124 protein-coding genes, 4 tRNA genes and 4 pseudogenes (1 of these 132 only partly in view) are annotated in these 108,423 nt (G+C 64.4%); 77 read left to right on the top strand and 55 right to left on the bottom strand.

All coding sequences use genetic code 11. The annotated features are described in order from the left end of the window. Both QZ500_RS04240 and cadR read right to left on the bottom strand, forming a co-directional pair. Positions 1-38: the start of a hypothetical protein gene (locus QZ500_RS04240; RefSeq protein ID WP_295851236.1), read on the bottom strand. Its footprint begins 841 nt before the window's first position; the window shows 38 of its 879 coding nt (coding positions 1-38); it begins with the start codon at positions 36-38; the stop codon falls past the left edge of the window. Between the two features lie 182 nt (positions 39-220). Then, the gene (gene cadR, locus QZ500_RS04235) at positions 221-664 is read right to left on the bottom strand and encodes a Cd(II)/Pb(II)-responsive transcriptional regulator (RefSeq protein ID WP_295851233.1); all 444 of its coding nucleotides are present in this window, start codon (positions 662-664) and stop codon (positions 221-223) included. Positions 665-896: 232 nt separating this feature from the next. On the opposite strand from cadR, the gene QZ500_RS04230 reads away from it, so the two are divergent. From QZ500_RS04230 to QZ500_RS04190, 9 genes are all read left to right on the top strand, one after another. Beyond that, positions 897-3,035 carry a heavy metal translocating P-type ATPase gene (locus QZ500_RS04230; RefSeq protein ID WP_295851231.1) on the top strand — a complete coding sequence of 713 codons (2,139 nt, stop codon included), beginning with the start codon at positions 897-899 and terminating at the stop codon, positions 3,033-3,035. Positions 3,036-3,117: 82 nt separating this feature from the next. After that, entirely contained in the window at positions 3,118-5,049 is a 1,932-nt protein-coding gene (locus QZ500_RS04225; RefSeq protein WP_295851230.1) for a cytochrome c/FTR1 family iron permease, read from the top strand. Positions 5,050-5,427: 378 nt separating this feature from the next. Beyond that, positions 5,428-5,754, top strand: a complete 327-nt coding sequence (locus QZ500_RS04220; protein WP_295851228.1) for a metalloregulator ArsR/SmtB family transcription factor — start codon at positions 5,428-5,430, stop codon at positions 5,752-5,754. A gap of 53 nt (positions 5,755-5,807) precedes the next feature. Next, positions 5,808-6,305: an arsenate reductase ArsC gene (locus tag QZ500_RS04215; protein WP_295851226.1), complete on the top strand. Its 498-nt coding sequence runs from the start codon at positions 5,808-5,810 to the stop codon at positions 6,303-6,305. Next, entirely contained in the window at positions 6,302-6,787 is a 486-nt protein-coding gene (locus QZ500_RS04210) for an arsenate reductase ArsC (protein WP_295851225.1), read from the top strand. The genes QZ500_RS04215 and QZ500_RS04210 overlap by 4 nt, the downstream gene beginning before the upstream one ends. 52 nt (positions 6,788-6,839) lie before the next feature. Beyond that, a complete protein-coding gene (locus QZ500_RS04205) occupies positions 6,840-8,120 on the top strand; it encodes an arsenic transporter (protein WP_295851223.1) in 1,281 nt (426 codons plus the stop codon). A gap of 24 nt (positions 8,121-8,144) precedes the next feature. Next, positions 8,145-8,576 (top strand): arsenate reductase (glutaredoxin), encoded by a 432-nt coding sequence (arsC, locus tag QZ500_RS04200; RefSeq protein WP_295851221.1) that lies wholly within the window; start codon positions 8,145-8,147, stop codon positions 8,574-8,576. Beyond that, positions 8,560-9,279: an arsenical resistance protein ArsH gene (arsH, locus tag QZ500_RS04195; RefSeq protein ID WP_295851219.1), complete on the top strand. Its 720-nt coding sequence runs from the start codon at positions 8,560-8,562 to the stop codon at positions 9,277-9,279. Before arsC ends, arsH begins: the two co-directional genes overlap by 17 nt. After that, on the top strand, positions 9,279-10,445 hold the full coding sequence (locus QZ500_RS04190) for an MFS transporter (RefSeq protein WP_295851218.1): 1,167 nt from the start codon (positions 9,279-9,281) through the stop codon (positions 10,443-10,445). Before arsH ends, QZ500_RS04190 begins: the two co-directional genes overlap by 1 nt. 56 nt (positions 10,446-10,501) lie before the next feature. Here the strand turns inward: QZ500_RS04190 and QZ500_RS04185 are convergent, their stop codons facing one another. The 6 genes from QZ500_RS04185 to QZ500_RS04160 all read right to left on the bottom strand — a co-directional run bounded on the left by QZ500_RS04185 (position 10,502) and on the right by QZ500_RS04160 (position 15,051). Then, a complete protein-coding gene (locus QZ500_RS04185; protein WP_295851215.1) occupies positions 10,502-11,482 on the bottom strand; it encodes an arsenic resistance protein in 981 nt (326 codons plus the stop codon). Positions 11,483-12,193: 711 nt separating this feature from the next. Next, positions 12,194-12,469: a hypothetical protein gene (locus QZ500_RS04180; protein WP_295851213.1), complete on the bottom strand. Its 276-nt coding sequence runs from the start codon at positions 12,467-12,469 to the stop codon at positions 12,194-12,196. 588 nt (positions 12,470-13,057) lie between these two features. After that, positions 13,058-13,327 carry a hypothetical protein gene (locus QZ500_RS04175; RefSeq protein WP_295851210.1) on the bottom strand — a complete coding sequence of 90 codons (270 nt, stop codon included), beginning with the start codon at positions 13,325-13,327 and terminating at the stop codon, positions 13,058-13,060. 244 nt (positions 13,328-13,571) lie between these two features. Beyond that, on the bottom strand, positions 13,572-14,237 hold the full coding sequence (locus QZ500_RS04170; protein ID WP_295851207.1) for a hypothetical protein: 666 nt from the start codon (positions 14,235-14,237) through the stop codon (positions 13,572-13,574). A gap of 18 nt (positions 14,238-14,255) precedes the next feature. After that, positions 14,256-14,606: a hypothetical protein gene (locus QZ500_RS04165; RefSeq protein WP_295851203.1), complete on the bottom strand. Its 351-nt coding sequence runs from the start codon at positions 14,604-14,606 to the stop codon at positions 14,256-14,258. A 100-nt stretch (positions 14,607-14,706) separates the two neighbouring features. Next, on the bottom strand, positions 14,707-15,051 hold the full coding sequence (locus tag QZ500_RS04160) for a hypothetical protein (protein WP_295851199.1): 345 nt from the start codon (positions 15,049-15,051) through the stop codon (positions 14,707-14,709). Positions 15,052-15,493: 442 nt separating this feature from the next. Between QZ500_RS04160 and QZ500_RS04155 the strand changes: the two genes are divergently transcribed. The 3 genes and pseudogenes from QZ500_RS04155 (at position 15,494) to QZ500_RS04145 (ending at position 17,006) form a co-directional block, all read left to right on the top strand. Continuing rightward, entirely contained in the window at positions 15,494-15,886 is a 393-nt protein-coding gene (locus QZ500_RS04155; RefSeq protein WP_295851196.1) for a hypothetical protein, read from the top strand. Between the two features lie 492 nt (positions 15,887-16,378). Next, positions 16,379-16,570 (top strand): annotated as a pseudogene (locus QZ500_RS04150) (IS3 family transposase); the annotation flags it as partial. Between the two features lie 286 nt (positions 16,571-16,856). Further along, positions 16,857-17,006: a hypothetical protein gene (locus tag QZ500_RS04145; protein ID WP_295851194.1), complete on the top strand. Its 150-nt coding sequence runs from the start codon at positions 16,857-16,859 to the stop codon at positions 17,004-17,006. A gap of 71 nt (positions 17,007-17,077) precedes the next feature. Here the strand turns inward: QZ500_RS04145 and QZ500_RS04140 are convergent, their stop codons facing one another. The 5 genes from QZ500_RS04140 to QZ500_RS04120 all read right to left on the bottom strand — a co-directional run bounded on the left by QZ500_RS04140 (position 17,078) and on the right by QZ500_RS04120 (position 20,032). Beyond that, on the bottom strand, positions 17,078-17,323 hold the full coding sequence (locus QZ500_RS04140) for a hypothetical protein (protein ID WP_295851192.1): 246 nt from the start codon (positions 17,321-17,323) through the stop codon (positions 17,078-17,080). Positions 17,324-18,170: 847 nt separating this feature from the next. Then, positions 18,171-18,383, bottom strand: a complete 213-nt coding sequence (locus QZ500_RS04135) for a hypothetical protein (RefSeq protein WP_295851189.1) — start codon at positions 18,381-18,383, stop codon at positions 18,171-18,173. Next, positions 18,380-18,589 carry a hypothetical protein gene (locus tag QZ500_RS04130; RefSeq protein WP_295851186.1) on the bottom strand — a complete coding sequence of 70 codons (210 nt, stop codon included), beginning with the start codon at positions 18,587-18,589 and terminating at the stop codon, positions 18,380-18,382. Before QZ500_RS04130 ends, QZ500_RS04135 begins: the two co-directional genes overlap by 4 nt. A 71-nt stretch (positions 18,590-18,660) precedes the next feature. Further along, positions 18,661-19,134 (bottom strand): hypothetical protein, encoded by a 474-nt coding sequence (locus QZ500_RS04125; protein WP_295851183.1) that lies wholly within the window; start codon positions 19,132-19,134, stop codon positions 18,661-18,663. A 1-nt stretch (position 19,135) separates the two neighbouring features. Beyond that, on the bottom strand, positions 19,136-20,032 hold the full coding sequence (locus QZ500_RS04120; RefSeq protein ID WP_295851180.1) for an AAA family ATPase: 897 nt from the start codon (positions 20,030-20,032) through the stop codon (positions 19,136-19,138). A gap of 40 nt (positions 20,033-20,072) precedes the next feature. Here QZ500_RS04120 and QZ500_RS04115 point away from each other — a divergent pair, with 40 nt between their 5' ends. From QZ500_RS04115 to QZ500_RS04080, 8 genes are all read left to right on the top strand, one after another. Beyond that, the gene (locus QZ500_RS04115) at positions 20,073-20,372 is read left to right on the top strand and encodes a DUF190 domain-containing protein (RefSeq protein WP_295851178.1); all 300 of its coding nucleotides are present in this window, start codon (positions 20,073-20,075) and stop codon (positions 20,370-20,372) included. A 35-nt stretch (positions 20,373-20,407) separates the two neighbouring features. After that, positions 20,408-21,022 carry an ATP-binding cassette domain-containing protein gene (locus QZ500_RS04110; RefSeq protein WP_068629660.1) on the top strand — a complete coding sequence of 205 codons (615 nt, stop codon included), beginning with the start codon at positions 20,408-20,410 and terminating at the stop codon, positions 21,020-21,022. Next, a complete protein-coding gene (fetB, locus tag QZ500_RS04105; protein ID WP_295851174.1) occupies positions 21,019-21,810 on the top strand; it encodes an iron export ABC transporter permease subunit FetB in 792 nt (263 codons plus the stop codon). The genes QZ500_RS04110 and fetB overlap by 4 nt, the downstream gene beginning before the upstream one ends. 185 nt (positions 21,811-21,995) lie before the next feature. Further along, positions 21,996-22,721 carry a 2,3-bisphosphoglycerate-dependent phosphoglycerate mutase gene (locus QZ500_RS04100; RefSeq protein WP_168164807.1) on the top strand — a complete coding sequence of 242 codons (726 nt, stop codon included), beginning with the start codon at positions 21,996-21,998 and terminating at the stop codon, positions 22,719-22,721. Positions 22,722-22,800: 79 nt separating this feature from the next. Beyond that, a complete protein-coding gene (locus QZ500_RS04095) occupies positions 22,801-23,178 on the top strand; it encodes a hypothetical protein (protein ID WP_068629666.1) in 378 nt (125 codons plus the stop codon). Positions 23,179-23,214: 36 nt separating this feature from the next. Then, positions 23,215-23,739 carry a sigma-70 family RNA polymerase sigma factor gene (locus QZ500_RS04090; RefSeq protein WP_068629668.1) on the top strand — a complete coding sequence of 175 codons (525 nt, stop codon included), beginning with the start codon at positions 23,215-23,217 and terminating at the stop codon, positions 23,737-23,739. Position 23,740: 1 nt separating this feature from the next. Next, complete coding sequence (locus tag QZ500_RS04085) at positions 23,741-24,577, top strand: anti-sigma factor (RefSeq protein WP_068629670.1); 837 nt, start codon at positions 23,741-23,743, stop codon at positions 24,575-24,577. Between the two features lie 219 nt (positions 24,578-24,796). Continuing rightward, on the top strand, positions 24,797-25,249 hold the full coding sequence (locus tag QZ500_RS04080) for a class I SAM-dependent methyltransferase (RefSeq protein WP_237288572.1): 453 nt from the start codon (positions 24,797-24,799) through the stop codon (positions 25,247-25,249). Between the two features lie 15 nt (positions 25,250-25,264). On the opposite strand, the gene QZ500_RS04075 is transcribed toward QZ500_RS04080, so the two are convergent. From QZ500_RS04075 to QZ500_RS04035, 9 genes are all read right to left on the bottom strand, one after another. Next, positions 25,265-25,894, bottom strand: a complete 630-nt coding sequence (locus tag QZ500_RS04075; protein ID WP_068629672.1) for a hypothetical protein — start codon at positions 25,892-25,894, stop codon at positions 25,265-25,267. Between the two features lie 52 nt (positions 25,895-25,946). Further along, positions 25,947-26,537 (bottom strand): hypothetical protein, encoded by a 591-nt coding sequence (locus QZ500_RS04070; protein ID WP_295851155.1) that lies wholly within the window; start codon positions 26,535-26,537, stop codon positions 25,947-25,949. Then, positions 26,534-27,928 (bottom strand): hypothetical protein, encoded by a 1,395-nt coding sequence (locus QZ500_RS04065; protein ID WP_092939532.1) that lies wholly within the window; start codon positions 27,926-27,928, stop codon positions 26,534-26,536. The genes QZ500_RS04070 and QZ500_RS04065 overlap by 4 nt, the downstream gene beginning before the upstream one ends. Positions 27,929-27,959: 31 nt before the next feature. After that, the gene (locus tag QZ500_RS04060) at positions 27,960-28,289 is read right to left on the bottom strand and encodes a DUF305 domain-containing protein (RefSeq protein ID WP_245785181.1); all 330 of its coding nucleotides are present in this window, start codon (positions 28,287-28,289) and stop codon (positions 27,960-27,962) included. A gap of 71 nt (positions 28,290-28,360) precedes the next feature. Beyond that, positions 28,361-28,681, bottom strand: coding sequence for a high-potential iron-sulfur protein (locus QZ500_RS04055; RefSeq protein WP_092939530.1), 321 nt, complete (start codon positions 28,679-28,681; stop codon positions 28,361-28,363). A gap of 65 nt (positions 28,682-28,746) precedes the next feature. Beyond that, complete coding sequence (locus tag QZ500_RS04050; protein WP_092939529.1) at positions 28,747-29,427, bottom strand: c-type cytochrome; 681 nt, start codon at positions 29,425-29,427, stop codon at positions 28,747-28,749. 9 nt (positions 29,428-29,436) lie between these two features. Further along, entirely contained in the window at positions 29,437-30,708 is a 1,272-nt protein-coding gene (locus QZ500_RS04045) for a molybdopterin-dependent oxidoreductase (protein ID WP_295851151.1), read from the bottom strand. Between the two features lie 114 nt (positions 30,709-30,822). Further along, the gene (locus QZ500_RS04040) at positions 30,823-31,875 is read right to left on the bottom strand and encodes a beta-propeller fold lactonase family protein (protein ID WP_092939528.1); all 1,053 of its coding nucleotides are present in this window, start codon (positions 31,873-31,875) and stop codon (positions 30,823-30,825) included. A 66-nt stretch (positions 31,876-31,941) separates the two neighbouring features. Further along, the gene (locus tag QZ500_RS04035; protein ID WP_092939564.1) at positions 31,942-33,048 is read right to left on the bottom strand and encodes a YeiH family protein; all 1,107 of its coding nucleotides are present in this window, start codon (positions 33,046-33,048) and stop codon (positions 31,942-31,944) included. Positions 33,049-33,168: 120 nt separating this feature from the next. On the opposite strand from QZ500_RS04035, the gene QZ500_RS04030 reads away from it, so the two are divergent. Both QZ500_RS04030 and QZ500_RS04025 read left to right on the top strand, forming a co-directional pair. Then, positions 33,169-34,119 (top strand): LysR family transcriptional regulator, encoded by a 951-nt coding sequence (locus QZ500_RS04030; protein WP_092939527.1) that lies wholly within the window; start codon positions 33,169-33,171, stop codon positions 34,117-34,119. A 35-nt stretch (positions 34,120-34,154) separates the two neighbouring features. After that, positions 34,155-35,450 (top strand): chloride channel protein, encoded by a 1,296-nt coding sequence (locus QZ500_RS04025; protein WP_092939526.1) that lies wholly within the window; start codon positions 34,155-34,157, stop codon positions 35,448-35,450. A gap of 44 nt (positions 35,451-35,494) precedes the next feature. Here the strand turns inward: QZ500_RS04025 and QZ500_RS19535 are convergent. Continuing rightward, positions 35,495-35,608 (bottom strand): annotated as a pseudogene (locus tag QZ500_RS19535) (hypothetical protein); the annotation flags it as partial. Between QZ500_RS19535 and QZ500_RS04015 the strand changes: the two are divergent. The 3 genes and pseudogenes from QZ500_RS04015 to QZ500_RS04005 form a co-directional block, all read left to right on the top strand. Then, positions 35,564-36,554 (top strand): annotated as a pseudogene (locus tag QZ500_RS04015) (HAD-IC family P-type ATPase); the annotation flags it as partial. The pseudogenes QZ500_RS19535 and QZ500_RS04015 sit on opposite strands and share 45 nt — an antisense overlap. 346 nt (positions 36,555-36,900) lie before the next feature. Further along, on the top strand, positions 36,901-37,233 hold the full coding sequence (locus tag QZ500_RS04010) for a hypothetical protein (RefSeq protein ID WP_092939525.1): 333 nt from the start codon (positions 36,901-36,903) through the stop codon (positions 37,231-37,233). Between the two features lie 174 nt (positions 37,234-37,407). Further along, positions 37,408-37,638 (top strand): hypothetical protein, encoded by a 231-nt coding sequence (locus QZ500_RS04005; RefSeq protein WP_139222794.1) that lies wholly within the window; start codon positions 37,408-37,410, stop codon positions 37,636-37,638. A 372-nt stretch (positions 37,639-38,010) separates the two neighbouring features. On the opposite strand, the gene QZ500_RS04000 is transcribed toward QZ500_RS04005, so the two are convergent. The 14 genes from QZ500_RS04000 to QZ500_RS03935 form a co-directional block, all read right to left on the bottom strand. Continuing rightward, entirely contained in the window at positions 38,011-38,145 is a 135-nt protein-coding gene (locus QZ500_RS04000; protein ID WP_281245399.1) for a hypothetical protein, read from the bottom strand. A 438-nt stretch (positions 38,146-38,583) separates the two neighbouring features. Further along, positions 38,584-38,874, bottom strand: coding sequence for a hypothetical protein (locus QZ500_RS03995; protein WP_295851139.1), 291 nt, complete (start codon positions 38,872-38,874; stop codon positions 38,584-38,586). 211 nt (positions 38,875-39,085) lie between these two features. Continuing rightward, positions 39,086-39,301, bottom strand: coding sequence for a hypothetical protein (locus tag QZ500_RS03990; RefSeq protein WP_139222792.1), 216 nt, complete (start codon positions 39,299-39,301; stop codon positions 39,086-39,088). A gap of 72 nt (positions 39,302-39,373) precedes the next feature. Continuing rightward, positions 39,374-40,780, bottom strand: coding sequence for an AAA family ATPase (locus QZ500_RS03985; protein ID WP_092939522.1), 1,407 nt, complete (start codon positions 40,778-40,780; stop codon positions 39,374-39,376). Between the two features lie 14 nt (positions 40,781-40,794). After that, positions 40,795-41,160 carry a hypothetical protein gene (locus tag QZ500_RS03980; protein ID WP_092939521.1) on the bottom strand — a complete coding sequence of 122 codons (366 nt, stop codon included), beginning with the start codon at positions 41,158-41,160 and terminating at the stop codon, positions 40,795-40,797. A 407-nt stretch (positions 41,161-41,567) separates the two neighbouring features. Next, a tRNA-Thr gene (locus QZ500_RS03975) sits at positions 41,568-41,643 on the bottom strand. Positions 41,644-41,656: 13 nt separating this feature from the next. Continuing rightward, positions 41,657-42,664 carry a class 1 fructose-bisphosphatase gene (locus QZ500_RS03970; RefSeq protein ID WP_295851129.1) on the bottom strand — a complete coding sequence of 336 codons (1,008 nt, stop codon included), beginning with the start codon at positions 42,662-42,664 and terminating at the stop codon, positions 41,657-41,659. 41 nt (positions 42,665-42,705) lie between these two features. Continuing rightward, positions 42,706-45,435, bottom strand: a complete 2,730-nt coding sequence (gene pepN / locus QZ500_RS03965) for an aminopeptidase N (protein WP_295851126.1) — start codon at positions 45,433-45,435, stop codon at positions 42,706-42,708. Positions 45,436-45,519: 84 nt separating this feature from the next. Beyond that, positions 45,520-46,624, bottom strand: a protein-coding gene (gene prfB / locus QZ500_RS03960; protein WP_295851123.1) for a peptide chain release factor 2 whose coding sequence is annotated in 2 segments (ribosomal slippage) — positions 45,520-46,542 and positions 46,544-46,624 — 1,104 coding nt in all. Because the reading frame shifts where the segments join, the coding sequence is not laid out codon by codon here. A gap of 145 nt (positions 46,625-46,769) precedes the next feature. Further along, positions 46,770-47,969: a hybrid sensor histidine kinase/response regulator gene (locus tag QZ500_RS03955; RefSeq protein ID WP_295851118.1), complete on the bottom strand. Its 1,200-nt coding sequence runs from the start codon at positions 47,967-47,969 to the stop codon at positions 46,770-46,772. Next, complete coding sequence (locus QZ500_RS03950) at positions 47,963-48,589, bottom strand: chemotaxis protein CheB (protein WP_295851115.1); 627 nt, start codon at positions 48,587-48,589, stop codon at positions 47,963-47,965. The genes QZ500_RS03955 and QZ500_RS03950 overlap by 7 nt, the downstream gene beginning before the upstream one ends. Positions 48,590-48,594: 5 nt before the next feature. After that, a complete protein-coding gene (locus QZ500_RS03945) occupies positions 48,595-49,455 on the bottom strand; it encodes a CheR family methyltransferase (RefSeq protein ID WP_295851382.1) in 861 nt (286 codons plus the stop codon). Beyond that, positions 49,455-52,961 carry a response regulator gene (locus QZ500_RS03940; protein WP_295851112.1) on the bottom strand — a complete coding sequence of 1,169 codons (3,507 nt, stop codon included), beginning with the start codon at positions 52,959-52,961 and terminating at the stop codon, positions 49,455-49,457. Before QZ500_RS03940 ends, QZ500_RS03945 begins: the two co-directional genes overlap by 1 nt. 118 nt (positions 52,962-53,079) lie before the next feature. After that, positions 53,080-53,994, bottom strand: coding sequence for an alpha/beta hydrolase (locus QZ500_RS03935; protein WP_295851109.1), 915 nt, complete (start codon positions 53,992-53,994; stop codon positions 53,080-53,082). Positions 53,995-54,162: 168 nt separating this feature from the next. Between QZ500_RS03935 and QZ500_RS03930 the strand changes: the two genes are divergently transcribed. The 3 genes from QZ500_RS03930 to plsY are packed head-to-tail and all read left to right on the top strand — an operon-like array spanning position 54,163 to position 56,381. Further along, entirely contained in the window at positions 54,163-55,224 is a 1,062-nt protein-coding gene (locus tag QZ500_RS03930) for an aldo/keto reductase (protein ID WP_295851107.1), read from the top strand. Between the two features lie 7 nt (positions 55,225-55,231). Next, a complete protein-coding gene (locus tag QZ500_RS03925; protein ID WP_295851104.1) occupies positions 55,232-55,723 on the top strand; it encodes an aminoacyl-tRNA deacylase in 492 nt (163 codons plus the stop codon). Between the two features lie 31 nt (positions 55,724-55,754). Continuing rightward, positions 55,755-56,381 carry a glycerol-3-phosphate 1-O-acyltransferase PlsY gene (plsY, locus tag QZ500_RS03920; protein WP_295851102.1) on the top strand — a complete coding sequence of 209 codons (627 nt, stop codon included), beginning with the start codon at positions 55,755-55,757 and terminating at the stop codon, positions 56,379-56,381. Positions 56,382-56,420: 39 nt separating this feature from the next. Here the strand turns inward: plsY and QZ500_RS03915 are convergent, their stop codons facing one another. From QZ500_RS03915 to QZ500_RS03905, 3 genes are all read right to left on the bottom strand, one after another. Further along, a complete protein-coding gene (locus tag QZ500_RS03915) occupies positions 56,421-57,428 on the bottom strand; it encodes a phosphodiesterase (protein ID WP_295851100.1) in 1,008 nt (335 codons plus the stop codon). Positions 57,429-57,485: 57 nt separating this feature from the next. After that, positions 57,486-57,971, bottom strand: a complete 486-nt coding sequence (locus tag QZ500_RS03910) for a YajQ family cyclic di-GMP-binding protein (RefSeq protein ID WP_295851096.1) — start codon at positions 57,969-57,971, stop codon at positions 57,486-57,488. A 105-nt stretch (positions 57,972-58,076) separates the two neighbouring features. Next, positions 58,077-58,745, bottom strand: a complete 669-nt coding sequence (locus tag QZ500_RS03905; protein WP_295851091.1) for a TIGR02281 family clan AA aspartic protease — start codon at positions 58,743-58,745, stop codon at positions 58,077-58,079. A gap of 48 nt (positions 58,746-58,793) precedes the next feature. On the opposite strand from QZ500_RS03905, the gene murB reads away from it, so the two are divergent. Next, positions 58,794-59,852, top strand: coding sequence for a UDP-N-acetylmuramate dehydrogenase (gene murB / locus QZ500_RS03900; RefSeq protein WP_295851087.1), 1,059 nt, complete (start codon positions 58,794-58,796; stop codon positions 59,850-59,852). Between the two features lie 71 nt (positions 59,853-59,923). Here murB and QZ500_RS03895 read toward each other — a convergent pair. Continuing rightward, positions 59,924-60,964 (bottom strand): annotated as a pseudogene (locus QZ500_RS03895) (integron integrase). Between the two features lie 123 nt (positions 60,965-61,087). Here QZ500_RS03895 and QZ500_RS03890 point away from each other — a divergent pair. Beyond that, positions 61,088-61,474: a hypothetical protein gene (locus QZ500_RS03890; RefSeq protein ID WP_295851085.1), complete on the top strand. Its 387-nt coding sequence runs from the start codon at positions 61,088-61,090 to the stop codon at positions 61,472-61,474. 80 nt (positions 61,475-61,554) lie between these two features. On the opposite strand, the gene QZ500_RS03885 is transcribed toward QZ500_RS03890, so the two are convergent. Beyond that, the gene (locus QZ500_RS03885; RefSeq protein WP_295851082.1) at positions 61,555-61,761 is read right to left on the bottom strand and encodes a hypothetical protein; all 207 of its coding nucleotides are present in this window, start codon (positions 61,759-61,761) and stop codon (positions 61,555-61,557) included. 324 nt (positions 61,762-62,085) lie between these two features. On the opposite strand from QZ500_RS03885, the gene QZ500_RS03880 reads away from it, so the two are divergent. The 4 genes from QZ500_RS03880 (at position 62,086) to QZ500_RS03865 (ending at position 63,994) form a co-directional block, all read left to right on the top strand. Further along, positions 62,086-62,334, top strand: a complete 249-nt coding sequence (locus tag QZ500_RS03880; RefSeq protein WP_295851080.1) for a hypothetical protein — start codon at positions 62,086-62,088, stop codon at positions 62,332-62,334. Positions 62,335-62,462: 128 nt separating this feature from the next. Beyond that, positions 62,463-62,900 (top strand): hypothetical protein, encoded by a 438-nt coding sequence (locus QZ500_RS03875; protein WP_295851078.1) that lies wholly within the window; start codon positions 62,463-62,465, stop codon positions 62,898-62,900. Between the two features lie 95 nt (positions 62,901-62,995). After that, positions 62,996-63,454 carry a hypothetical protein gene (locus QZ500_RS03870; protein WP_295851075.1) on the top strand — a complete coding sequence of 153 codons (459 nt, stop codon included), beginning with the start codon at positions 62,996-62,998 and terminating at the stop codon, positions 63,452-63,454. A gap of 72 nt (positions 63,455-63,526) precedes the next feature. Then, the gene (locus QZ500_RS03865) at positions 63,527-63,994 is read left to right on the top strand and encodes a hypothetical protein (RefSeq protein ID WP_295851071.1); all 468 of its coding nucleotides are present in this window, start codon (positions 63,527-63,529) and stop codon (positions 63,992-63,994) included. A gap of 537 nt (positions 63,995-64,531) precedes the next feature. Here QZ500_RS03865 and argG read toward each other — a convergent pair. Together argG and QZ500_RS03855 are read right to left on the bottom strand one after the other, a co-directional pair. Continuing rightward, on the bottom strand, positions 64,532-65,878 hold the full coding sequence (gene argG, locus QZ500_RS03860; RefSeq protein WP_295851069.1) for an argininosuccinate synthase: 1,347 nt from the start codon (positions 65,876-65,878) through the stop codon (positions 64,532-64,534). 20 nt (positions 65,879-65,898) lie between these two features. Beyond that, positions 65,899-66,219 (bottom strand): pyrimidine/purine nucleoside phosphorylase, encoded by a 321-nt coding sequence (locus QZ500_RS03855; protein WP_295851066.1) that lies wholly within the window; start codon positions 66,217-66,219, stop codon positions 65,899-65,901. A 111-nt stretch (positions 66,220-66,330) separates the two neighbouring features. Here QZ500_RS03855 and QZ500_RS03850 point away from each other — a divergent pair, with 111 nt between their 5' ends. Together QZ500_RS03850 and QZ500_RS03845 are read left to right on the top strand one after the other, a co-directional pair. Beyond that, positions 66,331-66,918, top strand: coding sequence for a sigma-70 family RNA polymerase sigma factor (locus QZ500_RS03850; protein WP_295851064.1), 588 nt, complete (start codon positions 66,331-66,333; stop codon positions 66,916-66,918). Positions 66,919-66,957: 39 nt separating this feature from the next. Continuing rightward, positions 66,958-67,800: an anti-sigma factor gene (locus tag QZ500_RS03845; protein ID WP_295851062.1), complete on the top strand. Its 843-nt coding sequence runs from the start codon at positions 66,958-66,960 to the stop codon at positions 67,798-67,800. A gap of 107 nt (positions 67,801-67,907) precedes the next feature. Here QZ500_RS03845 and QZ500_RS03840 read toward each other — a convergent pair whose 3' ends face one another. Continuing rightward, complete coding sequence (locus QZ500_RS03840; RefSeq protein ID WP_295851060.1) at positions 67,908-68,639, bottom strand: hypothetical protein; 732 nt, start codon at positions 68,637-68,639, stop codon at positions 67,908-67,910. Positions 68,640-68,784: 145 nt separating this feature from the next. Further along, a complete protein-coding gene (locus QZ500_RS03835) occupies positions 68,785-69,135 on the bottom strand; it encodes a Spx/MgsR family RNA polymerase-binding regulatory protein (RefSeq protein ID WP_295851057.1) in 351 nt (116 codons plus the stop codon). 24 nt (positions 69,136-69,159) lie between these two features. Here QZ500_RS03835 and folC point away from each other — a divergent pair, with 24 nt between their 5' ends. From folC to QZ500_RS03795, 8 genes are all read left to right on the top strand, one after another. Next, complete coding sequence (gene folC / locus QZ500_RS03830) at positions 69,160-70,482, top strand: bifunctional tetrahydrofolate synthase/dihydrofolate synthase (protein WP_295851380.1); 1,323 nt, start codon at positions 69,160-69,162, stop codon at positions 70,480-70,482. A gap of 11 nt (positions 70,483-70,493) precedes the next feature. Further along, entirely contained in the window at positions 70,494-71,471 is a 978-nt protein-coding gene (locus QZ500_RS03825; protein WP_295851054.1) for an SPOR domain-containing protein, read from the top strand. Between the two features lie 12 nt (positions 71,472-71,483). Further along, the gene (locus QZ500_RS03820; RefSeq protein ID WP_295851052.1) at positions 71,484-71,969 is read left to right on the top strand and encodes a CvpA family protein; all 486 of its coding nucleotides are present in this window, start codon (positions 71,484-71,486) and stop codon (positions 71,967-71,969) included. A gap of 15 nt (positions 71,970-71,984) precedes the next feature. Then, on the top strand, positions 71,985-73,496 hold the full coding sequence (gene purF / locus QZ500_RS03815) for an amidophosphoribosyltransferase (RefSeq protein ID WP_295851048.1): 1,512 nt from the start codon (positions 71,985-71,987) through the stop codon (positions 73,494-73,496). Between the two features lie 37 nt (positions 73,497-73,533). Then, a complete protein-coding gene (gene gltX / locus QZ500_RS03810; protein WP_295851046.1) occupies positions 73,534-74,922 on the top strand; it encodes a glutamate--tRNA ligase in 1,389 nt (462 codons plus the stop codon). A gap of 73 nt (positions 74,923-74,995) precedes the next feature. Further along, positions 74,996-75,071, top strand: a tRNA-Ala gene (locus QZ500_RS03805). 24 nt (positions 75,072-75,095) lie between these two features. Further along, positions 75,096-75,171, top strand: a tRNA-Glu gene (locus QZ500_RS03800). A 53-nt stretch (positions 75,172-75,224) separates the two neighbouring features. Continuing rightward, positions 75,225-75,301: transfer RNA gene (locus QZ500_RS03795), tRNA-Asp, on the top strand. Positions 75,302-75,393: 92 nt separating this feature from the next. Here QZ500_RS03795 and QZ500_RS03790 read toward each other — a convergent pair. The 7 genes from QZ500_RS03790 to QZ500_RS19530 all read right to left on the bottom strand — a co-directional run bounded on the left by QZ500_RS03790 (position 75,394) and on the right by QZ500_RS19530 (position 79,597). Next, positions 75,394-75,681, bottom strand: coding sequence for a hypothetical protein (locus QZ500_RS03790; protein ID WP_295851044.1), 288 nt, complete (start codon positions 75,679-75,681; stop codon positions 75,394-75,396). 34 nt (positions 75,682-75,715) lie between these two features. Continuing rightward, positions 75,716-76,807: a hypothetical protein gene (locus tag QZ500_RS03785; protein ID WP_295851043.1), complete on the bottom strand. Its 1,092-nt coding sequence runs from the start codon at positions 76,805-76,807 to the stop codon at positions 75,716-75,718. Continuing rightward, the gene (locus QZ500_RS03780) at positions 76,804-77,031 is read right to left on the bottom strand and encodes a DUF4224 domain-containing protein (protein WP_295851042.1); all 228 of its coding nucleotides are present in this window, start codon (positions 77,029-77,031) and stop codon (positions 76,804-76,806) included. The genes QZ500_RS03785 and QZ500_RS03780 overlap by 4 nt, the downstream gene beginning before the upstream one ends. Beyond that, complete coding sequence (locus tag QZ500_RS03775; RefSeq protein WP_295851040.1) at positions 77,028-77,522, bottom strand: hypothetical protein; 495 nt, start codon at positions 77,520-77,522, stop codon at positions 77,028-77,030. The genes QZ500_RS03780 and QZ500_RS03775 overlap by 4 nt, the downstream gene beginning before the upstream one ends. Next, the gene (locus QZ500_RS03770) at positions 77,519-78,562 is read right to left on the bottom strand and encodes a hypothetical protein (RefSeq protein ID WP_295851038.1); all 1,044 of its coding nucleotides are present in this window, start codon (positions 78,560-78,562) and stop codon (positions 77,519-77,521) included. Before QZ500_RS03770 ends, QZ500_RS03775 begins: the two co-directional genes overlap by 4 nt. Before the next feature lie 88 nt (positions 78,563-78,650). Further along, positions 78,651-79,418, bottom strand: a complete 768-nt coding sequence (locus tag QZ500_RS03765; RefSeq protein WP_295851035.1) for a Bro-N domain-containing protein — start codon at positions 79,416-79,418, stop codon at positions 78,651-78,653. Beyond that, on the bottom strand, positions 79,415-79,597 hold the full coding sequence (locus QZ500_RS19530; protein ID WP_366762520.1) for an Arc family DNA-binding protein: 183 nt from the start codon (positions 79,595-79,597) through the stop codon (positions 79,415-79,417). The genes QZ500_RS03765 and QZ500_RS19530 overlap by 4 nt, the downstream gene beginning before the upstream one ends. 83 nt (positions 79,598-79,680) lie before the next feature. Here QZ500_RS19530 and QZ500_RS03760 point away from each other — a divergent pair, with 83 nt between their 5' ends. The 3 genes from QZ500_RS03760 to QZ500_RS03750 all read left to right on the top strand — a co-directional run bounded on the left by QZ500_RS03760 (position 79,681) and on the right by QZ500_RS03750 (position 82,119). Then, entirely contained in the window at positions 79,681-80,172 is a 492-nt protein-coding gene (locus QZ500_RS03760; RefSeq protein WP_295851032.1) for an Arc family DNA-binding protein, read from the top strand. 515 nt (positions 80,173-80,687) lie between these two features. Continuing rightward, the gene (locus QZ500_RS03755; RefSeq protein WP_295851030.1) at positions 80,688-81,719 is read left to right on the top strand and encodes a hypothetical protein; all 1,032 of its coding nucleotides are present in this window, start codon (positions 80,688-80,690) and stop codon (positions 81,717-81,719) included. Positions 81,720-81,930: 211 nt separating this feature from the next. Continuing rightward, on the top strand, positions 81,931-82,119 hold the full coding sequence (locus QZ500_RS03750; protein ID WP_295851027.1) for a hypothetical protein: 189 nt from the start codon (positions 81,931-81,933) through the stop codon (positions 82,117-82,119). A gap of 138 nt (positions 82,120-82,257) precedes the next feature. Here QZ500_RS03750 and QZ500_RS03745 read toward each other — a convergent pair whose 3' ends face one another. Both QZ500_RS03745 and QZ500_RS03740 read right to left on the bottom strand, forming a co-directional pair. Next, positions 82,258-82,827 carry a DUF2569 family protein gene (locus tag QZ500_RS03745; protein ID WP_295851025.1) on the bottom strand — a complete coding sequence of 190 codons (570 nt, stop codon included), beginning with the start codon at positions 82,825-82,827 and terminating at the stop codon, positions 82,258-82,260. A gap of 36 nt (positions 82,828-82,863) precedes the next feature. Continuing rightward, positions 82,864-83,553 (bottom strand): S24 family peptidase, encoded by a 690-nt coding sequence (locus tag QZ500_RS03740; protein WP_295851022.1) that lies wholly within the window; start codon positions 83,551-83,553, stop codon positions 82,864-82,866. A gap of 71 nt (positions 83,554-83,624) precedes the next feature. Here QZ500_RS03740 and QZ500_RS03735 point away from each other — a divergent pair, with 71 nt between their 5' ends. From QZ500_RS03735 to QZ500_RS03590, 30 genes are all read left to right on the top strand, one after another. Further along, positions 83,625-83,858 (top strand): hypothetical protein, encoded by a 234-nt coding sequence (locus tag QZ500_RS03735; RefSeq protein ID WP_295851020.1) that lies wholly within the window; start codon positions 83,625-83,627, stop codon positions 83,856-83,858. A 333-nt stretch (positions 83,859-84,191) separates the two neighbouring features. Next, positions 84,192-84,725, top strand: coding sequence for a phage regulatory CII family protein (locus QZ500_RS03730; RefSeq protein ID WP_295851018.1), 534 nt, complete (start codon positions 84,192-84,194; stop codon positions 84,723-84,725). A 112-nt stretch (positions 84,726-84,837) separates the two neighbouring features. After that, positions 84,838-85,212, top strand: coding sequence for a hypothetical protein (locus tag QZ500_RS03725; RefSeq protein ID WP_295851014.1), 375 nt, complete (start codon positions 84,838-84,840; stop codon positions 85,210-85,212). Beyond that, positions 85,205-86,104, top strand: coding sequence for a hypothetical protein (locus tag QZ500_RS03720; protein WP_295851011.1), 900 nt, complete (start codon positions 85,205-85,207; stop codon positions 86,102-86,104). Before QZ500_RS03725 ends, QZ500_RS03720 begins: the two co-directional genes overlap by 8 nt. Beyond that, positions 86,091-87,620, top strand: coding sequence for a DEAD/DEAH box helicase family protein (locus tag QZ500_RS03715; protein WP_295851008.1), 1,530 nt, complete (start codon positions 86,091-86,093; stop codon positions 87,618-87,620). Before QZ500_RS03720 ends, QZ500_RS03715 begins: the two co-directional genes overlap by 14 nt. Beyond that, positions 87,617-88,501, top strand: a complete 885-nt coding sequence (locus tag QZ500_RS03710) for a toprim domain-containing protein (RefSeq protein ID WP_295851006.1) — start codon at positions 87,617-87,619, stop codon at positions 88,499-88,501. The genes QZ500_RS03715 and QZ500_RS03710 overlap by 4 nt, the downstream gene beginning before the upstream one ends. A gap of 336 nt (positions 88,502-88,837) precedes the next feature. Then, on the top strand, positions 88,838-89,089 hold the full coding sequence (locus tag QZ500_RS03705; protein WP_295851003.1) for a hypothetical protein: 252 nt from the start codon (positions 88,838-88,840) through the stop codon (positions 89,087-89,089). 170 nt (positions 89,090-89,259) lie between these two features. After that, positions 89,260-89,673, top strand: a complete 414-nt coding sequence (locus QZ500_RS03700; protein ID WP_295850999.1) for a hypothetical protein — start codon at positions 89,260-89,262, stop codon at positions 89,671-89,673. A 373-nt stretch (positions 89,674-90,046) separates the two neighbouring features. Further along, on the top strand, positions 90,047-90,520 hold the full coding sequence (locus tag QZ500_RS03695; protein ID WP_295850998.1) for a hypothetical protein: 474 nt from the start codon (positions 90,047-90,049) through the stop codon (positions 90,518-90,520). A 188-nt stretch (positions 90,521-90,708) separates the two neighbouring features. Beyond that, on the top strand, positions 90,709-91,050 hold the full coding sequence (locus QZ500_RS03690; RefSeq protein WP_295850996.1) for an HNH endonuclease signature motif containing protein: 342 nt from the start codon (positions 90,709-90,711) through the stop codon (positions 91,048-91,050). Between the two features lie 128 nt (positions 91,051-91,178). Further along, positions 91,179-91,430, top strand: coding sequence for a hypothetical protein (locus tag QZ500_RS03685; RefSeq protein WP_295850993.1), 252 nt, complete (start codon positions 91,179-91,181; stop codon positions 91,428-91,430). After that, the gene (locus QZ500_RS03680; RefSeq protein ID WP_295850991.1) at positions 91,430-93,142 is read left to right on the top strand and encodes a terminase large subunit; all 1,713 of its coding nucleotides are present in this window, start codon (positions 91,430-91,432) and stop codon (positions 93,140-93,142) included. Before QZ500_RS03685 ends, QZ500_RS03680 begins: the two co-directional genes overlap by 1 nt. After that, a complete protein-coding gene (locus QZ500_RS03675; protein WP_295850988.1) occupies positions 93,139-94,422 on the top strand; it encodes a phage portal protein in 1,284 nt (427 codons plus the stop codon). Before QZ500_RS03680 ends, QZ500_RS03675 begins: the two co-directional genes overlap by 4 nt. Before the next feature lie 3 nt (positions 94,423-94,425). Continuing rightward, a complete protein-coding gene (locus tag QZ500_RS03670; RefSeq protein ID WP_295850985.1) occupies positions 94,426-95,298 on the top strand; it encodes a head maturation protease, ClpP-related in 873 nt (290 codons plus the stop codon). Positions 95,299-95,307: 9 nt separating this feature from the next. Then, positions 95,308-96,498: a phage major capsid protein gene (locus QZ500_RS03665; RefSeq protein WP_295850982.1), complete on the top strand. Its 1,191-nt coding sequence runs from the start codon at positions 95,308-95,310 to the stop codon at positions 96,496-96,498. A gap of 58 nt (positions 96,499-96,556) precedes the next feature. Further along, a complete protein-coding gene (locus tag QZ500_RS03660) occupies positions 96,557-96,862 on the top strand; it encodes a HeH/LEM domain-containing protein (protein WP_295850981.1) in 306 nt (101 codons plus the stop codon). Between the two features lies 1 nt (position 96,863). Beyond that, positions 96,864-97,199 (top strand): head-tail connector protein, encoded by a 336-nt coding sequence (locus tag QZ500_RS03655; RefSeq protein WP_295850979.1) that lies wholly within the window; start codon positions 96,864-96,866, stop codon positions 97,197-97,199. A gap of 1 nt (position 97,200) precedes the next feature. Continuing rightward, complete coding sequence (locus tag QZ500_RS03650) at positions 97,201-97,545, top strand: head-tail adaptor protein (protein ID WP_295850978.1); 345 nt, start codon at positions 97,201-97,203, stop codon at positions 97,543-97,545. Then, on the top strand, positions 97,538-98,026 hold the full coding sequence (locus tag QZ500_RS03645; RefSeq protein ID WP_295850975.1) for an HK97-gp10 family putative phage morphogenesis protein: 489 nt from the start codon (positions 97,538-97,540) through the stop codon (positions 98,024-98,026). The genes QZ500_RS03650 and QZ500_RS03645 overlap by 8 nt, the downstream gene beginning before the upstream one ends. Further along, the gene (locus tag QZ500_RS03640) at positions 98,016-98,420 is read left to right on the top strand and encodes a DUF3168 domain-containing protein (protein WP_295850972.1); all 405 of its coding nucleotides are present in this window, start codon (positions 98,016-98,018) and stop codon (positions 98,418-98,420) included. Before QZ500_RS03645 ends, QZ500_RS03640 begins: the two co-directional genes overlap by 11 nt. Before the next feature lie 30 nt (positions 98,421-98,450). Next, a complete protein-coding gene (locus QZ500_RS03635; RefSeq protein ID WP_295850969.1) occupies positions 98,451-98,657 on the top strand; it encodes a hypothetical protein in 207 nt (68 codons plus the stop codon). Between the two features lie 76 nt (positions 98,658-98,733). Continuing rightward, the gene (locus tag QZ500_RS03630) at positions 98,734-99,183 is read left to right on the top strand and encodes a hypothetical protein (protein WP_295850967.1); all 450 of its coding nucleotides are present in this window, start codon (positions 98,734-98,736) and stop codon (positions 99,181-99,183) included. Between the two features lie 140 nt (positions 99,184-99,323). Then, positions 99,324-99,770 (top strand): hypothetical protein, encoded by a 447-nt coding sequence (locus QZ500_RS03625; RefSeq protein WP_295850964.1) that lies wholly within the window; start codon positions 99,324-99,326, stop codon positions 99,768-99,770. A 92-nt stretch (positions 99,771-99,862) separates the two neighbouring features. Further along, entirely contained in the window at positions 99,863-100,204 is a 342-nt protein-coding gene (locus QZ500_RS03620) for a hypothetical protein (protein ID WP_295850962.1), read from the top strand. 9 nt (positions 100,205-100,213) lie between these two features. Continuing rightward, on the top strand, positions 100,214-104,431 hold the full coding sequence (locus QZ500_RS03615) for a hypothetical protein (protein WP_295850959.1): 4,218 nt from the start codon (positions 100,214-100,216) through the stop codon (positions 104,429-104,431). Beyond that, positions 104,428-105,321, top strand: a complete 894-nt coding sequence (locus tag QZ500_RS03610) for a hypothetical protein (RefSeq protein ID WP_295850957.1) — start codon at positions 104,428-104,430, stop codon at positions 105,319-105,321. Before QZ500_RS03615 ends, QZ500_RS03610 begins: the two co-directional genes overlap by 4 nt. A gap of 1 nt (position 105,322) precedes the next feature. Then, positions 105,323-107,143 carry a hypothetical protein gene (locus QZ500_RS03605; protein ID WP_295850954.1) on the top strand — a complete coding sequence of 607 codons (1,821 nt, stop codon included), beginning with the start codon at positions 105,323-105,325 and terminating at the stop codon, positions 107,141-107,143. After that, positions 107,140-107,745, top strand: a complete 606-nt coding sequence (locus QZ500_RS03600; protein ID WP_295850951.1) for a DUF4376 domain-containing protein — start codon at positions 107,140-107,142, stop codon at positions 107,743-107,745. The genes QZ500_RS03605 and QZ500_RS03600 overlap by 4 nt, the downstream gene beginning before the upstream one ends. Next, positions 107,745-108,149, top strand: a complete 405-nt coding sequence (locus tag QZ500_RS03595; protein ID WP_295850947.1) for a hypothetical protein — start codon at positions 107,745-107,747, stop codon at positions 108,147-108,149. The genes QZ500_RS03600 and QZ500_RS03595 overlap by 1 nt, the downstream gene beginning before the upstream one ends. After that, the coding region (locus tag QZ500_RS03590; protein ID WP_295850943.1) for a hypothetical protein at positions 108,146-108,423 on the top strand (278 nt) is incomplete at its 3' end. The genes QZ500_RS03595 and QZ500_RS03590, both read left to right, overlap by 4 nt.

The following is a 108,423-nucleotide window of genomic DNA, read 5'->3' as shown; positions in this document are numbered from 1 at the left end:
GGATACAGCCCTCCCGGCAAGCCGACCTTCTGCTTCACGGATGTACCAAGAATCGCTCCGGGTCACCAAGCCGCGATACGGCGGGCTTTTGCGGACGTCTGCTTTGCAGCGGCTGCAGACACTGGCGCCGCCCCATGAGCTTCCGCATCCGGCCAGAAAGCAGACGTAGACGAGTGCCCGCTTTTAGGCATCATCTGTTTAACGCGTACGCTGTGTCAGGTCAGTGAGTACCGTGAATGTGCTTGCGGCCTGGCTGCACGGCCGAAGCAGACGTTTGGGTTGAAAGCTCTTTAAGAATTCCGCAGCACGCGGCATCGTTGGATTCCGCGCACTGCGCGCGCAGTACCTTCAAATGCTTTTCAAGCGTTCTCAACTCCCGGATCCGCTCGGCAACGTGCCCGATGTGCTCATCAAGCAGTTCATTGACGCCATCGCAGTTTTCTTGAGGCGTTTCCTTGAAGCGCAGCAGAGAGCGGATCTCCCCCAGGGCCATGTCAAGAGATCGGCAATGTCGGATGAAGGTGAGCCGTTCGATGTGCTCGTCCCCGTAGGACCGGTAGTTGTTTTCTGAGCGCTGGGGGGCCGGGAGCAACGCTTCCCGTTCATAGAAGCGGATGTTCCCAACGCTTGTGTCTGTGGCCTTCGCCAACTCGCCGATCTTCATTGGAGCCTCCTGGAGGCCTTGACTCTACACCCACTGCAGGGTTTCCAATGCTTGAATGTCAAATGCCATTCCTCGCGCCGTCGCCGATTCTGCCGTTGAAGAATGCTGCAGCGGGGCCTCCTGTTGCGCGCCGTCTCCAGCCCCCCAAAGTACGTCCAACACGCGTCCTGCCGCAGATGATTGCTGCACCGCGGACGCTTGTTGTGCTCCTGCGGCGCAGTCAACGGCAGCGGTGGCGACCCCCGCAGGCGCCAGCGTCTTTCGCATCCCAACGATGGATTGCGCGGTTGAGGAAAGTGACATTCGTCGCGCGTTGGACAAGGTCGAGGGCATCCGCAGCATGAACTTTCAGCTCGGTGCGCGGACCGTCGCCATTCAGGCCTCTGAAGACGCCCTGACCGCCGCAGTCGCGGCGATCCGGAATGCTGGGTATGAGCCGACCCCTGTCAAGGGGGCGGGAGACGCGGCAGTTGGTGGGAAAGACGACGAGGTCGAGCACGGCGCGAGCGTGATGCGTCTTGGCGCGGCTTTGGTCTTGGCGATCGGCGCCGAGGGTTTTCACTTCCTTTCAAGCGACACGCCAGCCTTGAAGTACGCCGGCCTGGTGGTCGCCGTGGTGGCTATCTGGCTGTCCGGGGTGGAAACGTACACCAAGGGCATAAAGGCACTGGTTCGCGGGCGCCTGAACATCAATGCCCTCATGAGTGTTGCCGTCACAGGCGCGTTTTTCATCGGCCAATGGCCTGAAGCAGCCATGGTGATGGCTCTTTACGCCATCGCGGAGCTGATCGAGGCACGCGCGGCGGACCGCGCGCGCAACGCCATCAAGGGCTTGGTCGCGCTGGCACCCGAGGAGGCCGATGTCCTGCAGCCAGACAAGAGCTGGAAGGCTCTTCCGTCGAAGAGCGTGCCACTGGAAGCGATCGTTCGGATTCGCCCTGGTGAGCGGGTGCCATTGGACGGCCTCATCACCGAAGGTCGCAGTGCCGTGAACCAGGCCCCTGTGACCGGTGAGAGCCTGCCGGTCGATCGGACTGTCGGAGATCCTGTGTATGCCGGCACGATCAACGAGACCGGAGAGCTTCAGTTTCGGGTAACCGCAGCGGCCTCGAACACCACCTTGGCTCGGATCATTCATGCGGTGGAGGAAGCGCAAGGCACGCGCGCTCCCACACAGCGCTTCGTTGACCGCTTCGCAGCGATCTATACGCCGGCCGTTTTTGCCTTTGCATTGGCTGTCGCGGTGCTGAGCCCCTGGCTCTTCGGCTTCGCCTGGGTGGACGCGATTTACAAGGCCTTGGTCCTGCTGGTGGTGGCGTGCCCATGCGCGCTCGTCATTTCGACGCCCGTCACGGTCGTCAGTGCACTGGCTTCGGCCGCACGCCGAGGCATCCTCATCAAGGGCGGAACCTACCTGGAGGAAGCGAGAAACTTGAAGGCTCTGGCGCTCGACAAGACGGGCACCATCACTGAAGGCAAGCCCAAGCTCGTGGGGTGGAGGTCTCTGCGCGGCGGCGACGATGAAGGTCCGATCGGGCGCATCGGGATGAGCCTGGCGGCTCGCTCCGACCACCCGGTTTCCAAGGCGATTGCTCAAGGCCTGGCACTACCAACCAGCGATGTTTCTTCATTTACGGCCTTGCCTGGCCGAGGCACGGAGGGAGCCATTGGAGGGCGCAAGTACGCGCTGGGCAACCTTCGCCTGGTTCAGGAGCGAGGGCTGTTGTCGGCAGAACTTGAAGCAGAGCTGAAAACGCATGAAGAGCAAGGCCGCACCGTCACTCTTCTGGCGGATGAAGAAGGCGTCCTGGCGATCTTCGCCGTGGCCGACACGATCAAGGAATCTTCGAAGCAAGCGGTTGCGGAGCTGAAGGCGCTCGGAGTCGTTCCGATCATGTTGACGGGCGACAACGCCGCCACCGCCAAGACCATCGCTGCGCAAGCCGGCATCGACCAGGTGCTTGGCAATCTGTTGCCAGAAGACAAGCTGGCTCAGATCGAGGGGCTAAGAAAGCGCCATGGGATGACGGGCATGACGGGTGATGGCATCAACGATGCCCCCGCGTTGGCCAAGTCCGACATCGGATTCGCAATGGGCGGCATGGGCACGGACATCGCCATGGAAGCGGCCGATGTCGTGGTCATGAACGACGACCTGCGGCGCATTCCAGAGACGATTCGGCTGTCCCGCAAGACGCACACCGTCCTGATGCAGAACATCTCGCTTGCCCTGGGTATCAAGGCCGTGTTCATGGTGCTCGCAGTATTCGGCACGGCCACCATGTGGATGGCCGTGTTCGCCGACATGGGGGCCACGCTGCTGGTGGTCGCCAACGGTCTTCGGCTCATGAAGGTGAAGACCGAAGCTTGAGCCAGGCCGAAGCTGCGATGAGACGTTGCAGCTCTTTTTTCTCGTGAACGAAAATCCCCTTCGTTCCTGTTTAGGTTGAAGAATGAAGCGCTTGCTGTTGGTGTTGTGGGTAGGGTTGTGTTTCATGGGAGCTGCCGCAGCGCAGACGCCAAATCCAGGCGGCGAAGAGGGCCCTCGACAGCTTTGGCAGCTGCTGGACTACGTCGCCGTCGACTACAGCGGCGCCGTAGACAAAGGAGCCGTCGTCAGCGAGTCCGAGTACGCAGAGATGCGCGACTTCACAGCAAATGCGGTGACCCAGGCCCAGGCCCTCCCGGCCCACGCTTCAAAAGATGCGGTCATCGCAGCCGCCCACAAGCTGCAGGAGGCTGTCACAGCCAAGGCAGACGGCGCAGAAGTGGCACGCCTGGCACATCAAGCCGAGGCCCTGTTGATCGCCGCGTACCCGATTCCGGTCGCGCCCAAGGTGCTGCCGGACCTCAAGAAGGGCGCAGCGCTTTTCCAAGCTCAGTGCGCATCCTGCCATGGCGCGACGGGCGGCGGGGACGGCCCGCTTGCCGCCAATCTGGAACCGCCCCCGATCGCATTCACCGATCGCGAGCGCGCTCGCTCGCGCAGCGTGATGGCGCTCTACCAGGTCGTCTCCCAAGGGGTCACCGGGACGTCGATGCCGAGCTTTGCAGCCTTGCCGGAAGAGGATCGGTGGGCACTCGCGTTTTTTGCAGGCACGCTTTCGCATGACGATCGAATGCGCACCCAAGGGGAGCAGCTCTGGAAGAACGACGCAGCTGCACGCAAGGCGTTCCCCGACCTCGCTGCTGTGACCACGGTGACCGAGGCTGCTGCATCCAGTTCCGTTGGCCCGGATGCAGCGCGAGATCTCACTGCGTACCTGCGCAGCCATCTGGAGGTGGCTTCGGCGGCCGGCAACACGGGTGGGTTGGCCCTCTCGCGCAGGCGGCTCGATGAGAGCCTTGCGGCCATCCGCCAAGGTGACAAGCCTGGCGCGACCCGACTCGCACTGTCCGCGTACCTTGACGGCTTCGAGCCCTTGGAGCCATCTCTGGGCGCGCGCAACAAGACCCTGTTGACCGAGGTTGAGGACGGCATGCTTGCCTACCGATCGGCCATTGCCACTGGCACGCTGGCTCAAGCCGAGACCGCAGCGCAGAAGCTGGACTATCTCTTCGCCGAAGTAGAAAAGGAGCTCGGCGGCGAGGCCGCCGCGCCGCTCACCACGTTCCTGGGTTCTCTCACGATTCTGCTCAGAGAAGGTCTCGAAGCCTTGTTGATCGTCGTCGGCATGATCGCGTTCCTGAAGAAAGCAGATCGGCATGACATCCTGCGCTACGTGCACGGCGGCTGGGTGGCCGCCCTGGCCGCGGGCGGCCTGACCTGGGCGGTTGCGACCTACTTCGTGAACATCAGCGGTGCCAGCCGCGAAGTGACGGAAGGGTTGTCATCGCTTTTTGCTGCCCTGGTTCTGCTCAGCGTTGGCCTATGGATGCATCAAAAGAGCGCTGCGGGTCGTTGGCAGGCGTACCTCAAGGAAAAGCTGTCTTCGGCCATGTCGAAGCGCTCGGCCTGGGCTTTGTTTGGACTGTCCTTCATCGCTGTCTACCGAGAAGTGTTCGAGACGGTGCTTTTCTACTCGGCCTTGTCGGCGGACGGGAACGGCAACGCGCTGCTGGGCGGACTGGGCCTCGGCATCTTGCTCCTGGCAGTTCTCGCTTGGGTAATGCTCAAGACCAGCGCTCGGATGCCGATCGGGAAGTTTTTCAGCATCAGCTCCGTTCTGGTGGCTGTCCTGGCTGTCGTTCTTGCAGGCAAGGGGGTGGCTGGCCTGCAAGAGGCCGGTTGGCTCGGAGCCACGCCTCTCATGGCTCCTCGGGTCGACTTGCTAGGGATCTACCCGTCCGCCGAAACCATCGTGGTTCAAAGCATCGTCCTGCTGATCGCCGTAGCAGGCTTTGGCATGAACGCCTTCAGGGCGAGGCAGCCAAGGGCGTCCTGAATGGCTGGATGCCGGGTTGGTGCGCTGCTATTCTCTGGGATGCTCGCCGCTTGATGCTGCCCCGACATCCGGCCAGCCACCCTGGATCGGCCAGAACCGCTTCCCTCGATTCCCTAGGATCACCATGAAAAAGCTCCTCGCCATCTTCACCCTCATGCTCGCAACCACCGCAGTCTTTGCTGCAGCACCGTGCTGCTGCTGTGACGAAGCCGACCAAGCCGCGATGCCCTGCTGCGAATAAGCAAACCGGGCGCGTCAGCGGAGCTGGCGACCGGACCAAAAGCTGGCCTCGCGCCAGCTTTTTTTTGCTCTCCCCGAGGTCACTCGCGTGACACAAAATCTTCATAAATCCTCCGACATTTCGAACATAATCGAAGTATGGAATCAAACGATGCCGTTCGCGCCCTTGCAGGCTTGGCACAGCCAATGCGCTTGCAGGTTTTTCGCTGCCTGGTCGTGGCAGGCCAAGAGGGGCTGACGCCCGGCGCGCTTGTCGAAGCGATCGGCGTACCTGCCACGAGCCTGTCGTTTCACCTCAAAGAGCTGACGCACGCTGGCCTTGTGACCCAGGAGCGTCAGGGTCGCCACCTCATCTACCGCGCCGCCTTCGACCAGATGAATGCGCTGGTGGGCTACCTCACAGAAAACTGCTGCCAAGGCGAGGCTTGCGCCGTCTCGAATGGCTCGCTGGTTTGTTCGCCCTGAGCAGATCGTTCCTAGATGCCGGGCGTTGAAGATTTTCCAATCCACTGACCACCATGACTGCCTCTCTCCACAACGTGCTGTTCATCTGCACCGGCAATTCGGCTCGCTCCATCATTGCCGAAGGCCTGCTCAACCAGCTCGGCAGCAGCCGGTTCAAGGCCTTCTCCGCAGGCAGCCATCCAAAGGGTGCTGTGAATCCCTTCGCCCTGGAAACGCTGCGCACGCTTCACATCGAAGACCGCGGCTACAGCAGCAAGAGCTGGGGCGAGTTCGCCAAGGACGGCGCCGCGCCGATGGATTTCGTGATCACCGTTTGCGACCAGGCCGCAGGCGAGATGTGCCCGGTGTGGCCGGGTCAGCCGATCACAGCGCACTGGGGTCTGCCCGACCCGGCTGCCGTGGAAGGCACTGACGAAGAGAAAAAGCGCGCCTTCATGGACACTGCGGTGACGCTGAAGCGCCGCATCGAGTTCATGCTGTCCCTGCCGATGGACAAGCTGGAGCGTATGGCCATCCAGCATGAGATGCGCAACATCGGGACCCGGCAGTGACGACGAACATCCTCATCCTCTGCACCCACAACTCGGCGCGCAGCGTGCTCTCCGAGGGCATGTTGAACCACTGGGCAAAGCAGCTTCGGGTCGATGTGCAGGCCTACAGCGCTGGCAGTGCCCCAAGCGGGCGCATCAACCCGATAGCCATCGAGGTCCTGCAGGCGGCGGGCATCGACACATCGAGCTATCGCAGCAAGAGCTGGGACGAGTTCACAGAACCGGATGCGCCGCAGATGCGGGTGGTCATCACTGTCTGCGACAGCGCTGCCCAAGAGGCCTGCCCCTACTGGCCTGGCGCGCCGGTCAAGATCCACTGGGGCTACCCCGACCCATCCAACGCCGGTGCGAACGCCGCTGAGAAACGCGCGGCATTCGAAGCCACGCGGCAGGCGATCGGTGAGCGCATGCGCCAGCTTGCGCAAGTGCCTTTTGACTCATTGAACGACGCGCAACTGCGGGCGGCTCTCGACGCCCTTTAAGCCCGGGGAGGGCGCTCAGCTCTCTCTTTCCGGATCCCAACAAGAAGCTCACATGCTGGCCGCCATCCTCATTTTCGTTTTCACGCTGGTCCTGGTTATCTGGCAGCCGCGGGGTCTGGGCATCGGCTGGAGCGCATCGCTCGGGGCCGTGATCGCCCTGGTCCTGGGAGTTGTCCACCTTGGCGACATCGCCGTCGTCTGGGGCATCGTCTGGAACGCCACTGCCACCTTCGTGGCCGTGATCATCATCAGCCTGCTGCTTGACGAAGCTGGCTTCTTCGAATGGGCGGCATTGCACGTCGCGCGCTGGGGCGGCGGGCGCGGCCGGCTGCTCTTCGCCTTCATCGTCTTGCTTGGTGCCGCGGTGTCGGCGCTGTTCGCCAACGACGGTGCTGCGCTGATCCTCACGCCGATCGTCATGGCCATGCTCATCGCCCTCGGCTTCACGCCGGCCGCGACGCTGGCCTTCGTCATGGCGGCGGGCTTCATCGCCGACACAGCCAGCCTGCCGCTGATCGTGTCGAACCTGGTGAACATCGTCTCCGCCGATTTCTTCAAGATCGGCTTTGACGAATACGCAGCGGTGATGGTCCCGGTCAACGTGGCCTCGGTGCTGGGCAGCCTCGTCGTGCTGGTGCTTTATTTCCGACGCAGCATCCCCGCCAGCTACGACGTGACACAGCTCAAGCCGCCTTCGGCCGCGATCAAGGACCGGGCAACCTTCCGGGCGGGCTGGGTCGTACTGATCCTGTTGCTGGTCGGCTTTTTCGGCCTGGAGCCGCTGGGCGTGCCGGTGAGCGCAGTGGCTGCCGTCGGCGCCGTCCTGCTACTGGCCGTAGCGGCGCGTGGCACGGCGATCAGTACGGGCAAGGTACTGCGCGGCGCGCCCTGGCAGATCGTGATCTTCTCGCTGGGCATGTACCTGGTGGTCTACGGCCTGCGCAACGCCGGCCTGACCGACCGCATCGCGGGGCTGCTGAACGTCTTCGCGCAGGGCGGCGTCTGGGGCGCAGCGTTGGGCACCGGCTTCCTTACGGCGCTCCTGTCCTCGGTGATGAACAACATGCCCACCGTGCTGATCGGCGCCCTGTCGATCGACGCTTCCTCTGCTACCGGCGTGGTGAAAGAAGCCATGATCTATGCCAACGTGATCGGCTGCGACCTCGGCCCGAAGATCACACCGATCGGAAGCTTGGCGACGCTGCTCTGGCTGCACGTGCTGGCCATGAAGGGCACCACCATCGCCTGGGGCTACTACTTCAAGGTGGGCATCGTGCTGACCGTGCCGGTGCTTTTTGTGACCCTGGCGGCGCTGGCCATTCGCCTGAGCTAAGCGCCGTCACTTCGTTTTTCTCTCATGACCGACATCACGATCTATCACAACCCTGCCTGCGGAACCTCCCGCAACGTGCTCGCGCTGATTCGCAATTCAGGCGAGGAGCCAGAGGTGATTGAGTACCTGAAAAGCCCGCCCGACCGCGCTACTCTCGAAGGCCTGATTGCCACGATGGGCGTGCCGGTGCGCGATGTGCTGCGGCAGAAGGGCACACCCTACGACGAACTCGGCCTGAACGACCCCAAGTGGACGGACGCGCAGCTGGTCGACTTCATGCTGCAGCACCCTATCTTGATCAACCGCCCGATCGTGGTGACGCCGCTCGGCGCGCGGCTGTGCCGCCCTTCGGAGGCCGTGCTCGACATCCTGCCGCAGCCGCAGCAGGCGGCGTTCGCCAAGGAAGACGGTGAGGCGGTGGTCGACGCGAAGGGGCAGCGTGTCCACAAGTCCTGAACTTCCCAACATCGACGCGGCGCTCTTTCAGCAGCCTGATCCTGAACGCCTGCACCCGAACGAGCGCGCCACGCACCCACCGCGCATCCTGCTGCTCTACGGCTCGCTGCGCGAGCGCTCCTACAGCCGCCTGCTGACCGAAGAAGCCGCACGCCTGCTGCAAGCCCTGGGTGCGGAGCCGCGCATCTTCGACCCGCGCGGCCTGCCGATGCCGGACGACGCGCCCGAGGACCATCCGAAGGTGCAAGAGCTGCGCGATCTGGCACAGTGGTCCGAAGGCATGGTCTGGACCTCGCCCGAGCGGCACGGCGCCATGACCGGCATCATGAAGGCGCAGATCGACTGGGTTCCGCTGGCCATCGGTGCGGTGCGGCCCACGCAGGGAAAAACGCTCGCGGTGATGGAGGTATCGGGCGGCTCTCAGTCCTTCAATGCCGTGAACCAGCTGCGAGTGCTTGGGCGCTGGATGCGCATGATCACGATCCCGAACCAGTCGTCCGTCGCGAAGGCCTTCATGGAGTTCGACGATGCGGGCCGCATGAAGCCCTCTTCGTATTACGAGCGGGTGGTCGACGTGATGGAAGAACTGGTGAAATTCACCTTGCTCACCCGCGATTCGGCCGCCTACCTGGTTGACCGCTACAGCGAGCGAAAGGAAGGCGCCGAGCAACTGTCCAAGCGGGTCAACCAGCGCTCGATTTGATGCCACTGTCCAGTCGCTCTGCCGTCGTTGTTGCCTTGGGCATCACGCAGACGTTAGCCTGGGCATCGTCGTACTACCTGCCGGCGATGCTGGCGGCGCCGATGGCCAAGGATCTCGGCATCGAGACGCCGACGGTGTTCGCCGGGTTCTCCTTTGCCTTGGTGATTTCCGCATTCCTCGGACCGTACGCCGGTCGGTGCATCGACCGCTGGGGCGGCCGGCCAGTCCTGATGGCAACGAACCTTGTGTTCGCTGCCGGCTTGCTCCTGCTGGGAATGGCGCACAGCGTAGTCGGGCTGCTGGTGGCCTGGGCAGTGTTGGGGATTGGGATGGGCAGCGGCCTCTACGAGGCGGCCTTCGCCGGCCTGGTCCGGCTGTACGGGCGCGACTCGCGCAGCGCAATCACAGGCATCACCCTCTTTGCGGGCTTTGCGAGCACGATCGGGTGGCCGCTCTCGACACTGCTGGAGGCCCAGTACGGATGGCGCGGGGCCTGCTTTGGTTGGGCTGCGCTGCACGTTTGCCTCGGACTGCCGCTCAACGCGTTGCTACCAAAAGCCGCAGCCATCGCCAGCATTTCTGAGCCGGCAGTTGAAGGGGCTTCGTCGACATCGACGGCGAGCAGCCCTCTCAAGGCCTCCGTGCTTCTTTCCATCGTATTCGCGATTACCTGGTTCATCAGCACCGCGATGGCGGCGCATCTGCCCAGGCTGCTGATGGCCGGCGGCGCCACACTTGCGGCAGCGGTCGCCTTCGGTGCCCTGGTCGGGCCAGCTCAGGTCGGCGCGCGGATCCTGGAGTTTGGGCTGCTACGCAATGTCCATCCCCTGCTGTCGGCCAGGCTGGCGACACTGATGCACCCGATTGGAGCCGCGCTAATGGCGCTCGCCGGTGCGCCGCTCGCGGCGGTCTTTGTGATCTTTCACGGCGCCGGCAACGGCATCCTGACGATTGCGAAGGGCACGCTGCCGCTGGTTCTGTTCGGGCCGCAGGGCTATGGCGCACGACAGGGGTTGCTCATGGTTCCAGCGCGGATCGCTCAGGCGCTTGCGCCATGGCTTTTTGGCGTGTGCCTGGATCGTTGGGGAGCGGGCGCTCTTTGGCTTTCAGGAACGCTCGGGCTGGTGGCGTTCGGCGCCTTGATGGCATTGCGCTCTAAAGAATGACTTCAACGCGGCGCCGGTTGCGCAAACATCGGCGTCTCTTCGTGCGGTGACCCAGGTTACGAACCCTGCCGAACAATCTTTGTTCTCAAGCTTGGCGCTACCTTCACGTACACCAGCTCGCTAACTAATTCCACCAGTGTCTGGGTCACGATCACGGCAGGCACCCAGGGCAAAGCGCCGGGGATGGCCAGCCCCAAGGGCAGCACAACCAGGGAGTTGCGCGTCGCCGAGCTGAAGGCGATGGCCCCGCCTTGATCGGCTGGCAAGCGACACAGTCGGGAAACACCCCACCCGAGCATCGGGGCTGCAATCGCAAACGCGACATAGATCGGGGCGACTGCGCGCACGGCGTCCATGGCCAAGCTCAGCTGTGGCGCGACAGCCGCCACGACCACGAACAGGACCGCGGCCGTTGCAGGGACCGGGAACAGTCCGAGCCATGCAACGGTACGCTCCCCTGCGGTCGATCGAGCCGCCCAGGGCTGGAGCACGGCCGCCAGCGACAGCGGCACAGCGATCAGCCAGATGAAAGCGTGCACAAAGGGCTCCCACTTGACCAATCCAGCGGCTGCGTCCCCCATGAATACGCCCAGGTAGACCGGCAACAGAATCATCTGTGCTGCCAGCAGCAGCGGTGTGGATGCCAACAGCGGCTTGGCATCTGCCTGCCCGAGATGGGCGAAGGTCACGACGTAGTCGATGCACGGTGTCAGCAACACCAGCAGCACGCCGATCCGCAGCAGCGGGTCCTGCGGCATCCAGGGCAACAACACGGCGACCAGCAACGGCACAGCCACGAAGTTGGCCAGCATCAGCGCCCCGAGGAAGCGCATGTTCGACAAGGCACGGCGCAATTCCGTCAGCGGCACCTGAAGGAACGTCACGAACAGCATGAACGCCAGTAAGGGATCGATGGCCGGTGACATGGTTGTCGACTCGGGCCATAACCATGCCAGCGCCCCAGCAAGGACCACGGCGGCAAAGTAGATCGCTACTTGGTGGGTTTCGAGAACAGAGCGTAGGGAGAGAAGTGACATGCGTTGCAAACGGGCTCGATGGAACTCTGGGCATCTTTGGGAGCGCAGCCACAGCCACCGGGCGCGGGTGTGCAAGCCGGCTGCGCGAGCAGTTGAGATTTTGACAGCGACAAGAGCAGTGGCCCCACGCGCATGGTCCGGTCGACTGTCGGCTGTGTGGCCGCCAGTTGAGATCTCAGCTACCGCTTTGGGCCCGAGTCGTCGTTCTCTGAAGTTCTTGCGAACGACCGAGATCAGTCTTAAGCGGCCACTTAACGCGCGAAGGTAGAGAATTATTTCGGTCAACTGCGGTCACTTGCCACTGTCAGCTTTGGAGCAGGCTCCATGGTCGAAGACCCGTATGCGTCCGGCCAGGTTATCTTGATTACGGCTGCTGCTATTCGCATAGACCGGATCCGACTTAAACACAATGGCCGGACGCAGACACCGAACCGGAGTTGAAGTTGGTGCACATGTGCACTAAACCTAATTCGGATTTGAGTTAATGCTTGGCGCGCTTTGTGCATTTTCCATTTGGTGTTCATGTGCACTAAAATCCCAGACCTTCCCTACTCCCGCCACCACGCTTCTTTGATGGGGTTTCCTTCCTTGAAAACGATCATTTTGCATCCGATGCAGAATGAATTGCATCAGACACAGAATGAGTTGCATCGGATGCAGAATCTATTGCTTTGGTAGCAGAAAGATCTGCTGTGGAAGCAGAATTCCACTTCAGAATTCGACGTTGGGCGGTGCGAACCACCGGTCCCAAGCGGCCTGTCCAGCATCGTCGAGAAGCTCTCGCGCGCCAGGGTCCCGGCGGGGATCACAGTCCAGCGACATGAGCGAACGGTCTGCAATCACACAGTCGGCTTCATCGCGAATTCGAACCACCCAGCGGTGTCCAACGCGCTCGCTGATGTCGAAGGGCCACAACACGCGGACCACCTTCCCGGCCTCCGCTTCGGGCCCAAAAACCAGCGCAAGGTTGCTGGCTTGTACATTCATTTGGATGCTTTCAGAGTTACCATTAAATCGCCCATCTGGTAACTTTCCGAGGTCTCAATAAACACCCCCCTAGAGTTCCCATTAACATAGGCATAGGGGGACCAAAAGCCGTTTGAACGATGCGACGAAAACCGTTTATTCGACTCGCACCGCGTGTCAATTTCAGCCAAGCGATGGCCGCCGACAGACGGGCATACAGGCTGCATCCGACGCACACTCCGAACAGCGCCGGGGAAGCTCTGAAAGAGCTTGCCCGGGGCATCGAAGCCTTGGATGGGCACTTGGCCAGACGACGTGCCGAGGACCCCATGAGGAGCATCACAAGGAGGCTGTGGTGCTGGTTGGCGGGCGTCTGAAAGCCCGGTAACGAACGACACCAGCCCCGACCGCTGAAGCCATTGGAATGCGTTGCCAAACGAACGCCTCGATGACGCCATTCCAGCTACCGAAGATTTTCGCGATCGATAATCCCCATCGACATCGGCATTTTCCGAAATCAGAAATGCATTTACGTGCGCGAGCCCCGGCGGATTATTTCCGTGATCGGAAGATTTACTCTGGCGATTATTTGTCGTCATCAGAAATCATTTAGCGGTTGCGCTTCGAATTGGCTGAGGCGTTGGGCCCCGGCCCGCGGATCAGCTCCAGCGACGCGAGGTCGACGAATGTAAAATGTCCTTTGGCACTCATCCAGCCGCCCGTGTCGATGTAAAAAACGTTGCCGCGCTGTTGCGCCACAGCCAGACTCAGGTGCCCGTGGACCAGCGCCCTGACGTTCCGGACCAGCGCTGGGGATCGACGGCCGAACCACTTGGTCGACCACAGGCAGCGTTCGATCTCGTCACCAGTCAGCGGCATGTCATCGCTCGCCAGTCGTCTCCCGCAAAAGTCCCCATGCACAAGTCCGACCGGCCCTCCGGACGTCTCAACGTCGATCGCTAGCGGCAGCGATCACGGGCTCGAAATCGCTATGAGGGTCACCGAAAAAGAGAATCTTTGGTCGGTCGTCCAGCGCGTTAGGTGCGGGCAAACCGCCCCAAGTGGCAGACATTTTCTTCTTGATGTTGGGCATCAGATGACCCGGTACCTGCGCCCGACAGTCTCAGAGCTTTAGTTCGCCGTCGGACCGGCTTTTGCTCAGCAGCAGTTCTGACGCGCGCCGATTCAGTTCCGGCACGAGCCGTTGACCCTGAATTTGCTTGATCACTCCCTGCACCACCATCACCGGAAGCGAAAAGACAAAACCGAGGATCACACCGCCGACAAAAATCGAGAAATCTCCGCCAAAGAGAAGACCGACCAGTCCGGCTACGGCTCCGACGATCAGTCCCCATTTCACGCGCTTGCGGTAGAACCTAGGAGCCAGGTAGAGCCCGAATGGAGCCAATCGATCGCAGTGGATCGAATCGTCGAAGTTGTACTTGCCGGTGGTGATGTTTCGAGCGCCGAAGAACTGGCCCTGTTCAACGCCCTCCGCTGCGCCGTACACCAAAGCCAGGGAGTGGCCCGGTCTTGAGTCAACAGGAAAATCGCTGAGGTCATACGCCGACTCCTGACCATCGCCCTCTCGGATCCAGACTTTGTGGATCGATACGATTTCGGAACTGATCCGACCCGGTCGCCGGATCGCAGTACCGCCGACGAGTTGGCTTTGATCTCGCCCTTGCTTGATCACGGCAACGGATGAGCTGGATGCTTCGAGGACGACACCCTGTATGACTTCGAGCCAGATGCGCCTTGCGCCCGGAAGAACGACTGTGGTTGGCATGTCTGCAACTTCTGTGCATTACCGGCTCAAGGCCCAGCCGTCAGCGCTTTTGACAAAGCGAAATTGAGCGGGCCCCTTCGTCCGATTGCCAAGTTGTGTCATGTCGAGCTCCACATCGCATTTCCATGACACGTCCGTGTCAGGTTTGCAGCCAAGCTTCTTGACGTCGTGGATCTCGCCAAGGCTGCTCTTTGAGCCGCTGATTTTCTGCATCTGCGCCTGGCTTTGCGACATGTAGGTGCGCACAGTCTTGTCGATGTCGCCGGCGGATGGCTCGCCGCTACAGCCGGCCAAGGTGACTCCCAGCAAAGCCAGCGAGACGACGGCAAATCCGCGATGCATTTTGGGGAGTGAGGTGTGGTGTTTCATGGGGTTGTGCCGTTGTTCGCTGATAAAGACAGGGTGGTGGTTCGGCGTGGTGTGCCGAGGAAGAGGGCATGCGCATGCCAAGCCTCCAAGACGATGCCCCTCACTCAGAGATCACGCAGGTGCGCTTGCCTCGAAGCGCCTGCAGTTGTTGGTCGCTCGGTGGTGCGGAAAGCGGACCAATCACAGGCATGTTGGCCGCGCCTTTCGCTTGGAAGACGAGGTAGATCGGTTGACCCGGGCGCAGTCCTTTTGGGTTGGCCTGGGAATCGCTCATGTAGACCGATTCGATAGAGCCGACGTCTTGCTTGGGGCATCCCTTCAAATCAAGGCCTTTTTTGACCGCCTGTTCGAATGTCATCATTTGTGGTGCCGCTTGGCTCAGAAGGCAGCATCCCATGCCGATCAACGCCACTACGAGGCCGCGGTGAAAAGGTTGCGCACTCATGGTGCAGCCTTTGCCGAATTAGCCGATTGGATTGGTCGATGCGCACATGCCGATCGCATCCATTCAGCGGCCGAGGGCAACGGTCCACCAAGCGCGGTAAGGGCTTTGTTCAAAGACTCCGCGTAGGTTCGATCCGCGCCATCGCCCGCTCGATCCGCTCCTCCTATCAGAACAGAGCAGTGCGTCGGGTTTTCGAGGAAGGCCATCACCTCCGGGGACGTTTGACCGGAGGTCCCGGCATGAACACCTTGCGCGCCGACGATGAGTGCGACGCAAGCACTTGATAGCAGAAATTTCACTGTTTTCTCCTGGTTGTTGTGAGACCGGCAGGTCACGAGCGACGGTGATCGTGACAAAAAATCGGCGGGTCTTTATCGTTATGTCGATAAAATTATCTCACTATGGGGAAGGGGAAAAATCAAATGATTGAGAAAATTCGCGGATGCCGTCCGCCAACGACCCTGCCGCATTCGGCGCACGCTTTCGTCAAGCGATGCGGCGTGCGGGCCATGGCGACCTTGGCGCAACCGAACTTGCCGACACGCTGGCCATGGAGTTCCCGCAAGGGCTGTCGATCCAGAGCGTTCACAAATGGGTGGCGGGCACAGCCATTCCCCGCCCTGAGCGGCTTGCGGTCTTGGCGAAATGGTTGAACGTGTCCGAACACTGGCTGCGTTTTGGTCCTGACCCAGACGCCTCGAGAAAGTCGATCGGGGGCATTGACAGGTCTCTGAACGCGAAAGAATTGGCACGTCGAATACAGGCTTTGTCTGGAGCACAGCGCGAGATCGTGGAAGCGTTGTTGGTGGAATTTGAGAAGGTTCCGCCAGAGTGACGCGGCGCGGGTAGAGGCGGGCGGGACCGCTTCTTTCAAGGTCGTTCGACATCTCATGAATACCGTGGCGGCGACACGCGCATCACGTGGCATTGGTTCAAGATTCTCGGAGGAACGTGGTCCATGTCTGTGCACGCCAGGATCCACCTGACGAACGATGCGTCGAAGTGAACGTCAGGGACCTCCGGGTCTTGTGCCATCTGGGCGTCCTCGACGTTCAATAACCTGGCGAGGTACTCCGCCGATTGCAGTTCTGACGGTGTGTACAGCAGCCCCAGTTGCGCCAAGCCAACGGGATTAGCCACTGCTGCGCGCGAGTCCGTACCGAACGCCAGCGCCGTGAACACCGCTGAAGGTCGGTTGCTTGCCGACCCGGCCACCTTAGCGACGTCAAATTGGAAGAAGGGCACATCCAGTGCTCCAGCCCACTCAATTGCTGAGCGAGAGCCGTCCTGTGGTCTGCCGCTGCGCGCAGGCACCGAAATCGGTAAGGCATGCGACGGCTTCTTCAGTCAATTTAAGGCCGAATGGTTCTATTCTGGTAACTGGCAATCGACGAAGGTCGAGCAATTCGTCCAAGCCTTGCACTCCTTCATTCGCTGGTACAACAAGAAGGGGCTCAAGGTGTCCCTGGGCACGCGCAGTCCTATCGACTACCGAAGAAGCTTGGGCTTCTTGGTTTAACCAGTCCAAGAAATCTGCCGCACCCTCGGTGGCTCAGTTCTATTTCGGCGCGGACAGACAGCCAAATGCCTTGCAGAAATCTGGTCGGCACCGTTGGATGACACGGTGAAATTGCTTGAGGAAAACTTGCTGCGACTTTTTGCGGTTGATGAAAGTCTGCTGACTAGAAATTCGCCACGACAATGCCAAGTAGCACGCTGCTTTCTCAAATTCACGAAGCCAGCTTCGATTTGAATGGAAATCGCACGTACCAATTTCGAATCTCGTGCACATTCCAAAAGGCGTCGTGAAAATCGGCCCGCAATTGCTTCCACTCATTGGCGGTAATCTCGGCTACACGATGTCGATCGGCCGTGGAGCCTCCGCATTCGATGGAAACGATTACGACAAAAAATACGTTGGCGTCGCCTTGATGACGATGGAAACAGATTATTGAATGATTTTCGGCGCCGGAATTTACCGGCGTCGTATGCTTTCGGTATCGTAAATAAGGAACCTCTTGGCTCCTTATTCTTTTGGCTTCGATCTATTCACGTACGTAGATAAAACTTCATCTGCGGATTTCTGCATCGCGATCATGTCTGCCGCCGGAAGAACAGGGCGCTTTATTCCAAGCTCGTTCATTTTCAGCAGGAGATCGCCGTACCAATCCAGGCCAAGCCGATTCATCGCGGCAGAGCGGGATAATGTACCCCGGACATAATCGCTCAAAATCGCTCGCTCATTTTCATCATCACGGTTCAGCGTGCTCATAGATCAACGTCAGGTGGTGTGTGCCAAGCATCCCATGCCTGCTTGCCGACGTCGTCGAGCAACTCGCGGGCGTCTGGATCTTCGCTGCTGCGAAGGTCCAAGGGGAAGAGAGAGAGCTCGGGGAGGTCTTCGTCGACGCCGCCAGATCGGCACCGCCAAAGCATGCCGAGAGCGGGATCAACGCGTGTTTCATGCAACGCCAAAACGACGCGGCCGCACCACCGACCTGGCATGATCACGAGCGCTCGGGAGCTTTCAGAAACCCTCATCTAGAACTTTCCTTGGTAGGTTCGAAGTTACCAGCAACTGAGGAAACGACGAAATAAACATCCGGAAAACGGCCTCAGAAAAATTACCATTAACAACAGCATAAGGACGGAAAACAGCGTGCAAAACAGCAAGTCCGGAGTTACCACCTCGCTTTTGTTTATTGCGATCGGCCAGTTTTTTAAGGGCCTCTTCTGGCGGGTCCGACTGCGGCCTGATCACCGCCGCTACTTGCTCTCAAAAGTGCACCAAGAAACAAAAAGCGCCTCAGATTTGAGGCGCTTGAGTGAGGTCATGGGGGCTACGACTGGCCGGCAATCAGGGCCGATGAACTGACGCCCTTGGTCGCACGTGAGGCCGTTGGGGATGGTAAAGGTCGGCGACTGCATCACCACTGGCATGCGGTCCAAATCGATGATCGCTGGGGCAGGCGTCGGAGCCAAGAGGTTCCTCAACCTGGTTGGCGGAGGCGGAAGTCAGGTGGGCCGATTCTTCAGCTTGCTCTCGATTTTCATCGAGCATTAACCTGCGCAAATGCCACCGATCCTGGTTTTCTCAGCGAAACTCAAAGAGGTCATTTTCACTTCTCCAACAGTTTACGAAGCGCCAGCCTCGCTTTAACAGCACGTTCCATTTTCGGCGAATACTCGACTTCGTCATCCAACGCAGCGGTAGCCGGGTCCAAGCCACGCGATTCGCAGTAATCACGAAACCGCCCAGGGAAATCGTTTTCGGCTCTCCCCGGCATCGGAAGAAACAAATCCGAATCCGGAATGAATTCGACTTCGATCATGGCAACCACCATTTCGGCCGGTGCAGGATTTGAATCATCGCGTCTGCGGGATCGGCCATCACCGTATTCGGTGGGCCGAATTCTTTCTCGAGCTCGGCATTAACTTCCGCTGTCGCAGCTTCACGGCGACGGCGATCGCATTCGGAAAATGCGTCGACGATTCCGGATTCGTACATGCGAATGAGCAGAGTTTGTTCGACGTTCATTTGCATGTCTTTGGCCTGTTTGGTGAAGTGCCTCTATTGTATCTTTACCCTAATTCAAAGTAAAGAATTTGCTATTTGACTACGGCCTTTTTTAAGGGATCACCGGGGACGTCTGGAGAATGCTTTTCGCATGCGCAAACAACCCAACCGCCATAGGTTTTGATTACGGCGGGATCTCCGCAGACGATGCATTTTGTCGCCGATGCCTGCTCGGCGTCGTTGCAGATCTTCGTGATCGCTTGTTCGATTTCGTGGCCGTCTAGGCCGTAGGTGATCTCGTGAACGCCTTTCCCATCGCTGATGCTGAGTCGCATCGGACGGACTTCGTTGGTGTCGAAGTAATACCGTGCGAAGCCGTACTTCTCTTTTATTTGCTTCCAATGGAAGCCCCGCTTGTTGTCGCCGAGCAGAGCGTCGATCGCTTCGCATACCGCAACGAAGTCGTTGAGCCATCCGCGGTAAATGTCGAGGCCGATGTGGGGGCCATAGAACATGTAGTCGAAGCGCTGCTTCAGGTCATTGAGTTGTTCAAGTTCTTTGTCCATTTCAGAATCCCATCTTTCTTGCTGTTTGTGTTGTCAGGCGGAAGTCCTGGTCTCGGGTCTGGATGTCGCCGCGGGTGAGGGCTTTGCCGATCGCGATCTGTGCATGACGGCGGAACTCGCGTGGCGAGGTCTGCGCCGCCGTTGCGAGCACGGCGTCGGGCATGTGGTCGGCGAACTCGCGAAGCTGCATCGAGCGAACCACGCTTTCGTAGATGCGCGATGCCATCTCTGCGCGTTCGCCGCTTGTCGGCTCCTCGATCTCGATCACGTGCATGCGGCTCAGGATCGGTGCCGGGATGCCCCTGATGCTGTTGGCCGTGCCGATCCAGCGAATGTGGCTGGCATCGAAGAAGACGCCCGGTAGGCTTTCGTCTTCGAACTGTTTTGCGCTTTCTTCTTCGAGCAACGCGTGCAGGGGGCCGAACGTGTCGAACCGCGGATCACCTCCGCCTTTGTCGAGTTCGTCGAGCATCACGATGCTGTTCGCCGTCGGTGGCGAGCCAGGACGGCCGAACGCAAGAGCTTTGAACACGCAGCCAGGCGAGCTGTTGGACCAGTGCACGCTGAGGCCCGACAAGCTCGCGCCGGTGCTCGTCGACGACATGTCTTGCTTGACCATTGGCACTCCCAGTACGCGGGCGAGGGCGCTGACGAAGAACGTCTTCCCGATGCCGGGTGCGCCGACGAGAAGCACCGGCGCCGGACGGACCGTCCCGCCAGCGGCCAGCACCGCCAACGATGGCGACACGGCCTCGTAGATCACTTTCGCGAACGCGGGAAACGCATTCGCGAGCTCTTCGAGCTCGGCTTCCCATGTCGGGCTTGGGAGCACCAGAGGCCGCGTCTCTTCTGCGATCAGTAGGAGCTCGAGCGTTGACCCGAATCGGTTCCAGATCACGTTCTTTGCCGAGCAGGAACATCGACACGACCACACCCCCATGGGAGACTGGCTTTTGCAATTTGCCAAGGACAACGGTGCGTTGGGCGGAAGCTTGATGGGCGCGGCTACGGGTTTCGGATCCGCCGGAAAAATGCATTCCACTCACTTTTTCGAACTGGCCCAGCAGCCTGTGGCGGTGACGGTATCGGCCACGGAAGAGGTCGCCGAACGACTGCTTGCAGCGATTGCGCTTGAGCCGGTCACGGTGTTCTACATCCAGGTGCCAATGGTCTACGGGCGGATCGGCAAAGCAACGCCGCCCGCGTCGGCCGGTGATGCCGCTGATGCCGGCGATTGACCGCAGCATTGACCTTCGCCGAGGACCGTTTACGAATGACTGTCGACAACTGCTTGCTGGCGATCTCCGGTCTTGCGTCGCCGTTCGGCGGTCCGTTCGATCTGGCCTTGAACGCCGGCGAATGTGTCTGCGTGCTCGGCAGATCAGGATCGGGCAAGAGCGTCCTGCTGCGCCTGATCGCCGACATGGACCCCGGCACCGGCGGCGTGAACCTGGCCGGGAAACGCCGGGAGACATTTGCAGCGCCGGCGTGGCGAGGTCGTGTGATCTACCAGTCAGCCGAACCCGCTTGGTGGGCGTCAACGCCGGCAGCCCACTTCCCGTCTGCCGCGTCGAGCCGGGTCGCCGAACTGATGGCGGCGCTCGGGCTGGGCCCGGACCTGCTGGACGCCGACATCGCACGCCTTTCGACCGGCGAGCGTCAACGCCTGGCGCTCGTCCGCTCGATGGTGCGGGAGCCCGACGTGCTGCTGCTCGACGAGCCTTCGGCCTCGCTCGACGGCGCCTCCACGCTGGCGATTGAATCCCTGCTTCTGCAACAGCTCCGCTCCGGCCTCGGCATCGTGATGGTGACGCACTCGCGTGAGCAGGCTGTGCGGATGAGCCATCGCCACTTCGAGATGCGCGACGGCAAGCTGCACGCGCCATGAGCACCATCCATCTTCACGCCACGGACGTGGCGCTCGCCACGTTGCTGGTGCTGATCAACGCCCTGGCGTCCGTGCTCCTGCACCTGCAGTTGCATCGGCAGGTGCTCTGGGCCGCTACCCGCATGGTCGTCCAGCTCCTGCTGGTCGGCTTGGTGCTGCGCTTCGTGTTCCAGGCGGCGTCGCCGGCGGCCACTCTCGGGATCGTCGCGCTCATGCTGCTGGCGGCCGCGCGCGAAGTCGCAGTGCGTCCAACTCGGCGTCTCAAGGGTGCCGGGAGTTACCGCATCGCGGCGGTGGTCGTCGGCTTCTCGAGCATCGCCACCGTGTTGCTCGCATTGATGACGGCGATCCGCCCGCAGCCCTGGTACGACCCGCGCTACGCCATCCCGCTGATGGGCATCGTGCTCGGCAGTGTGCTCAATTGGGCCAGCCTGGGTCTCGACAGCTTCTTCGAAGGCATCAGCACCGGGCGCCCGGCGATCGAGGCGCAGCTGGCGCTCGGCGCCAGCATCCACCAAGCGCTGGCCGCACCGATCCGCCATGCGATCCGCCGCGGGATGATTCCGATCATCAACCAGATGTCGGCCGCGGGTGTCATCACGCTGCCCGGCATCATGACGGGGCAGTTGCTGGCCGGCATGGATCCACTCGAGGCCGTGAAATACCAGATCCTGCTGCTTTTCCTGCTCACAGGCGCCGGCGGTCTCGCGTCGGCGGGCGCGGTCTATCTGGCGGCGAGGGCTGTCACCGACGACCGACAGCGCCTGCGCGCAGATCGACTGAAGTAACACTCAGATCATGTTTCGAAAATCCCGAATCTAAAGAAGATCATGAACAGGCACCTTGCTTGTGCGCTCGCCTGGGCATCGCCGCCGCATCTGCGACGTTCAATGGCTCGGCTGAGAACACCCACGCCACCGGATCCGCATGCCGACAGGCAGGGCAATTGAACGTGTCGGCGCCACGATCGCAGGTGCAACTGCTGCTCATCCGACACGGTGAGTCCGAATGGAACCTGGCACAGCGTTTCACCGGCTGGGCCGACGTGGGTCTCACGCCGCGGGGTGTGCGTCAGATGCAGGAGGCCGGCCGTGCGATTCGGCGGTCAGGTCTGGTCGTCGACCGCGTCTTCTCCTCCATGCTGGTCCGTTGCATACGGTCTGTCGACTGCTTGCTGCTCGCAGCGGGAAGTCCATCGGCGCCACGCACAGCCGACTGGCGGTTGAACGAGCGGCACTATGGTGCATTGACGGGGTCATCCAAGGCCGAAGCCATCGCGCGGTACGGTGCCGATCAGGTGCAAGCTTGGCGCAGGTCGTACCGCGCGGTACCGCCGCCGTGGACTCAGGACGATGTCGATCGGGTGGCGACGGATCCATCGATGGAACCACCCTGCGCAGGGCTGGAACCCCTGCCCTTGGCGGAATCACTCGCGCAAACCGTTCTGCGGGTGACCGCGCTCTGGCAGGAACTGATCGAACCATCATTGGCGTCGGCCCAAACGGTAGCTGTCGTCGGTCATGGCAACAGCCTGCGGGCGCTGGTGATGCAGCTTGAAGAACTCAGTGAACAAGCGGTCTCGTGCCTGGAGATCGCCAACGGCGAAATGCGTGCCTATGAGTCAGGCGCTGGTCGCACACTGCATCTGCAATGCATCTGGCAGCCATCTGCGCTGGCGCCCATCTCAAAAATTCTTTGAGACAGCGGAATAAACGCAGGCGGCCAAGCGTCTGTCTGGATGTCAACTCTGACCAATTCCATCTTCCACAGGACTTCCCATGAAATCTTCCCTTCTGCCCACCCTGATTCTTGCGCTCGCCGCGCTCGCCTCTGGCGCCGCTATGGCCGCCGCTCCGGTCAAGACAGCCGGCGGCATGCTGGTCAACACCAGCGGCATGACGCTCTACACCTTCGACAACGACACGGCGGGCAGCGGCAAGAGTGCCTGCAACGGCCCGTGCGCCGGACTGTGGCCGCCGGTGATGGCAGAAGCGGACGCGAAGCCTGAAGGCGACATGACCATCGTCGCGCGCGACGACGGCACCAAGCAATGGGCCTACAAGGGCAAGCCGGTGTACCTGTACAAGTCCGACATGAAGGCCGGCGACATGACCGGCGACAACTTCAAGAACGTCTGGCACGTCATCAAGCCCTGATCGACCAGAACCGCAGAGAGCACGACGCTTCATCCCATGCGCGCACAGGACGAAGCCGCGATCGTCGCCTGCATTCCCAGCCTGCGCCGTTACGCGCGCGGGCTGGTGGCAGATACCACTCGGGCCGACGACCTGGTGCAGGACACGCTGGAGCGAGCGTGGAGCCGGTTCTCGCTTTGGCAGAAACGCGGCGACATCCGCGCCTGGATGTTCGGCATCATGCACAACCACTTCATCGACGGTGTACGCGCCAGGAGCAGCCGACCCGAGGACAGCGCGGGCGACGACCTGCCCGAAATCCCGCAGCGTGCCAGCCAGTCCGACGGCATTGAGGTCCGCGATCTGGACCGTATCCTGCAGCGGTTGCCTGTGGAGCAACGCGAGGTGATGCTGCTCATCGCAGTCGAAGAACTAAGCTACGCAGAAGCCGCCGCAGTGCTCGGCGTGCCCATCGGCACGGTGATGTCCCGCCTGGCGCGCGGCCGTGACAAGCTGCGACAGGAACTGCAAGGCCGCGCGCCATCAGCCCAAGTTGCCGCGCCCCTGCGCAGGATCAAGTGACATGGACTCTCCCCCACTCAAACCCATTTCCACCGACGGCATCAAGCCGGTGACCGAAGCCGATCTGCATGCTTTTGCGGATCAGCTTCTGGACCCTGCGCGGCATGTAGAGATCGATGCCTTCCTGGATGCCCACCCGGCCGAACGCCAGCGCGTGGACGACTGGCGCGCCCAGAACCTGGCGCTCAAGCAGTTGCTCGACCCGGTCCTGTCCGAGCCCTTGCCATTGCGCCTGCCGCTGAAGCCGGCGCCGGGGGCGGGCTGGCAGGGATGGCCGTGGCGCTCCCTGGCAGCCGGCGTGGCGATCGCGGTCGTCAGCACCGGGTCGGCCTGGTGGGGCCGTGGCGCCTACGACGGGCAACTGCAGCGCAGTGCCACGCTGGCCGCGGCGCGGGCGGGCACGCTCAATGGTTTTGCCCACCGCGCGGCCGTGGCCCACGTGGTCTACAGCCCGGACGTGCGTCGTCCGGTGGAGGTCGGCGCCGACCAGGAGCAGGCGCTCGTCACCTGGCTGACCAAGCGCATGGGCACCGAAGTGAAGCCGCCCGACCTGCGCGCCCTGGGCTACGAGCTCATCGGCGGGCGGCTGCTGCCGGGCGACAAGGGGCCGGTGGCGCAGTTCATGTTCGGCGGCGCAAAGGGCGAGCGTCTGACGCTGTACGTCACTCGCGAGGACGCCGGACGCGAGACGGCCTTCAAGTTCGGCCAGGATGGCCCGGTGAATGTCTTCTACTGGGTCGACAAGGACTTCGGCTACGCCATTTCGTCAGGCGACAGCAAGTCCGAAATGCTGCGGGTCGCCGAGGCGGTTTACAGCCAGCTTGAAGCACGCAAATAATTTGGTCCTTCGACTGGCAAGATGTTTTGCCATGCGCAAATTTTCAGGAATTGGAACCATGCAGGACAAGTCGCATTGGGAGCGTGTCTACAGACGAAGTCGTCCAGTACGCTGAGCTGGTTTCAACCGCATGCGGACCGGTCCCTCGGACTCATCAAGCGAATTGCTGCTGGCGGTCAGACGCGGGTCATCGACGTCGGAGGCGGTACTTCGACACTGGTGGACGATCTGCTCGGACTGCATGGCTTCGACGTCACTGTGCTCGACATTTCGGAGAATGCGCTCGACGTGGCCCGTCAACGGCTCGCTTTCGACGCCCGGCGGGTGCGATTGCTGGCGGGAGACATCACCCGGCTTGCCTTACCCGCACATGCCTACGACATCTGGCACGACAGGGCCGTCTTTCATTTCATGACCACACCCGAGCAACGCCAGGCCTACATCGCGCAAGTGCGCCAGGCTGTGCGCCCCGGCGGTCACGTCATCGTCGCGGTGTTCGGGCCGGACGGGCCGATGCAGTGCAGCGGGCTCCCGGTGATGCGGTATGCGCCAGATGCGTTGCACGCCCAGTTCGGCGATGCCTTCGAACTGGTCGAACATGCGCCGAAAGCCCATCGGACACTCGCAGGCGTGGAGCAGCAGTTCGTCTATTGCCACTGCGTGATGCACTGAAGCTTGGCTCGTACTTCACAGCCCATCGGGAAACGTGTACGTCACGGGAGACGCCGAGGGTTGCCCGATCACCAGCGCTATCTGGTCGTGCGGCTTGAGCGGAAGGTCGCGCACCGGCGTGAATTGCACCTTGCCGTTGACATACACCCGCAGCGCGCCCCTGAGCCCTGCCACGTTGTCGGCCGCCAACGGCTGTCCCCACACGTCGAAGAAGTTGCCCAGCGTGTACACCCGGTCGTTCGGCGATTCGACATGCAGGATGCCGCTGGCATCATGCGTGTGCAGCCAGTAGAAACCCTTACCGCCACTGACAAAACCGCGATCGATGCGCAGCGGCGCAATGATGCCGATGCCGCGTGGCACTGCGATCTGTTCGCCCTTGTAGTAAATGGCCAGGTGGGCATGGAAATGGGTCTTGAGCATCTCCTGGCTCGAACCTTCGATGCCATCCACCGGCTGGCCCTGGCCGCCATGGGCGGTATTACCGTCAGGAAACACGGACTTGCCGAGTTGCCCACCCTGTATGAGCAGTTCGGCACCGCCGGCGGCTGCGGCCGGCCTGTCGTCGCCATGTGCAAAAACGGGCGGGGCACCGGCTGCGATGGCGATGGCGAATGCCGCTGCAACGAATGGCTGGAAGTTCATCGAGAGTCTCATCGGAAAAATTGAATAAGAGCAGCGCTCGGCCACCGCGGCTTCAGGCCCGCCTCGTGACGAACACGCGGGGCCGCCAGGCATCGACAGGCGCTCCGTTGCGGCCCATCGGCCAGTGGTCAAGCCAGTGCTGCAGCACGGCGACGTCATCAGCCCGCCGCCGCCGGTGCAGCGAGTGTCCCTGGCCCGAATGCGTCAGGTGCACCAGATCGGTCGGCAGCGGTGGGCTCTGGTCGCCGAAGTACCAGAAATTCCACGACACCAGGGCGTTGAGGCCCGCAATGTCTCGCGCGGCCTCGCTGTCGTCGTGCAACGTGTTGGCCACCTGCTTCATCGAGCCGTTCGCCATCGCCCGATAGAAGTTGTCCGGGGGGCCGTCGCCGCCAGGTCGCTTGGCGACAAAGCGCGGGTCCGCCCAGTAGTTGTCCAGCGCCATGACTTCATCGACGCGCATCGCGTAGACGAGCTGGTCGTTGTGGCGGCTGCGCAGGCCGACGATCCAGTCGCCGACACGTGCCGAGCGACGAATCTGCGGCTTGCACACAGCGAGCGAGCACCAGCCGTGAAAAGGATTCGGCGACCCGCCGCGGTCTTGCCGCACGACGTAACGAAAGATGCGCGGGCCTTGGATCACATCGGGCTGCGCAGAACCACCTTGGCTGCATCCATCGGCCCATCGCCTTCGATGACCACGATCGATGCGGTCTTCGGATTGGCTTCCGACTGCAGACGAGTGACCTCGCGGATCTCGCCGATCGCCGTGCCGTCGGCCATTCCCATCGGATTGGTCTTGAAGCTGGCGACGGGCACTTTCTGATCGCCCACATAGATGCTGTAGACCGTCTCCGGCTTGAGCTTGTAGAGGAACAGTTCCAGCGCATCGACCACACCGAAATTGCGTGCCACCACGAAGCCCTTGGCATCGCCTGAAGCGGGCATGAGCGGGATGTTGACCGGCGCGGCGTTGGCCAGCGGCTTCAGGTTGTCCGTGCCGGCACCCGACGGTACGGCGTTCGAAACGTAGACCAGCGCCTGCGGAGCCTGTCCAATCGGCACCGCCGCGATGACTTTGTCGCTGGCGGTGTCGATCACCTGGACCGCATCGCCGTTCTCCAGTCCGACGTACATGCGCGTGCCGTCGTCCGATGGCCATACGCCATGCGGCAGCGCGCCGGTCGCGATGGTGTTGAGCAACTTCGCCTCGCCATCGGTCGAATAGACCTTCACGACGTTCTCACCACCCACGGCGACGTACGCGAGCGTGCCGCGCGCGGTTTTGGCAAAGCCGAGATGGTTGGTGATGAAGCCGGTGTCGATCACGCTCGTCACCGCCATCGACTTCACGTCGATGCGTGTGACTTTGCCGACGTCCTTGTGGCCCATCCAGACTTCTGTGCCATCCGGCGTGAACTGCAGGAACGGCGAGAACGGACTCACGACCGGAATACGTTTCACGATCTTGTACGAGCGCGTGTCGACCACAGCCACTTCGGGCGTGAAGCTCGACACCACGAACGCACGCCCACCGTCCGGCGTGAACAGCACCATGCCGGGGCCGGGCGCGGTCTCGATCCGACGTTTTTCCTTGAAGGTCTTCGCGTCGATCACCGAGACGTAGTTCTCTCCGCGCACCACGGCCCAGACCTCCTTGCCGTCGCGCGTGAAGAAGGCCTCGTGCGGCGAGCGGCCGACGTAGGTCACGCCCTTGACCTTGTTGGTCGCCGTGTCGATGAAGGTCACCGAGTTCGAGCCGTTGGCAATGGCAACCAGCGTGCGGTGGTCAGGCGAGAAACCGAGGCCGTGAACGTTGATCTCGCCCTTGTAGATCGGTGACAGCACGTCGGGGCGCTGGTTGCCCAGCTTGATCTGGCCGAGCAATGCGTTGGTGTTCGGGTCGATCACCGACACCGTGTTGGTGTTCTGGTCTGCGGTGTAGACGCGGTCGCCGGGATTGGGAACTGCCGATGCAGCGAAAGATGCAACGGCCAGCGCCGTGGCAAGGACAAGGGGTTTGAGTGAATTCATGAAAGGTCCTTCTTCGACGTGCCTGGAGCGACTACTTGGCGGGTGATGCGTGGCGTGCAAGCCAGGCCTTCATCAGCCGGATCTCGTTGGCCTGCTCGGTGATGATTCCCTGCGCGAGGTTGCGCACTTCCGGGTCTCGCGTGTTGAGCAGGATCGACTTGGCCATGTCGATGGCGCCCTGGTGATGGGGAATCATCATGGTCATGAAGTCGTGCGCGGGCTGGCCGTTCATGGGTGCGGTGCGCATGTCGTGGTCCATCACGGCCATGGCATCACCCATCAGCGCATCGAAGGGCTTGGCCGTGCTGGCCATGAAGCTGGGTGGCACGACGCCTTCGGCATGCATACCGTGCGCGTGCATGTCGGCCGCCTGCGTCAACGTGCTCCCTGCGACCAGCAACCCGAGGATGCCCGCACGAACGAAGGCGCTGCTCATGCCGCTTTCTTGTTCCATGCGCTGCACCATCCCGTGGCAGCGACCTGCTTGCCGGCGAACAGCGGACAGCCGCCCGTCGCTTCCTTGGGCTTGCCTTGAAACAGCTGACAGTTCGCGCAGTTCTGGCTGGCCGCGTGATTGGGAAATTTCTTGGCGTCGATCTTGGTGGTGTCTTCTTTGTAGCCGAGCGCCACGGCCTGAGGATCGGTCTCGGCTAGCTTCGGGCCGCCGGACTGTGCGTGGGCGGCGGAAACGGACAGCGCAGTTGCAGCGCCGGCAACTTGCAAGATGAAAAAGCGGCGATTTGTGGGGGTCATTTTTTTAATCTCGTGGGGGTTTTTAGTCGTTGCCGGAGTCTTCGCTCCGGCGATCGGGGGCGTGCTTATTGCTTCAAGACGAACGCAGCCAGCGCTTTCACCTCTTCGGGTTTCAGTGCGGCGAAAGGCGGCATCGGCACGCTTCCCCACTTGCCGACGCTGCCGCCACGGATGCTGGCCTCCAGCTTCGACTGCGCCTGCGGATCGGCCTTGTACTTTTCGGCAACTTCGTGATAGCCCGGACCGACGATCTTCTGGGTCACGCCATGGCAACTCAGGCAGGCGTTGCTCGCAAGAAGCGCTTGAACGTTGACAGTCGCGCCACCGGCTGGTGGCGCGGCCGCAGCACCCGGTGACGTTGGCGGAGCGGGCGGCGCATGCGCTGGTGTGGATGCGGCGATCACACTGGCGTCTGTGGCCTTCGCGGACCCGTAGGCGACCGCCAGGTAGGCACCCACCTGCTTGACTTCGTCGTCACTGATCGGCGCACCGTAGGTGTGCTGCATCTTGGCCATCTCGGCGGTCCACTGCGGCTGCGTCATGCCGGGCGGCTGGTAGTTGACGTAGTCGGCCGAATGGCAGATCGCGCACTTCTGCATCGCGATGGCGTAGCCCGGCAGCTTCGACGGGCGCAGCTTCGACGTGTCGGGGAGCAGCTTGATGTCGGGCGGCGCGGCCAACGCGTTGAACGCGATCAACACGCAGCAGCCAAGAACGGCACGGGCCAAAAAAGTGGTGGTTTTCATGGCGTGTCCTCAGGCGATGGTGACCGGCGTGGACTCGACTACATGGCGGCGGTAACCTGCCGGATTCCAGTCCACCGTGGCGGGCTGGCCTTCGCCCTTCTGGTTGGTCGCACGGACCATGAGCACGGCTCGGCCCTTCTTCGCGAAGCTCACCGGCGCCCGCCATTCGCGAAACGAGAAGCGCCCCAGATCCTTGCCGAGCGTCGCCGCCTTCCAGCTCCGGCCGCCGTCGATGGAGACTTCCACCGTCTTGATGCCGGCACCGGCATCGAAGGCGATGCCCTTGAGTTCGATCAATCGGGCGGCGGGCAGGATGCCACCGGCCTGGACGCTGGTGATGAAGCTACGCACGGGCAGCGTCGAGATCGGCCGCGTCTTCGCCGCTGCGGAACCCGGTGCCACGCACTGGCAGTCGTTGTCGGGCACGCGGTAGGCGGTCGTCATGAACAGCGCGTCATGGCCGTCGAACACATGGTCGATGACCTCGATTTCCGAGAGGTGCTTGACCCAGTAGGTGCCGAAGTAGCCCGGCACGATGAGCTTGACCGGGTAGCCGTTGAGGAACGGAAGGTCCTTGCCGTTCATGCTCCACGCGAGCATCGGTTCGTCCTGCAGCGCGTGTTCGATGTCCAGCGCCTTGCGGAAATCCGAGGTCGCGGGCAGCACCGGCGTGTCGAGGCCGTTGAAGGTCACCTGTCGGGCACCCGCAGCCACACCCGCCTTCTCGAGCACCTTGCGCAGCGGCACGCCGAACCAGCGGGCATTGCCCATCGCGCCATTGGCGAGCTGGGCGCCGAAGACGCGCGGCGACGAGTACCCGCGGCTGTTGCCGGAGCACTGGTTGACCGCCACCACCTCCACCGGCTCGGCCAGTGCCTTCAGGTCGGCCAGCGACAGGTTCAACGGCGTGTTGACCTTTCCCTTGACGGTGAGCCGGTAGGTGGCAGGGTCGACCGCCAGCGGGATGTTGGCCAGGTGGTAACGCACGAAGAAAGCGTCGTTGGCGGTGATCGGCCCTTCGTTGAAGACTGAGAACGGCGTTTCCAGATGCGGCGGCCGGGTGTGAACACGAATCAGCGGCCGTTTTTGCGGGTACGTCACCATGGGGCGCGGTCCGTCGGCAAAGGTCACGCCTTCGCCTGTATCGCGACCAGCCGCCAGCGCGGCGAGCGGCGACGCACCCAGCGCGAGAAGACCGGCGCCCTGGACGAAGCGCCGACGGGATGAAGCGCGCTTGGCGTCGTGCTGCGCGGTGGGTGTGGCTTCGCGACCTGATCTCATGGTTTGTCTCCGTTTGTTAGATAAATACAGTGGCTATTCAGGGTGTCTTCCAACCCCACTTGGCGAAGTTTGCTTGTCCTGCAGGCGATTTCAGGAAGTCCGAGAGCGCTTTCTTCACGGCGCGGTCTTCTGCACCCTTGCCGCAGGCGCAGCCAGCGTCGCCTCCACACGGTTGCTCGCCAGGTCGACCTTGGCAATCCCCAAGTCTTCGTTCAGCACATAGGCTGCCTGGCCGTCGCGCGTGAAGACAATGGCCTGCCGCGGTTCCTTGAAACCCGTGATAGTGGCGACGACGCTCCTGCTCGCGACATCGATGACGGACAGCGAGTTGTCGCCCAGGTTGCCGGCGTAGACGCGCTGGCCGTCTGGTGACAGCGCCGCACCATACGGGTCCTTGCCAACAGCGATCGTCGACTCGATGGCGCGCTTGTCCAGGTCGACGACCGCGATGGTGTTGCTCCCGCTGTTCGCAGCGAAGAGCGTCTTGCCGTCGCCGGTGACCGAGATCGCGCGCAGCTTGTTGAACCCGGTGATCTCTCCGTCGATCTTGTTCGTCGCCGTGTTCACGATGGTGATCTTGTCGCCCATGAAGTTGGTGACGTACAGCGCACCTCCGTCGGGGCTCAGACGCACACCCTGGCGCGGCTGCGCGAAGCCGGTGATGACGGCGCGCGGTTCGCCGCTCGCGACGTCGAAGCGCGTGACGGTGCTGGCGGCCTGGTTGTTCACATACATCGTGGCGCCGTCCTTGCTGAGCACGGTGCCGAAGGCACCGGGGCCTGCCGGCAGGCTGCTGACCGTCTTCAGGCTGGAAGTGGCGATCTTCGCCACGGTGCCCAGGCTGCTGTCCGAAACATAGAAGAACTCGCCAGACGGCGCGAACACGATGTTGCGTGGCGTCACGAAGCCATCCAGCACCTTGCGCACCTTGCCGGTCTTCAGGTCGTAGACGACGACGTCCGGGCGTTCGCTGTACGACACCACGGCCGTGCCCTCGTCCGGGCTGAGCGCCAGCGAGTTGTTGTGGATGGCACCGTCGAAGGTCCAGCGCTGCGTCGCACTTGCGGACGCTGCGACAGGCGCAGGTTGTGCCGTTACCGTCGAAGGGATCGAGGCGAGTGTCAAGAGGGCGAGGCACAGCGAAAGTGCGAGAGGACGGAGTTTCATGAATTTCTTTCGGTTGTCTGGATGGATGGACGAATGGCGGGGGCGATTTATTCCAGGTCTACCCTGTCAATTGAAGAGTGCAGTGATGCCCGCGTTGATGGCGAAGCCGCCGCACACCAGCCAGACGAAGAGCACGGCTGCCAGCGCCAGCGGCTTGATGCCGGCCCTGCGAATCGCCGAGACGTGCGTCGTCAGGCCCAGACCTGCCATTGCCATCGCCAGCAGCACCGTGTCGATGTCGATCACCTGCGTCACCACCGCATGGGGCAGCAACGCGAGCGAGTTGAGCCCGGCGACCGCCACGAAACCGAGGGCGAACCAGGGAATCACGATGCCGCCGCGTGGCGAGGCATTGGCTTCGTCGGTGCCATCGGCGTCCTTGGCACTGGAGCGGGAGAGGTAGGCGGACAGGATGATCAGGAACGGCGCCAGCATCATCACGCGGACCATCTTGGCGATGACGGCGGTGTTCGCAGCCTGCTCGCTGACGGCGCGACCGGCGGCGACCACCTGTGCCACCTCATGGATCGTCGAGCCGGCGAACACGCCGTAAGCGGTGGGCGACAGGTCGAACAGCCGGAATTGCGCGACCAGGTGATACAGCACCGGATACAGGAAGATCGCCAGCGTGCCGAACACCACCACCGTGGCCACCGCGACCATCACCTGCTCGGCGCGGCCGCGCACGACGGGTTCGGCCGCCATTACCGCCGCCGCGCCGCAGATCGAACTGCCGGCGCCGATCAGCATGGCCGTCTTGCGGTCGAGCCCGAAGACCCGGGTGCCGAGGAAGCAGGCGAGCCCGAAGGTGGTACACAGCACCGTGGCGTCGATCGCGACGCCGGTCCAGCCCACGTTACCGATGTCCTGGAAGGTCAGACGCAGGCCGTACAGGATGATGCCCAGGCGCAGCAGATTGGCCTTCGAGAAGGTCACGCCCGCGCCGGCCAGCGCGCCGATGCGTGGGTAGACGGTGTTGCCGACCCCCATGCCCAGCACAATGGCCAGGGTCAATGCGCTGATGCCGTTGGCTTGCAGCCAGCCGATCTTGCCCAGTTGGATCGATGCGAACGCCAGCGCGCCCGTCAGTGCAAAGCCGGGCAACAGCTGACGCAGACGACCCTTGGCAGTAGGGTTGTGCAGTAGTTGAACCGGGGGGGTGGCGGTGTGCATCGTTTTCTCCATCGCGTCGTTTTCTGAAGGCATAGACGAACTTTGAACCGATTCGATCTATCCGGCAAACGGATACTTCCGCTATAACCTAGCCATCTAACAGGTAACGAAAGCGTTTGGATGCGCCTGACATTGCGTCAACTTCTGATCTTCACGGCCGTGGCTGACACCGGCAGCACCACCGCCGCCGGTGAGCGGGTCTCGCTGTCCCAGTCGGCGACCAGTGGCGCGCTGAACGAACTGGAGAGCCTGCTCGGCGCCCAACTGTTCGACCGCATCGGCAAGCGCTTGCTGCTGAACGACAACGGCCGTGCGCTGCTGCCGCAAGCCAGGTCATTGCTCGACGGCGCACAGGAAATCGAAAGCCGGTTCGGGCTCGGCAGCACGGGACCTGCAACCGCGCCTCTGGTCACGCGCCTTCGCGTTGGTGCCAGCACGACAATCGGCAATTACGTGCTGCCAGCGCTGGTCGCTGGCTACAGCAGAACGTGGCCCGGGACCGCGGTGGATGTCGTCATCGGCAACACGCGCGACATCGCTGCGGCCGTGACCCGCCTGGAGGTCGACATCGGTCTGATCGAAGGGCCCTGCCACGAGGCCGAGCTTCGAGTGACGCCATGGCTTCAGGACGAGTTGGTCATCGTGGCTGCACCGACGCATGCGCTGGTGCAGGAGGGCGTGCAGGCACGCGTTCCGTTGAAGGCCTTGCGGCAGGCACGCTGGTTGCTCCGTGAGCCGGGTTCCGGCACGCGCGAGGCCGTGGAGCACGTGTTGCTGCCGCACCTTCACCACCTGGACGGCGACATGCAGCCGGGCAGCACCGAGGCGATCAAGCAGGCGACGGCCGAAGGCCTCGGGCTGGCTTGCCTGTCGCTGTGCGCGGTGCAGGACCTGGTGACACTCGGCAGACTGGTCGTTCTGCGAACCACGTTGCCTCGTCTGACTCGCCGCTTCTATCTGGTGCACCATCAGAAAAAGCGCCTTTCGGGCAACCTGCAACGCTTCGTGGCGCACTGCGAGCGTCTTGAAATGGAATCCCCGTGGCTGCCAACGAATTTCCCGAAGAAGTAGCGTCTCCCAGACGCGGTCGTGCGCGCCTGTGGGCCATGGGACCGGCTGCCGAAACGTTGCGCGTCTGGTGGTGGGCGGCCGTGACGGGCGCGCTCGCTGCGGCTGCCGTCGTGGGCTTCCGGTGGTTGACGCAATGGGTCGAGGAACTCGCGACCGGTCAGCGCGGCGGACTGGTCGAAGCCGCGTTGTCGTTGTCGCCCTGGCACCGCGCGCTGGTCTGCACCGCGGGCGGCTTGCTCGCAGGGCTGGTCCTGCAAGGCGGAACGGCCTGGGCCAGGCGGGGCCCGGGCGGCGCGGCGAACCTCGACTACATCGATGCCGCGCGCGCAGGAAGAGTCGACCTGAACGATCGAACGACGTTGACACGCACCGTGTCCGCGCTCTTATCCGTCGGCACGGGCGCTTCCATCGGACGCGAAGGGCCGATGGTCCAACTGGCTGCCTGGGTCAGTGCGCGACTGGCACGGCTCGTCGCGACGGCGCCGGAACAACGCAACACGCTGCTGGTGTGCGGCATCGCCGCAGGCATCGGCTCGGCCTATCACGCACCCATTGCGGGCGTCGTCTTCGTTCTGGAACTGGCGCTCGGTTTCCTCGCGCGCCACACGGTCGCTCCGGTGCTGATCGCGTCGGCCACGGCCAGTTCACTGATCTACTGGCTGGTCGAACCCAAACCGCTCTACGACGTTACGCCTGTCGTCATGGCACCGACGAGCCTCGGCATCGCCTTACTCGCCGGCGTGCTGTTCGGCGGGTTGGGCTGGGGGTTGCTGGCGCTGCTCGAATCAGGGCGAAGCTGGTTCGCGCGCATCCGTACGCCAGTCCTGCGCCTGGGACTCGGGGGCTTGCTCGTGGGGCTGTTGTCGGCCTGGGTGCCGCAGGTCTGGGGCAATGGCTACAGCGTGGTGTCGCAGGTGCTTCACGGTGACCACGCCTGGCAATGGCTCGCGTGGGTGCTGCTCGCAAAAGTGGTGGCGACGACGCTGAGTTCGGGCAGCGGCGCGATCGGCGGTGTGTTCACGCCATCGCTTTTCGTCGGGGCGACCGCTGGAAGTGTCTTGGCCCAAGTGGCGGCGCTCTGGTTGCCGGCGGTGTGGGTGGGCGATCCGCGTCTGCTCGCGGTGGTCGGCATGGCGGCGGTGCTGGCCGCAGTCACCCATGCGCCGCTGATGGCGATAGTGATGGTGCTGGAGATGACAAATCAATTCCAGCTCACCGTTCCAGTGATGCTAGCCTGCGGCGTGGCCTACGCCATCAGCACACAATTCGGCGCGCGACCGCTCTATGGCAATCCGATCGAATCGCCGATGGCGCAGAAGCCGAATCCCTGAGCCTGTGTCAGATCGCGGGTTCTGCACGCAGCGACTTGCGACGCTCAATGCCTTCGAAGACGATCATTCCGGTGAGCATCGCGGCGGTGAAGACAAGCGCCTTGCTTTCCCCCATTTCCGAGCGCCACCAGACCGGGTCCAGGACAGAAGCCCGCAAGGCCCCAACTGACACCGAACAGCAGGCTGCCGAAGCCAGGCGGTCGATCGCTCGCGCGTTTGGCCATCTCACTGGTTCGCCCAGAAGGGTTTGCGAGCGCTTACGCGCGGCGGCGAACGCAACGGTGACCGCGGCCATCGTCAAGGCAGCGCGGGATCGCGAGTTGAAGTTGGACAAGGCCGAGCAAGTTGACTCCGCGTCGGGAATCGAAATCAAGGGCGTCGTGAGCGGCAAGACCCTCGCCATCGGCAATGCGACGTTGATGGAGCAACTGGGCATCGATGTAGTGCCGCTGGCGAACCAGGCCGAAGTTTTGCGCGCGCGAGGGGCCAGCGTGATGCACCTGGCCGTAGACGGCAAGCTGGCCGAGCTGCTTGCCGTGTCCGATCCGGTGAAGGCCAGCACGCAGGAGGCGCTCACGATGCTTCGCAAGTCCGGCCTTCGCATCATCATGACCACGGGCGATGGGCTCACCACCGCTCAGGCTGTCGGCAAGCGCCTGGGGATCGACGAGGTGCATGGCGAGGTCAAGCCAGAGGACAAGCTGCAACTGGTCGAGCGCCTGCAAAGGAGGTACGAGTCGTCGCGATGGCTGGTGACGGCATCAACGACGCGCCCGCGCTCGCCAAAGCGGATGTCGGCATCGCAATGGGCACTTTCACCGACGTCGCGATGAACAGCGCCCAACTCATGCTGGTCAAAGGCGATCTACGCGGCATCGCGACGGCGAGCGCGTTGTCGGTCGCCACCGTCTCCAACATGAAGCAGAACCTCGGATTCGCTTCGTCTACAACCTGGTGGGCGTGCCGCTCGCTGCCGGCGTGCTGTTTCCGTTAACGGGCTGGCTTCTGTCGCCGATGGTCGGTGCGGTGGCGATGAGCCTCAGCTCGGTGTCGTTGATCGGCAACGCGCTGCGGCTGAGGATCACTGCGATCGAGTCTGACTGATCCGACTTCCGCGGCGCGCGAGGAAAGACGCAAGCCGAGTAGCTTGATGTACGGTTGCACCCCGTCATGGTCGGCCTCGGGGTAAGAGAGGGCGCTCGGCGGCGAAAGACGCAGTCGTCTGCTTTGTGCAAGCGCCGACATTGATCGGGCCAGGTCGACCGACTGCAGTCAGTCTGAAGCAGACGTTTGGCCCGATGCGCTGAGCGTCCCCTTCTGGCGGTTGACCGGCCTGCCGCCCAGCGCAGCAACCGAGCAGATCTCTGTTAAGACAGCACGCGGGTACGGTTGGACCGATCCACCTTTTGGCGTCGACACGTTCGGTGGTTCCGCCTGGGGAGAGGCGGGCATGCAGTTCGTGAAGCTCACTGCGACGGATGGCCACGATGTGAATGCACCGGCCCGCGTGCTGGTGCCGCACAAGGCGCCCGAGAAGGAAGTGCGGAAGCCGGCGGTCAAGGGCACGCTGCAGCTGCGTTGGCCCAACTGGTGGCGGCAGCGGGGTGGTTCAGATTCGATGAAAGTCATTCGCGGCTTCAAATCAGCGGTCGTGAGCAACGACCTGGATCCACTGAACGCAGTCGGCCTGGGCTACATGAATCGCAAAGAAGGGCTCACCAGCGTAGTGAACTACGACGCGGTGAAAGGGGACGCGAACACCAGGCCCGCTTCATCATCCTGAATTTAACGATGCTTCGTTGCGGACGGCCAGCATGGCAGAACATCTCTTTGATGCTCGGGTCAATTGCTGTTGGAGTAATGCCGAAGTTCTTGAAGAAGCTGCAGTCGGGATTTTGGAAAGGCATTACTCGATTCGCGCTCGAAAACCGAGGGGACCGTATGGGACAGTTTCTTCGTGGGCTTCCTGGCCGGAAACGAAGCGATCTCTGGTGGATTGCGTGGCTGGCAATTCATCGACGGAAGTCAATACGGTACAGCAGCAATGGCTGGCATCGGCTTTGAATTAGGAGATGACTTTGTCCAATTCGTGTGGTCGTTCAATGATGAAGTTGGCACACAGAGAGTGGCCACGAACATGCACGCAGCGCACTTCTCTCCGAAATTCACGAAGCTCGATTTTAGCTAAATGAGGATCGCACGCCCCTCATCGCGACTCTCGTGCACATTCCAACGGGCGTCGCTAAAATCGGCCCGTAATTGCTTCCAATCATTGGCGGTAATCTTGGTTGCGCGATGTCGATCGGCCGCGGAGCCTCTGCATTCGATGGAAAAAATACGTTGGCGTCTCCTCGATGAGGATGAAACGGACTACAGTGTATTTTCGGTGCCTTATTTTCCCAGCGCCAGAAAACTAAGCGTAAAAATAGACCATTAATCACGATTGCGATAATCACCGTTTAGAAGTAAATGCGCAATCGATTGAAATGGCGCTGACTAAGCTGGAGCCAGCTCAGCTGGCGGCAAGCAAAAAAGAGCCCTGTATCTCCTTTTCTTTGGGTCAGAAGTTGATGTCGGGCGGCGTGTGCCAGGCGTCCCATGCCTGCTTTCCGGCGTCGTCGAGCAGTTCGCGCGCGACTGGGTCTTCGGTGCCGTGGAGTTCGAGGGCGAAGAGGGCGAGCTCGGGAAGGTCCACATGCTGGCCTTTGGATCGGCACCGCCAGAGCATCCCCAGGTCGGGATCGACGCGCGCTTCATGCAACGCAACTACTACCCGGCCGCACCAAGTCCCGGGCCAGATTACAAGGTTGCTGGTATGTTCGGAGACACTCATAAACACCTCAATTAACAGCGCCGAAAGTTACCATTAACTAAGGCATTGACAGAATAAACACCGAAAAAGCGGCGCCGAAAAAGTTACCATTAACAACAGCATAAGGACGGAAAAGATCGTGCAAAACAGCAAGTCCAGAGTTACCAGATCACTTTTGTTTATTGCGTTTACCCGTGCTTTCAGGCTCAACTACTGGCATGGTCAACTGCAGCCTGACCACCGCCGCTACCTGGTGTCCGATGTGCACCAGGCAACAAAAAGCACCTCGGATTTGAGGCGCTTGAGTGAGTGGGCTGAGGGTCACTCGAACAGGCGGCGGTAGTCCTGCAGAGTTTCCTTGGGGCGCAAACGGACCACATCACCGTACATCCCGGCCGACTTCTCCAGGGTGAACGCGCCGCTCTCTTCGATGATGCGGAGGAATCTCTCATCCGCCTCAAGGAGGACGGGGACAGGCCTACCAGGAAGATCGGTGACGAGGGAAGAAGTCATGGGGTCGGATTTACCTTCCTCATGCACACCGTCACCCTGCATTAACTCTCGCAAAATGCTGCTGATTTTGGTGCGCTCGGCAAAACTTGGGGTCGTCATTTTCACTTCTCCAGTAGTTTGCGAAGCGCCAGCCTCGCTTTAATTGCGCGTTCCAATTTCGGGGAATACTCGACTTCGTCATCTAGCGCAGCTGTTGCAGGGTCCAGGCCACGAGAGTCGCAGTAATCACGAAACCGCCCAGGGAAATCATTTTCGGCTCTCCCCGGCATCGGAGTGAAGAAGTCCGAATCCGGTATGAATTCGACTTCGATCACTTGAGCCACCGCTTTGGCTGGCGAAGGATTCGAATCATTGCGTCTGCGGGATCAGCCATGACGCGATTTGCGGGGCCGAATTCTTTCTCGAGTTCGGCATTAACTTCCGCTGTCGCAGCTTCACGGCGACGGCGATCGCATTCGGATAATGCGTCAAGGATTCCAGATTCGTACATGCGGATGAGCAGGGTTTGTTCAACGTTCATTTGCATGTCTTTCTCCAGTTGGGCGGGGAGCAACTATTGTATCTTTAACCGTATTCTTTGGGTAATTTAATTGGAGCTTCAGAAGCCCATTTTTCGTGGGACTGGTGCTGGTGCAGTCCCGAAATCTTCAGCCTCGACGACTTGCCGATTGCGTGCCAGAGCCCTGCCGATGGCCATCGCCGACCTCGTCTTGAATTCGCGAGCGCTGAACTTTTCGACAGCGTGGCTGATGACCGCGCGCGAGATCTGTGACCCGAAGTCGTGGAGCCTGGTGTCGTGGACCACGCTCGCGAAAATCTTCTCGAACATGCGCTGGTTTTCGGAAGCGGTGGGGGCTTGAACGTGCACGATGTGGAATCGACTGCGGATTGGGGCCGGGATCGTGTCCAGGGTGTTCGCGCACGCAATCCAGCGGATGTGCGAGGCGTCGATCCTCAAGCCTGGAAGCGATTGATCTTCGAATGTCTTGGCGCTTTGGACCTCTAGCAGGCCGTAGAGGGCGCCAAGGGGGTCGTACTTGTGGCCCTCGCCGACTTTGTCGATCTCGTCGAGGTAGGCGACGGGACAGGCTGTTGCGACAACGCCGGACCGGCCGAACGCCAACGTTTTGAAAACCTCCCCTGGGCAGGAGTTCGACCAGTGCGTGGCGAGTCCGTCGAGCGAGCTGCCAGCGGTTGCGCTGGCGAGGTCGACTTTGAACATCGGCGTCTTGAGCACGCCGGCGATGAGGCTGCTGAAGTAGCTCTTACCAACCCCCGGCGTTCCGACCAGAAGCATGGGGGCCGGCCTGCAGCGACCGCCTGCTGCGGCGATCGCGAACGATGGTTCCAGGACTTCATCGATCGCGCTGATGAAGTTTGGGAACTGCTCGCGCAGTTCATCGAGCTGCCCCCGCCAGGCAGGGTTTGGCACTACGTAAGGTCGGATGTTTCCAATGTCGATCAGGCGCTTCAGAGTCGCCTTGACGCGGGCTGAAGCGTGCTCGTCTGAGCTCACGGTGCGGAAGTTTTCGGTCAGAGCGTTGATGTCTTCGAGGCTGAATACCTCGATTCCATTGTCGAAGTCTTGGCTCGGGAGGTTGCTCGAAAATGCGCGCAGCTCATCGAAAAGCCTCGTCATTTGCTGAATCGCTTTGGTGTCGCTGACGTGCTTCGCGCAGTTGCGACACTCCCAGAACCAGTGACTGTCCTCAAGCTCGCGAATCACTTCTGTAGATCCACAGTGATCACAGCAGAGGTTCTCGAAGAGAAGCTTCTCGCCGCGCATCTCCGCGAACACGCGCAGGTGTTCGATCTGCTGCTTGATGATGTTGTGCTTGATGTCTTGCACAAGCGGTAGGTAACGCTCTTCGCCATCGAATTCGAGCGCGAGCTGGCTTCCGTCTTCGTGCTGAGCGATGGCCTGCTCGAGCTGGCCGAAGGGGTCGGCTTGGGTGGCGTTTTCTCGGGCAGCGCGTGCAGCCGCCCGGTTTTGGGGTTGAACCATTGGGCGGCTCCCTCTTACTTTGCCAGGGCGCAGCTTTTCAAGGTGTAGAAGTGCGAGCCTTCCGCGCCTTCTTCATGCTTCACCACTTCAGCGATGACGGTGCCGCCCTTGAAGTTGGTGGAGGTGGACTGGCAGATGAACCCGATTTCGTCGGATTTCTTGACGTAGTAGTCCTTCGAGCCGCCGACGAACGGCTTCAGGTCGAGCTTCACTGTGTGGAACAGGACTTTGTTCAACACGATGCGCTCGCCGCCTTCGAGCTTTTCGTACTTGCGGGCTTCACGAACGAGGTCTGTGTAGGTGAGTGGAGGCTGCTGGGCGATGGCTTGGCCAACGGTGACGAGCGAGCAGAGGGATGCGATTGCGATTGCGAACTTCATTCGGATCTTTCGGTTTCAGATGTGCTCCGCCATGCCTCTGGGGCTGGCGGTGCACGGCGTCCGGTACCGATGCGATTGAATGAAGTCTTGATGGACCCTGGGTTACGCTTTTCCAGGTAGCGGGTGGCCTTGCGCTCACCATGTGCGATCAGACTGGGCTTGTGGCCATGCTGAACATCCGACCGCTTGATTTTACGAAGAGTTGACCGATTTGGCTAATCGTCGATGGTGCGTCGTGTACATCCCAAACGATCGATTCTGCCGTCACCCCGCACCTTGGTGATGGCTCCGCATCCTTGAGATGGGTCCGAGGGGGTGTTGAGCGCTGGCCCTTACCTTGGCCTTACCTCTACAAAGCAAAAAGCCCTGACGCTATCGTTTTAATAGCATCAGGGCCTTGCATCTATTGGTGCCGGAGAGATGAATCGAACACCCGACCTTCTCATTACGAATGAGCTGCTCTACCGACTGAGCTACACCGGCTTCAAGCCCATGATTATAGCGCGGAATGGTAGGAGGTCACGCGCTCGACCTCGTTCTTCGAGCCGAGCACCACCGCGACGCGCTGGTGGAGCTTGGTCGGCTCGATGTCGAGGATGCGCTGGCGGCCGTCGGTCGCGGCGCCGCCCGCCTGTTCGACCAGCCAGCCCATCGGGTTGGCTTCGTACATCAGGCGCAGCTTGCCCGGCTTCTCGGGCTCGCGCTTGTCCCACGGGTAGAGGAAGATGCCGCCGCGCGTCAGGATGCGGTGCACATCGGCCACCATGCTGGCGATCCAGCGCATGTTGAAGTCCTTGCCGCGCGGGCCGTCCTTGCCCTGCAGGCATTCGCCGATGTACTGCTTCACCGGCTCGTCCCAGTGCCGCATGTTGCTCATGTTGATCGCGAATTCCTTGGTGTCGGCCGGGATCTGCACGTCTTCCTGGGTGAGCACGAAGCTGCCCTGCTCGCGGTCGAGCGTGAACATCGCGACGCCGTCGCCGACGGTCAGCACCAGTGTGGTCTGCGGGCCGTACAGGCAGTAGCCGGCGGCGACCTGCCTGCTGCCGGGCTGCAGGAAGTCGGACTCCTGCACGCCCGGATGCTCTTCGGGCTTCTTCAGCACGCTGAAGATGGTGCCGATGCTGACGTTCACGTCGATGTTGCTGGAGCCGTCGAGCGGATCGAACAGCAGCAGGTATTCGCCCTGCGGGTACCGGCTCGGCACCAGGTGGATGCTGTCCATCTCCTCGCTCGCCATCGCGGCCAGGTGACCGCCCCATTCGTTGGCCTCGATCAGCACCTCGTTGGAGATGATGTCGAGCTTCTTCTGCACTTCGCCCTGGACGTTTTCGCTCTCGGCGGTGCCGAGCACGCCGCCAAGCGCGCCCTTGTTGACGGCTTGGCTGATGCTCTTGCAGGCGCGCGCGACGACTTCGAGCAGCAGGCGCAGCTGCGCGGGGATGTGGCCGTCGGTGCGCTGCTTCTCGACGAGGTAGCGGGTCAGGCTGACTTTCTGTGCCATGGTGGACTGGAGTGGAAAGATGAGGAGGGTGCGAAAGGGATTCAGTCGGCGAGCGCGCGCGAGATGACCTCGTGCACGTCGTTGCTCAGCTTGGCGCCGGCCACCCGAACCAGCGCGTCGCGGGCTTGGCTGCGGTAGGGCTCGGCCAGCTTCTTCCAGCGGTCGAGCGCCCGCGCCAGGCGCGAGGCGACCTGCGGGTTGATCGCGTCGAGCGCCAGGGTGTTCTCGGCCCAGAAGGCGTAGCCGGCGCCGTCGGCGCGGTGGAAGCCCGCCGGATTGGCATTGCAGTAGCTGAACGCCACGCTGCGCGCCCGGTTCGGGTTCTTCAGGCTGAAGTCGGGGTGCTGCATCAGCTGGCGCACCCGCGGCAGGATGTCGCCGCCGCGGTCGGGCGCGCCGGCCTGCATCGCGAACCATTTGTCCAGCACCAGCGCCTCGTCCTTGAACAGCGCGTAGAAGCGCTCCAGCGCCGGTTGCGCCAGCGCGTGGCCGCTGATCACCAGTGCCGACAGGGCGTTGGCCCGGTCGGTCATGTTGTCGGCATCCTTGAAGCGCTGGTAGGCCTTGCCCGGCCAGACGGTGTCGCCCGATACGCGTGCGGCGAGGCACAGGTGGACCAGCGCGAGGCCGGCGAGCGACCGGCGGCCGGACGACAGCGGGTCCGGCGAATACGCGCCGTTGTGCTCGTGCTGCTCCCAGGCCCAGGCCCAGTCGGGCTGCAGCGCGGTCGCGAGCTGCTGGCGCATCGCCTCGCGCACCGCGTGGATGCGCTGCGGATCGACGGTGTCGAGCTGCTCGGCGATGTACACCTCCGACGGCAGGGTGAGCACCAGGTCCTTGAAGGCGGCGTCGAGTTGCGGATGGCGCAGCACGCTGCGCATCGCCTCGATGAAGGCATCGTCGAGAATATCGGAAGGAATTTCGGGGTCTGCGCCCGTCCCGTCTGCGCTGCCAGCTATTGTTTTAATAGCGAGCCGCAGAGCGAGCCGTTGGCCCGCTTCCCAGCGGTTGAACGGATCGGTGTCGTGCGCCAGCAGGGCGAGCAGCTGGGCGTCGGTGTAGTCGCAGTCGAGGATCACCGGCGCCGAGAAGCCGCGCAGCAGCGACGGCACCGGGGCGGCGTCCAGTCCGCCGAATACCAGCGTCTGCTGCGGCTTGGTCAGCACGAAGAGCGGGGCGGAGGAGGGCGCGGCATCGCCAGCGCCCTGCACCGTGTACTGCAGCGGCAGCGCCTGGCCGTCCTCCGAGACGAGACCCAGCGCCACCGGGATCACGAACGGCTCTTTGGTCGGCTGGCCCGGCGTCGGCGGGCAGCTTTGCGACAGCGTCAGGGTGTAGGTGCGGGCGTCGGCGTCGTAGCGGCCGTCGGCGCGGATGCGCGGCGTGCCCGACTGGCTGTACCAGCGCTTGAACTGCGGCAGCAGGCGCGCCAGGTCGGAATCCGCATTCGCATCGGCGATCGCCTGCGCGAAATCGTCGCAGGTCACTGCCTGGCCGTCGTGGCGCTCGAAGTAGAGCGTCATCCCCGTGGCGAAGCCGTCGCGGCCGACCAGCGTCTGCATCATGCGGACGACCTCGGAGCCCTTCTCGTAGATCGTGACCGTGTAGAAGTTGCTGATCTCGATGTAGCTGTCGGGCCGCACCGGGTGGGCCATCGGGCCCGCATCCTCGGGGAACTGCGCGGTGCGCAGCACCCGCACGTCCTCGATGCGCTTGACCGCGCGGGCCGAGGCCTCGGCGCACAGGTCCATGCTGAATTCCTGGTCGCGGAAGACGGTCAGGCCTTCCTTCAGGCTCAGCTGGAACCAGTCGCGGCAGGTGACCCGGTCGCCGGTCCAGTTGTGGAAATACTCGTGGCCGATCACCGACTCGACGCCCGCAAAATCGGCATCGGTCGCGGTGGCGGGGCTGGCCAGCACGTACTTCGTGTTGAAGATGTTGAGGCCCTTGTTCTCCATCGCGCCCATGTTGAAGTCGCTGGTGGCGACGATCATGAAGCGGTCCAGGTCCAGCGGCAGGCCGAAGCGGGCCTCGTCCCAGGCGATCGAGTGGATCAGCGAGTTCATCGCATGCTCGGTCTTGTCGAGGTCGCCGCGGCGCACGAAAACCTGCAGCAGGTGGTCCTTGCCCGAGCGCGACCGGATGCGCTGCTCGCGCGCCACCAGCTTGCCGGCCACCAGCGCGAACAGGTAGGCGGGTTTCCTGAACGGGTCCTCCCACTTTGCGAAGTGGCGGCCGTCCGGCAGCGGACCTTCCTCGACCAGGTTGCCATTGGACAGCAGCACCGGGTAGAGCTCCTTGTCGGCCCGCAGCGTGACGGTGTAGATCGACATCACGTCCGGCCGGTCCAGGAAATAGGTGATGCGGCGGAAGCCCTCGGCTTCGCACTGGGTGAAGAAGGTGTCCTGGCTGACGAACAGGCCCATCAGCTTGGTGTTCTTCGCCGGGCAGCAGGTGGTGAAGATCTCCAGGTCGAAGGCGTCCGTGCCCTCGGGCAGGTTCTCCAGCACCAGCTGGCTGCCGCGTTCGGTCTGGTCCATCCGGAACGAGGTGCCCTGGCCGTTGACCAGCACCCGTGCCAGGTTCAGTTCCTCGCCGTCGAGCCGCAGCGCCTGCGGCGCCACGTCCGGGTTGCGGCGCAGGCGCATCTTGTTGAGCACGCGGGTCTTGGCGATATCGAGGTCGAAGCAGAGCTCGACGGTATCGATCCAGAACGCGGGGGCGGTGTAGTCGGCGCGGTGGATCGCCGGGGACTGGCCTTCACGCAGCATGGGAAATCTCCTGGGATGTCCGGGGACGGGAAGAAAGTCGAAAGGAAGGCTGCGCCATCGAAAAAACGAGGGCGCGGCGCGAGTTCACACGCCCTGCTTGAGCGAGGCTTCGATGAAGGCGTCGAGGTCGCCGTCGAGCACCTTCTGGGTGGCCGAGATCTCGACACCGGTGCGCAGGTCCTTGATGCGGCTGTTGTCCAGCACGTAGCTGCGGATCTGGTGGCCCCAGCCGACGTCGGTCTTGGCGTCCTCCAGCTTCTGCTGCTCTTCCTGGCGCTTGCGCATCTCGTGGTCGTAGAGGCGCGAGCGCAGCCGCTTCCAGGCCACGTCGCGGTTGCTGTGCTGGCTGCGGCCGTCCTGGCACTGCACCACGATGCCGGTCGGGATGTGCGTCAGCCGAACTGCCGAATCGGTCTTGTTGATGTGCTGGCCGCCGGCGCCCGAGGCGCGGAAGGTGTCGGTGCGCACGTCCGAGGGATTGATCTCGATCTCGATCGAATCGTCGATCTCGGGATAGACGAACACGCTCGCGAACGAGGTGTGCCGGCCGCCGGAAGAATCGAACGGGCTCTTGCGGACCAGCCGATGCACACCGGTCTCGGTGCGCAGCAGGCCGAAGGCGTATTCGCCCTCGATCTTGATCGTCGCGCCCTTGATGCCGGCGGTGTCGCCGGGGGACTCGTCCTCGATCTGCGTCTTGAAGCCCTTGCGCTCGGCGTACTTCAGGTACTGGCGCAGCAGCATGCTGGCCCAGTCGCAGGCCTCGGTGCCGCCGGCGCCGGCCTGGATGTCCAGGAAGGCGTTCATCGGGTCGGCCGGGTTGCTGAACATGCGGCGGAACTCGAGCGCCTCGATGTCCTTGGCCAGGCTCTGCGCATCGGCCTCGATCGCGAGCAGGCCGTCCTCGTCGCCTTCTTCCTTGCTCATCTCGTAGAGCTCGGTGTTGTCCGACAGCTCGCGGGTCAGCCGCTCGATGGTGAGTACCACGTCGTCGAGCGACTTCTTCTCGCGTCCGAGTTCCTGGGCCTTCTTGGGGTCGTTCCAGACGTTCGGGTCTTCGAGCGAGGCGTTGACGGTCCTCAGGCGTTCGGCTTTGGCATCGACGTCAAAGATACCTCCGGAGATCGACCGTGCGGGCGCTCAGGTCCGCGAGGGTGTTGCCGATGAGGTTGGTGCGTTCTGCTTCCATGATGTGCGGTGTCCTGTGGGGGTGCGAAAAGGGCTGCGCGTGCGGGCACGCGCGGCGAAACGGTCGATTTTCTCATGCGGGCGCCGCACAGCCGCGCTGCGGAAACCATCGACCGCACGAGATCCATCGCGGCGCGGGCTGCGGCCTACGCCGGCTCGACGGCCGGCGCCGCCTTCGGCAGCCAGACGCTGAAGGTCGCGCCCTCGCCGAGTGTGCTGGCGACCGAGATCGTGCCGCCGTGCGCCTCGACGATCTGGCGGACGATGTACAGGCCCAGGCCGAGGCCGGCGCTGACCTTGTTGTCCACCGCGCGCTCGAACTGCTGGAAGATGCGCTGCTGGTCCTCGGTCGCGATGCCGCGGCCGTAGTCGCGCACGTCGATGCGCACACCGCCGTTCCACTCGTCGAGCAGGACCTCGACCGGCTTGCCCGGGCCGTAGCGGAAGGCGTTGGTCAGCAGGTTGGCGACCACCTGCTCGATCCGGAATTCGTCGAGTTCCGTCTCGAGCGAGGCAGGCGCCTTCAGGCTCACCGTGCAGTCGGCCGCCGCCGCCTGGTGGGTGAAGCCCTCGACAATGCGGCCGACCAGCGTCGCGATGTCGAAGCGCTTCGGCGCGATCGACAGCGTGCCGCGCTGCAGCCGGGTGACGTCGAGCATGTCGTCGATCAGCCGGATCATCGACTGGATGTAGCGCTCGTCGCGCTCGATCATCGCGCGCAGCTGGGGCGGCTCGAAAGGCTTGGTGTTGCCGCGCGCCAGGTGCATCTTGCGCACCTGCGCTTCCAGGAACAGCGTGTTGAGCGGCGTGCGCATCTCGTGCGAGACCATCGACATGAAGTCGTCGCGCATGCGCACCGCCCGCTGCAGCTCGGCCTGGGTCGCCTGCAGCTCCTCCACCAGCCGCTCCTGCCGGCGCCGGGCTTCCTCGATGGTTTCCAGCTGGTGACGGATCGCGATGCGCTGCCTGTACAGGTCGACGAAAACGTGGACCTTGCTGCGCACCGCATGCGGGTCGAGCGGCTTGTGCAGGAAATCGACCGCGCCGCTCTCGTAGCCCTGGAAGGCGTAGTTCAGTTCGCGGCCCGCAGCGCTGACGAACACGATCGGGATGTGGCGGGTGCGCTCGGTGCCGCGCATCAGCTCGGCCAGTTCGAATCCGTTCATGCCCGGCATCTGCACGTCGAGGATCGCCAGCGCGAATTCGTGCCGCAGCAGCAGTGCGAGCGCCTCGTCGGCGGAATGGGCCTGGTGGATGCGCAGGCCGTCCTGCCGGATCAGCGCATCGAGCGCCAGCAGGTTTTCCGGCAGGTCGTCGACGATGAGGATGCGCGCTTCGTTCAGCATGGTGAGGAGGGGAGCTCGTTCAAGGCGGCCAGCAGGGCCGAGAGGCCGGCCAGCGGCAGGATGCGGTCGGGGCGGCGGAGGTCGATGGCGGCCTGCGGCATGGTGGGGATCTGCGCTTCGGCCGGGTCCTGCACCGCGGTGAAGCCGCCGAGCCGGCCGACCGTCGCCAGGCCCTCGGCCCCATCGGCGCTCGCGCCGGTCAGCAGCAGGGCGGCGAGCGCCGCGCCATAGGCATGCGCGGCGGTCTCGAACAGAACGTCGATCGACGGGCGGGAAAAATGCAGCGGCGGATCGCAGCTCAGGGAGAAGCTGCCGCCCGGCTCCAGCTGCAGATGGTAGCCGGGCGGCGCGAAGTACAGCGTGCCGCGTTCCACCGGCATCTTGTCGGCGGCCTCCCGCACCGGGATGCGGAGCCGCTGCGCGAAGAGGTCGGAGAGGCCGCTGCTGCGGTCCTCCGGCATGTGCACCACGACGAACAGCGACAGACGGAAATCCACAGGCAGGTCGGCGAACAGCCGCAGCAGCGCCTGTACCCCGCCAGCGGAGGCGCCGATCGCGACCGCCGCAACGGTCGCAGGCAGGGGCAGGAGCGGCGGGGGGTAGAAGGCAGGTCCGGCCATCGGTCTCACCGCTTGCGGAAGATGCGCTCCTGCCGCACCACCGGTTCGAAGCCCGGCGCATGCGCGGAGAAATCCAGGCTTTCCTTGCTGCCCAGACCCAGGAAGCCGCGCCGGCAGAGGGATTCGCGGAACAGGCCGAGCGCCCGGTCCTGCAGCCGCTTGTTGAAGTAGATCAGCACGTTGCGACAGGAGACCAGATGCGTCTCGGAGAACACGCTGTCGGTGGCCAGGCTGTGGTCGGCAAAGGTGATGTGGTCGCGCAGCGTGCGGTCGAACAGCACGCCGCCATAGGCCGCGGTGTAGTAGTCCGACAGCGAGCGTAGCCCGCCGGCCTGCTGGTAATTGGCGGTGTAGCCGCGCAGATGGTCGAGCGCGAAGATGCCCTGCCGCGCCTTCTCCAGCGAGTGCGGATTGATGTCGGTCGCATAGAGGATCGCCCGGTCGAGCAGGCCTTCCTCGCGCAGCAGGATCGCCAGGGAGTAGACCTCTTCGCCGGTACTGCAGCCGGCGATCCACACCTTGATCGACGGGTAGGTCCTCAGGACCGGCACCACGTGCTGGCGCAGCGCCAGGTAGTACGACGGGTCGCGGAACATCTCGCTGACCGGCACCGTGAGGTACTGCAGCAGCCGATGAAAGGCGTCCGGGTCGTGCAGCACCCGGGCCTGCAGGTCCGAGATGGTCGCGCACTCGAACTGGGTCGCGGCATGCAGCACCCGGCGCCGCAGCGACGCGATCGAGTAGTCCCGGAAGTCGTGGCTGTAGCGCAGGTAGATCGCATCGACCAGCAGGCGCAGTTCGATCTCTACGTTGCCGGCCGTCGCGGCGCCGGCCGCGCTGGCCGGCGATTCGGCGGAAGAGGAGATCACGTCGCGGTGCGCTCCATCTTGGGCATCCAGACCCGCAGGAGCGAGAAGAGGCGGTCCAGCTCCACCGGCTTGGCGAGGTAGTCGTTCGCGCCCGCCTTCAGGCACTGCTCCTGGTCGTCCTTCATCGCCTTGGCCGTGACCGCGATGATCGGCAGCTTCTGCCAGGCCGGGTTCTTGCGGATCTCCTGGGTGGCTTCCAGGCCGTCCATCTCCGGCATCATCACGTCCATCAGCACCAGGTCGATGTCGGGCACAGCGGCCAGCCGCTCGAGCGCCTCGAGCCCGTTGCGGCCGACCTCGACGAAGGCGCCCTTGTGCTCCAGCGCGCTGGTGAGCGCGAAGATATTGCGCACGTCGTCGTCCACCAGCAGGATCTTGCGGCCCTCGAACACCTTGTCGCGGCTGCGTGCAGTGCGCAGCATGGTCTGGCGTTCGGACGACAGCTCGGCCTCGACCTTGTGCAGGAACAGCGTGACCTCGTCGAGCAGCCGCTCCGGCGAGCGGGCGCCCTTGATGATGATCGAGTGCGAGTAGCGCATCAGCTCGGCCTCTTCCTCGCGGGTGAGGTTGCGGCCGGTGTAGACGATCACCGGCGGGAAGGAGCAGATCTCCTCGCTCGACATGCGCTTGAGCAGCTCGTTGCCGGTCATGTCGGGCAGTTTCAGGTCGATGATCATGCAGTCGTAGACGCTGTCGCGCAGCAGGTCCAGCGCCTGCGCGCCGAATTCGACCGCGGTGATGTCCACGTCCTCGTCGCCGATCAGGTGGCTAATGCTTTCGCGCTGGCGCGCATCGTCTTCCACCACCAGCACCCGCTTGACCTTCTGCGTCAGCTTGTCCTCGAGCTTGCGGAAGATGTCCTTCAACTGTTCGCGGGTGGTCGGCTTGACCGCATAGCCGATGGCCCCCAGGTGCAGCGCTGTCTCGCTGCGGTCCTCGGCGGAGATGACGTGGACCGGGATATGGCGGGTCTGTGGGTTCTCCTTGAGCCGCTGCAGCAGCGAGATGCCCGGGCCGTCGGGCAGGCCCATGTCGAGCAGGATCGCGTCCGGCAGGTGTTCGGTGGCGAGCTTGAAGCCGTCGGCGATGCCGTGGGCGACCACGCAGCGGTAGCGCAGTTCGTGCGCCAGGTCGTAGAGGATGTGGGCGAACTTCGGTTCGTCCTCGACCACCAGCACCAGGCGCTGGCCGCGCTCGGGCGTCAGTGAGCGGTCGTCGGCGAAGGTGGGGGCGGGCACCGCGACAGTGGCCGGGGCAGGCCGCTCGGCGCTGCGGGCTGGTGCGACTGCCGGCGCGGGCGGCGCGCGCGGTACCGGCGGTGCGACCGGCGCCGGCGCGGCGGGGGCGCGGGCCGGCGCCTCGTAGGCCTGCGGCAGGACCAGGGTGAAGGTGCTGCCTTCGCCGGGTGCGCTCTGCACCGTGAGGGTGCCGCCGAGCAGGTGCGCCAGGTCGCGCGAGATGGTCAGGCCGAGGCCGGTGCCGCCGTAGCGCCGGCTGGTGGTGCCGTCGGCCTGGCGGAACGCTTCGAAGATGCTGTCCTGCTGGTCGGCGCGGATGCCGATGCCCGAATCCTGCACCGCGAAGGCGATGCCGCCGCCGGGATGCGACGACACGGTCAGCGACACCTCGCCGGTGTCGGTGAACTTCACCGCGTTCGACATCAGGTTCTTCAGGATCTGTTCGAGCCGCTGCCGGTCGGTGTGCAGTGTGGTCGGGGTGCCGGGCGCCACCGTCACCTGCAGGCCCAGCTTCTTCTGGCCGGCGAGCGGCTCGAATGTCATGCGCAGACTGTCCGCCAGCCGCGCGACGCTCAGGTCCTGCGGCCGCATGTCGAGCTTCCCGGCCTCGACCTTCGAGATGTCGAGGATGTCGTTGATCAGGTTCAGCAGGTCGTTGCCGGCGCTGTAGATCGACTCGGCGAACTTCACCTGCTCGGCCGTCAGATTGCCCCGGTCGTTGTCGGCCAGAAGTTTGGCCAGGATCAGCGAGCTGTTGAGCGGCGTGCGCAACTCGTGCGACATGTTCGCGAGGAATTCCGACTTGTAACGGCTGGCGCGCTGCAGCTCCTCGGCACGGGCTTCCAGTTCGTTGCGTGCCTCGTTGAGCGCCAGGTTGCGCTGGTCGAGCAGCTGTGCCTGTTCGGACAGCCGGTGGTTCGACTGCTCCAGTTCGACCTGCTGCACTTCGAGGCTCGCTTGCGATTCGCGCAGGACGCGCGACTGTTCCTCCAGCTCCTCGTTGGCGGTGCGCAGCTCTTCCTGCTGCACCTGCAGTTCCTCGTTCAACTGCTGGGTTTCGGCCAGCATGTCCTGCTGGCGCTGGCGGAAGCGAGCCGCCTCGATCGAGCTGCCGACCGACGGCGCGACCAGCTGCAGCAGTTCGGCGTCGCGCTCATGCAGCGGGCGCAGGAACCCGAGTTCGAGCACCGCCACCACCTCGCCGTCGCGCTCGATCGGCAGGATCGTCGCGGCCGCCGGCACGCCCTGGCCGATGCCGGAGGTGACGCGCAGGTAGTCGTCCGGCAGGTTGTCCAGCCGCAGCAGCCGGCGTTCGACGGCGGCCTGGCCGATCAGGGTCTGCGGACCCTGCAGCACCGGCTGCTCGTCCTCCAGCTCGCGGCTGAAACCGTAGGTGGCCGCGCGGCGCAGGCCGCCCTGTGCGTCGCGCACATAGAGCGCGCCGACAGCGCTGCCCAGGTACTTGGCCATGAAGTCCAGCAGGTTGCGGCCGAGCACCGGCGTCGCCTGCTGACCGATCAGCCGGGCCGACAGCTGGCTCTGCCCGTCGCGCAGCCAGGCCTGCTGCTGCAGCGTGCCGGCATGCGCCGCTTGGTCCTGCAGCACCCGGTCGTAGGTGCCGGACAGCCGCTGCAGCTCGCGCCGGCCGAACCAGGCGAGGCCGATGCCGAAGGCCAGGCTGAACGCCAGATAGACCGCGACGATGATGACGGTCGAGCGGTGCGCCCGGTCGTTGCGCTCCTGCAGCAGCCGCTGCTCGCTGGAGAGGAATTCGCGAAATTCGCGACGGATCTCGTCGGTCAGCCGCTTGCCGCGGCCGGAACCGACCTGGCGCATATAGGCTTCCGGGTCCACCCGCCGCTGGGCGATCAGCTCCTGCGCATATTCCAACCACTGCCGCTGCATCGCCGCGATGCGGCCGAGCCGATCGGCCTGCGTGGGGTTGTCGGCCACGGTTTTCTGCAGTGCCTCGATCTCCGGCAGGAAACGCGCGCGGGCGACCTCGAACGGGTCGAGGAAGCGCTCGTCGCCGCCGATCAGGAAGCCGCGCATGCCGGTTTCCATGTCGGCGCTCAGGGCCGACAGCTCGTGCGCGTTGCTGATCGTGCGGTCGGTGTGTTCGACCCACGACAGTGCATTCAGCAGGTAGAAGATGAGCGCAGTGAACAGGCCCGCGCTCAGCAGGCCGACGCCGAGCGGCAGTGCGACGTTGCGGGCAAGGATGCGACGGAAGGCGCGCTGGTCGATCGAAGTCGTGTGATTCATGGTCTCGCGGAGGCGGCGCTCGGATCGGACGAAGGCAGCCGGCGAGTGTGCACGATGCCTTCGCCAGACGGCGTAGGCCTAAATCCCGAACTCGGCCGACCCGCGCCGGCGGGGCGTCTCAGGTGAGGAAGTCCTCCAGCAGACGCGCCACCTGCGCCGGCTGGTCGTGGTGCAGCATGTGTCCGGCGTCCTCGACCCGCGCGGTGCGGCAGTCCGGCACCGAGCGCAGCCGCGCGTGGTAGTCGGCCAGGGTGTAGCGGTCCTTCCACCACAGGCGCATCGAGTCGTCCGACGCCTCTACCGACAGCACCGGCGCGGCGATGGCGGCGTAGTGCGCCAGCACTTCCTCGACCCGGTAGAGCTGCGCGTTCACCACCTTGTGGGCCGGATCGCCCAGGATCTGCCAGCGTTCGCTGCCGTCGGGCTGGCGCACCGGCCGGGCCCAGTGCTGCGCCAGCCAGCGGGCCCGGTCCAGCGCCAGCCGCGGGTTGGTGCGCATCAGCCGGCGGGCGACGCCGTCGGCATCGTCGTAGGCCGTGAGCGCCTTCTCGCCCACGGCGAAGGCCTTTACCTCGTCGATCCACTGCGCGTGCCGCGCCGGCGCCTGGTCGGGTGTGGTGGCCGGCAGGCCGAAGCCCTCCAGGTTCACCAGCCGGCGGATGCGCGCGGGCCGCACGCCGGCATACAGCATCGCGATGTTGCCGCCCATGCTGTGGCCGACCAGGTCGACCGGCGCATCGCCGGTGACGGCGTCGAGCAGGCAGTCCAGGTCGGCGAGGTAGTCCGGGAACCAGTAGTGGTCGACCGGCGCCCCCTCGGTCAGGCCGAAGCCGCGCCAGTCGGGCGCGATCACCCAGCGGTCTTGCGACAGCGCATCCACCACGAACTGCCAGGACGCGCCCACGTCCATCCAGCCGTGCACCAGCACCAGCGGCGGCGTGCCGTCGCGCGGCTCGCTCCAGGTGCGCAGGTGGTAGCGGTGATTGCGCAGGGCGACGGTGCGGCTGCGGGCGGTGCGGATCGGTGTGTACATGCGTCCGATGGTACGCAGCCGGTCTGTCGCACCTGCGACATTTGCTATCGATCCGATAGCTGCTTGCGCAGGCGGGATGAGCGCTAGATGCCGATTTCGTCACGATCAAGGCGCCGGATGCCGGAAGCTGTTGTAATGCCCGGTTTCGATCCGTTCGGGAGTTCCCCTATGCACAAGATTCGCCTCGGCCAGAGCCCGCTCCACGTCACGCCGGTCTGCCTCGGCACCATGACCTTCGGCGAGCAGGTGGACGAAGCCGCGGCGCACGCGATCCTGGACCGCGCGCTGGAACGCGGGGTGGACTTCCTCGATACCGCAGAGATGTACGCCGTGCCGGCACGCGCCGAAACCTACGGCGCCACCGAGACGATCATCGGCCGCTGGTTCGCCGCCCGCCCCGGTGTGCGCGACCGGGTGACGTTGGCCACCAAGGCGGCCGGCCCGTCGCGCGGCATGCCGTGGATCCGGGCGGGGCAGGGCCTGACAGCCGACGACATCGTCGCCTCCTGCGAGGCGAGCCTGCGCCGGCTGCAGACCGACACGATCGATCTCTACCAGATCCACTGGCCCGAGCGCCACGTGCCGGCCTTCGGCGAGATGTACTACGACCCGTCCAAGGAGCGTTCCGACACGCCGATCCACGCCCAGCTGGAAGCGCTCGGCCGGCTGGTGCAGGCCGGCAAGGTGCGGGCGATCGGCCTGTCGAACGAGACGCCCTACGGCGTGCACGAGTTCGTCCGGCTGGCGGAGCAGCACGGGCTGCCGCGCGTTGCGTCGGTGCAGAACGTGTACTGCCTGCTCAGCCGCGGCGTGGAGAACGCGCTGGACGAAACGCTGCACCGGCTGGAGGTGTCGCTGCTGGCGTATTCGCCGCTCGCCTTCGGCCTGCTGACCGGCAAGTACGACGCCTCGGGCACCACCGGGCCGGGGGCGCCGCAGGGCGCCCGCATCGCGACCTACGAATCGGTGCGCAAGCAGCGCTGGGGCCGGCCGGCCGCCCTGGAGGCGGCCCGGCGCTACAACGCGCTGGCACGCGCCCACGGCCTGACGCCCGCCCGGATGGCGCTGGCCTTCTGCTACACGAAGTGGCAGGTCGCGAGCACGATCATCGGCGTGACCTCGGTCGCGCAGCTCGACGAGAACCTGGACGCCTGGGGCACCACGCTGTCGCCGGAGCTGCTCGCCGAGATCGACCGCATCCGCCTGGAATGCCGCGACCCGGCCCAGTGACGAGACGATGGCGAAGAAGCAGCACGTCTCCGAAACGCCCGCCACGCAACTGCTGCGGGCGCACGGCGTGGATTTCACCGAGCACCCGTACGAGTACCTGGAGCACGACGGCGCACTGCACAGCGCGGAGGTACTGGGGCTGGACCCGTTCGCGGTCGTCAAGACGCTGGTGATGCAGGACCAGGACGCCAGGCCGCTCCTGGTGCTGATGCACGGCAACCGCACCGTGTCGACGAAGAACCTGGCGCGGCAGATCGGCGCCAAGTCGGTGGAGCCGTGCAAGCCCGAGGTCGCCAACCGCCACAGCGGCTACCTGGTGGGCGGCACCTCGCCGTTCGGCACGCGCCGGGAGATGCCGGTCTACATCGAGGAGACGATCCTCGCGCTGCCGCGCATCTGCATCAACGGCGGCCGGCGCGGCTATCTGGTGGGGCTCGATCCGCAGGTCTGCGTGCAGCTGCTCGGCGCCCGGCCGGTGCAGTGCGCGCTGGCAGAATAGCCGCCCGTTCTTCGACCGACCCTCCGCCGTCATGCTGCTCACCGTTCTGGCCACCGTGGCCGCCTACCTCGTCGGCTCCCTGTCCTTCGCGGTGATCGTCAGCCGGGCGATGGGCCTGGCCGATCCGCGCGGCTACGGCAGCGGCAATCCGGGCGCGACCAATGTGCTGCGCTCCGGCAGCAAGGCCGCGGCCATCGCTACGCTGGTGCTCGATGCGGCCAAGGGCTGGCTGCCGGTGCTGGTGGTGCGGCTCTGGGGCGGCGACTGGGGCCTGGGCGCCGAGACGGTCGCGCTGGTCGGCCTGGCGGCATTCCTCGGCCACCTGTATCCGGTGTTCTTCCGCTTCCAGGGCGGCAAGGGCGTGGCGACCGCGCTAGGCGTGCTGCTCGGCATCGCGCCGTGGCTCGGGCTGGCGACGGCGCTTACCTGGCTGATCGTGGCGGTGTTCTTCCGCTATTCGTCGCTCGCCTCGCTGGTGGCAGCGGCCTTTGCGCCGTTCTATTACCTGTTCGGCGACGATATCGCCTGGGAAGCGGACCGTCGCATCGCCCTGGCGATTGCTGCGATGGCGCTGCTGCTGGTGTGGCGGCACCGGGCGAACATCCGCCGGCTGCTGGCCGGCAACGAGTCGCGGCTCGGCGCCAAGAAGAAGGGCTGAGCGAAGCCCCCGGGTTCCGGCTGCCGCTGTAGGTCGCTGCTAGCGCGGTGCGCCGGCGCGGCGTTCCAGATGCCGGCGGGCGAACACGCCGACCTGCAGCAGCCGCAGGTTGTTCAGCGGTGTCTCGATCCGGCCGCGCGGGATCGGCGCGCGCACCTGCGGCGCCTGCGCGGTGAGATGCAGCCGCGGCTGCCGCAGCGCACGGCCCTCGCGGTCCACCACGATCGCGACCGCCGGCGTGCGGGCGTCGTCGGTGCGGCGCACCACGACCGCGATCTCGTCGCTGTCGAGCTGCACGAAGGTGCCCGGCGGCCACACGCCGACCGCCCGCAGCAGCGCCTGCGCCATTTCCTCGTGGTAGTCGCCCTGTCCGTCGAGCAGCGCGCGCACCGATTCCGATGCGCTGCGGCCGCTGCGGGTCACGCGCGGGCTGATCATCGCGGCGTAGCGGTCGATCGCGTTGAGCACATGGGCCAGGCGGTCCGCCGGTTCCAGCGCGCCCCAGCCCCGCGTGCGGCGGCTCTGGCCGACGGAATGGTGGATGCGCACCACCTCCAGGCACAGCCGGTCGGCGACGCCCAGCCGCTGCAGCAGCAGCGCGCCTTCGTAGGCATGGCCTTCGACCGTCTGGCGCTGCGCGGCCGACAGCCGTTCGTTCTGCTGCGCTAGCTTGTCCTGCAGCTCGGTCATCGCGATGTTCATTGTCATCGCCGCCTGCACCAGCACGTCGCGTTCGGCCGCCGGCAGCCGCAGCTCGCCGGCGACCAGGTGGCACAGCGCGGCGCAGACGAGCGCGTGCGAGGCGCTGTACCCGGCCGACGAGGTCGAGGCCAGCTGGAACAGCATGTAGAGCGCGATGTCCGGGTCCTGCTCCATCAGCCAGCGCATCCACCGGTCGTACTGGCGCAGCTTGAGCGCGAAATCCTGCACCGCCAGCGGCTGCACCAGCACCATCGACAGCCCCGCCTCCAGGTCGGACCACTGGCCGAGCAGGTCTTCGCTAGGGTCGTCGGCGGGCGGTGCCGGGGCGCGGGAGGAGGGGTCCATCGGGGAGAGCCGCGGGCTGTCGGGCAGCCGGCGCGACGGTGCGTGCCGGCCTGCGCCTCAGTCGCGGAAGTTGTTGAAGCTGAGCGGCACGTCGGTCACATCCTTCTTCAGGATCGCCATCGCGGCCTGGAGGTCGTCGCGCTTGGCGCCGGTCACCCGCACCGCGTCGCCCTGGATCGCGGCCTGCACCTTCAGCTTGCTGTCCTTGATCAGGCGCTGGATCTTCTTGCCCAGCTCGGCCTCGATGCCGTTCTTCACTTTCAGCACCTGCTTGACCTTGTCGCCGCCGATCTTCTCGACCTTGCCCTTGTCCAGGAAACGCACGTCCACACCGCGCTTGGTGAGCTTGGCATGCAGGATGTCCTCGACCTGCGCGAGCTGGAAGTCGGCGTCGCCGAAGATGGTGATGTCCTTGTCCTTCAGCTCGACGGCGGCGGAGGTGCCCTTGAAGTCGAAGCGGGTGGCGATTTCCTTGGCGGTGTTGTCGACCGCGTTGCGGACCTCCACCAGATCGGCTTCGCAGACGGTATCGAATGAGGGCATGGCGGACTCCTGGCTCCAGCGGGAAAAAGCGTCGATGGTATGCGACCCGGGGGTGTCGCCGCCAGCCGCAGGCCGGCGTGTGGGCATGCGACGCGCGGCCGGCCGTCAGTAGCGGCGCTCCAGCACCATCACGTCGTTGGTTCGGTTCATCTGGAACTGGTTCAGGAAACTGTTGCCGAGCAGCACGAACGGCATCGGCTGCGGCGTGACCACCGCGTCCACGTCGTAGAGCGTCACGTCGCCGACACGCACGGTGGCCAGCCGGGTGCGCCAGCCCTGAGCGACGCCGTTGGCGGTGCTCATATTCACCGGCGTGCCGCGCCGGTAGTCGATGCCGAGCCGGTCGGCCTCGGACTGACCGAGCGCGACGGTGCTGGCGCCGGTATCGACCAGGAACTGCGTCGGCCGGCCGTTGATGCTGCCGTCGGGCCGGAAGTGGCCGGCGCCGTCGCTCACCATCGCGATGCGGCGGCCACCGCCGTTCGACGGTGCCGCGGCGCCGACCGTGGCCGGCGCGCCGCCGAGCTGCAGCACGGTGCGGCGCCCGGCGATCTCGACCGTCGCATCGGCACGGCCGACGGCCAGCACCTTCACGCCGCCGGCGGTCTCGCCCGCGCCGAGCGTGCGCGTCTGGCCGTCCACCACCAGCAGCGCCCGGCTGCCGAGAATGCCGGCCAGCGTCACCGTGGCGGTGGCGTTCGCCCCGCCGGGCAGCAGAGCGCAGGCCACGAGGGCCAGGACCCCGCGGCGGATTGGAAGGAAGGGCAGGGGCATCGGTCGGACACCCCGCCGGTCCGGGATGCAGGTGCGAAAATGCGGCGCATGTTAGTCGAGAAGAACGTCCCGCTGCAGCCCTACAACACCTTCGGCATCGTGGCCCGCGCCCCGCTGCTGGTGCGCGTCCGCGGCGAGGAGGACGTGCACGCCGTGCTGGCCGACCCGGCGCTGGCGGCGATGCCGCGCTTCGTGCTCGGCGGCGGCAGCAACATCGTGCTGACCGGCGACGTGAAACCGCTGGTACTGAAGGTCGAGGTCCGCGGGCGGCGGCTGGTCGAGGCGACCGACAAGGCCTGGATCGTCGAGGCCGGTGCCGGCGAAAACTGGCACGACACGGTGGCGTGGACGCTGGCCCAGGGCTTTCCCGGCATGGAGAACCTGGCGCTGATCCCGGGCACCGTAGGCGCATCCCCGGTGCAGAACATCGGCGCCTACGGCGTCGAATTGCAGGACCGCTTCGATTCGCTCGACGCGATCGACCTGCAGACCGGCCGGCTGTTCACCCTCGATGCTGCGCAGTGCGCCTTCGGCTACCGGGATTCGATCTTCAAGCACACGGCCACCGGCCCGAACGATCTGGGCCTGGCCGGCCGCGCGCTGATCCTGCGGGTGCGCTTCCGGCTTCCGCGGCCGTGGACGCCGGTGCTCGGCTACCTCGACCTGGAGCGCCGCCGGCAGGAGGAGGGCGTGGAGCATCCCACGGCGCGGCAGATCTTCGACTGGGTCTGCGAGGTGCGCCGCGCCAAGCTGCCGGACCCGCGCGTCATCGGCAACGCCGGCAGCTTCTTCAAGAACCCGACGGTCACGCCCGAACAGTGCGCCGACATCATCGCCCGCGACCCGAAGATCGTGCACTACCCGATGCCCGACGGCACCATCAAGCTGGCAGCGGGCTGGCTGATCGACGCCTGCGGCTGGAAGGGCAAGTCGGTCGGCAACGCCGGCGTGTACGAGAAGCAGGCGCTGGTCTTGGTGAACCGCGGCGTCGCCCGGACGGAGACGAGCGCAACCGGCGGCGAGGTGATGACGCTGGCCAAGGCGATCCAGACCAGCGTGTACGAGCGCTTCGGTATTCGGCTGGAGCCGGAGCCGGTGGTGGTCTGAGCGGGAGGAGCTCTGTCGGGCACCCGGTGCCTTAGGGCCGCATGGCGCATTTGCGATGGCCGCCGTAGCGACTACAGCGCATCCAGCGGGCTGAGAATGCCGCGCCCACCCTTGTTGAGCACGTGGGTGTAGATCATGGTCGTGCTGACATCGGCATGCCCCAGCAGTTCCTGCACGGTGCGGATGTCGTAACCGGCCTGCAGCAGATGGGTCGCAAACGAATGGCGCAGCACATGCGGGCTAACGGGTTTATCGATCGTCGTCAGCTTGGCGGCTTCGCGCACCGCGCGTTGCACCGATTCCGGATACACATGGTGCCGCCGCTCCATCGGTTGGCCCGTCGCAGCATCGGGGCGTGGGTCCATGGAGCGCACGGGCGACGGAAACACATACTGCCAAGCCCAGCTCCGGTCGGCATGCGGATATTTGACCGACAACGCATGCGGCAGATAGACGCGGCCCAACCCTGCCTCTACATCTTTTTCGTGCAGTAATCGGGCTTTCTGCAATTGAAGCTGCAGCGGTTGAATCAGGTTTTCAGGCAATACCGTGATCCGGTCCTTATTGCCTTTGCCTTCGCGTATCACGATTTCCCGCCGTGCGAATTCCACGTCTTTGACGCGCAGGCGCAGGGCTTCCAGCAGACGCATTCCGGTGCCGTAAAGTAATTGGGCAATCAGGCCAGGCGTGCCGTGCATATGCAATAACAGTTCCCTGACCTCTGATGCCGTCAGTACCACCGGCAGGCGCTTCGGCGTTTAGGCCTGTACCACTTCGTCGAGCCATGGAAGATCCACACCCAGCACCTGCTTATACAGGTACAAGATTGCCGCCTTGGCCTGATTTTGCGTGGATGCCGATACCTGCCGGTCGACAGCGAGGTGTGTCAGAAAGGCTTCGATCTCCGCTGCCCCCATGTCCTGCGGATGGCGTTTGCCGTGGAACAGGATGAATCGCCGGGCCCAGTCCACATAGGCGGCTTCGGTCCGGATGCTGTAATGCCGTACGCGCAGGTGCTCACGTAGACGGTCGAGCAGTTTGGGAGGCGCGGGGGCGGCGACGGGTACTGGTGGCAGGGGCGTGCGATTGTTGGCATCGGCCGAGGAATTCATCCGGGAAATTTTAGGTTTGCCTAAACGCCTACGGTGTGGTGTTTTCCCCGCGGCGACGCTATGGATGTTGTTTTGGCAGACCGCCGGCGCTAGGATCGTGGTCGTCTAAATCTAGTTAGGCCTGTGGCACATACCTCTTCAGCCATTGAAGTTGATCGGGCTCTGACGGCTGAGGAAGTCGCGCTGGTTCGGTGGCTGCTCGCGCATGGCGAAGCGGACAACGCCGCCTACTTGGAACAACTCAAGCTGGCGCGCGTTCGTCGGCTTTGCCCCTGCGGATGTGCAAGCATCGACTTTTCCGTAGCTGGCAAAGTGCCTCCCAGAGGTGGCATGAATGTCCGCTCTGATTTTCAGTGGCGGAGCGCAGCTGGCCATCTCAATGGCGCCTTCGTGTTTGCCCAAGGCGGATTACTTGCCGGGCTGGATCTGTGGTCGATTGATGGCGGCGAAACGCCTGATACGCTTCCACCAACAAATGCTCTGGTGCGGTATGGCAGCGCACAGGCCTAACAATTCGTCCAAGCCGACGCCGCTACGCGGCGCGGCTTAACTCAGGCGTTAGGCGGCGCAAGAAAGCCACCATGCATCGATCAAAAGTCAGCTCCGATTGGCCCAATGCTCTGCGGTGGTTCCTGTGCCAGGAACTCGTTCACTTCACGCCGTGGCATTTCTTCACACAGCCTGATCAGTTTGCTTTCGCCGCTCGCGCTTTTGCACGAGAAGATGTGAGTCGCGGTTAAGTCTTGGTATTCGCGCAACGGCAAGACTGCGATGATTTCGCGGGGTTGGAGATTCATAACGGAAAGGTAGCGAATCGCGTCATTTGTTTTCACCCGGTATTCGGGTCAGGGTCGAGCGAATCGCCACGAACCTGGAACATCGTTTCCGAGACGTTTGATGACGTCTTTGACTTTGTTGCCAAGCGCGTAGTCACCGATATGAAAGACTGGGCATCAATCGAAGATGCACGAGACCTCGATGGCAGCGCCTAACCCTTCCATCGAGAGGACGTCACAAGGGCTGCGCCCTTGCGCCGCCTCTCATGTCAAACGTTAGGCGTCGAAATGAAGCGGATTTCATCGGTTCTCCTCAGTTCACTTCTCGCAGCGACAGGATCTTCAATGGCAGCGGAAACTCTCGAAGTTGGAGATGTCGGCCCGTATGCAGTTCAGGCCGCCAAGAGCAACCCAAACAAACTTGTCCTCGTCTACATACCCGCGCTTTCTGCGCTTCTAGCCAGAGCCACTGAACTCAAAGGCAAGCCTCTATCAGAGGCAGAGATTCAGAAAATTGCCAGTCAAGCAGAAGTCGTTGCGGCACCGAAGGAAGTGGCCGATGCTGTCATTCAGCAGAGGGGCGGCACGAGGTGAGTGCTTCAGTTCCAGAAGAACCAGGGCCTCGCGAGAGAGGCAACGCGACGCCTAACTCTTCCATCGAGAGGACGCTTTCCGGCCTTCGGCCTCCAAGCGCCTCTCATGTCAAACGTTAGGGAACTCAAGTGGCTATCGGTACGCTTTACGTCGTTCAATCGAAGACTGAGTCGCTCTTTCAGGAGGCCAAGTCCAAATCTGATTGGTATCAGGCGATGCAAGATGCCGGCGTCTCGGAAGCACGCTCGCTCGATGCCCAAGACTCACTGCCCGCCTGGGAGTACTCAATCGGCGAAGCGAAGCCACAGGGACAGTTGGGCAGGCTCTTCGTTGGAGACCTGCGCAGCGAAGAGGATTTAACAGGTGATCCCATGGTTGCATTTCACGGTGTCGCGGCAGTCGAAGCTATGGCCGCCGATCTGGCATCAATGGGTGAGCTTGGGCTTCACACCGTCCTTTCAGCTAGTGGTCACGGAGCCGATACTTGGCTTTATCAGCCTTTGCTGCAGTTCTTGGCGCAAGCCTCGGCTCGCCATGAGGCAGTCGTTGTTCTTTCGGGTAACTAGTGCGGCGCAACGCGTTCCCTAACCCCTCCGTCAAGGGGACGTCTTGCGGCAAGCCGCAAGCCGCCCCTTACGTCGAACGTTAGGCATCGATCAAGATGCACACATTCAACCTCTTCGCCGACTACTTCCAGTTCTCTTTGCAGGATGAGGCCGCTAAAGGCGATTTGTCCGAGTCCTGGACTGAAGAAGCCGTCGACCGGCTTCTCGCGGTCGCACCTGGAACGGTCGGCATTCGCACCGTTCGGAACATGGACGTTCCGGTATCAGTCGAGGTTCTCGCCGTCGAGCCAGCGCTCGACTTGAGGGCTTGGCAACACGTAGTCGAGTGCTCGCTGGAAGTCACAAGCCCGCATCTTGTCATTGCGGGCTGTACCGACTACTGTCCAGTTGCAGCGCGCATCCGAGTTGAACCCGGAAGTTATCGGGTTCGTGCGTGCTTTGCAGAGCTGGATACGCTGTCCGAAGACGGATTGGAAGGCAATGATCGCTATCACCTTCAACTCTGGCCCGCTGCGCCGTTGCCCGTGGTTGTTCGCAAATTGCGCGATGCCTGACCCTTCCGTCAAGGGAACCTGCCCTTCGGCAGGCCCCTCACGTCGAACGTTAGGAGCCAGAAACCTTGAAGCATGCAATCGTCGAGTGAAACGCAGCCGCTGAGCCTCGCAGATTTGCCGACCGTAGATGAGGCACTCAAGGAGTTCGACACCCACATCATCGAGTACCGCCGAGTGCTTCACGACGAAGGAATATGGCTTTTCCTCTCGACAGTCGGCTGCTGGGGAGTACCTCAGCCCATATTTCAGTCCGTCGCTTACGGCATTACGGTCGTCCTCTTCGGCGAACGGGTCAAAAGCCGTTATACGGAGCGAAAGTCTTTCACTAAGTTGGCAAAGGCGCTCGAGACTCGGATAGAGCGCGAGTCGGACGAGGCGGCAGTCCGAATAAGGCAGTTACTCCTGCCTGAGCGACTTAGGAAAAAACAGCTTTCAGGGTTGCGGCCTTTGTGGGAGAGCAAAATTTTCCTGGGGTGCTGGCTGTTTTATGGCGCAAGCTTTGCCTATGCCTTTCTTTTCTTTGGCAAGACAACAGCCTAACCCCATTTTCAAGCGGACGCCTCGCGGCGCCGCACGAGTAAAACTTTGGACGCCTTGAATTCGCTATTACCTAATCATTGTCTGTTGGACCCGCGCCGTGATGGCCGCTTGGCTCTTCGCCCGGCGCTTGGCAGCATCCAAGGTGGGAACTACAGCAGTGGCGCGGATTGATAGCGAAGCACTGCGAAATTGATGAATCGATGGCCTATTAGCCGGTGGTTTAGTTCACGGACCAAAAGTCAGTCGAGCACTCTTCAACCTTCGTAGCGGGTGGCAGTTCACCGTTGCCACCGGTGGGGGCGACAGTCAAGGTCTGCTGCCTTCCCGCCGATCCAGAGGCCGCCTTCATCGCAAGCCTTTTGCAGATGTGGGCAGCACCAATGACGCCCTCGGACTTGGCGGGAACGGCGTTCCTCGGGGCGCTCGCAATGTGAGGGCGCTGCGCCGCACGACTCGCGCGCCAGTCCAGGACGGCGATGTGCCCCCGCGCGGTGCACGGAAGCTGACGGGCCAACGGCCCGTCGCTTGTTTCCTGCGTCAGCTTTTCCGATGTCCTTCATCCGCCAGCTGCGGCAGTGCCATCCCCCCGCCCACCGCCAGCAAACCGGCATTCGTATAAATCGCCAGCTTCTCCCGCGTATCCACGATGTCCAGGTTGCGCATCGTCAGCTGACCGATCCGGTCGGCCGGCGAGAACGGCGCGTCTTCCACCTTTTCCATCGACAGCCGTTCCGGCGCGTAGGTCAGGTTGGGCGACTCGGTGTTCAGGATCGTGTAGTCGTTGCCGCGGCGCAGTTCGAGCGTCACCTCGCCGGTGACGGCCTTCGCGACCCAGCGCTGGGCGGTCTCGCGCAGCATGATGGCCTGCGGGTCGAACCAGCGGCCCTGGTAGAGCAGGCGGCCGAGCTTCTTGCCGTTCATCCGGTACTGCTCGATCGTGTCCTCGTTGTGGATGCCGGTCACCAGCCGCTCGTAGGCGATGAACAGCAGCGCGAGGCCCGGAGCCTCGTAGATGCCGCGGCTCTTGGCCTCTATGATGCGGTTCTCGATCTGGTCGCTCATGCCCAGGCCGTGGCGGCCGCCGATGCGGTTGGCTTCCAGGAACAGCTTGACCAGGTCGTCGAAACGCTGGCCGTTCAGGGCGACCGGGCGGCCTTCCTCGAAGCGCACGGTGACTTCCTCGCGCGCGATCTGCACTTCGTCCTTCCAGAAGGCCACGCCCATGATCGGGTTGACGATCTTCATGCCGGTGCCCAGACTTTCCAGGTCCTTGGCCTCGTGCGTCGCGCCGAGCATGTTGCTGTCGGTGCTGTAGGCCTTTTCGGCGCTCATCTTGTAGCCGAAGCCGGCGGCGGTCATGTACGCCGACATCTCCGACCGGCCGCCCAGCTCGTCGATGAAGGCCTGGTCGAGCCAGGGCTTGTAGATCTTCAGCGCCGGGTTGGTCAGCAGGCCGTAGCGGTAGAAGCGCTCGATGTCGTTGCCCTTGAAGGTGCTGCCGTCGCCCCAGATGTGGACGTCATCCTCTTTCATGGCAGCCACGAGCATCGTACCGGTCACCGCGCGGCCGAGCGGCGTGGTGTTGAAGTAGGTCACGCCAGCGGTCGAGATGTGGAAGGCGCCGGCCTGCAGGGCGGCGATGCCTTCGGCGGCGAGCTGCTGGCGGCAGTCGATCAGGCGGGCCTTCTCGGCGCCGTACTGCATCGCCTTGCGCGGGATCTCGTCGTAGTCGGGCTCGTCGGGCTGGCCGAGGTTGGCGGTGTAGGCATAGAGCAGGGCGCCCTTGTTCTTCATCCAGTGCAGCGCGGCGCTGGTGTCGAGGCCGCCGGAGAAGGCGATGCCGACCTTCTGGCCGGCGGGAACGTTTTGCAGGATGGTGGACATGGTGGTGCTGCGTCGCCGGATCAGCCGAAGTGGCAGATGTAGTGGTAGGCCTCGGTCACGCGGATCTCGAAGCTGGAGTTGCCGGGCACGTCGAACTTCTCGCCCGGGCCGGACGCGATCCAGGCATCGGTGCCGGCCAGCTTGTATTCGCAGCCGCCGGCCACGCATTCCATGATCTCGGGCGCGCCGGTGTTAAAGGTCAGCGTCGCGGGCAGCACCACGCCGACCGACTTCTTCGTGCCGTCGGCCAGCGTGATGCCGTGGCTCACGCACTTGCCGTCGAAATAGACGTTGGCCTTGGTGGTGACGGTGACGCCGTCGATCTGGTCGGTGCTGCTCATGGTGCGCTTCTCGGCTGGAGACAAAACCCGCGATTTTAGGTGCCGCCGCATCCGTCGGCCCGCCCGGTGCGTATCCCCGGGAACGGCCGGCGCTCGGCCACAATCGCCGCCATGCCGCACGACCGCTCCGACGACCATCTCATCGCCCTCATGCACCGCATCGCCGTCCAGGATTCCGCCGCGCAGGCTGCGCTGAAGGAACTCTACGACCTGACATCGTCCAAGCTGTACGGCTTGGCGGTCAAGGTGACGGGCAACCGAAGCTGGGCGGAGGATGTGCTGCAGGACGCCTATCTGAATATCTGGCGCATCGCAGGCGACTACCGCGCCGCCCTCAGCCCGCCGATGGCCTGGATGGGCGTGATCGTGCGCAGCCGGGGACTGGATTTCCTGCGTCGGCGCACCAGCGAGCGGGCCGACCAGGGCGTGGAGCTGGACGACTTCATCCAGGAGACGGTGGCCGGCGACGGTACCGACCCGCTGGACGCGGCCCATGCGAGCGAGCAGGCCTGGGCGCTGCACCAGTGCCTGTCGCGGCTGGAAGCCAAGCAGCGCGAGGTGGTGAGCCTGGCCTACCTGCGCGACCTGAGCCACGGCGAACTGTCGGACCAGCTGCAGCTGCCGCTCGGGACGGTGAAGACCTGGATCCGCCGGGGCCTGGAACAGCTGCGCGGCTGCATGGCGCGTTACGCGGGCTGATCCGGTCGCCCGCAAATCGAGAGCACGAGAGGACGAACCATGAACCTGCTGCGCCACCCCAACCTGCTCGACCAGCTGGCGGCCAGCCATGCGCTCGGCACCCTGCGCGCGGGCGCACGGCGCCGCTTCGAGCAGATGGCCCGCGACAACCCCGGCGTGCGCGCCCGGGCGCTCTATTGGCAGGAGACGCTCGCGGCGCTGACCGAACTGCAGCCGGCCCATGTGCCCGGCCCGAACGTCTGGAAGCGGATCGAGAACCAGCTGCCGTCGCGCCTGCCGGCCGCGAATGCACCGGCGCCGCGTGCCGCTGCCGGCCCGGCCGACGATCTGCTCGCGCGGCTGCGACGGTCGCTCGGCCTGTGGCGGGGTGCGGCGTTCGCCGGGGCGCTCGCGACCGTGGTGGCGGTGGTGGTCGGCATCCGGCTCGACGGCGAAGCCGACCGGCGCGGCGCGGCGCTGGCGCTCGCGTCGCAGAACCTGGCGCAGGCCACCCGCGAGAAGCAAACGCTGAGCGCGCAGCTGCAGACGACACCGCAGATCGAATACGTCGCCGTGCTGTCGAACGACCAGGCCGCCCCGGCGGTGCTGGTCACCTTCGATCCGGTTCGGCGCAGCCTGACGCTCAAGCGCGTCGGCAGCGGGTTCCAGGAGACGGCCGACCAATCGCTCGAACTCTGGGCGCTGCCGCCGGGCGGCAGCCCGCAGTCGCTGGGCGTGATGGGCACGAACGCACCGCTGAGCCGCCTGACCGCCGCCGAGGCACAGGTTGCGCCGGTGCCGCAGCTGGCGATCTCGCTGGAGCCCAAGGGCGGCGCACCGGCTGGCGGCGGGCCGACCGGGCCGATCCTCTTCAAGGGCGCGCTGCTGAAGACGACGCTGTGATGCTATCGAAAAGATAGCTGCGTGCGCAGAGACCACCTGTGCAAAAGGCCTGAAACCATCAAAAAAGGAGCCGTGCGGCTACTTTTTGATTCGGCGGGGCGCCCCGTTCAACGCCAGTGGCCGTACCCGCGGCTGTAACCCAGGTTGAGCGACACGCCCAGCGGCGCCGCGTAGACCGGCGCCGGCCGGTAGTAGCTGGGCGCATAGACCACCGGCGGCGGTCCGTAGGGCACGACGACGCTCGACTGCACGATGGCCGGCTGCGCGTAGGCCGGCGCCACATAGCCCGGCTGCGGATAGGTCGGCGGCACCGCATAGGCGGCCTGCGGGGCGGGGGTGGCGTAGGTGTCGGACACCGCACCCACCTGCACCGGCACCCACTGGCCCGGGTCGCTGGCCATCTGCGTCGTGTACTGCCGGCCCGCATATTCGTAGGTGACGTTGTAGCCGACGGTGCGGTTCTCGTAGGTGGTCTGGGTGACGCAGTTCGCCACATTCTGCACCTGCGGATAGCCGCCTTCGACCTGGTTGCCGAGCACCGCGCCGCCGAACAGGCCGAGCGCGGTCGCCGCAGCCCGTCCGCCGCCGTTGCCGATCGCGTTGCCCAGGGCGCCGCCCGCGAGCGCGCCCATCACCGCACCGGCGCCGGTGCGCGGCGCCTGGGTGACGACCTGCTGGGTACCGCAGACCTGCTGCGGCACGGCGACCTGCTGCATCACCGGCGTGGTGGACAACACCCGGCCCATTTCGCGGCCGGCGCCCCGGTCCTGCGCCAGGGCAGCGCCCGATGCGGCGGCGGCCGCGGCTGCCACGGCCGACAGCAAAAGAACTCGTGTCATCGTCAACTCCTTGCGTGCGGCGCGCGTGCGCCGGCTGCGTGCTGGGAGTGTAGAAGCGGGGCGGGAGTTCCCGATGCTGCCCGCAGGTAAAGCCCGGTAAAGCCCCGTAAAGGCGGATGAATGCGCCGCGGCGGCAGGGCCGGAGTCAGGCGATGCGGCGCGCCCAGTCGTCCGCATCGAACCCGACCGTCACGGTGCCGTCGGGCCATTCGACGACCGGACGCTTGACGATGCTCGGCTGCGCCTGCATCAGCGCCACCGCGCCGGCATCGGTGCCGGCAGCCGCCTGGGCCGCCGCGTCCAGGCCGCGCCAGGTGGTGCCGCGCCGGTTCAGCAGCCGGTCGCGGCCGACCGCCGCCATCCAGGCCGGCAGGGCAGAGGCCGGCACGCCGCTTTTCTTGAAGTCGTGGAAGCGGACGTCCACCTGCCGGTCCGCCAGCCAGGCGCGCGCCTTCTTGACCGTGTCGCAGTGGGGGATGCCGTAGAGCGTGACCATCCGCGGATTGTGCCGTGGGCGACAATCCCGGCCCTTATGCACACACTCGACGACTGGCTGGCCCACTGCGAACGGCTGCACCCGACCACCATCGACATGGGCCTCGACCGGGTTCGCACCGTGGCGCAGCGGCTCGACCTGCGCTTCGCGGCCACGGTGGTGACCGTGGCGGGCACCAACGGCAAGGGGTCGACCTGCGCGATGCTGGAATCGATCGCGCTGGCCGCCGGCTGGAAGACCGGGCTCTATACCTCGCCGCACCTGGTGCGCTTCGAGGAACGCTGCCGGGTGAACGGCGACATCGTGTCGCCCGGCGCGCTGGTGCCGCATTTCGCGGCTGTCGAACAGGCCCGGACCGAAGGTGGCGATGCGGTCAGCCTGACGTACTTCGAATTCACGACGCTGGCCATCCTGCGGCTGCTGTCGCAGGCGGGGCTGGACCTGGTGGTGCTGGAGGTCGGGCTCGGCGGCCGGCTGGATGCGACCAACATTGTCGATACCGACTGCGCGGTGATCACCAGCATCGACATCGACCACACGGAATTCCTCGGCAACACCCGCGAGGCGATCGGCTTCGAAAAGGCCGGCATCATGCGGCCCGGCCGGCCGGCGATCGTCAGCGACCCGATGCCGCCTGCCAGCGTGGCCGCGCATGCCGCGGCGGTCGGCGCCGACCTGTGGCAGGCCGGCCGCGACTTCAACGTCTCGGGCGACAAGCAGCAGTGGGGCTGGGCCGGACGCGGCCGGCGTTTCAGCGGGCTGGCCTATCCGGCGCTGCGCGGCGCGAACCAGCTGGTCAACGCCGCCGGCGTGCTGGCAGCCTTCGAGGCGCTGCGCGACCGGGTGCCGGTCACCGCGCAAGCGATCCGCACCGGTCTGGCGCGGGCCGAACTGCCGGGCCGCTTCCAGATCGTGCCGGGCCAGCCGACGCTGGTGCTCGACGTGGCGCACAACCCGCATTCGGTCGCGGCGCTCGCCGAGAACCTGGACGCGATGGGCTTCTTCCCGACCACCCATGCGGTCTTCGGCGCGATGGGTGACAAGGATCTGGGCACGATGCTCGGCCGCGTCGGCCCGCTGGTGGACCGGTGGTATTTCTGCGACCTGCCCACGCCGCGGGCCGAAACCAGCGCCCGGCTATGCGCCAAATGGAACGCGCTGCAGATGGTCGCCGGCGGGCGCCGCGCGGTGCCCGCATCGGCCCATGCGGCACCGCAGCAGGCGCTCGACGCGGCGGTCGCCGCCGCAGACCCCGCTGATAGAATCGTCGTCTTCGGATCGTTCTACACCGTCGGCGGTGTGCTCGCGAACGGCGTCCCCCGCCTCACGGCCAAGCACCTCGGCTAGCTCCCCTTCTCATGGCTTTTTTCAAGTTCCGGTGGCCCGGACGCGGCGAACAGGACGATGGCCGGCAGCAGGATGCCCGCCGGTCGGGCCGTTCGCGGCGCGCCACGCCGCCGCCCGCCGAAAGCGCCGAGACGCTGCGCCGCCGGGCACGCCACCGGCTGATCGGCGCTGCGGTGCTGCTGGTGGTCGGTGTCGTGGGCTTCCCGGTCTTGTTCGATACGCAGCCGCGGCCGATTCCGGTCGACATTCCCATCGCGATCCCCGACCGCAACCAGGCGCCTGCGCTGGTCATGCCCGGCGCCCGGGCGTCCGGCGGGACCGTGGAGGCGGGTAGCACCGCTCCCGCCGCGTCAGCGACTACGTCGGCACCGGCCGCTGCGACTGCCGTAGTGCCGGCGGCTTCCGTTGCCGCTCCGACCACCGCGCAGCGCGGTGCCAATGCCAACGGGCTCGACGACAACGAAGAAGTCGTCGCATCGTCTTTGCCGCGCAAGCCGGCGGAGGAGCCGGCCGCCCGCAAGGAACCTGCGGCCCGCAACGAGCCGGCGAAGCCCGCGGCCGAGACCGCCAAACCCGCCGAGCCGCGCCGCGAGGCACGCACCGAATCCAAGCCCGAGACCCGCCCCGAGCCCAAGCCGGAACGCCCGGCCGCGCTGCGGGTGGACGAGGCGGCCCGCGCCCGGGCGCTGCTGGAAGGCCGCAGCGACCTCGCCGTGGCCGCAGCGCCGGCAGCTGCTTCGACCGCGGCTGCCGCGGCGGAGGGTCGGTTCGTCGTCCAGGTGGGCGCCTTCGGCGATGCCGATAAGGCGCAGGAGGCGCGCGGCAAGCTGAGCCGCGGCGGCCTCAAGACCTACGTGCAGACGGTTGAGACCAAAGACGGCAAGCGCCACCGGGTGCGGGTCGGTCCGTTCATGAGCCGTGCCGAAGCCGACAAGGCGGCCGCCCGCATCCGGGGGCTGGATTTGCCCGCGAGCATCCTCAGCTTGTAGCGAGAAGCGCCGGTGACGGCCATCGACTGGATCCTGGCGACCGTGCTGGTCGCGTCCTTCCTGCTCGGGCTCTGGCGCGGGCTGGTGTACGAGGTGCTCTCGCTGGCCGGCTGGGTGATCGCGTTCCTGCTGGCGCAGTGGTGGGCGCAGGACGTGGCGGACCGGCTGCCGTTCGGGCAGCCGGGCGATTCGGCCCGGTATGCGGCGGGTTTCGTGATCGTGTTCGTGGCGGCGGCGTTCGGCTGCGGCCTGGTGGCCTCGCTGCTGCGGCGGCTGGTCACGACGGTGGGGCTCGGCCCGGTGGACCGCACGCTCGGCGCGGCCTTCGGGCTGGTGCGGGCAGCCGTGCTGCTGCTGGCGCTGGCGGTAGTGGTGGAGACGACGGCCCTGCGCGACAGCGCATGGTGGCAGGAATCGCAGGCAGCACCGCTGCTGCGGGATGCACTGGATGGCGTGAAGCCGGTGCTGCCCGCGGCATTCGGACAATTTTTTCCCTGATGAAGGTGGACCCCCATGTGTGGAATCGTCGGCGTTGTCAGTAACGCTCCCGTCAATCAACTAATCTACGACGCGCTGCTGCTGCTTCAGCACCGCGGACAGGACGCTGCCGGCATCGTCACCCAGCAGCAGCGCAAGTTCTTCATGCACAAGGCCAAGGGCATGGTGCGCGACGTCTTCCGCACCCGCAACATGCGCGCGCTGCCGGGTGACGTCGGACTGGGCCAGGTGCGCTACCCGACCGCCGGCAACGCCTACAGCGAAGAAGAGGCGCAGCCCTTCTACGTGAATGCGCCCTTCGGCATCGTGCTGGTGCACAACGGCAACCTGACCAATGCCAAGGAACTGCGCGGCGAGCTGTTCTCCACCGATCACCGCCACACCAACACCGACAGCGACTCCGAAGTCCTGCTCAACGTCTTCGCCCACGAACTGGAGAAGGCGACACGCGGCGCACCGCTGCATGCCGATGAGGTGTTCGCCGCAGTGCGTGCGGTGCACCGCCGCGTGAAGGGCTCCTATGCGGTGATCGCGCTGATCGCCGGTCACGGCCTGCTGGCGTTCCGCGATCCCCACGGCATCCGGCCGCTGTGCATCGGCCGCGCCAAGGACGGCACGGTGATGGTCGCGAGCGAATCGGTGGCGCTCGAAGGCTCCGGTTTCACGCTCGATCGCAACATCGCCCCTGGCGAAGCCGTCTTCATCAACACCGACGGCAAGGTGCTGTCGCAGCAGTGCGCGGAGGCGCCGCGGCTCAACCCGTGCATCTTTGAATTTGTGTATCTCGCCCGGCCGGACTCGGTGCTGGACGGCATTTCGGTCTACCAGGCGCGCCTCAACCTCGGCGAGGCCCTGGCCAAGCGCGTGGTGTCGACCGTGCCGCCCAACGAGATCGACGTGGTCATCCCGATCCCGGAATCGAGCCGCCCGAGCGCGACGCAGCTGGCGCACCTGCTCGGCATTCCGTACCGCGAAGGTTTCGTCAAGAACCGCTATGTCGGACGCACCTTCATCATGCCGGGGCAGGGCGTGCGCAAGAAGTCGGTGCGGCAGAAGCTCAACGTCATTGGCAGCGAGTTCAAGGGCCGGAACGTGCTGCTGGTGGACGACTCGATCGTGCGCGGCACCACCAGCCGCGAGATCGTGCAGATGGCGCGCGACGCCGGCGCCCGAAAGGTCTACATGGCGAGTGCTGCGCCGCCGGTGCGCTACCCGAACGTCTACGGCATCGACATGCCGACCAGCACCGAGCTGGTGGCGGCCAACCGTTCGCTGGAAGAAGTGCGCGCCCTGATCGGCTGCGACGCGCTGATCTACCAGGACGTGGACGCGATGAAGAAGGCCGTCGCCGCGCTGAACCCGAAGCTCGACGGCTTCGACGCTTCCTGCTTCGACGGCATCTACGTGACCGGCGACATCACCTCCGACGACATCGTGAAGATCAACGAGGCGCGCGTCGGCCAGGAAGAGCCGTTCGCCGAGGAAGACACCTCGCGCCTCGCACTGCCCAACGCCCAGGACGCCTGACCGGCGCCACGCAACCGAACCGACTGTCCCGCCTTCGATGACACAACGCATCCGTACCCGCTTCGCACCGTCGCCCACCGGCTTCATCCACCTCGGCAACATCCGCTCGGCCCTGTATCCCTGGGCCTTCGCGCGCTCGCAGGGCGGCGATTTCATCCTGCGCATCGAGGACACCGACCTCGAGCGGTCCTCGCAGGCGGCCGTCGACGTGATCCTGGAGGGCATGGCCTGGCTGGGTCTGGATGCCGACGAAGGGCCGTTCTATCAGATGCAGCGCATGGACCGCTACAAGGCGGTGCTGGCCGAACTTCAGGCGAAAAACGCGGTGTACCCGTGCTACATGTCGGTTGCGGAACTGGATGCGCTGCGCGAGCGCCAGATGGCGGCCAAGGAAAAGCCGCGCTACGACGGTACTTGGCGTCCGGAGCCGGGTAAGACGCTGCCGCCGGTACCGGCCGGCGTCCAGCCGGTGCTGCGCTTCCGCAATCCGCAGGGCGGCGTCGTCGCCTGGGACGACAAGGTCAAGGGCCGCATCGAGATCGCCAATGACGAACTCGACGACCTGGTGATCGCGCGCCCCGACGGTACGCCGACGTACAACTTCTGCGTGGTGGTGGACGACATCGACATGGCGATCACCCATGTGATCCGCGGCGACGACCATGTGAACAACACACCGCGCCAGATCAATATCTTCCGGGCGCTCGGCCAGGAGCCGCCGGTGTATGCCCACCTGCCGACCGTGCTGAACGAGCAGGGCGAGAAGATGAGCAAGCGCAACGGCGCCAAGGCGGTGACGCAGTACCGCGACGCGGGTTACCTGCCCGATGCGATGGTGAACTATCTGGCGCGCCTGGGCTGGAGCCACGGCGACGACGAGATCTTCAGCCGCGCGCAGTTCCTGGAGTGGTTCGACCTGGACCATCTCGGCCGCAGCGCCGCGCAGTTCGACGAGGCGAAGCTCCGCTGGGTGAATGCGCAGCATCTGAAGGCGATGGCCGACGATGCGCTGGCACCGCTGGTCGCCGAGCAGCTGCAGAAGCGCGGCATCGTGGCGGACGAGCGCCTGCCGCGGATCTGCGCGCTGTTCAAGGATCGCTGCGACACGGTCGTTGCGCTGGCGGACTGGGCGGCGCGCTTCCACGAGGATGTCGAGGCCAGCGCCGAAGAGCGCGACCAGCATGTGACGGCATCGGTGATTCCGGCCGTTCGCACTCTGGCCGACAAGCTGGAGACGGTGGAGTGGACGAAGCCTGCGATCGCCTCGGCGATCAAGGAAACGCTGGCCGCGCACGGACTTAAAATGCCGCAGCTCGCGATGCCGGTGCGGGTGCTGACTATGGGTACGGCGCACACGCCGTCGGTCGATGCAGTGCTCGAATTGATCGGACGCAAAAATTTATTGAGCAAGTTGCGAAAAGTCTAAAAAACTGTGCATAATTCGAGGCTCGGAAGTTAACAACGAAACGCAGCGAAAGCAGCAGATCGTTGAAGACAAGGGGGGTATAGCTCAGCTGGGAGAGCGCTTGCATGGCATGCAAGAGGTCATCGGTTCGATCCCGTTTACCTCCACCAATCCGACGGAAGTTCCAAGGTTTTGACCCTATCGTCTAGAGGCCTAGGACATCACCCTTTCACGGTGAGTACCGGGGTTCGAATCCCCGTAGGGTCGCCAAGTTGTAGCGCTTGGCTCTTGCATGCAAATGCGAGCGCGAAAGCTGCCTACCAGGAGTGGTAGTTCAGTTGGTTAGAATACCGGCCTGTCACGCCGGGGGTCGCGGGTTCGAGTCCCGTCCACTCCGCCAAGTTTCCTTCGGGAATTCAAAGGGTTGCATCGGAAACGGTGCAACCCTTTTTGTTTTTTGGAATTCGCTTGGGCACTTTTTGGAATCAGCAACTACCGACGCCGGTCAGCCCAAGCCTTGTTTGCTTCTTCCAACGAACTGAACTCGGCCTCCGCCCATGACACGCTTCCGTCGGGCGATAGCAAACCAGCCCAGTTCAGCCCCGGTTCCCCTTCCACGGTGATGGGTGTGGTGGTGGAGTGCAGGCCCGGCTCTTCCTCGAAGGTTTCGATGCGCCAAGCGATGACGTGCTCCGACACAAAAAGGCCGTCGCTGCCGTCGTAAACGATGCGGTACCCAGGTGTCGCTGGGATGATGGTGAAGTGGGCTGATTCGCTCATGGTGCTGGAGGTGGTTGGAGCGATCCATCCTAGTTCAACCGGCAGGTTTGGCCGTCTTGGACTGCCTGCGGTCATAGACGCGGGCGATCATCTTCCCGTCTGTGTGCAGCGTCGCGTCTTGCGTGTCGCTGTCGCCACGCCCCAGCTTGTCGCTCACGCCCTTCGGCCGGCAGTCCTGCAGGCTGAACGCCTGAAACTCGATCTCCAATGCGTTGCCCAGCAGCTCAGCGCTGGCCATTAGGGTGCCCAGTAGCTTCCCCCAGCCCGACTTCGTGTACGCCTGACCTTGCATGTTGCCGAACAGCAGGAAGGTGCCGCTGATCTTGTTGCGCTTGATCGCCAGCACTTCGCGGATCGTCTCGCGCAGCTCGGGCGACCATTCGATCAGCACGCTCGGCTTGTCGGGGTTCTTGGAGTCGGTCCAGACGATGCCGGCATCCTGAATGGCATCGCGCGTAATGCGGCGAACCTCGACCGACCGGCGAACACACAGCCAGGCAGTGCGTAGAGCCAGGGCGATGATCAGGTAGGGCCCGCCCAGCACGCGGCCGGTGGCTACGACGATGTCGAGTTCGTCATGGGTCACATACCTCCGGGTGCGCTCGGTCTTGTTCTTCGTGAGCTGGTCGAACGGGTTCGTCTCGATCAACCCTTTGCGGATGCCGTACTCCAAGATTAAGCGGGCGAGGGCGATTTCCTTGTTGGCCTTCTCTGGCCGGCTGTCAACGCAGGCATCGAGATAGGCGTAGCCCATGGTCCGCGTCAGCTCGTGCACTTCGAAGTGGCCCCAAGCCCGCTTCAGGTTCTCGGCCTCGCGGCGGTTCTCGGCAATGGTGGAGTCGGCCCGCTTGCGCAGATCGGTCTCGGGCAGTGAGTCCTGCCATTCGAACCAGGCATCGACCAGCCCCGTGAATCCACCGGTAGGACGGTCTTCGATCACCTTGGACGAGTCCTCAATGGCTTGGCGCCGCAGCCGGCGGATTTCGGCTAGGTCGTCAATCGCACAGTCGTAGCGGAACGCCCAGCGGCCGGACCTCAGCTTGTAGCCGATGCTGTACCGGAGCTTGCCGCGACGTTCGTAGACGCGGAAGGGGAGGCCATCCGGAACAGAACGACGGCGGATCATGCTCGGCGGAGGAAGGAGAGGTTGGCTGTCTTGGGCTTCGGCTGATCCGGCGATCCGGAGCCGCGGCACACGGCATCGTAGTGCGCACGCTCGAGCACCACACCGTTGCGTCCGATGAACGCACGCGAGAAGCCTCGGCGGTGCAGCACGTTCAGCTGCTTGGTGGGCAACTGGTAGCCGGTGATGGCGAACAGTTCCTCTTCGGAAAGCACAACGTCGGTCATCGTGCATGCTCCTGCATTTCCACATTACCGGCTGCAGCTGCATTCCGATTCGCCGCCTGCAGGTGGAAAATTCCTTCCTGCACAGAATGCTGGGCGAGCCGTACCAAGGTCAGCCCTGCGCTCAGCAGCCGCGCATCGTCGTCCCACTCACAGATGATCTTGAGCAGATCTTCCACTTCGGCGATCGACTGCGACAGATCCTCGCACCGCTGCACGGTCGTGTCGCCGGTGACTTCGAAATAGCGATCTGTCGCCGCGCTCACGAGCCGGACGATTCCCCACACCGCGTCCCGGTGCATGGTGCTGCCCGCTGCTTCGAGCACGACATTCGCCTCCGTTAGGCAGGTGTACACCCTGTCGAAGGCATCGTCGACTACGCCGTTCGATGTGGCTGGCTGGGCCAGCGATGCAGAGGCTTTTGTCGCCGAAAACGCATTGACAGTGGCGGTTGCCCGGGACGTTCTCGGACGGTCAATTTGGGCAGTAGTCATCCCACTACCTCGACTTTCGTTTTGGCCGTCAGCCGCCGCGCTTTAGCGGCCTCCCGACCTGCGCGCAATCTAGCCACGATCTCAGCTTTTTCTTTGGCTGCGGCCACGGCATTCTCCGCATGCAGCGCCCGATTGGAACTGATCTTGTGGTTCAACCATGCCGGATTAACGTGACGGCAACCGAGCGCCACCATCTCTTCGATGAAGTGAAGGAAGCCGGCTGCGACGTTGGAAACGTCGGTCCTGTAGAAGTCGCCGTAAGGGTGCCGCTCAGACTTTTCGATCGCCTCGCGAAGAATCCTGTCCAGGTACGGTCGTTCCAGGCTGTGCGCCTGGTAGAAGGCGACTAACTCCTTGGCCATCTCGTAGCCTCGTGCGCGACCCTCATAGAAGGGCAGGGCGGGGGCATCGAAATAGACGTAGCGTCGAGACTGCCGCCGCTTGCCGGCCTCGCGAACGACCGTGTAGCTGAAGCTCAGCTCATCGGTTTCGCGAATCTCGCCGGATGGCATGCGGACGACGCGCGCCTTCAACCGTTCCTTGCGACGGCGAAAGGACACTGCATCGATGTGCTCGGCGATCTCGCGGCAGGCATCGTGAGCGAGTGCATTGCCGGTTCCATCGCACAGATGTCCGCCGATCAAGGTGCAGTACTTCTGCAGCATCGCGAAGAGCTCGGTGCCGCACCGGTGGAGCGGCTCGCAGTGCTCGGGATCGACGTGGACCTGGATCTCGCGCAGTGTTCCGAAGGCCTCATCGTTGTTGTTCACGACGTGCCTGGCGATCTCCTTTCCGGTGTCGGGATCTGCGAAGCCGATGTGACCGGAGCGCCGCAAGAATCCGAAGCCAGCCTCCTGGGCGCGTTCGATCCGGTTGCCGTTGAATTTCAAACCATCCGGGCGAATGGTCAGGACGATGAGCGAAGGACTCACCGATACGGCCTGCTGGGCCCGCCGGGGGTTGGGTTCTTCGCTAGCTTTTCCGGGTACTGGCGCAGCCTGGGTTGCGCCCACGGCGGGGCGCGCGATAATCGCGGTCATGATTCAGGATTCCTGGTAAGGGTTGTGGATCAAGAAGCCGGTTTGCGGGTCCAAGCGCATTCCGGCTTCGTCTTTTCCGGGTGAGGCATCACGCAGCGTCCCTCGACTCACCCAGCATCGGCAGCACGTTGCGCGACCACTTCAGTTGGGTCACCGGTACACCGCTGCCGTGCTTCTTGCCGGTGTCGAACATCCGGCAGAAGTCGCGACCGGCTTCGGTGTGTTCCCACTTCTCGCCGATCTTGACCTGCAGGCCCGCTTCGGCAAGCAGTAGGTTCATGCCACGGGCACTGGTGCCGATTTCCTTGCCCAGCTCCGTCGGCGTGTACCACTGGCTGTCCTGCTCCTGCGCGACCAAGTGGGTTCGGCCCAGCTGCTGCATCAGGTTGATATCCGTCATCGCGTAGATCGCCTGATTGGCCGAGATGGCTGCAGCGTTCTTGTCGCACCCCAGCAGGCGGGCACAGCGGACCAGGGCAGGGAACGCCTTGGCTGCTTCAGATGTGGCGCGCAGCGGACTGCCGGGCTTCTTCGCGGTGTAGCTGCCAGTCTTGCGGATCGACGGGAGCACCTCTTCGAACACCCAGCGCTCGAAACGCTCGGCAGCGGGGAGGGTGCTGTTCACGATCAGACGCAGCATGTCTGGTTCGTTGATGACACGCATCTGCTGAATGCCGCCCCCCGTGGGAAGGGGACGGTGTTTCGCCGCCCCCTTGCAGTGCTGTTGCAGCGCGTCGTTAGGACGTACATAGCCCAGCGCCTCAGCGACATCTTTGCCGACAAAGTGCGGCTCGCCATCGATCTCGAGTGCGCGGATGCTCGCACCATCGAAATGGTAGGGAACGATCTTGCTCATTGCTGTCCTTTCGTTTCGGGTTGTGAGGCGCTCTCGGACCTGAAGGTCGAGCGCAGGCGGGCAAGAATTTCGCCGTTCAGGCTACGGTCGTTCGCAACCGCCTCTGCCTGCAACCGAACTTTGATGTCGGGTGGAATGCGGACTGGGGTAGGCGTTAGTTGGTGACGCTCAGCTGTCATGGTTGGTAGATTCTCCAAGAATCTTTCTAGGTGAGTCAACTAGATTCTTTGTAAAAGATTCTCAAAGAGTCGATCATTCGAAGATGGAACCGAAACAGCAAGCTCCCTACCCTCTCCGAATGCCAGCGTCGCTTCGTGCCACGATGGAGCGTTCTGCTAAGCGGAATGGTGTGAGTCTCAACAGCGAGTTGGTTGATCGCTTGGAGCTCACGCTTCATCCGCAGACCGACAGCGATCTTGAAAAAAGAATCGATGAGCTGCGCTACCGAGTGGCGGATCTGGAGTCTCAGCGTGAGCTCCTGCATCTCACGGTAGGAATGGCTGCGCACTACGCTCGCTGGTTGATGCCAATGCTGCGTTCCGAAATTCGTGAGGCCGACCGGGAAATACTGGAAGAGGTGAAGATCAAGATCGATTCCCTCATTGAAGTCTTCGGTCAAGCCGACGAGGACCAAGTCAACTTGATTCACGAGAACCTGCGCGACACCGGCGCCCGATTGATTAGCACTTTGGAGGAGGCGCGCAAAGCACGCGATCTCGCAGTTGAATCCGATGGCGAGTCGAGTTCGCAGTAGCGACCCGCGCACGGTCACTGTTCGGGTGTGCAGTCGGTTGATTTCCCAATTTCCCACTGAGGTTCTGGCTGTTCATTGCATCTCCCGGCCATCAGCACCAAACGGCTGCTGAGTGCGAATCGTACCGATATCAGTACGTTAACGCAACCGATATCGGTATGGAGCGGCGATTGTCTTTCACTATGCGTGGGTGCAGATAGATAGGGAGCAGGGGACTCATAATCCCTTTGTCACTGACCGGAGCAGGGCAGGGGACTCAAAATCCCCCGCTCGTGTGGCTTGAGCACCGGACTTTTAATCCGTTGAGCTGACGACCCTCGGCCGGCTACTGCCTTCACAAGGTAGGGGTCCCGCCGTCGAGGTGAGATGGACGGTTCGAATCCCTGAGCTTCTGCCACACCTGTACAACGCCTTCGGATAGTTCCTAGGCGTTCGCATGGGCGCCGCTTAGGCTGTTTCGTGGTGATGCTGTACGCTTTGATCGTGTGTGCCTGTGGAGGCACTAAGGGCTGCCCATGGCGAATGCTGACAACGAGTTGCTGCTTGCTCGTCCGATGGACTTCTTCAAGCGATACGCGGTATCGCCACCGGACGACGCTGGAAGCCGCACCGTTCCTGTTCCTGGGCGGCTCGCAACGTTGGTCGCCAACCAGACATTGACGAAGTCGCTGGAGCTTTGGTCCGACCCTAACCATACGGTCCTGCCGCCCAGCGTGGAACGCATCGATTACCAGCAGGTGATAGGCGGCAAAGTCGTGTGGGCCGACGTGACAACAGTCGAGCGCGACAAGCCTGGCGCCAAGACTTTCAAGATCACCATGGAGGAAGCGGACGGCTTGGTGCCGATCTACTACCTACCTTGGTGCAGCGGCAAGCTGATGGAAATGCGGCTCCCTGATGTCGGAGCGGACATGGACAACATCGCCGAGCATCCACGGCTATTTTTCACTGCTGCGCTCAGCGGTTGTTCTGTGTTCGTCGATGGACATCCGGCCCGTCCGCGCATCGTTCATGCCGGCATCAACGGGGCATTGAAGACTGACGCGGTCGCTTTCTGGCGCGACATGTTGAACGGGATCTCTGTGAAAACCGGGCGACCGATCGACGATCACCTGCGTGAAGCCAACAAGCTTGAGTACATGAACACGCCCTGGGCCATGGGGTTCAAGCAGTTCTTACAGGCGGATCACCGGGACACCATGGAAATTCGCGAGGTGAAGGAGTGGGCATCCGTATTTGGCATTCGGTTCGGACGCCTGTGGTCCTTTTATCTGCAGCGCAACGCTACTGCAACGACCTATCGATTGGTCAAGAAAAGCGACACCACCATCCTTACCCACAAGTACACAAAAGAGAAATTCAGGGTGGTGAAGAATCAGCCACACCTCGTCGTTGCGAGCCAGGTTCAGAAAGGGCATGGATTCTTCAGTCGCGACAAGACGATTCATGTCGTGAAAGAAGACGTTGCCTTGCCGCTGATGATCGATGAGTTCTACCCAACAGGCCAAGCGCACATCAAGCCTGAGCGACGGATCATCGCGACTTAAAGGCTGTCTCCGCACGGTCCCCTCGACAGGAAGCGAATGTGCAGCATGCCAGCGCCCGAGTAGCTTTCCTGTTCGATTCATCTCTCCGGCAACGAACATCGAGCATGCCGGTTCGATTCCTTCCTCCGGCATCGAAACGTCTGCGGCCTCCACCTACACCAGCAGGCCGGCTGGCTGCCTACGGTGAAAGCTCATCAACTTGGAGCTCACCATGCAACCCAAAGACAGTGAACAGGACAAGGCCGAAACTGGAGAGCGGGGCAACGATACGGTCGCCCTGAATGACGCGGAAGAGGCGCGCAAGCGCAACGGCAATCCGAGCCAGGGCGGGAGTGAAGAAAGCGTTGCCACTGGCCACGGCCGTGGCGGAAACGAAGAGCTCGCAGATCCTCAAGATTAAAGATTAGGCATGGGACGATAGAAGCCCCATCTGCGCACTTGTACTACTTAGATTGGCCGCATTGGTTAAGCAATTCAGCTACCTGTACTTGAGCACCGAAACCGACAACCCTGCAAGGGCATCTCTGTGTAGTCAATATCACGCCAGTACGGGCTGATCAGCATAGTATGTGGCTTGAACACGTTTGGAAACTTTCAGGTAAAGCGACCACACGGCTACGGTAATGAGAGTTTTGGCCAGTTCGCCTACGGCAGTTGAACTCGGCGCTTCGGACACGCCGGTGACGAGAGGGACCAAAGCGAAGGCGGCAAAGAAATTAATACCTAAACCGGCGATCCAAAACGCTAGCTGCGTATACATAACTGACTTCGGGTTGTGGAATTTCCAGAGCCGAATGCCAGCGAGAAAGAACGCACTTGCTTGGATCGCTGAAAGAAACCAAGTCCACATCTTGAGATTTTCCCAAAACGCCTTACCCACAAGGTTCGGGTATAGCCTTTCTGACGAACTGATCTCGTTGGCCGTGGTTGATATGGCAATTAACGGTGCAAGCACGATCAAACAAAATACAAGCCAAGCGAGCCAGCCGGCAACTCCTTTAAGGGGAGGGGTGCCATACTTTTTGCGTCGGTTGCGCATGAAGATCAGCACGCCGATCAGTGTCGCGATGACCAGCAATAGCGGAAGAAATCCTAGGAAATTCTCCATATTTTCCCTCTCCTTTAGTTTTGCCTTAAGTGAAATTTAGAGGACGCTGCCCGTCCACACTGCCCGGCCAATGACCTCGAAATCATCCTCATTCGAGTAGATCTTCATCTTTGGCTTGAAGTTGGGGTTCTCGGCCGTCGCAACGATGCCGGCGCCTTCAAGCAACTCCAGTCGCTTGATCAGCAGATTTCCATCTACGCGGAACGCGAAGAAGTCGCCGTCCAGCCGCTCGCGGTCGCCGCGGTTCACCAGCACCACTGCGCCGTCCGCGATCTTCGGCTCGTTGCTGACGCCAGCAGCATCGACCACTAGCGCATTGCCTGGCGCAATGCCCAGCTTGCGCAGAAAGTCGCTGCGGAATACGAGTGGCGGCCGGTCGTCCTCCTGGTAGACGACCCGACCTTCTCCATTCGAGAACTTCACATCGGCGCGGCGAACGGCAACGAAGTCCTGATCCACAGGCGTCTCGTTCTGCCGGCCGAGCTCTATCTGCAGGAAGTTGTCCAGCGTGACGTCGAAGTACTCGGCGATCTTTCGCAGCGATTCCAGCCTGACGCCGTCATCGCCTTTTAGTACGCGGTCGATCGTGCCTTGGCCGATGGCGTAGCCCGCTCCAGCCATTCGTTCCCGGAGAGCGCCGATCGACAAATCGCCCATCAGCGTGCGCATGTTGGTCGCCAACGTCGCGTTCGGACGACGGGCAATTTTTGCGTTGGGTGCGGCCATACCGAATTCTGGTCCTTTACAACCCGATATCGGTATGGCATGCTTATACCGAGATCAGTACAGGAATCGCGATGTATCCCACCGAGCCGCTCACCGACTACCTCATGCGCCACCTGAAGGCGGCGGGCACAGCCCGCTTCCAAGAGATCGCGGACGCCAGCGGTGTGCGTGTGAGCTTCATCCGGAAGTTCTTCTACGGGATGCGTGAGAACCCGCGGGTAAAGACGATCCAGCCGTTGATCGACTACTTCCAGGCCACGACGGCAGGCCCGGCCCAGAGCAACAAGAGTGCTGTCCGTGGCTGACTGGAACAACGTGGGCAACCACGTTGCTGTTCATGTGCCGCGCCGGCTCGTTCGTTCGGCTGCGCCCAGGTCTACCCGCGTGGAGCGGTACTCGACCGCTAGTTCGCCGTGCTGCCATCGCATCAGCAGTCGCGTGGTGACTAGCGTGTGCAATGGCGCCCCGGTACTTGGGTCGCGATTCGTCGACATCGCTGTGCGTGTCGAGGCGTGGATGGTCGCCGCGTCCAAGGCGGTTCGTCGGTGGGGCACTCTCTTCTCCATGCTGCGCAGTCTGAAGCGGCAGGGCGGTCAAGTCACTGCCAACGTTTGGCCGAATCTGGCAGGGGCTGCCCGATGAACATCACCGCGCTGCTCTACAACGCCGTACGCCGCTTCCGCGGAGTCGAGCCCGAGGACTCCAACGGTGCGGCAGGTCTGGCGCCCTACATGGGCCTCACCTCGACCAGCCTGAGTCACAAGGTCAGCCCGACCTACGCCAGCGCGCACTGCAGCCCCGACGAGGTCGTGATGATCTGCAAGCTGACGCAGGACCATGCGCCGCTGCAGGCGATGGCGATGCAGTTGGGCTATGCGCTGCTGCCGATCGCTCCGGCCACCGGCGACGGCGACCCCGACTACGTGCAGCGCATGAGCAGCAGCGTGGCTGAGTTCGGCCAGTTCATCGCCGAGGCGTCGAGCAGCTATGCCGACCGCTCCATCGACGACAACGAGATGGCCCGCATCACCCAGGAGTTTGCCGAGTCGATGTCGGCCCAGGCGCATCTGTTCGCCCTGTTGAAAGCGAAGCACCTAAAGGCCAAGCCAGCCGCTGCCCTGAGCGTGAACGACGTGCGGTGGATGAAAGAGCAGGGCGAGGTGGTCGCATGAACCCGATTCGCGCGCTGGGCGTCGCCGCCCGCTTCGTAGTGCTGGTGGTGCGGATGCGCTCGGTTGGCCGGGCGCTGTGGGTGCTGGAGTACGAACGTGCGGAGATGGCCCGATGACTGCAATGCTCAAACCATCGACTGCTGCTTTTCGTGGCTACCAAAACTACGTGCTGTTCTCTCCGGAAAGCGGCAGGGCAAAGGTCGGAATTACGGCGGATTTGCGTTCCCGGCTGAGGTACTACCGGCAAGAGTCGCGGCGCAACGGACTCGGCTACGTCGCGATGGAAGGCGGTGCGCCGCAGCAACTGGGCATCGCACGGTTAGTGAAAACCGAACTGTGCCGGGCGCTCAAGTCTCACTCACTGCCCGGGCATGGCAATTGGGTCAAGACCGACGCGGACGGCTTCATGGCATTGGTGGCAATGACTCGCCGGTTCCAGAACGACATCCTTGTTGCCTTGGGCGAGGTGGAGACCGACCGTGCTTGAGCTATCTCGAATCCGCATCGATGGCGAGACGCAGTCGCGCGTCGAGCTCGATCAAGACGTTGTGCAGGAATACGCCGAGGCGTACCTCGCTGGCGCTCAGTTCCCGCCGGTGACGGTGTTCTTCGACGGCGCCGACTGGTGGCTGGCTGATGGCTTCCACCGCTACTTCGGCGCGATCACCGCGGGTCAGACGAAGATCTACGAGCAGATCGTTCCGGGCACGCTTTTGGACGCGCAGCTGCATAGCTTCGGCGCGAATGGCCAGCACGGACTGCGCCGCACTAATGCCGACAAGCGCAAAGCGGTCCAGGGCGCCCTTGCGCATCCGGTGTCGGGGACGTGGAGCGACCGCGAAATCGCCAAGCACTGTGGCGTGACGCACCCCTTCGTCGCGTCGGTTCGCAACCCGAAGGTGGTAACCGTTACCACCCCTGCCGATGCTTCCCGCAGCTCGGGGGTGGTAACCGTTACCACCCCGACGACGCCGGCCGCGAACGCCAATGCCACGCCGGCTTCTACGGAAGATGTGGCGCGGGCGCCTGCCAGCTCTGCGCACCATGCTCTTATTTCAGGAGCGGAATCCGCTGCGCAGTCGTTGGTGCCGCCCTCCGTTGAGGCGGATGGATTCGGTCCATCGGACGAAGAGATCGCTGCTGCGGAGGCGGCTGCCGCTGTTGACGCTGAGGAACTGCAGCGCCTGCTCCAGTCCGAAGAACCGCTGGGCGAAGCGCTGCGGGCGGTAAAGCAACTGCGCGCCGAGTTGGCGGTGGTGAAGTCGACGCGCGACGGCTACATGACGCAGTGCAACGAGCAGATCAGCCGCATCAAGTCGCTGCAGCGCCAAGTCGACAAGCTGAAACGTGAGCTGGAGGCGGCGCATGGATCTGTTTGACCAGCCCAACTATGCGACCGCCGCCTTCCCGGAGCCGCGGCCGTTCCAGCTCGATGCGCACCAACGGCTGCGCGACGGCATCCGAGCCGGACACAAGAATCAATTGCTGATGAGCCCGACCGGCTCGGGCAAGACCTATCTCGGGCTGCGCATTGCGCACGAGGCACTGGCGAAGGGTCGCCGCGCGATCTTCGTATGTGACCGCTCGACGCTGATCGACCAGACCAGCGAGACCGCCGACCGGTACGGCTTGGGTGCGCACGGCGTCATCCAGGCCGACCACTGGCGGACCGACTATTCGAAGCCCTTCCAGATCGCGAGCGTTCAGACCCTCGCCCGCCGGCAGTGGCCGGAAACCGACGTGGTGATCATCGACGAGGCCCACACGCAGCACACCGCCTGGACCGAGCACGTCCAGAAGTGCCGCGCTGCCGTCATCGGCCTGTCGGCGACGCCTTTCTCCCCTGGCCTAGGCAAGCTGTTCACCAACTTGGTCAACGCGACCACGATGCACGCCCTCACGCAGTCCGGGGTGCTGGTGCCGATGCGAGTCTTTTCCTGCACCGCGCCAGACATGGCCGGCGCTGAGACCTCCGGCGGAGAGTGGACCCAGGAGGCAGCTGGCAAGCGCGGGATGGAGATCGTCGGCGACGTGGTGGCCGAGTGGGTCAAGTACGGCGAGCAGCGAAAGACCATCGTGTTCGGCGCGACGATCGCGCACTGCCAGGAGCTGTGCAGGCAGTTCAATCAGGCCGGGATCATGGCCGCGGTGTTCACGGCCGACACGCCGGCCGCCGAGCGTCTAGGCCTTATCAAGGAGTACCGCAAGCCCGACTCCAGCCTGCGCGTGCTGATCAGCGTGGAGGCGCTGGCGAAGGGCTTCGACGTGCCGGACGTGGGTTGCGTGGTGGATTGCCGGCCGCTGCGCAAGAGCCTGTCCACCGCAATCCAGATGTGGGGCCGCGGCCTGCGCGCATCGCCCGAGACCGGGAAAACCGACTGCATTCTGCTGGACCACTCCGGCAACATCCTGCGGTTCGCCGAGGATTACACCCGGGTGTTCTTCGAGGGGCTGGCCGCGCTCGACATGGGCGAGGCACTGGACAAGGTGATCCGCAAGGAGCCTGAGGAGGTCGAGAAGAAGGGCTGTCCGTCTTGCGGTTATCAGCCTTTCAGGAAGCGCTGCATGTCGTGCGGGTTCGAGATCGTCGATCCGGCACTGGTCCAGCAGGTGCCGGGCTCGATGCGCGAGGTGATGATCGGCAAGGCGAAGGCTGCGGACAATCACCAGCACCTCTGGCAGCAGGTCTGCAGCTACGTCAGGGCCCACGGCAAGCCCGAGACCGCACAGGGACGTGCGGCCCATATCTTCAAGGACTTCGTGGGCGAGTTCCCGCCGCGCGGCTGGCACCTCGACAACACCGCGGGCGCCGAGATCACCCGCGCGGTCCTGAACAAGATCAAGTCGAAGAATCTGGCCTGGATCAAAGGCCGGAGGCAGGCGCAGCCCGCATGAGCTTCATCGATTTCGCCCGCGCCCACGGCGTCGAGATCAACTTGGCCAAGTTCGCCCCGAGCGAGCGCGTGCGCCGCTGTGGCACCACCGCGCACCCGCGCTCGACGAACGGAGCCTACTTCTGGGACGGCCGGCGCGGCTGGGCGTTCGCCTGGGACGGCGAAGCGCGCGTGCAGTGGTTCGACGATCCCAACGCAAAGCCCTGGACCGACGAGGAAAAGCGCGCCTGGGCACAACGCCGGCAGGCCCAACAGGCTGACCGCGAGCGGCTGCAGCAGAAGGCCGCCCGAGAGGCCGCCGAACTGATGCGCACCACGGTGCCCGGACCGCACAACTACCTGCATCGCAAGGGCCTGCCAGCCGCGCAGGGTCTGTGCCTGCCCGACGGCGGCCTGCTGGTGCCGATGCGTGACATGGTGACCAACGAGCTGCGCGGCGCCCAACTGATCCGCTGGACCGATACCGAGGCCGAGCCCGGCGTCATGCGCTGGGTAAAGAAGATGACCTACGGCATGCGCGCACAGGGCGCCGTGCTGCGCCTGGGCCAACGCAACGCGCCGGAGCTGGTGCTGTGCGAGGGCTACGCAACCGGCCTGTCGATTGAGCTGGCGATCCGCCAGATGCGCTTCAACGCTGCGGTGCTGGTGTGCTTCTCCGATTCCAACATGGTCCACGTCGCCGAGCGAACGAAGGGCCGCCGGTACTGCTTCGCCGACAACGACAAGAGCGGAGCAGGTGAGCGCGCTGCCCAGGCCACAGGTTTGCCTTACTGCATGGCGCCGACGGTCGGCTGGGATGCCAACGACCTGCACAAGCGCGAGGGCCTGCTGGCTGTCTGCGCACCGCTGGTGAAGGCCCGACAGGAGGCTGCCGCCATGTGAGTCCACCACGACGCAACCCATGCCAGCGGCTCGATACGCGGGGGCATGGGCCAAGCCATCGGCTACCCGGGATGTGCAAAGCCGAAACGTGGGTGGATTACCTAGAGCGTGCGCAGGCTACCGATGCAGGTGGTGCAAGTCTGGGTTACCTACGGGGCGCATCGGCTACCGCAGGGCGCTGAAACGCTGGGGCTCACGGCCACTGCCTGCTGCGCAGACCACTCTCCCATAGGACCGCCCCATGGGTAGGGGTGGTATGCGCAGTCCACCGGGGTCTTCGACCTTGCCTGATAGAGAGATAGGTCGGTTTGAGTAGGAAACAGGGGATAGCGATGAATGGACTTCTACGAGAAACACCGGGCCGAGATGCTGGCTCACTGCATCCGGCTGGCACGGCTGGACAAGCACTACGCCTGGTGGGCGGCGAACAGGTACGCGAGCGATTCGGAGGGTGTGCTGCACGACCTGCCGCAGTTGCTGACGGAGGCGATGCGGGCGGAAGCGGCTGCAAGGAGTGCGATGCCGCCCAGTTCGACGCCGGACATGGCGCCTATGCAGACGACTGCGCCGAATGCGACGTTCGACTGATCGCAGGGCTGGACCCGGACGAATGCGATCGGCGGCTGGACCTGGTCGAGCGCCAAGCCGGCCGGCAGGCACGACTCACTGTCGAGCAGCTGGTGGCCAAGGAGCGCAGCCGAATCAATCACCTGCTGAGCCCGGTATGCCAGGCAGCAGGCCATCGAGAGGAGTGACCCATGCTGGCGATGAAACAACGTGAAGACTTCCGCGCACTGATCCCCGCGGACATGAGGGACGCCGACGATCTGCTCTTCCGCTACGGTCGGTGGGCGATGGATCGCTACCGCTACAACCGGTGCGCCAGCGCGGAGGGCAAGTACCAAGCGCCGCCGAGCAATGAGGACCGCGAGCCACGGGAGCTGCTGCTGTCGACTACGCCGGCGATGCGCGCCCACCGGGCACTGATCAACGTGGCATTCCATCCGCGGCAGGTGCTGCAGATTCTCTACGTACCCAAGCGCTTACCGGCCGAGGCGCAGCTGCGCATTGCCCGAATCCCGGCACGGGTCTGCCGCGAGTTGCACATGGACGGGCTGCGGATGTTCTGGACGCAGCATGAGCGCTTGCTAAAGTCCGCACACTGTGCATAATCCCAGCTACCTGATCACTGGATTGGTGTTGCGGCAGCCGACTGGCTAGCCGCAGCGTCTCCGAAAGAAGCCCGCCTCGCAGCAATGCCGGCGGGTTTTTTAGTTTTTGCTCTTACCAACCGGACCGCCGCATGGCACGCGGCGCGCGAGGGCAGGGCAGCTGACGGACCCGAGCAGGTGTGCACGCCTGCAACGGCCGCGGGAACCGTCACCGGCAGACGCCTGACGCCTCGGAAAGACGAGGGCCATCATCGAAGCGGCAGCACGGAAGGACGTGCAGGAACAGCCGAAGTTCTGGATGCCGGAGGGCATCGCCCGTCGAGTCCCAGCACACAATGTTTGCGCGTGCCATGGTGGTACGTAAGGAGATCCGATGTCCAGTGAGCAATCGCCAGAATATTTTCGCGGTGTGGCCGATCTGTCCGATAGGGTGAAAAATGCGCGAAGAATCTATGCCGAGTTCCTCGAACTGATGCAAAAGTCCGAGGTTTCAGGACTGCAGTTCTCCATTGCCGCGGCGAAGGAAGAGAACGGCGACCCTACCGCAACCCTGACAACCCCTCTCGGCGACGTCCAGCTTTCGCTCGGCTTCACCTTTATGGACGAGCAGGTTATCGGCGCGGTGCTGATCTGGTCTGAAAGTCAGTTGGATTCCCCCAAAGAGCGGACCAAGTATGGGACGGTGCTGTTGCATCCCCACGATGGTTGGTTAGATTTGAAGGGCAATGAGCTGCCTTCTGATACCTACGGGAATTACGGCACGAAGACCGCGCGCTCTATCAAGGGGCAGATCGTCACCGCGCTCATCCGCCACCACGCAGAGACCACGGCCACCTATCAGCGGTAGGCACATCGGTGCTAGAAATCTTGGGGCCGCCTTTCGGGCGGCTTTTTCAATGGAGAAGCCATGGCGTGGACATCCACCAGCTCGAGCATCGCGTTGCAGGTCACTGACGCCCGCTTCACCAGCCGCACACCCAGCGAAGCCCCTGTCCGCCGCATAGCCGAGCGCGCAGTGCGTGTCCGGCTCAGCTGATGTCCTCGCTCCGCACCCTCAATACCCGCCTGTCACCCATCGACCCGACCCGACTGGCAACCCTGCAGCAGAAGGCCGGGACCACCGACCGGCCAAGCGGTCGCCGCTGGGCAGTGACACGGGAGCGCATCGCACTGGCTCACGGATACCGCTGCGTGGACTGCGGGCTGGTATGGACGCCGAGCCGTGACCACATCGACCACGACGTGCCGCTGGAGCAAGGCGGATCGAACGATGACGCGAACCTGAAGCCGCGATGCCTCGAATGCCACGCGGTCAAGACGGCCGAGGAGGCCGGGCGACGGGCGGGAGGGGTGGGTCGAAACTCACCGGGGCTGTGAAACTGGAAACCCAAAGCCTCCCCACGTAGAGAATTTTTCCCCTTTCAAAAGGATTTCAAATGGCCGGAGTCAAAGGACGCAGCGGCGGTGCCCGTCCAGGCGCCGGCCGTCCGAAGAATGAGCCCGTGATGCTGCCGCTGAGTGCGGTCTACGACGAGCCGGACAAGTTCCTGCGCGCCGTCATGAACGACAGCGGCACCGAGGCGAAGCTGCGCGTCGATGCTGCCAAGGCGTTGCTGTCCGCCCAAGTCCGCCGCGCAGAGAACGGCGGCAAGAAGGTGCAGGCGCGGGCAGCTGCGAAGACGGCCGCGGGCGCTGGCAAGTTCGCATCGTCGGCACCACCGGCGAGGCTGGCGGCTGCCGGCGGTAATAGGATCTGATGCCCGAATGGACGACAGCCTGCCCGGACTGGGCGGATCGGCTGCGCGCGGGCCAGTCCATCATCCCGGCCCCGATCTTTCCCGAGGAGGCCGAGGCCGGCCTGTCCGTCATGCGCGAACTGCGCATCGTGGACGCACCCGGCAGCCCGCGCATCGGCGAGGCTTGCGGCCAGTGGGTCTTCGACCTGGCCGCCTCGATCTTCGGCGCCTACGACGCCGACAGCGGTCGGCGGTTGATCACGGAATGGTTCGTGATGCTGCCGAAAAAGAACTTCAAGTCGGGGCTGGCCGCCTCGATCATGCTGACGATGCTGATCCGCAACTGGCGGCGCTCGGCAGAGTTCACGATCCTGGCGCCGACTCTGGAAGTCGCCAACAACAGCTTTGCCCCGGCGAAGGACATGGTCCTCCACGAGGAGGAGGACGAGGACGGCGAGCCGCATAGCGAGCTGGCAGACCTGGTGCAGGTGCAGACGCACCTAAAGACGCTCACGCACCTCGAGATGAATGCCACGCTGAAGGTGATCGCAGCCGATGCGAACACGGCAGCGGGCAAGAAGTCGGTTGGCGTGCTGATCGAAGAGCTATGGCTTTTCGGGAAGAACGCCAAGGCGAAGGACATGCTGCGCGAAGCGACCGGCGGCCTGGCCTCGCGCCCCGAGGGATTCGTGATCTACATCACGACGCAGAGCGACGAGCCGCCGTCCGGGGTGTTCAAGGAAAAGCTGCAGTACGCGCGCGACGTGCGCGACGGCAAGATCCACGATCCGCAGTTCCTGCCGGTCCTGTTCGAGCATCCGCCCGACATGGTGGCGAGCGGCGCAGCCCGGCTGCTGGAAAACCTGCCGATGGTGAATCCGAATCTCGGCTTCTCGGTCGACCGCGCCTATCTGGAGCGGGAGTACCTAAAGGCCGAGCAGGAGGGCGAGGCATCGCTGAAAGGCTTTCTGGCCAAGTACGGCGACGTGGAAGTCGGTCTCAATCTCCGGTCCGACCGGTGGGCTGGCGCAGACTTCTGGCTGCCGGCTGCGCGACAACCCGACATGACCCTGGCCCAGCTGCTGGAGCGGTCCGAAGTGGTGACCGTCGGCGGCGACGGCGGCGGACTCGATGACTTACTCGGCTTGGCCGTGGTGGGTCGTGACAAGGTTACGCGCCGCTGGCTGGCCTGGACGCGCGCCTGGGCGCATCCGTCGGTGCTCGAGCGTCGCAAAAGCGAGGCCGCCCGGTTTCGCGACTTCGCCAAGGACGGCGACTTGGTGCTGGTGGACAGCATCGGGAAAGACGTCACGCAGTTCGCTGCCCTGGTGCGCCAGTGCGAAGACTCGGGCCTGCTCGACATGGTGGGTCTCGATCCGGCCGGCGTCGGCTCGATCATCGACGCGCTGACCGATGCCGAAGTGCCGACCGAGAAGGTGACCGGGATCAGCCAAGGCTACAAGCTGACCGGCGCTATCAAGACGACAGAGCGCAAGCTGGCCGAGGGCGAGCTGGAGCACGGCGGTCAGCCGCTGATGGCCTGGTGCGTCGGCAATGCGAAGGTGGAGCCACGAGGCAACGCCGTGATGATCACCAAGCAAGCTGCAGGGTTCGCCAAGATCGACCCGCTGATGGCTCTCTTCAACGCAGTGACGCTGATGTCGCTGAACCCCGAAAGCAAGGGCTCGATGAATAGCTGGCTCAGCAACCCTGCCAAGTTGGGGCGACGATGAAACTACGACCACCACGCATAGGCTTCCTGTCGCGCGTGCGGGCTGCGATCGACGGATGGGTGCGCTCCTTTACCACCCGCGACGCCGACCTGGCCGCCGCGGCTTCGGGAATCGACTACGGTGCAGGCGTGACCGTCGGCGCCGTGATGCAACTGGACGCGGTCTGGAGCTGCGTCCGCCTGATCTCCGAGACGATCGCCACACTGCCGCTGTCGCTCTACGAGCGCACCCCAGCCGGCAAGCGCCCGGCCACGATGCACTCGCTGCACTTCGTGATCCACGATCAGCCGAACGTCGATTCGACGGCGTCAGTCTTCTGGGAGGCCATCGTCGCGGCGATGCTGCTGCGTGGTGCCGGCCGGGCGGAAAAGCTCTACGTCGGCACCAAGCTGGTCGGCCTGGCGTTCCTCGACCCTGACCGGTTGAGCGTTACGCGCGATGCGACAGGCCGGCGGCGCTTCCACTACCGGATGCCGAACGGATCGCAGCGCGAGATCCCGGCCGATCGCATCTGGACGGTTCCGGGCTTCACGCTCGACGGCGTCAATGGCGTGTCTGTGATCAGCTACGGCGCCAAGGTCTTCGGCGGCGCGATCGCCGCGGAGAAGGCCGCGGCCCGCACGTTCAAGAATGGGCTGCTGCAGACTGTGTACTACAAGGTGACGCAGTTCCTGACTCCCGAGCAGCGCAAGGACTTCAATACCAACCTAGCCGGCTCGATCGAGCGGGAGGAGGCGCCGCTGCTGGAGGGCGGAACCGACGTTTCTTCGCTCGGCATCAACCCGGCTGACGCCCAGCTGCTGGAGTCGCGATCTTTCTCGGTCGAGGCGATCTGTCGCTGGTTCCGCGTGCCGCCCTGGATGGTCGGCCACAAGGATGGCACCAGCAACTACGGCACCGGCATTGAGCAGCAGATGCTTGGGTTCCTGACGTTCACGCTGGCGCCCTGGCTGCGCCGGATCGAGCAGGCCATCGCGAAAGACCTTCTGACGCCGGCCGAGCGGTCCCGCTATTACGCGAAGTTCGCCGTCGAGGGCCTGTTGCGCGCAGACAGTGCCGGCCGTGCCGCGTTCTATTCGGTGATGGTCAACAACGGAATCCTGACCCGCGACGAGGTGCGCGAGCTGGAGGACCGGGAGCCGCTCGGCGGCAATGCCGCTGTGCTGACGGTGCAGTCGGCGATGACGCTGCTCGACCGCATCGGTGGCGACACCGACGCCACCCAAGCCCGCGCGGCGCTCCGTGCGCTGCTCGGCATTTCGGAAGACACCAAGGACTGACCCATGAGCATGAAGAATCTGCCGGTGGCCCCGATGGGCCGGCCGGGCGCCAGCGTGCGCAGCGAGATCCTGCCGCGCGCCTTCGAGCGGTGGAATCCGGGTACCCGTGCCGCGTTGGCTGAGGACGAGCAGGACCGGAGTATCAGCGTCTACGACGTGATCGGCTACGACTACTACACCGGCGACGGCGTCACGGCCCGCCGCATCGCGGCCGCGCTGCGCACGCTGGGCCCGGGGCCGGTGACGGTCAACATCAACAGCCCGGGTGGCGATCTCTTCGAGGGGCTCGCCATCTACAACCTTCTGCGCGAGCACAAGGGCGACGTCACGGTGAAGGTACTCGGAATGGCGGCATCCGCCGCGTCGATCATCGCGATGGCTGGAGACAACGTGCAGATCGCTCGCGCGGCCTTCTTCATGGTGCACAACAGCTGGGTGATCGCCGCCGGCAACCGGAACGATCTGCGGGCGACTGCCGACTGGCTGGAGCCTTTCGACGCTGCGATGGGCGACATCTACGTGGCGCGCACTGGCGCCGATCCGAAGTCGATCGCCAAGCTCATGGACGCCGAGTCCTGGATCGGAGGCAATGCCGCCATCGAACAGGGCTTCGCGGACGAGTTGCTGCCATCCGACCAAGTCGGCCAAGGCGACGCCAAGGCGCAGGCCCACGCTGCGCGCCGGCTCGAGGCTGCGCTGCGTTCCAGCGGCATGCCGAAGTCGGAGGCCATGCGCCTGATCAGCGAATTCAAGTCCAGCGCGGGCGATCCCGCTGGCGGCGGTGAGGGCGATCCCACCGAACGAGGAGGGCCCGCGCCCGACTCTCTCAGCACCGCTGCGGCTCTGGCCGCATCCCTCACCTGCATCCATTCCTGAAAGCACACCATGCCTCTCGATCAAGACATCCAGACCATCAACGCCAGCCTGACGCGCGTGAGCGACCAGCTCAAGGCTCAAGGTGAGCGTTTCGACCGAAACGCGGAGCTCAACGCCGAGACCAAGGCGACGGTCGACGACCTGCTGAGCAAGCACGGCGCGCTCCAGGCGAGCCTGCAGCACACTGAGCAGGCCCTGGCCAAGCTCGAGGCCAACGGCGCCGGCGGCGACGTGCAGCACTTGTCGCTCGGCCAGCAGTTCATCGCGACCGAAGGCGTGAAGTCCTTCCTGGGCCAGACCACCCCGCGCGGACGCGTCGACATGCCGATCCATGCGGCCATCACCACGCTCACGACCGACGCCGACGGCTCGGCAGGCGACCTGGTGGAACGCACTCGCCTGCCTGGCGTGCTGACGCTGCCGCAGCGCCGCATGACCGTCCGCGACCTGATCACCCCGGGCACGATGGGCGGTAACACGCTCGAGTACGTGAAGGAGACCGGTTTCACCAACAACGCCGCTCCGGTGGCCGAAGGTGCGCAGAAGCCGGAATCCACCATCAAGTACGACGCGATCAGCACGACGGCGAATGTCATCGCGCATTTCGTGAAGGCTTCGCGCCAGATCCTCAGCGATGCGCCCCAGCTCGCGAGCATGATCGACGGCCGCCTGCGCTACGGCCTGGCCTTCAAGGAAGAGCAGCAGCTGCTCAACGGCGACGGCACCGGCCAGAACCTGCTCGGCATCATCCCGCAGGCTTCGCCCTTCGTTGCGCCGTTCGACCCGGCCGGCACCGAGACCAACATCGACAGCATCCGTCTGGCGATGCTGCAGGCGTTCCTCGCCGAATACCCGGCTACCGGCATCGTGATGAACCCGATCGACTGGGCACGCATCGAGCTGCTGAAGGACTCGACCGGCCGCTACATCATCGGCAACCCGCAAGGCTCCATCGGCGCCACGTTGTGGAATCTGCCGGTGGTGGAGACGCAAGCCATCGCGGTGGACAAGTTCCTGACCGGCGCCTTCCGCCTGGGCGCGCAGGTGTTCGACCGCTGGTTGGCCCGTGTCGAAGTCGCCACCGAGAACGGCACCGACTTCGAGAAGAACCTGGTGACGATCCTGGCCGAAGAGCGGCTGGCCCTGGCGGTCTACCGCCCCGAGGCCTTCATTTACGGCGACTTCGGCAACGTCGCCTGATCCATTGCCGCCATCTGAAGGGCCCGGTTCGCCGGGCCTTTCTCATTGGGAGAACGTCATGCGTATCCAGTTTCTGCCCAGCGATCCGCGCGCGGGCACCGTGGTGCAGATGGACAGCAGCCGCGGCCAGCAGCTGATCGACGCCGGCGCCGCGGTGCAGGTTAACGAGGAGGGCGCACCGGTTGCCCGTGCTGCCGTGGCTCAACCGTCCCCAGCACCGGCACCGGCGCCGGCCCCTGCGGTCGATCCGACCACGCTGACCGTCCCCGCACTGCGCGCAGCGCTTGACGGCAAGGGCATCCCGTACAAGTCGAGCGCGTCGAAGGCCGACCTGCTGGCGCTGTTGACGCCGAAAGGAGCCTGACATGTTGGTGACCCCCGACGAGGCGCGGACTCATCTGCGCGAGGAGGCCGACTATCCGATCGACGCCATCAAGCTCGGCGCCGCGACTGAATACGCGCAGCAGTTCCTGAACCGGCGTGTGTACCCCGACGCTCAGGCGATGGCTGCTGCCGTACTCGACGGCAGTGCAGGAAAGAATCCGATGCTGGTCAACGACCTGATCAAGGCCGCGATCCTGCTGATCTTCGCCCACCTGAACGCCAACCGAGAGGACACCGTATCCGGGGCGGCGGTGACCGAGATCCCGATGGGCTCGAAGTCTCTGCTGTGGCCGCATCGCGTCGGCCTCGGGGTGTGAGATGCGCGCCGGCAAGCGAAACCGCCGTGTGCGCTTCGAGCGCAACGAGACCGTGCACGATCCGCGCTTCGGCGGCGGCGCCCCGGCCTGGGTCGAGGTGTGCACCGTCTGGGCCGAGGTGCAGGACGTGCTCCCCAGCAAGGCCGAGTCGGCGCCCGATGGCGTCGAGGTGGCGCTGCGACCCGCTCGCGTGCGCATGAGCTACCGGGCCGGCCTGACATCGGATATGCGTATCGTGGTGCTCGGCACCATTCCGCGCGTGCTCGACATCGTCGCTGGCCCGGCAGAACTGGGTCACCGCGAGGGGCTGGAGTTCGTCGCGCAGGAGGTGTCCCGTCATGGCTGAGACGCGCATCAAGGGCCTATCCGAACTGCAGGCGATGCTGGACACGCTGCCGGCGAAGGTCGAGAAGAACATTCTTCGATCTGCGCTTCGCGCGGGTGCCAAGCCGGTGCTGGCTGCTGCGAAGGCAGGCGTTCCGGTCCGCAGCGGAAAGCTGCGCGACAGCCTGCGGATCACCACCAGCGGCAAGGGCGGCACTGCCCGAGCAGCGGTGACCACGCGGCTTTTCTACGCCAAGTTCGTGGAGTACGGCACCGCGGCACACGAGATCGTTCCCGAGGTGCGCAGCGCGCTCGGCTTCGGTGGCGTGGTCACCGAGAAGGTCGAGCACCCCGGCGGCGGTGCACGGCCATTTCTGCGGCCGGCGCTCGACGGACAGAAGGAAGCTGCGGTGCTGGCTGCTGCCCAGCAGATCAAGAAGCGCCTGACCAAGGCCGGTCTGAGCGCCGCCGCCGACGTGGAGGTCGAAGCAGATGACGGCTGAGGAAATCACATACGCGCTGCTCTGCGCCGACGCCGCGCTGCTGGCCGTGGTGCCTGCCGCGCGGATCGTGCCTGGCGTGATCCCGCAGGCGACGGCACTCCCCGCCATCGCTTACGGCCACGTCAGCAGCGTCGAGCAGACCCCGCTGGCCGGCTCTCCCTGGCGCCTGGTCACCAGCCGGATGCAGGTCACCGTCGCCGCCGGCAGCTATGCGGCGAAGAAAGACCTGCTGACGCTGGTGCGCAAGGCGTGCAACGGCAAGCGCGGCACCTATGCCGGCGCCCTGGTGCTCAACGTGCGCCGCGACACTGTCGGGCCGGACATCGACAGCGAGCCGGACCGGATCTACACCCAGCCGATCGACTTCTTCGTGCAGTGGCGCGAGGCGGTCTGACCCTTTCCCCACCACCCGCAAGGAGTTCTCATGCCCAAGCCAACCACGCCCGGCGCCCAGCTGGTCGCCCTGCACGCCTTCATCGCGCCGGAAGGCACCTTCGACACCGGCCACCTGTTCGATGTAGCCGACGCCGACCGCGCGAAGTTCTTGGTCGACGGCGGCTACGCCCGCACCGCGACCAAGGCGGACGCGAAAGAGATCGCCGCCGGCGAGGCCGACGCACCCGTCGCCTGACACCACCGCGCCCCGCAGCCGGCCGCCTTCGGGCGGCTTTTTCGTTTCCGTCGCCCTGTTTTCGAGGTAACCGACCATGACCTGGCAAACCGCCGCTGGCACCAGCATCGCCATCTCCGCAGCGCTCCCCGCGTCGCAGACCGCCGCTGCATTCGCAGCCCTGACCTTCACCCTGATCGGCGAGGTGACCAACATCTCGAGCGTGAAGGGCCGGCAGTACAACACCGCCACCCATGCGCCGCTCGCCTCTGCGCAGCAGTCGCAGCGTAAGTCCAGCTTCACGCTGCCGGACACCACGGTTGAAATGGCCTGGGATGACGCCGACGCCGGCCAGATCCTGGTCGAGACCGCCAGCAAGTCGAATGCGGTCTATGCCTTCTGCGTGACCAAGCAGGACGGCAAGAAGCGCTACTTCACCGCGCAGGTGTCGCAGTTCATGGAGAACATCGGCGGCGTCGACGACAAGGTGGTCGGCGCGATGACCCTGCTGCGCCAGACCGAGACGATCGACGCGCCTGCCGCCTGATCCCCGGCGTCACCGCGGCGCCGCACCCAACCCCGGGCACCGCCCGACCCCCGCACCGACCCCGGCCGCTGTCGCTCTCTCGCAGGAGCGCGGCGGCTGGGGCACGGGCATTTCCCTCCCTCCTGCGAAAGCCACTCACCATGACTAAGCCCACCACCAAGGCTCCGATCAACCTCCGGATCTTCGCCATCGCCGCCACAGGCACCATGCCGATCCGCGACGCTGCCGGCGTGCCGCAGTTCGCCGAGGACGGCGAGACGCCGCTGACCATCACCATGCACAGCCCGGGTTCCCGGGTCTACCAGCGCGCGAAGCATGCCGCCGACCAGCGCAATAACGAGCGGGTGATGGCCCGGATGCAGGGCAAGGCCGCGGACAAGCAGTCCGCCGAGGAGAAGGCCGCCGAGCGTGCCGAGCTGCTGGCCGCCTGCACCATCTCGATCAACGGCGCAGACCTCGACGGCGAGACCGGGCACGACGCTTTCAAGAAGCTCTACAGCGACCCCGAACTCGGCCACATCGCCGACGACGCCGACAAGTTCCTGGGTGACCGGGGAAACTTCAAGAAGGTCTCCTCGCCCAGCTGAGTCTGCGGGTTCGCCAGAACGCCTGGCTGAACGCGGCGCCGAAGGATGACCGGGCGCCCGATCCCAAGGCCAAGACCATCCCGCCGCCGCCGGTGACACGGCGCGCGCAGATGGTCAAGGACGGCATCCAGCCGCTCCTCCCGGACGTCGACGCGGGGCAGTACCTGATCGACTGGCTGATGGAGATCGGCCCGACCTTGCCGGCCGGCATGGGCTCGGGCGTCCTGACCTTCTCCGAAATCGCCACCTGGCAGCAGCTGGTCGGCCTGGAGCTGCAGCCTTGGGAGGTGCGCGCGCTGCGCCGCCTATCCGAGGACTACCTGGCGGAGTCCAACGCCGCCACCGACCCGCGCCGGCCGCCTCCCTACGGCGACCGCCAGCGCAATCCCTCGATCGACCGCCAGATCGACGAGGCCCTGTCTACCCACCTCTGAAAGCACCTCATGCTCGCTGGATCGTTGGAGATCGAGCTGATGGCCAACATCGCCCGTCTGCAGAAAGACATGGACGAGGCGAAGAAAGCCGTCGGCGGTGCGATGGACTTCATCAAGAAGTCCGCCGGCTTCGCGATGGGCGCCCTGGCTGCGCTGGGCGTGGGGCTCTCCGTCAGCGCCTTCACCGGCTGGATTCGGGGTGCCATCAACGCTGCCGACGCCCTGGACGAGATGTCCGGGCGCGTCGGCGTCAGTGCGAAGGAGCTGTCCGGCCTGCAGCTGGCCTACCGGCAGGCGGGCATGCAAAACGACGCGATGGCGTCCTCGATCGCCAAGCTGTCGAAGGAGATGAGCGAGGGGAACGTCGCTTTCCGGGCGCTGGGCGTCTCGGCGCACAACACCGACGGCACGATGAAGAGCACGACCGCCGTGCTGTTCGAACTGGCCGACCAGTTCAAGGACCTGCCCGACGGTGCGGCCAAGACCGCGCTGGCGATGGAGATCTTCGGCAAGAGCGGGGCCGAGATGGTGCCGCTCCTCTCCAGCGGCTCCGACGGCATCAAGGAGCTGATCGCCACGTCCGAGCGGCTGGGCACGGTGCTGGAGGACTCGACCGCGGCGCAGGCCGGCCAGTTCAATGACACCCTGGAGCTGCTGCAGCTGGGCGTCTCGGGCGTGGGCACCCGCGTGGCATCCGAGCTGCTGCCGACCCTGACCAACCTGACCGGCTCCTTCCTGGAGTCGATGACGCAGGGCGACGCCCTGAAGAACACCGCGGCCGCGCTGGCGAGCGGGCTGAAGCTGCTGTATTCGGCGGGCGTGGGTGTGGTCGGCGTGTTCCAGGCGCTGGGCACCTCCGCCGGCGCCGGCATCGCCGCGATCCAGGCGGCGCTCTCGGGCAACTTCTCCGAGGCGAAATCCATCCTGTCGATGGCGAAGGCCGACATCACGTCTGGATGGCAGGCGACGGCGGCCTCGATCAGCAAGGCATGGAACACCGAAGCGGACGCATCCGTCGCCGCGGCTGCGAAGGGGCTGGGCGCCCAGCGTGACCTGCTCGCCGCCCAGAAGGCGAAGGAAGAGGCCGCGAAGAAGGCTGCATCCGCCGGTGAGACCGAATTCCAGAAGGCCGCCAAGCAGATCCGCGAGCGCATCGACCTGGCCGATCAGGAGCTGAAGGCCGGCCGGGCCCTGACGGACGAGGAGAGATTCGCCGCCAAGATCGCAAACGAGCTGGCCGCCGCCAAGGTGCCGGTGACCGCCGCCGAGCGTGCCCAGATCAAGGCGATGCTGGAGCGCTCCGCCGCCGCCCGCCTGGCGCTCGACATCGACAAGGCGCTGACCAAGGCCGCGCACGACCTGGCCGACGCCCGGCAGGCGCAGCGCAAGGCCGAGGACGACGCCGTCGCATCCTTCGTCCGCTCGACGGAGGAGGGCTACGCCGCGGCCACCGCCAGCGCGAAGCAGCGCATCCAGGACATCGAGGACGAGGTGAAGGCCGCGAAGCTGTCGGCCACTGCAAACGTGTCGATGGCGCAGGCCGTCGAGATGGTCGCGATCGCGCGGCTGAAGGAGAAGCAGACCGGCTTCTACGACGGGTCCGAAGGCTTCCTCGCCCTGCAGCGTGAGATCGACCTCCGCCAGCAGCTGGTCCAGAACATGGGCCTGCGTGACACGGTCACCAGCGGCATCGCCGAATGGCAGAAGCTGACGGACTCGGTCTACAACGGACTGACCGACAGCCTGTTCCGGGCATTCGAGGCGGGCGACGGGTTCTTCAGTTCGTTCTGGACCGGCATCAAGAACACGCTGAAGACCACAGTGCTGAAGGTCGCGATCCAAGGCGTGGTCGGGTTGACCGGCACCGCGCTGGCGACCGGCGCCAATGCCGCGCTGACCGCGGCCGGCGGTTCGTCGTCCGGCGGCATCGTCGGTGCAGCCAGTAACGTCGCCAGCTTGTACAGCGCCGGCAGCGCCGTCTACGGCGGTGCGAGCAGCTTCGGCTTCGGCCTGTCGTCGGGCTTCGGCGCGACCCTCAGCGGCAGCACGGCCGGCGCCGTCGCCAGCGGTGCTGCCAACGTGGCGGGCGCCGGTGGCGCGAGCGCTGCAGCTGGTGCCGGCGAGATCATCGGTGCGCTTGGGCCCTACGCTGTCGCCGCTCTGGTGGTCGCCAACGCACTCGGCCTGTTCCGCAGCAAGACGGTCAATGACAGCGGCATCGTCGGCACGCTGACCGCGGGCGGCGGCGACCTTCAGGCGTACACCGAGACCCGCCGCGGCGGCACCCTGTTCTCGGGCCCGAGCTACAGCACCGCGTACAGCGCACTCGACGCCGGCCAGACCAAGGCGATCGGCGATGCCGTGACCTCGATCTACGCCAGCGCGCGGCAGTTCGGCGGTGCGCTCGGCTACGTCAGCGACACGATCGACGGCTACACGCAGGCGATCGACGTGAGCACCCGCGGGCTGTCGGCCGAGAAGTATGCCGAGGCGCTGGGGCTGGAGTTCACTGCGCTCGCGAACAACCTGGCGAATCGGATCGTGCCCGGCATCGCCCAGTTTGCGAAGGAGGGCGAGATCAGCAACGCGACCTTGGCGCGCCTTGGCTCCAGCCTCATGCAGGTCAACGACCTGTTCCAGCAGACGCACCTGCGCACGTTGGAGCTGACTGCCGCCAGCGGCGATGCGGCGAACAAGTTCCTCGACCTGTTCGGCGGAATCGAGAACGCGCGATCGGCGGCGCAGGGCTACTACGACGCGATCGTGACCGAGAGCCAGAAGGCCGACGATCGTGCGCGGCAGGTGCTCGCGCTGATCGGCGCCGCCGGCTTCAACGGCAACACGCTGCAGACGGCCGAGGCGATGCGGCTGGAGTACCAACGCATCACCGAGGCGCAGGACGTCACGACCGAGTCGGGCCGGCAGATGCGCGCGCAGCTGATGCTGGGTGCCGGCCAGTTCGCCGCATATGCAGACGCACTCGGCGAGACGGCGGCAGCCACCACTGACGCGACGGCAACAATCACCGAGGCCGCTTCTAACGCTGCGCGCCTGCAGTCGCTGAATGCTGTCCTGACGGTCGCCCAGCAGACTGCTTCGTCCGCGATGGCGACGGTCTCGCGCGCGGTGGCTGCTGAGCGCGCCCGCATCGAGGCGGACTATGCGATTGCGCAGGCCGCGGCGCAGGCACGCGTCGACAGCATCGCCGAGTCGGTCAGCCGGCTATCGGCCGCCGCCAGCAAGCTGCGCGGGGTGGTCGATGGCTTCTGGACCGACGCTACGCTGGGCATGAGCCGCGCCGATGCGTCCGCGCAGATCGCGCAGGCGCTCGCGCAGGCCCGGGCCGGTGGCTCGCCGGACATCGACGCGCTCGGCAATGCGCTGTCCGTCGCGTCCAAGTTCGATCAGGCGCAATACGAGAGTTTCATCGACTATGCCCGCGACTTCGCAGGGCAGGCCGCCACGATCAGCGAGCTGGCTGAGCTGACCGACGGACAGCTCAGCGTCGAACAGCGTGCGCTGGAGGCCGCGCGCGAGCAGCTGCTGGTGCTGAAGGACGGCCGCGACCAGTCGATCCGGGCACTCGACGCCCAGCTCGCAGCCGCGCAGGCTCAGCTCGACGCGCTCAACGGCATCAGTGCATCGGTGCTGACCATCCCCGAGGCGCTACGCACCCTGGCCGCCTCGATCGCCGCCGCCGTCGCGGCGCAAAACGCCGTGAAGCAGGCCGGCGGAAAGGGCAGCGTCGGCGCGAGCGGTTTCAGCGGGCAGGAGATCCGCGACTACATCAACACGAACACCAGCAACGCGAACGGCTCGCTCGCGCAGGAGACGGCGATCTACAACGCCGCGATCGCCAACGGGGTCAACAGCGCCGAGCTGGCCGCCGCGATGGGCTGGACGCAGCAGACGGTCCTGAACTGGGCCGCGAGCCAAGGCCTGCCGGCTTTCGACACGGGTATCGACCGCGTGCCCTACGACATGGTCGCGCGCATCCACGAGGGCGAGGCCATCGTGCCGAAGCGCTTCAACCCTTGGAGCGGCGGCGACATGGGACAGGGCGCCATGCAGATGCTGGCCGAGCGGCTGCTGGCCGAGTTCGGCGGGTTGCGCGGCGACGTGAAGGCACAGACGGCCGAGACCGGCAAGGTCGCGGCAGTGCTGCAGCGCGTCGAGCGGCCGGACGGCCTGGCCATCGCCAACGACACGACCGAGGTGACCCAATGAAGCTGATCCCGCCGCTGGAGATCACCGACGCGGTGCTGCAGTCCAGCACCGTCCCCGAAACGGTCGCGCTGTGGGCGGCCGGCACTACCTACACGAAAGGCATGCTGGTCCGCCGCCAGCAGACCCACCGGGTGTACGAGAGCCTGGTCGATGGCAACGCCGGGAACGTGCCCGAGACCTCGCTGACCGGGACCCCGCCGAAGTGGGGCGACGTGGGATCGACGAACCGCTGGCGGATGCTGCGCACCGACAGCAACGTGCAGACCGAGGCGCCCGGGTCGCTGACGGTGGTGCTGAAGCCTGGCCGGCGCATCGGTGCGCTCGGCATCGTGCGCCTGCAGGCCGACCACATCGAAGTGACCACGTCGGACGGGTTCAACTTCTCGGAGTCGCTGCGTGCGCGGACCGTGCGCCGCTGGTCGGAATACTTCTGGTCGCCGATCCAGTACCGCGGCAGCGTGCTGCTGCTCAACCTGCCGCGATCCACGAATGCGATCGTGACGGTCAAGCTGACACGGCAGTCCGGCCCGGTGAAGTGCGGCCCGATGGTGCTCGGCATGCCGGTCGACCTGGGCGTGACGCAGCAGGGCGCGCGTGTCGGCTCTCGCGACTTCTCGACCAGCAGCCGGAACTTCGCCGGCGACGCGACGCTGCTGCCGCGCAAGGACATTCCCCGCACCACGCAGAACACGATTCTCGACCCCGCCCAAGCGGACGCGGTCCGCATCGCCCTGCGCGCGCAACGCGCCCGGGTCGGCCTGTACACGGGGCTGGAGGATGCCGGCCATCCGTACTTCGACGCGCTCGCGGTGCTGGGCATCGCGACGAACTGGGAGCTGAACCTGGACCCCACCCTGACCACCCTGAATATCGACCTGGAGGGCTTCTGACATGCCGCTGACCACGATTCCGACCATCACGGAACTGCCGCCTAACCCGCCCAGCTCCGCCGACCCGGACAACTTCGACCCGCGCGCCGACGCGCTGCTCGATGCGCTGCCGACGATGGTGACGCAGGAGAACGCCGCCATCGTCGCGATGAACGCGCTTGGAGGCGAGGTGCAGACCCTGGCCGGGCAGGCGTCAGGCTCGGCCACCACCGCGACCCAGAAGGCGGCTGCCGCGGCCGGTTCGGCAACCGCTGCTGCACAGAGCGTCGGCGACTTTCCGACGCGCTACCTGGGCGCGAAGAACGCCGACCCGACGACCGACAACGCGGGTCAGCCGCTGGCAGTCGGGGCGCTCTACTGGAACACGCCGACCGGCCAGCTGCGCGCCTGGAGTGGCGCCGCCTGGGCAGTGAGCTACTTGCCGGTCGGCGACTACCTGACCAAGGCGGGCGGGACGCTCACGGGCGCGCTAAACGAGGCCCGGGGCGCCAGCATCCCCAGCGCCGCCACGCTCGACCTCAACGCCGCGACGGGCAACTTCGTCCACATCACCGGCACCAACGCTGTGACGGCCGTCACGCTCGCACCTGGAGCCGCGCGGACCGTGATCTTCGACGGCGCGCTGACCCTCGCGCACAGCGCGACCCTGCAGCTGCCCGGCCTGGCCAACATCGTGACGGCGCCCGGTGATCGGGCGACCTTCCGGGGCGATGCGGGCGGCGTGGTGCACTGCATCTATGACCGGCTGGACGGGAAGGCGCTGGTCGGGCCGCCCACCGCGCCAACTCTGGGGATGATCGGCACTGCGCTCTCTGTCGAGTCTTCTTACGGGGCAGCGACATCAGCCAAGATTGCCCGTCTGACCAACACGCTCGCAGTGGTTGCCACAGCCGATGGCAGTTACCTCAAGGTCCGATCGCTGACATTTAACGGAGCAAGCGTCACGCTCGGCCCGGTCTTTACCAATGCCATCGACGGCGCGCGCGTGCTGGGCCTCGCTGCACTCGATGCGACACGCGTCATTTTGGTCACCTGGGGCAGCAGCCAATACATGGCCGGTTGGGTCTTCACCGTTGCTGCGGATGGATCGCTTGGTACCGGAGGCGTCACGCAAATAACCACAACGAACCCTGCAGGTGTCGCAGATCTCGTCTACGTCAAACCCGGCTTCGTCTTGCTGGCCTATCAGTCCGGCGCCGCCGTCCAATTCCAAGCGCTGATCCCCTCGTCCTCGCAGACCGTCCAGATAGGCGCCGGATTTTCCTATTCGCCAGGCGGTAATGGATGGTCCAACATCGGTATGGCCCGGATCGACGAATCGGTCACGTTCTTCGCTGGCATCGGTGCCAATGTTTCGCGAATTGGGCTCATCAATACGCCAGGCAACGCTCCCCAGAACGGCGGCTTCAACGGGCAGTCCATCTTTGGCGGTACCAACTACCAGTACGAAGTCACAGTCGCTGCGGACGCGACTGGAGATGTGTTAGCCAGTGTCCAGAACGAGGCCGGCATCACCGCAGCCCGTACCTATAACCTGCCCAGTCTCATGAGCAACGTCAACATCGTCTCGACGTTGGGACTGGATGTGCGCGGGCGATTCATGGTCAACCTGAAGTCGTGCATGGCCCTGGTCTGTGAGCTGGGCATTGTTCTGTTCCAGAAGAAGGAATCGCGATACGAGCCGGCTTCATTCAAGAAGCTCGGTGAAAACGTCACGTCGTTCGGGCTGATCCAGCTCAACTCGGATTACGCAGTGCTTCTGCAGAGAGTGGGTGGCGCCTACGCATCGATCCGCCTGATCAGCATCGGAGACCTTGCATGAAAATCATCGTGGCAAAAGCCGGCAACGTCGTGGTGATGGCCGGCGATGACCTCACGCTCACGAGCGACGGTGCCACCGGCCGAGACATCGTGGCGCCGGACTTCACAACGGCCAATGCGATGCTGCGGCAGGTGGACGCGCTGCCGAATCCGTGGGCGGTAGGCGCGTACAAGCACACGCTCGCCGGCGGCTTCCAGCTGGTCGACGCATCGCTGGTACCGGATCGCATGGCCGAGCTGCAGGCCGCGCTCGCTGCGGCCGCCACGGCCCGCCGGTGGGAGGTCGAAACCGGCGGCATCGTGCTACCCAACGGCGCCCGCATCAACACGGCGCGCAGCGATCAGGACGCGATCACGCGGGTAGTCGCCAACGCGGCCGAGGCCGGGATCGAGTCCTTCGACTTCAAGGCCGCCAGCGGCTGGCTGTCGCTTACGCTGGAGCAGCTGCGCGGCATCGCATCGGCCGTGGCCCGGCACGTCCAGGCGTGCTACGGCCGCGAGCGCGAGCACCACGAGGCGATTGCGGCCCTGCAGACGGTCGCTGTCGCCGAGGCCTACGACATCGGCACCGGCTGGCCCTCCAACACAGAGGCGACTAGCTGATGCGACCGCGCTACTGGCATACCCGCCTGCTGCTCGCGCTGTCGGTCCTGGTGTCGATCTACATCTGCTGGCGCGAGCCCGACAGTCTGGGCCACCGGATCATCGTCCGCAGCGGCTCCGAAGGCTGGATCTGCGTGGCCGCGCTGGCGGCCGTCGCCCTGGCCGCGCTCGCCGACATCTTCGTCAACGACATCCTGCCCGCGCGGGTCACGCTGTGCGCGGTCATGAGCCGCCGGCACCTGGTCTACATGGCGATGGCTGTCGGCCTGATGAGCCTCTGCTATGTGGTCGCCGACGAAGAGGGCTGGACCGAGCTCCTCCTGCACTACGGCCTGCTCGCCGCTTTCTCGGCGCACATCGCCTTCACCGATCTCTTCCACCGCCACCGAGGTGCCTGCGCATGAGCCTGTCCGACTTTCTCCGCGCACGCCTGTCGACCTCGACGAGCGCCCAACTGACCGCGCCGCACCTGCGCACGACCCTCTGGCTACTGCTGGCGCTCCTGTGGCTGCCGGTGCTCGCGATCGCGGCGCCGGCCGCCGCCGGCGGCTCGCTCGACCTGGCGGTGCGGGTGTCGCCCGCGCTGATCGCGGTGAGCGTGCTGCTGTCGAGCCTGTCGGGCGCGACCGCGCTCGTGATCCGCATCGATCGTGAGCTCTCGGCCGCACCGGACAAGCC

The organism is uncultured Xylophilus sp. (assembly GCA_913776965.1).
In the GTDB taxonomy this organism is placed as follows: domain Bacteria; phylum Pseudomonadota; class Gammaproteobacteria; order Burkholderiales; family Burkholderiaceae_C; genus Xylophilus.
This window is presented reverse-complemented; position numbering and strand designations above follow the sequence as displayed.

Bases quoted from the DNA above. Each gene is read 5' to 3' on its own strand.
- QZ500_RS03885 (WP_295851082.1), bottom strand. From the start codon at position 61,761: ATGAATCTCCAACCCCGCGAAATCATCGCAGTCTTGCCGTTGCGCGAA.
- QZ500_RS03910 (WP_295851096.1), bottom strand. From the start codon at position 57,971: ATGCCCTCATTCGATACCGTCTGCGAAGCCGATCTGGTGGAGGTCCGC.
- QZ500_RS04045 (WP_295851151.1), bottom strand. From the start codon at position 30,708: ATGAGATCAGGTCGCGAAGCCACACCCACCGCGCAGCACGACGCCAAG.
- QZ500_RS03950 (WP_295851115.1), bottom strand. From the start codon at position 48,589: ATGGCCGGACCTGCCTTCTACCCCCCGCCGCTCCTGCCCCTGCCTGCG.
- QZ500_RS03775 (WP_295851040.1), bottom strand. From the start codon at position 77,522: ATGACTACTGCCCAAATTGACCGTCCGAGAACGTCCCGGGCAACCGCC.
- QZ500_RS03765 (WP_295851035.1), bottom strand. From the start codon at position 79,418: ATGAGCAAGATCGTTCCCTACCATTTCGATGGTGCGAGCATCCGCGCA.
- QZ500_RS03855 (WP_295851066.1), bottom strand. From the start codon at position 66,219: ATGAGCAGCACCGACCAGATCGACGGCGTCACCGTCACCACCAAGGCC.
- QZ500_RS04220 (WP_295851228.1), top strand. From the start codon at position 5,428: ATGGAATCAAACGATGCCGTTCGCGCCCTTGCAGGCTTGGCACAGCCA.
- QZ500_RS04125 (WP_295851183.1), bottom strand. From the start codon at position 19,134: ATGGACAAAGAACTTGAACAACTCAATGACCTGAAGCAGCGCTTCGAC.
- QZ500_RS03645 (WP_295850975.1), top strand. From the start codon at position 97,538: ATGGCTGAGACGCGCATCAAGGGCCTATCCGAACTGCAGGCGATGCTG.
- QZ500_RS04135 (WP_295851189.1), bottom strand. From the start codon at position 18,383: ATGATCGAAGTCGAATTCATTCCGGATTCGGATTTGTTTCTTCCGATG.
- pepN (WP_295851126.1), bottom strand. From the start codon at position 45,435: ATGCTGCGTGAAGGCCAGTCCCCGGCGATCCACCGCGCCGACTACACC.
- QZ500_RS03700 (WP_295850999.1), top strand. From the start codon at position 89,260: ATGCTGGCGATGAAACAACGTGAAGACTTCCGCGCACTGATCCCCGCG.
- QZ500_RS03670 (WP_295850985.1), top strand. From the start codon at position 94,426: ATGAGCATGAAGAATCTGCCGGTGGCCCCGATGGGCCGGCCGGGCGCC.
- QZ500_RS04185 (WP_295851215.1), bottom strand. From the start codon at position 11,482: ATGTCACTTCTCTCCCTACGCTCTGTTCTCGAAACCCACCAAGTAGCG.
- QZ500_RS03770 (WP_295851038.1), bottom strand. From the start codon at position 78,562: ATGACCGCGATTATCGCGCGCCCCGCCGTGGGCGCAACCCAGGCTGCG.
- QZ500_RS03725 (WP_295851014.1), top strand. From the start codon at position 84,838: ATGACTGCAATGCTCAAACCATCGACTGCTGCTTTTCGTGGCTACCAA.
- QZ500_RS04030 (WP_092939527.1), top strand. From the start codon at position 33,169: ATGCGCCTGACATTGCGTCAACTTCTGATCTTCACGGCCGTGGCTGAC.
- QZ500_RS04040 (WP_092939528.1), bottom strand. From the start codon at position 31,875: ATGAAACTCCGTCCTCTCGCACTTTCGCTGTGCCTCGCCCTCTTGACA.
- QZ500_RS03835 (WP_295851057.1), bottom strand. From the start codon at position 69,135: ATGGTCACGCTCTACGGCATCCCCCACTGCGACACGGTCAAGAAGGCG.
- QZ500_RS03925 (WP_295851104.1), top strand. From the start codon at position 55,232: ATGGCGAAGAAGCAGCACGTCTCCGAAACGCCCGCCACGCAACTGCTG.
- QZ500_RS03760 (WP_295851032.1), top strand. From the start codon at position 79,681: ATGGAACCGAAACAGCAAGCTCCCTACCCTCTCCGAATGCCAGCGTCG.
- QZ500_RS03615 (WP_295850959.1), top strand. From the start codon at position 100,214: ATGCTCGCTGGATCGTTGGAGATCGAGCTGATGGCCAACATCGCCCGT.
- QZ500_RS04165 (WP_295851203.1), bottom strand. From the start codon at position 14,606: ATGAAACACCACACCTCACTCCCCAAAATGCATCGCGGATTTGCCGTC.
- QZ500_RS03780 (WP_295851042.1), bottom strand. From the start codon at position 77,031: ATGACCGACGTTGTGCTTTCCGAAGAGGAACTGTTCGCCATCACCGGC.
- QZ500_RS03640 (WP_295850972.1), top strand. From the start codon at position 98,016: ATGACGGCTGAGGAAATCACATACGCGCTGCTCTGCGCCGACGCCGCG.
- QZ500_RS03625 (WP_295850964.1), top strand. From the start codon at position 99,324: ATGACTAAGCCCACCACCAAGGCTCCGATCAACCTCCGGATCTTCGCC.
- QZ500_RS04090 (WP_068629668.1), top strand. From the start codon at position 23,215: ATGCGCGCACAGGACGAAGCCGCGATCGTCGCCTGCATTCCCAGCCTG.
- QZ500_RS04225 (WP_295851230.1), top strand. From the start codon at position 3,118: ATGAAGCGCTTGCTGTTGGTGTTGTGGGTAGGGTTGTGTTTCATGGGA.
- QZ500_RS04170 (WP_295851207.1), bottom strand. From the start codon at position 14,237: ATGCCAACCACAGTCGTTCTTCCGGGCGCAAGGCGCATCTGGCTCGAA.
- QZ500_RS04155 (WP_295851196.1), top strand. From the start codon at position 15,494: ATGCCGTCCGCCAACGACCCTGCCGCATTCGGCGCACGCTTTCGTCAA.
- QZ500_RS03990 (WP_139222792.1), bottom strand. From the start codon at position 39,301: ATGCAAATGAACGTTGAACAAACCCTGCTCATCCGCATGTACGAATCT.
- QZ500_RS03680 (WP_295850991.1), top strand. From the start codon at position 91,430: ATGCCCGAATGGACGACAGCCTGCCCGGACTGGGCGGATCGGCTGCGC.
- gltX (WP_295851046.1), top strand. From the start codon at position 73,534: ATGACACAACGCATCCGTACCCGCTTCGCACCGTCGCCCACCGGCTTC.
- QZ500_RS03675 (WP_295850988.1), top strand. From the start codon at position 93,139: ATGAAACTACGACCACCACGCATAGGCTTCCTGTCGCGCGTGCGGGCT.
- QZ500_RS03660 (WP_295850981.1), top strand. From the start codon at position 96,557: ATGCGTATCCAGTTTCTGCCCAGCGATCCGCGCGCGGGCACCGTGGTG.
- QZ500_RS03850 (WP_295851064.1), top strand. From the start codon at position 66,331: ATGCCGCACGACCGCTCCGACGACCATCTCATCGCCCTCATGCACCGC.
- QZ500_RS03790 (WP_295851044.1), bottom strand. From the start codon at position 75,681: ATGAGCGAATCAGCCCACTTCACCATCATCCCAGCGACACCTGGGTAC.
- QZ500_RS04085 (WP_068629670.1), top strand. From the start codon at position 23,741: ATGGACTCTCCCCCACTCAAACCCATTTCCACCGACGGCATCAAGCCG.
- QZ500_RS03650 (WP_295850978.1), top strand. From the start codon at position 97,201: ATGCGCGCCGGCAAGCGAAACCGCCGTGTGCGCTTCGAGCGCAACGAG.
- QZ500_RS04095 (WP_068629666.1), top strand. From the start codon at position 22,801: ATGAAATCTTCCCTTCTGCCCACCCTGATTCTTGCGCTCGCCGCGCTC.
- QZ500_RS04055 (WP_092939530.1), bottom strand. From the start codon at position 28,681: ATGACCCCCACAAATCGCCGCTTTTTCATCTTGCAAGTTGCCGGCGCT.
- QZ500_RS04130 (WP_295851186.1), bottom strand. From the start codon at position 18,589: ATGAACGTCGAACAAACTCTGCTCATTCGCATGTACGAATCCGGAATC.
- QZ500_RS03785 (WP_295851043.1), bottom strand. From the start codon at position 76,807: ATGATCCGCCGTCGTTCTGTTCCGGATGGCCTCCCCTTCCGCGTCTAC.
- cadR (WP_295851233.1), bottom strand. From the start codon at position 664: ATGAAGATCGGCGAGTTGGCGAAGGCCACAGACACAAGCGTTGGGAAC.
- QZ500_RS03865 (WP_295851071.1), top strand. From the start codon at position 63,527: ATGCAATCGTCGAGTGAAACGCAGCCGCTGAGCCTCGCAGATTTGCCG.
- QZ500_RS03915 (WP_295851100.1), bottom strand. From the start codon at position 57,428: ATGGACCCCTCCTCCCGCGCCCCGGCACCGCCCGCCGACGACCCTAGC.
- QZ500_RS04140 (WP_295851192.1), bottom strand. From the start codon at position 17,323: ATGAGCACGCTGAACCGTGATGATGAAAATGAGCGAGCGATTTTGAGC.
- QZ500_RS03955 (WP_295851118.1), bottom strand. From the start codon at position 47,969: ATGCTGAACGAAGCGCGCATCCTCATCGTCGACGACCTGCCGGAAAAC.
- QZ500_RS03605 (WP_295850954.1), top strand. From the start codon at position 105,323: ATGCCGCTGACCACGATTCCGACCATCACGGAACTGCCGCCTAACCCG.
- QZ500_RS03995 (WP_295851139.1), bottom strand. From the start codon at position 38,874: ATGACGACCCCAAGTTTTGCCGAGCGCACCAAAATCAGCAGCATTTTG.
- QZ500_RS03630 (WP_295850967.1), top strand. From the start codon at position 98,734: ATGACCTGGCAAACCGCCGCTGGCACCAGCATCGCCATCTCCGCAGCG.
- QZ500_RS03610 (WP_295850957.1), top strand. From the start codon at position 104,428: ATGAAGCTGATCCCGCCGCTGGAGATCACCGACGCGGTGCTGCAGTCC.
- QZ500_RS03705 (WP_295851003.1), top strand. From the start codon at position 88,838: ATGGACTTCTACGAGAAACACCGGGCCGAGATGCTGGCTCACTGCATC.
- QZ500_RS04205 (WP_295851223.1), top strand. From the start codon at position 6,840: ATGCTGGCCGCCATCCTCATTTTCGTTTTCACGCTGGTCCTGGTTATC.
- QZ500_RS03600 (WP_295850951.1), top strand. From the start codon at position 107,140: ATGAAAATCATCGTGGCAAAAGCCGGCAACGTCGTGGTGATGGCCGGC.
- plsY (WP_295851102.1), top strand. From the start codon at position 55,755: ATGCTGCTCACCGTTCTGGCCACCGTGGCCGCCTACCTCGTCGGCTCC.
- QZ500_RS03730 (WP_295851018.1), top strand. From the start codon at position 84,192: ATGAACATCACCGCGCTGCTCTACAACGCCGTACGCCGCTTCCGCGGA.
- QZ500_RS03595 (WP_295850947.1), top strand. From the start codon at position 107,745: ATGCGACCGCGCTACTGGCATACCCGCCTGCTGCTCGCGCTGTCGGTC.
- QZ500_RS03735 (WP_295851020.1), top strand. From the start codon at position 83,625: ATGTATCCCACCGAGCCGCTCACCGACTACCTCATGCGCCACCTGAAG.
- QZ500_RS04190 (WP_295851218.1), top strand. From the start codon at position 9,279: ATGCCACTGTCCAGTCGCTCTGCCGTCGTTGTTGCCTTGGGCATCACG.
- QZ500_RS03715 (WP_295851008.1), top strand. From the start codon at position 86,091: ATGGATCTGTTTGACCAGCCCAACTATGCGACCGCCGCCTTCCCGGAG.
- QZ500_RS04060 (WP_245785181.1), bottom strand. From the start codon at position 28,289: ATGCACGCGCACGGTATGCATGCCGAAGGCGTCGTGCCACCCAGCTTC.
- QZ500_RS03685 (WP_295850993.1), top strand. From the start codon at position 91,179: ATGCTGCCGCTGAGTGCGGTCTACGACGAGCCGGACAAGTTCCTGCGC.
- QZ500_RS04215 (WP_295851226.1), top strand. From the start codon at position 5,808: ATGACTGCCTCTCTCCACAACGTGCTGTTCATCTGCACCGGCAATTCG.
- QZ500_RS19530 (WP_366762520.1), bottom strand. From the start codon at position 79,597: ATGACAGCTGAGCGTCACCAACTAACGCCTACCCCAGTCCGCATTCCA.
- QZ500_RS04115 (WP_295851178.1), top strand. From the start codon at position 20,073: ATGGGAGACTGGCTTTTGCAATTTGCCAAGGACAACGGTGCGTTGGGC.
- QZ500_RS03985 (WP_092939522.1), bottom strand. From the start codon at position 40,780: ATGGTTCAACCCCAAAACCGGGCGGCTGCACGCGCTGCCCGAGAAAAC.
- QZ500_RS03825 (WP_295851054.1), top strand. From the start codon at position 70,494: ATGGCTTTTTTCAAGTTCCGGTGGCCCGGACGCGGCGAACAGGACGAT.
- QZ500_RS03755 (WP_295851030.1), top strand. From the start codon at position 80,688: ATGGCGAATGCTGACAACGAGTTGCTGCTTGCTCGTCCGATGGACTTC.
- QZ500_RS03940 (WP_295851112.1), bottom strand. From the start codon at position 52,961: ATGAATCACACGACTTCGATCGACCAGCGCGCCTTCCGTCGCATCCTT.
- QZ500_RS04025 (WP_092939526.1), top strand. From the start codon at position 34,155: ATGGGACCGGCTGCCGAAACGTTGCGCGTCTGGTGGTGGGCGGCCGTG.
- QZ500_RS03870 (WP_295851075.1), top strand. From the start codon at position 62,996: ATGCACACATTCAACCTCTTCGCCGACTACTTCCAGTTCTCTTTGCAG.
- QZ500_RS03690 (WP_295850996.1), top strand. From the start codon at position 90,709: ATGTCCTCGCTCCGCACCCTCAATACCCGCCTGTCACCCATCGACCCG.
- purF (WP_295851048.1), top strand. From the start codon at position 71,985: ATGTGTGGAATCGTCGGCGTTGTCAGTAACGCTCCCGTCAATCAACTA.
- QZ500_RS03710 (WP_295851006.1), top strand. From the start codon at position 87,617: ATGAGCTTCATCGATTTCGCCCGCGCCCACGGCGTCGAGATCAACTTG.
- QZ500_RS03935 (WP_295851109.1), bottom strand. From the start codon at position 53,994: ATGTACACACCGATCCGCACCGCCCGCAGCCGCACCGTCGCCCTGCGC.
- QZ500_RS03840 (WP_295851060.1), bottom strand. From the start codon at position 68,639: ATGACACGAGTTCTTTTGCTGTCGGCCGTGGCAGCCGCGGCCGCCGCC.
- QZ500_RS03930 (WP_295851107.1), top strand. From the start codon at position 54,163: ATGCACAAGATTCGCCTCGGCCAGAGCCCGCTCCACGTCACGCCGGTC.
- QZ500_RS04110 (WP_068629660.1), top strand. From the start codon at position 20,408: ATGACTGTCGACAACTGCTTGCTGGCGATCTCCGGTCTTGCGTCGCCG.
- QZ500_RS03635 (WP_295850969.1), top strand. From the start codon at position 98,451: ATGCCCAAGCCAACCACGCCCGGCGCCCAGCTGGTCGCCCTGCACGCC.
- murB (WP_295851087.1), top strand. From the start codon at position 58,794: ATGTTAGTCGAGAAGAACGTCCCGCTGCAGCCCTACAACACCTTCGGC.
- QZ500_RS03980 (WP_092939521.1), bottom strand. From the start codon at position 41,160: ATGAAGTTCGCAATCGCAATCGCATCCCTCTGCTCGCTCGTCACCGTT.
- QZ500_RS03970 (WP_295851129.1), bottom strand. From the start codon at position 42,664: ATGGCACAGAAAGTCAGCCTGACCCGCTACCTCGTCGAGAAGCAGCGC.
- QZ500_RS03655 (WP_295850979.1), top strand. From the start codon at position 96,864: ATGTTGGTGACCCCCGACGAGGCGCGGACTCATCTGCGCGAGGAGGCC.
- QZ500_RS04175 (WP_295851210.1), bottom strand. From the start codon at position 13,327: ATGCCGCTGACTGGTGACGAGATCGAACGCTGCCTGTGGTCGACCAAG.
- QZ500_RS03750 (WP_295851027.1), top strand. From the start codon at position 81,931: ATGCAACCCAAAGACAGTGAACAGGACAAGGCCGAAACTGGAGAGCGG.
- QZ500_RS04065 (WP_092939532.1), bottom strand. From the start codon at position 27,928: ATGAATTCACTCAAACCCCTTGTCCTTGCCACGGCGCTGGCCGTTGCA.
- QZ500_RS04010 (WP_092939525.1), top strand. From the start codon at position 36,901: ATGCAGTTCGTGAAGCTCACTGCGACGGATGGCCACGATGTGAATGCA.
- QZ500_RS03880 (WP_295851080.1), top strand. From the start codon at position 62,086: ATGGCAGCGGAAACTCTCGAAGTTGGAGATGTCGGCCCGTATGCAGTT.
- QZ500_RS04160 (WP_295851199.1), bottom strand. From the start codon at position 15,051: ATGAGTGCGCAACCTTTTCACCGCGGCCTCGTAGTGGCGTTGATCGGC.
- QZ500_RS04050 (WP_092939529.1), bottom strand. From the start codon at position 29,427: ATGAAAACCACCACTTTTTTGGCCCGTGCCGTTCTTGGCTGCTGCGTG.
- QZ500_RS04180 (WP_295851213.1), bottom strand. From the start codon at position 12,469: ATGAATGTACAAGCCAGCAACCTTGCGCTGGTTTTTGGGCCCGAAGCG.
- QZ500_RS03665 (WP_295850982.1), top strand. From the start codon at position 95,308: ATGCCTCTCGATCAAGACATCCAGACCATCAACGCCAGCCTGACGCGC.
- QZ500_RS03745 (WP_295851025.1), bottom strand. From the start codon at position 82,827: ATGGAGAATTTCCTAGGATTTCTTCCGCTATTGCTGGTCATCGCGACA.
- fetB (WP_295851174.1), top strand. From the start codon at position 21,019: ATGAGCACCATCCATCTTCACGCCACGGACGTGGCGCTCGCCACGTTG.
- QZ500_RS03845 (WP_295851062.1), top strand. From the start codon at position 66,958: ATGAACCTGCTGCGCCACCCCAACCTGCTCGACCAGCTGGCGGCCAGC.
- argG (WP_295851069.1), bottom strand. From the start codon at position 65,878: ATGTCCACCATCCTGCAAAACGTTCCCGCCGGCCAGAAGGTCGGCATC.
- QZ500_RS03740 (WP_295851022.1), bottom strand. From the start codon at position 83,553: ATGGCCGCACCCAACGCAAAAATTGCCCGTCGTCCGAACGCGACGTTG.
- QZ500_RS04075 (WP_068629672.1), bottom strand. From the start codon at position 25,894: ATGAACTTCCAGCCATTCGTTGCAGCGGCATTCGCCATCGCCATCGCA.
- arsC (WP_295851221.1), top strand. From the start codon at position 8,145: ATGACCGACATCACGATCTATCACAACCCTGCCTGCGGAACCTCCCGC.
- QZ500_RS03695 (WP_295850998.1), top strand. From the start codon at position 90,047: ATGTCCAGTGAGCAATCGCCAGAATATTTTCGCGGTGTGGCCGATCTG.
- QZ500_RS03905 (WP_295851091.1), bottom strand. From the start codon at position 58,745: ATGCCCCTGCCCTTCCTTCCAATCCGCCGCGGGGTCCTGGCCCTCGTG.
- QZ500_RS04035 (WP_092939564.1), bottom strand. From the start codon at position 33,048: ATGCACACCGCCACCCCCCCGGTTCAACTACTGCACAACCCTACTGCC.